Origin of the sequence: Nocardia sp. NPDC058244, from assembly GCF_042882065.1 — a bacterium.
GTDB lineage: Bacteria > Actinomycetota > Actinomycetes > Mycobacteriales > Mycobacteriaceae > Nocardia.
The window spans coordinates 391,652-505,264 of sequence record NZ_JBHVWX010000004.1 but is presented as its reverse complement, the minus strand read 5'-3'; the positions used below and the strand labels follow the sequence as shown (position 1 = coordinate 505,264).

General features: G+C 70.1%; 109 protein-coding genes and 1 tRNA gene (2 of these 110 only partly in view). 46 read left to right on the top strand and 64 right to left on the bottom strand.

Features of this window, described 5'->3' with window-relative positions; all coding sequences use genetic code 11:
* The 3 genes in view from ACFVW6_RS15470 to ACFVW6_RS15460 are tightly spaced (at most 53 nt apart) and all read left to right on the top strand, a layout consistent with a single transcriptional unit that may run on beyond the window.
* On the top strand, nt 1–95 hold the end of the coding sequence (locus tag ACFVW6_RS15470) for a hypothetical protein (RefSeq protein ID WP_378827359.1). It extends 784 nt beyond the left edge of the window; 95 of the gene's 879 nt are visible here — the last part of the coding sequence; the start codon falls outside the window, past its left edge; it ends in the stop codon at nt 93–95.
* Between the two features lie 53 nt (nt 96–148).
* Complete coding sequence (locus ACFVW6_RS15465; protein WP_378827361.1) at nt 149–1,234, top strand: S-(hydroxymethyl)mycothiol dehydrogenase; 1,086 nt, start codon at nt 149–151, stop codon at nt 1,232–1,234.
* Nucleotides 1,231–1,857 (top strand): MBL fold metallo-hydrolase, encoded by a 627-nt coding sequence (locus ACFVW6_RS15460; RefSeq protein ID WP_378827363.1) that lies wholly within the window; start codon nt 1,231–1,233, stop codon nt 1,855–1,857. The genes ACFVW6_RS15465 and ACFVW6_RS15460 overlap by 4 nt, the downstream gene beginning before the upstream one ends.
* A gap of 99 nt (nt 1,858–1,956) precedes the next feature.
* Here the strand turns inward: ACFVW6_RS15460 and ACFVW6_RS15455 are convergent, their stop codons facing one another.
* Nucleotides 1,957–2,349 carry a DUF6223 family protein gene (locus ACFVW6_RS15455; protein WP_378827366.1) on the bottom strand — a complete coding sequence of 131 codons (393 nt, stop codon included), beginning with the start codon at nt 2,347–2,349 and terminating at the stop codon, nt 1,957–1,959.
* Nucleotides 2,350–2,561: 212 nt separating this feature from the next.
* Here ACFVW6_RS15455 and ACFVW6_RS15450 point away from each other — a divergent pair, with 212 nt between their 5' ends.
* Together ACFVW6_RS15450 and ACFVW6_RS15445 are read left to right on the top strand one after the other, a co-directional pair.
* Nucleotides 2,562–3,662 (top strand): sensor histidine kinase, encoded by a 1,101-nt coding sequence (locus tag ACFVW6_RS15450; protein ID WP_378827368.1) that lies wholly within the window; start codon nt 2,562–2,564, stop codon nt 3,660–3,662.
* Nucleotides 3,659–4,327, top strand: coding sequence for a response regulator (locus ACFVW6_RS15445; protein WP_378827370.1), 669 nt, complete (start codon nt 3,659–3,661; stop codon nt 4,325–4,327). Before ACFVW6_RS15450 ends, ACFVW6_RS15445 begins: the two co-directional genes overlap by 4 nt.
* An 18-nt stretch (nt 4,328–4,345) precedes the next feature.
* Here the strand turns inward: ACFVW6_RS15445 and ACFVW6_RS15440 are convergent, their stop codons facing one another.
* From ACFVW6_RS15440 to ACFVW6_RS15420, 5 genes are read right to left on the bottom strand one after another with little or no spacing between them, the layout of a single operon-like run.
* Nucleotides 4,346–4,945, bottom strand: a complete 600-nt coding sequence (locus ACFVW6_RS15440; protein ID WP_378827372.1) for a methyltransferase family protein — start codon at nt 4,943–4,945, stop codon at nt 4,346–4,348.
* 15 nt (nt 4,946–4,960) lie between these two features.
* Entirely contained in the window at nt 4,961–5,635 is a 675-nt protein-coding gene (locus ACFVW6_RS15435; RefSeq protein ID WP_378828168.1) for a cation transporter, read from the bottom strand.
* Nucleotides 5,632–5,961, bottom strand: coding sequence for a metalloregulator ArsR/SmtB family transcription factor (locus tag ACFVW6_RS15430; protein ID WP_355278857.1), 330 nt, complete (start codon nt 5,959–5,961; stop codon nt 5,632–5,634). Before ACFVW6_RS15430 ends, ACFVW6_RS15435 begins: the two co-directional genes overlap by 4 nt.
* A 42-nt stretch (nt 5,962–6,003) precedes the next feature.
* Entirely contained in the window at nt 6,004–6,483 is a 480-nt protein-coding gene (locus ACFVW6_RS15425; RefSeq protein WP_378827374.1) for a DUF1772 domain-containing protein, read from the bottom strand.
* 17 nt (nt 6,484–6,500) lie between these two features.
* Complete coding sequence (locus tag ACFVW6_RS15420; RefSeq protein WP_378827376.1) at nt 6,501–6,893, bottom strand: nuclear transport factor 2 family protein; 393 nt, start codon at nt 6,891–6,893, stop codon at nt 6,501–6,503.
* Nucleotides 6,894–6,969: 76 nt separating this feature from the next.
* Between ACFVW6_RS15420 and ACFVW6_RS15415 the strand changes: the two genes are divergently transcribed.
* A complete protein-coding gene (locus tag ACFVW6_RS15415) occupies nt 6,970–7,554 on the top strand; it encodes a TetR/AcrR family transcriptional regulator (protein ID WP_378827378.1) in 585 nt (194 codons plus the stop codon).
* A 48-nt stretch (nt 7,555–7,602) separates the two neighbouring features.
* On the opposite strand, the gene ACFVW6_RS15410 is transcribed toward ACFVW6_RS15415, so the two are convergent.
* Nucleotides 7,603–8,208, bottom strand: coding sequence for a TetR/AcrR family transcriptional regulator (locus tag ACFVW6_RS15410; protein ID WP_378827381.1), 606 nt, complete (start codon nt 8,206–8,208; stop codon nt 7,603–7,605).
* Between the two features lie 87 nt (nt 8,209–8,295).
* On the opposite strand from ACFVW6_RS15410, the gene ACFVW6_RS15405 reads away from it, so the two are divergent.
* Nucleotides 8,296–9,189, top strand: a complete 894-nt coding sequence (locus ACFVW6_RS15405; protein ID WP_378827383.1) for a sterol desaturase family protein — start codon at nt 8,296–8,298, stop codon at nt 9,187–9,189.
* Nucleotides 9,190–9,202: 13 nt separating this feature from the next.
* On the opposite strand, the gene ACFVW6_RS15400 is transcribed toward ACFVW6_RS15405, so the two are convergent.
* Nucleotides 9,203–12,439, bottom strand: coding sequence for a BTAD domain-containing putative transcriptional regulator (locus ACFVW6_RS15400; RefSeq protein ID WP_378827385.1), 3,237 nt, complete (start codon nt 12,437–12,439; stop codon nt 9,203–9,205).
* Nucleotides 12,440–12,548: 109 nt separating this feature from the next.
* On the opposite strand from ACFVW6_RS15400, the gene ACFVW6_RS15395 reads away from it, so the two are divergent.
* The 3 genes from ACFVW6_RS15395 to ACFVW6_RS15385 all read left to right on the top strand — a co-directional run bounded on the left by ACFVW6_RS15395 (nt 12,549) and on the right by ACFVW6_RS15385 (nt 14,962).
* Entirely contained in the window at nt 12,549–13,445 is an 897-nt protein-coding gene (locus ACFVW6_RS15395) for an alpha/beta fold hydrolase (RefSeq protein ID WP_378827388.1), read from the top strand.
* The gene (locus ACFVW6_RS15390) at nt 13,445–14,026 is read left to right on the top strand and encodes an NADPH-dependent FMN reductase (protein WP_378827390.1); all 582 of its coding nucleotides are present in this window, start codon (nt 13,445–13,447) and stop codon (nt 14,024–14,026) included. The genes ACFVW6_RS15395 and ACFVW6_RS15390 overlap by 1 nt, the downstream gene beginning before the upstream one ends.
* 69 nt (nt 14,027–14,095) lie before the next feature.
* Nucleotides 14,096–14,962, top strand: coding sequence for an alpha/beta fold hydrolase (locus ACFVW6_RS15385; protein ID WP_378827392.1), 867 nt, complete (start codon nt 14,096–14,098; stop codon nt 14,960–14,962).
* Nucleotides 14,963–14,974: 12 nt separating this feature from the next.
* Here the strand turns inward: ACFVW6_RS15385 and ACFVW6_RS15380 are convergent, their stop codons facing one another.
* The 8 genes from ACFVW6_RS15380 to ACFVW6_RS15345 all read right to left on the bottom strand — a co-directional run bounded on the left by ACFVW6_RS15380 (nt 14,975) and on the right by ACFVW6_RS15345 (nt 25,735).
* Nucleotides 14,975–15,184 carry a molybdopterin-binding protein gene (locus tag ACFVW6_RS15380; protein ID WP_378827394.1) on the bottom strand — a complete coding sequence of 70 codons (210 nt, stop codon included), beginning with the start codon at nt 15,182–15,184 and terminating at the stop codon, nt 14,975–14,977.
* Nucleotides 15,185–15,237: 53 nt separating this feature from the next.
* The gene (locus tag ACFVW6_RS15375; RefSeq protein ID WP_378827396.1) at nt 15,238–16,464 is read right to left on the bottom strand and encodes a serine hydrolase domain-containing protein; all 1,227 of its coding nucleotides are present in this window, start codon (nt 16,462–16,464) and stop codon (nt 15,238–15,240) included.
* A 251-nt stretch (nt 16,465–16,715) separates the two neighbouring features.
* Nucleotides 16,716–17,600 (bottom strand): DUF4231 domain-containing protein, encoded by an 885-nt coding sequence (locus ACFVW6_RS15370; RefSeq protein ID WP_378827399.1) that lies wholly within the window; start codon nt 17,598–17,600, stop codon nt 16,716–16,718.
* A 3-nt stretch (nt 17,601–17,603) separates the two neighbouring features.
* Entirely contained in the window at nt 17,604–21,812 is a 4,209-nt protein-coding gene (locus ACFVW6_RS15365) for a TIR domain-containing protein (protein ID WP_378827401.1), read from the bottom strand.
* Nucleotides 21,813–21,883: 71 nt separating this feature from the next.
* Nucleotides 21,884–23,038: a S8 family serine peptidase gene (locus ACFVW6_RS15360; RefSeq protein ID WP_378827403.1), complete on the bottom strand. Its 1,155-nt coding sequence runs from the start codon at nt 23,036–23,038 to the stop codon at nt 21,884–21,886.
* Nucleotides 23,039–23,049: 11 nt separating this feature from the next.
* Entirely contained in the window at nt 23,050–24,069 is a 1,020-nt protein-coding gene (locus tag ACFVW6_RS15355; protein WP_355278821.1) for a trypsin-like peptidase domain-containing protein, read from the bottom strand.
* A 264-nt stretch (nt 24,070–24,333) separates the two neighbouring features.
* Nucleotides 24,334–24,726, bottom strand: coding sequence for a DUF4870 domain-containing protein (locus tag ACFVW6_RS15350; protein ID WP_387791861.1), 393 nt, complete (start codon nt 24,724–24,726; stop codon nt 24,334–24,336).
* Between the two features lie 145 nt (nt 24,727–24,871).
* The gene (locus tag ACFVW6_RS15345) at nt 24,872–25,735 is read right to left on the bottom strand and encodes an SDR family NAD(P)-dependent oxidoreductase (RefSeq protein ID WP_378827408.1); all 864 of its coding nucleotides are present in this window, start codon (nt 25,733–25,735) and stop codon (nt 24,872–24,874) included.
* Nucleotides 25,736–25,836: 101 nt separating this feature from the next.
* Between ACFVW6_RS15345 and ACFVW6_RS15340 the strand changes: the two genes are divergently transcribed.
* Nucleotides 25,837–26,418, top strand: a complete 582-nt coding sequence (locus tag ACFVW6_RS15340; RefSeq protein WP_378827410.1) for a CGNR zinc finger domain-containing protein — start codon at nt 25,837–25,839, stop codon at nt 26,416–26,418.
* A gap of 252 nt (nt 26,419–26,670) precedes the next feature.
* On the opposite strand, the gene ACFVW6_RS15335 is transcribed toward ACFVW6_RS15340, so the two are convergent.
* Nucleotides 26,671–26,743: transfer RNA gene (locus ACFVW6_RS15335), tRNA-Asn, on the bottom strand.
* A gap of 214 nt (nt 26,744–26,957) precedes the next feature.
* Between ACFVW6_RS15335 and ACFVW6_RS15330 the strand changes: the two genes are divergently transcribed.
* Nucleotides 26,958–27,203: a hypothetical protein gene (locus ACFVW6_RS15330; RefSeq protein WP_355278813.1), complete on the top strand. Its 246-nt coding sequence runs from the start codon at nt 26,958–26,960 to the stop codon at nt 27,201–27,203.
* A 1-nt stretch (nt 27,204) separates the two neighbouring features.
* On the opposite strand, the gene dnaG is transcribed toward ACFVW6_RS15330, so the two are convergent.
* From dnaG to ACFVW6_RS15305, 5 genes are all read right to left on the bottom strand, one after another.
* On the bottom strand, nt 27,205–29,139 hold the full coding sequence (dnaG, locus tag ACFVW6_RS15325; protein WP_378827412.1) for a DNA primase: 1,935 nt from the start codon (nt 29,137–29,139) through the stop codon (nt 27,205–27,207).
* Nucleotides 29,140–29,164: 25 nt separating this feature from the next.
* On the bottom strand, nt 29,165–30,418 hold the full coding sequence (locus ACFVW6_RS15320; RefSeq protein WP_378827414.1) for a deoxyguanosinetriphosphate triphosphohydrolase: 1,254 nt from the start codon (nt 30,416–30,418) through the stop codon (nt 29,165–29,167).
* 6 nt (nt 30,419–30,424) lie between these two features.
* A complete protein-coding gene (locus ACFVW6_RS15315) occupies nt 30,425–31,117 on the bottom strand; it encodes a YdcF family protein (RefSeq protein ID WP_378827416.1) in 693 nt (230 codons plus the stop codon).
* A gap of 5 nt (nt 31,118–31,122) precedes the next feature.
* The gene (locus ACFVW6_RS15310) at nt 31,123–31,326 is read right to left on the bottom strand and encodes a hypothetical protein (protein WP_378827418.1); all 204 of its coding nucleotides are present in this window, start codon (nt 31,324–31,326) and stop codon (nt 31,123–31,125) included.
* 548 nt (nt 31,327–31,874) lie between these two features.
* On the bottom strand, nt 31,875–32,552 hold the full coding sequence (locus tag ACFVW6_RS15305; protein WP_378827421.1) for an MBL fold metallo-hydrolase: 678 nt from the start codon (nt 32,550–32,552) through the stop codon (nt 31,875–31,877).
* Nucleotides 32,553–32,624: 72 nt separating this feature from the next.
* Here ACFVW6_RS15305 and ACFVW6_RS15300 point away from each other — a divergent pair, with 72 nt between their 5' ends.
* Nucleotides 32,625–34,637, top strand: a complete 2,013-nt coding sequence (locus ACFVW6_RS15300) for a TPM domain-containing protein (protein WP_378827423.1) — start codon at nt 32,625–32,627, stop codon at nt 34,635–34,637.
* A 45-nt stretch (nt 34,638–34,682) separates the two neighbouring features.
* The gene (locus ACFVW6_RS15295; RefSeq protein WP_378827425.1) at nt 34,683–35,501 is read left to right on the top strand and encodes a MerR family transcriptional regulator; all 819 of its coding nucleotides are present in this window, start codon (nt 34,683–34,685) and stop codon (nt 35,499–35,501) included.
* Between the two features lie 18 nt (nt 35,502–35,519).
* On the opposite strand, the gene ACFVW6_RS15290 is transcribed toward ACFVW6_RS15295, so the two are convergent.
* Together ACFVW6_RS15290 and ACFVW6_RS15285 are read right to left on the bottom strand one after the other, a co-directional pair.
* Entirely contained in the window at nt 35,520–36,791 is a 1,272-nt protein-coding gene (locus tag ACFVW6_RS15290) for an acyltransferase (protein ID WP_378827427.1), read from the bottom strand.
* Between the two features lie 149 nt (nt 36,792–36,940).
* The gene (locus tag ACFVW6_RS15285; RefSeq protein ID WP_378827429.1) at nt 36,941–38,341 is read right to left on the bottom strand and encodes a glycine--tRNA ligase; all 1,401 of its coding nucleotides are present in this window, start codon (nt 38,339–38,341) and stop codon (nt 36,941–36,943) included.
* Between the two features lie 155 nt (nt 38,342–38,496).
* On the opposite strand from ACFVW6_RS15285, the gene ACFVW6_RS15280 reads away from it, so the two are divergent.
* The 10 genes from ACFVW6_RS15280 (at nt 38,497) to ACFVW6_RS15235 (ending at nt 45,733) form a co-directional block, all read left to right on the top strand.
* On the top strand, nt 38,497–38,901 hold the full coding sequence (locus tag ACFVW6_RS15280; protein ID WP_378827432.1) for a hypothetical protein: 405 nt from the start codon (nt 38,497–38,499) through the stop codon (nt 38,899–38,901).
* 82 nt (nt 38,902–38,983) lie between these two features.
* Complete coding sequence (locus ACFVW6_RS15275) at nt 38,984–39,334, top strand: metalloregulator ArsR/SmtB family transcription factor (protein WP_355278787.1); 351 nt, start codon at nt 38,984–38,986, stop codon at nt 39,332–39,334.
* 4 nt (nt 39,335–39,338) lie between these two features.
* Nucleotides 39,339–39,788, top strand: coding sequence for a Fur family transcriptional regulator (locus tag ACFVW6_RS15270; RefSeq protein ID WP_355278784.1), 450 nt, complete (start codon nt 39,339–39,341; stop codon nt 39,786–39,788).
* A gap of 127 nt (nt 39,789–39,915) precedes the next feature.
* Complete coding sequence (locus tag ACFVW6_RS15265; RefSeq protein ID WP_378827435.1) at nt 39,916–40,206, top strand: hypothetical protein; 291 nt, start codon at nt 39,916–39,918, stop codon at nt 40,204–40,206.
* Entirely contained in the window at nt 40,206–42,062 is a 1,857-nt protein-coding gene (locus ACFVW6_RS15260) for an alpha/beta hydrolase (protein WP_378827437.1), read from the top strand. The genes ACFVW6_RS15265 and ACFVW6_RS15260 overlap by 1 nt, the downstream gene beginning before the upstream one ends.
* Entirely contained in the window at nt 42,059–42,568 is a 510-nt protein-coding gene (locus ACFVW6_RS15255) for a hypothetical protein (RefSeq protein WP_378827439.1), read from the top strand. The genes ACFVW6_RS15260 and ACFVW6_RS15255 overlap by 4 nt, the downstream gene beginning before the upstream one ends.
* 128 nt (nt 42,569–42,696) lie before the next feature.
* On the top strand, nt 42,697–43,278 hold the full coding sequence (locus ACFVW6_RS15250) for a DUF3558 domain-containing protein (RefSeq protein ID WP_378827442.1): 582 nt from the start codon (nt 42,697–42,699) through the stop codon (nt 43,276–43,278).
* Nucleotides 43,279–43,288: 10 nt separating this feature from the next.
* A complete protein-coding gene (locus ACFVW6_RS15245) occupies nt 43,289–43,669 on the top strand; it encodes a hypothetical protein (RefSeq protein ID WP_378827444.1) in 381 nt (126 codons plus the stop codon).
* Nucleotides 43,666–44,976 (top strand): hypothetical protein, encoded by a 1,311-nt coding sequence (locus tag ACFVW6_RS15240; RefSeq protein ID WP_378827446.1) that lies wholly within the window; start codon nt 43,666–43,668, stop codon nt 44,974–44,976. The genes ACFVW6_RS15245 and ACFVW6_RS15240 overlap by 4 nt, the downstream gene beginning before the upstream one ends.
* On the top strand, nt 44,963–45,733 hold the full coding sequence (locus tag ACFVW6_RS15235; protein WP_355278765.1) for an ESX secretion-associated protein EspG: 771 nt from the start codon (nt 44,963–44,965) through the stop codon (nt 45,731–45,733). Before ACFVW6_RS15240 ends, ACFVW6_RS15235 begins: the two co-directional genes overlap by 14 nt.
* A gap of 6 nt (nt 45,734–45,739) precedes the next feature.
* Here the strand turns inward: ACFVW6_RS15235 and ACFVW6_RS15230 are convergent, their stop codons facing one another.
* Complete coding sequence (locus ACFVW6_RS15230) at nt 45,740–46,615, bottom strand: hypothetical protein (RefSeq protein WP_378827448.1); 876 nt, start codon at nt 46,613–46,615, stop codon at nt 45,740–45,742.
* Between the two features lie 110 nt (nt 46,616–46,725).
* Between ACFVW6_RS15230 and ACFVW6_RS15225 the strand changes: the two genes are divergently transcribed.
* Complete coding sequence (locus ACFVW6_RS15225) at nt 46,726–48,336, top strand: GMC family oxidoreductase (RefSeq protein ID WP_378827450.1); 1,611 nt, start codon at nt 46,726–46,728, stop codon at nt 48,334–48,336.
* 20 nt (nt 48,337–48,356) lie between these two features.
* Here ACFVW6_RS15225 and ACFVW6_RS15220 read toward each other — a convergent pair whose 3' ends face one another.
* Nucleotides 48,357–49,361 carry a DUF1152 domain-containing protein gene (locus ACFVW6_RS15220; RefSeq protein ID WP_378827452.1) on the bottom strand — a complete coding sequence of 335 codons (1,005 nt, stop codon included), beginning with the start codon at nt 49,359–49,361 and terminating at the stop codon, nt 48,357–48,359.
* 141 nt (nt 49,362–49,502) lie between these two features.
* Complete coding sequence (locus tag ACFVW6_RS15215) at nt 49,503–50,471, bottom strand: hypothetical protein (RefSeq protein WP_378827454.1); 969 nt, start codon at nt 50,469–50,471, stop codon at nt 49,503–49,505.
* 103 nt (nt 50,472–50,574) lie between these two features.
* Between ACFVW6_RS15215 and ACFVW6_RS15210 the strand changes: the two genes are divergently transcribed.
* Entirely contained in the window at nt 50,575–51,183 is a 609-nt protein-coding gene (locus tag ACFVW6_RS15210; RefSeq protein ID WP_378827456.1) for a TetR/AcrR family transcriptional regulator, read from the top strand.
* Between the two features lie 106 nt (nt 51,184–51,289).
* Nucleotides 51,290–52,033, top strand: coding sequence for a hypothetical protein (locus tag ACFVW6_RS15205; RefSeq protein ID WP_365015817.1), 744 nt, complete (start codon nt 51,290–51,292; stop codon nt 52,031–52,033).
* 3 nt (nt 52,034–52,036) lie between these two features.
* Here ACFVW6_RS15205 and ACFVW6_RS15200 read toward each other — a convergent pair whose 3' ends face one another.
* From ACFVW6_RS15200 to ACFVW6_RS15180, 5 genes are all read right to left on the bottom strand, one after another.
* The gene (locus ACFVW6_RS15200) at nt 52,037–52,468 is read right to left on the bottom strand and encodes a YbjN domain-containing protein (RefSeq protein ID WP_378827458.1); all 432 of its coding nucleotides are present in this window, start codon (nt 52,466–52,468) and stop codon (nt 52,037–52,039) included.
* Nucleotides 52,465–53,277 (bottom strand): isoprenyl transferase, encoded by an 813-nt coding sequence (locus ACFVW6_RS15195; protein WP_357347937.1) that lies wholly within the window; start codon nt 53,275–53,277, stop codon nt 52,465–52,467. The genes ACFVW6_RS15200 and ACFVW6_RS15195 overlap by 4 nt, the downstream gene beginning before the upstream one ends.
* A gap of 70 nt (nt 53,278–53,347) precedes the next feature.
* A complete protein-coding gene (gene recO, locus ACFVW6_RS15190) occupies nt 53,348–54,118 on the bottom strand; it encodes a DNA repair protein RecO (protein WP_378827462.1) in 771 nt (256 codons plus the stop codon).
* 54 nt (nt 54,119–54,172) lie between these two features.
* A complete protein-coding gene (locus ACFVW6_RS15185; RefSeq protein ID WP_355278740.1) occupies nt 54,173–54,775 on the bottom strand; it encodes a TetR/AcrR family transcriptional regulator in 603 nt (200 codons plus the stop codon).
* Nucleotides 54,762–55,628, bottom strand: a complete 867-nt coding sequence (locus ACFVW6_RS15180; protein WP_378827464.1) for an alpha/beta fold hydrolase — start codon at nt 55,626–55,628, stop codon at nt 54,762–54,764. The genes ACFVW6_RS15185 and ACFVW6_RS15180 overlap by 14 nt, the downstream gene beginning before the upstream one ends.
* Before the next feature lie 151 nt (nt 55,629–55,779).
* Here ACFVW6_RS15180 and ACFVW6_RS15175 point away from each other — a divergent pair, with 151 nt between their 5' ends.
* Nucleotides 55,780–57,207 carry an amidase gene (locus ACFVW6_RS15175; RefSeq protein ID WP_378827467.1) on the top strand — a complete coding sequence of 476 codons (1,428 nt, stop codon included), beginning with the start codon at nt 55,780–55,782 and terminating at the stop codon, nt 57,205–57,207.
* 1 nt (nt 57,208) lies between these two features.
* On the opposite strand, the gene ACFVW6_RS15170 is transcribed toward ACFVW6_RS15175, so the two are convergent.
* The 12 genes from ACFVW6_RS15170 to hrcA form a co-directional block, all read right to left on the bottom strand.
* Entirely contained in the window at nt 57,209–58,795 is a 1,587-nt protein-coding gene (locus ACFVW6_RS15170; RefSeq protein WP_378827470.1) for a serine/threonine-protein kinase, read from the bottom strand.
* Nucleotides 58,792–60,000 carry a hypothetical protein gene (locus tag ACFVW6_RS15165; RefSeq protein ID WP_378827472.1) on the bottom strand — a complete coding sequence of 403 codons (1,209 nt, stop codon included), beginning with the start codon at nt 59,998–60,000 and terminating at the stop codon, nt 58,792–58,794. Before ACFVW6_RS15165 ends, ACFVW6_RS15170 begins: the two co-directional genes overlap by 4 nt.
* Nucleotides 59,987–61,654, bottom strand: a complete 1,668-nt coding sequence (locus ACFVW6_RS15160) for a serine/threonine-protein kinase (protein ID WP_378827474.1) — start codon at nt 61,652–61,654, stop codon at nt 59,987–59,989. Before ACFVW6_RS15160 ends, ACFVW6_RS15165 begins: the two co-directional genes overlap by 14 nt.
* 158 nt (nt 61,655–61,812) lie before the next feature.
* Nucleotides 61,813–64,644, bottom strand: coding sequence for an ABC transporter substrate-binding protein (locus tag ACFVW6_RS15155; protein ID WP_378827476.1), 2,832 nt, complete (start codon nt 64,642–64,644; stop codon nt 61,813–61,815).
* Between the two features lie 90 nt (nt 64,645–64,734).
* Nucleotides 64,735–65,640, bottom strand: coding sequence for a GTPase Era (era, locus tag ACFVW6_RS15150; protein WP_355278721.1), 906 nt, complete (start codon nt 65,638–65,640; stop codon nt 64,735–64,737).
* Nucleotides 65,633–65,968 (bottom strand): cytidine deaminase, encoded by a 336-nt coding sequence (locus ACFVW6_RS15145; protein WP_355278718.1) that lies wholly within the window; start codon nt 65,966–65,968, stop codon nt 65,633–65,635. The genes era and ACFVW6_RS15145 overlap by 8 nt, the downstream gene beginning before the upstream one ends.
* Nucleotides 65,961–67,334: a hemolysin family protein gene (locus tag ACFVW6_RS15140; RefSeq protein WP_365015799.1), complete on the bottom strand. Its 1,374-nt coding sequence runs from the start codon at nt 67,332–67,334 to the stop codon at nt 65,961–65,963. The genes ACFVW6_RS15145 and ACFVW6_RS15140 overlap by 8 nt, the downstream gene beginning before the upstream one ends.
* Nucleotides 67,331–67,885, bottom strand: coding sequence for an rRNA maturation RNase YbeY (gene ybeY, locus ACFVW6_RS15135; RefSeq protein WP_189033070.1), 555 nt, complete (start codon nt 67,883–67,885; stop codon nt 67,331–67,333). The genes ACFVW6_RS15140 and ybeY overlap by 4 nt, the downstream gene beginning before the upstream one ends.
* A 63-nt stretch (nt 67,886–67,948) precedes the next feature.
* Nucleotides 67,949–69,010: a PhoH family protein gene (locus ACFVW6_RS15130; protein WP_336083603.1), complete on the bottom strand. Its 1,062-nt coding sequence runs from the start codon at nt 69,008–69,010 to the stop codon at nt 67,949–67,951.
* 208 nt (nt 69,011–69,218) lie between these two features.
* Nucleotides 69,219–69,959, bottom strand: a complete 741-nt coding sequence (locus tag ACFVW6_RS15125; RefSeq protein WP_378827480.1) for a 16S rRNA (uracil(1498)-N(3))-methyltransferase — start codon at nt 69,957–69,959, stop codon at nt 69,219–69,221.
* A 4-nt stretch (nt 69,960–69,963) separates the two neighbouring features.
* The gene (gene dnaJ, locus ACFVW6_RS15120) at nt 69,964–71,118 is read right to left on the bottom strand and encodes a molecular chaperone DnaJ (protein ID WP_355278709.1); all 1,155 of its coding nucleotides are present in this window, start codon (nt 71,116–71,118) and stop codon (nt 69,964–69,966) included.
* Between the two features lie 130 nt (nt 71,119–71,248).
* Entirely contained in the window at nt 71,249–72,283 is a 1,035-nt protein-coding gene (gene hrcA, locus ACFVW6_RS15115; protein ID WP_218717363.1) for a heat-inducible transcriptional repressor HrcA, read from the bottom strand.
* A 183-nt stretch (nt 72,284–72,466) separates the two neighbouring features.
* On the opposite strand from hrcA, the gene ACFVW6_RS15110 reads away from it, so the two are divergent.
* Both ACFVW6_RS15110 and ACFVW6_RS15105 read left to right on the top strand, forming a co-directional pair.
* Nucleotides 72,467–72,985, top strand: coding sequence for a hypothetical protein (locus ACFVW6_RS15110; protein ID WP_378827483.1), 519 nt, complete (start codon nt 72,467–72,469; stop codon nt 72,983–72,985).
* Nucleotides 72,982–74,523 (top strand): hypothetical protein, encoded by a 1,542-nt coding sequence (locus ACFVW6_RS15105; protein ID WP_378827484.1) that lies wholly within the window; start codon nt 72,982–72,984, stop codon nt 74,521–74,523. The genes ACFVW6_RS15110 and ACFVW6_RS15105 overlap by 4 nt, the downstream gene beginning before the upstream one ends.
* 90 nt (nt 74,524–74,613) lie before the next feature.
* Here ACFVW6_RS15105 and ACFVW6_RS15100 read toward each other — a convergent pair whose 3' ends face one another.
* From ACFVW6_RS15100 to ACFVW6_RS15085, 4 genes are all read right to left on the bottom strand, one after another.
* Nucleotides 74,614–74,838 (bottom strand): hypothetical protein, encoded by a 225-nt coding sequence (locus ACFVW6_RS15100; RefSeq protein WP_355278702.1) that lies wholly within the window; start codon nt 74,836–74,838, stop codon nt 74,614–74,616.
* 201 nt (nt 74,839–75,039) lie between these two features.
* Nucleotides 75,040–75,582, bottom strand: coding sequence for a DinB family protein (locus tag ACFVW6_RS15095; protein WP_378827487.1), 543 nt, complete (start codon nt 75,580–75,582; stop codon nt 75,040–75,042).
* A 42-nt stretch (nt 75,583–75,624) separates the two neighbouring features.
* Nucleotides 75,625–76,812 (bottom strand): radical SAM family heme chaperone HemW, encoded by a 1,188-nt coding sequence (gene hemW, locus ACFVW6_RS15090; RefSeq protein ID WP_378828170.1) that lies wholly within the window; start codon nt 76,810–76,812, stop codon nt 75,625–75,627.
* Nucleotides 76,813–76,920: 108 nt separating this feature from the next.
* A complete protein-coding gene (locus ACFVW6_RS15085) occupies nt 76,921–77,349 on the bottom strand; it encodes an SgcJ/EcaC family oxidoreductase (RefSeq protein ID WP_378827489.1) in 429 nt (142 codons plus the stop codon).
* 434 nt (nt 77,350–77,783) lie between these two features.
* On the opposite strand from ACFVW6_RS15085, the gene ACFVW6_RS15080 reads away from it, so the two are divergent.
* From ACFVW6_RS15080 to ACFVW6_RS15060, 5 genes are read left to right on the top strand one after another with little or no spacing between them, the layout of a single operon-like run.
* Entirely contained in the window at nt 77,784–79,574 is a 1,791-nt protein-coding gene (locus ACFVW6_RS15080) for a nitrite/sulfite reductase (protein ID WP_378827491.1), read from the top strand.
* 20 nt (nt 79,575–79,594) lie between these two features.
* Nucleotides 79,595–80,350, top strand: coding sequence for a phosphoadenylyl-sulfate reductase (locus ACFVW6_RS15075; protein WP_355278696.1), 756 nt, complete (start codon nt 79,595–79,597; stop codon nt 80,348–80,350).
* Nucleotides 80,347–81,306, top strand: coding sequence for a sulfate adenylyltransferase subunit CysD (gene cysD / locus ACFVW6_RS15070; protein ID WP_357347970.1), 960 nt, complete (start codon nt 80,347–80,349; stop codon nt 81,304–81,306). The genes ACFVW6_RS15075 and cysD overlap by 4 nt, the downstream gene beginning before the upstream one ends.
* Nucleotides 81,306–82,601, top strand: a complete 1,296-nt coding sequence (locus tag ACFVW6_RS15065; RefSeq protein ID WP_378827493.1) for a sulfate adenylyltransferase subunit 1 — start codon at nt 81,306–81,308, stop codon at nt 82,599–82,601. The genes cysD and ACFVW6_RS15065 overlap by 1 nt, the downstream gene beginning before the upstream one ends.
* Nucleotides 82,601–83,383: a sirohydrochlorin chelatase gene (locus ACFVW6_RS15060; protein ID WP_378827495.1), complete on the top strand. Its 783-nt coding sequence runs from the start codon at nt 82,601–82,603 to the stop codon at nt 83,381–83,383. Before ACFVW6_RS15065 ends, ACFVW6_RS15060 begins: the two co-directional genes overlap by 1 nt.
* A gap of 10 nt (nt 83,384–83,393) precedes the next feature.
* On the opposite strand, the gene ACFVW6_RS15055 is transcribed toward ACFVW6_RS15060, so the two are convergent.
* Nucleotides 83,394–84,899 carry a hypothetical protein gene (locus ACFVW6_RS15055; RefSeq protein WP_378827498.1) on the bottom strand — a complete coding sequence of 502 codons (1,506 nt, stop codon included), beginning with the start codon at nt 84,897–84,899 and terminating at the stop codon, nt 83,394–83,396.
* 109 nt (nt 84,900–85,008) lie between these two features.
* Between ACFVW6_RS15055 and ACFVW6_RS15050 the strand changes: the two genes are divergently transcribed.
* Nucleotides 85,009–85,659, top strand: a complete 651-nt coding sequence (locus ACFVW6_RS15050) for a hypothetical protein (protein ID WP_378827500.1) — start codon at nt 85,009–85,011, stop codon at nt 85,657–85,659.
* 111 nt (nt 85,660–85,770) lie between these two features.
* Nucleotides 85,771–86,658 (top strand): hypothetical protein, encoded by an 888-nt coding sequence (locus ACFVW6_RS15045; protein WP_378827502.1) that lies wholly within the window; start codon nt 85,771–85,773, stop codon nt 86,656–86,658.
* A gap of 64 nt (nt 86,659–86,722) precedes the next feature.
* Here the strand turns inward: ACFVW6_RS15045 and ACFVW6_RS15040 are convergent, their stop codons facing one another.
* Nucleotides 86,723–87,331 (bottom strand): TetR/AcrR family transcriptional regulator, encoded by a 609-nt coding sequence (locus ACFVW6_RS15040; protein WP_378827504.1) that lies wholly within the window; start codon nt 87,329–87,331, stop codon nt 86,723–86,725.
* 103 nt (nt 87,332–87,434) lie between these two features.
* Here ACFVW6_RS15040 and ACFVW6_RS15035 point away from each other — a divergent pair, with 103 nt between their 5' ends.
* Together ACFVW6_RS15035 and ACFVW6_RS15030 are read left to right on the top strand one after the other, a co-directional pair.
* Nucleotides 87,435–88,853, top strand: a complete 1,419-nt coding sequence (locus ACFVW6_RS15035; RefSeq protein ID WP_378827506.1) for an MFS transporter — start codon at nt 87,435–87,437, stop codon at nt 88,851–88,853.
* Between the two features lie 10 nt (nt 88,854–88,863).
* Complete coding sequence (locus tag ACFVW6_RS15030; RefSeq protein ID WP_378827508.1) at nt 88,864–89,553, top strand: SGNH/GDSL hydrolase family protein; 690 nt, start codon at nt 88,864–88,866, stop codon at nt 89,551–89,553.
* Nucleotides 89,554–89,596: 43 nt separating this feature from the next.
* On the opposite strand, the gene ACFVW6_RS15025 is transcribed toward ACFVW6_RS15030, so the two are convergent.
* Nucleotides 89,597–90,535 (bottom strand): helix-turn-helix transcriptional regulator, encoded by a 939-nt coding sequence (locus tag ACFVW6_RS15025; RefSeq protein ID WP_378827511.1) that lies wholly within the window; start codon nt 90,533–90,535, stop codon nt 89,597–89,599.
* A gap of 91 nt (nt 90,536–90,626) precedes the next feature.
* Here ACFVW6_RS15025 and ACFVW6_RS15020 point away from each other — a divergent pair, with 91 nt between their 5' ends.
* Nucleotides 90,627–91,049 (top strand): VOC family protein, encoded by a 423-nt coding sequence (locus ACFVW6_RS15020; RefSeq protein WP_357347988.1) that lies wholly within the window; start codon nt 90,627–90,629, stop codon nt 91,047–91,049.
* A 4-nt stretch (nt 91,050–91,053) separates the two neighbouring features.
* Here the strand turns inward: ACFVW6_RS15020 and ACFVW6_RS15015 are convergent, their stop codons facing one another.
* A complete protein-coding gene (locus ACFVW6_RS15015) occupies nt 91,054–91,854 on the bottom strand; it encodes an HAD family hydrolase (protein ID WP_378827513.1) in 801 nt (266 codons plus the stop codon).
* Between the two features lie 430 nt (nt 91,855–92,284).
* Entirely contained in the window at nt 92,285–94,543 is a 2,259-nt protein-coding gene (locus tag ACFVW6_RS15010; RefSeq protein ID WP_378827515.1) for an Hsp70 family protein, read from the bottom strand.
* Nucleotides 94,544–95,120: 577 nt separating this feature from the next.
* Here ACFVW6_RS15010 and ACFVW6_RS15005 point away from each other — a divergent pair.
* A complete protein-coding gene (locus tag ACFVW6_RS15005) occupies nt 95,121–95,882 on the top strand; it encodes an SDR family oxidoreductase (protein WP_378827518.1) in 762 nt (253 codons plus the stop codon).
* A gap of 57 nt (nt 95,883–95,939) precedes the next feature.
* On the opposite strand, the gene ACFVW6_RS15000 is transcribed toward ACFVW6_RS15005, so the two are convergent.
* The 8 genes from ACFVW6_RS15000 to ACFVW6_RS14965 form a co-directional block, all read right to left on the bottom strand.
* Complete coding sequence (locus tag ACFVW6_RS15000; protein WP_378827520.1) at nt 95,940–97,526, bottom strand: FAD-dependent oxidoreductase; 1,587 nt, start codon at nt 97,524–97,526, stop codon at nt 95,940–95,942.
* Nucleotides 97,527–97,538: 12 nt separating this feature from the next.
* On the bottom strand, nt 97,539–98,552 hold the full coding sequence (locus ACFVW6_RS14995; RefSeq protein ID WP_378827522.1) for a diiron oxygenase: 1,014 nt from the start codon (nt 98,550–98,552) through the stop codon (nt 97,539–97,541).
* 318 nt (nt 98,553–98,870) lie between these two features.
* Nucleotides 98,871–100,268, bottom strand: a complete 1,398-nt coding sequence (locus ACFVW6_RS14990) for an FAD-binding oxidoreductase (RefSeq protein WP_378827524.1) — start codon at nt 100,266–100,268, stop codon at nt 98,871–98,873.
* 172 nt (nt 100,269–100,440) lie between these two features.
* Nucleotides 100,441–101,436 carry a TOBE-like domain-containing protein gene (locus ACFVW6_RS14985; RefSeq protein WP_355278652.1) on the bottom strand — a complete coding sequence of 332 codons (996 nt, stop codon included), beginning with the start codon at nt 101,434–101,436 and terminating at the stop codon, nt 100,441–100,443.
* Complete coding sequence (gene cysW, locus ACFVW6_RS14980) at nt 101,433–102,239, bottom strand: sulfate ABC transporter permease subunit CysW (RefSeq protein ID WP_355278650.1); 807 nt, start codon at nt 102,237–102,239, stop codon at nt 101,433–101,435. Before cysW ends, ACFVW6_RS14985 begins: the two co-directional genes overlap by 4 nt.
* Nucleotides 102,236–103,087: a sulfate ABC transporter permease subunit CysT gene (gene cysT, locus ACFVW6_RS14975; protein ID WP_378828173.1), complete on the bottom strand. Its 852-nt coding sequence runs from the start codon at nt 103,085–103,087 to the stop codon at nt 102,236–102,238. Before cysT ends, cysW begins: the two co-directional genes overlap by 4 nt.
* Before the next feature lie 92 nt (nt 103,088–103,179).
* Nucleotides 103,180–104,232 carry a sulfate ABC transporter substrate-binding protein gene (locus ACFVW6_RS14970; RefSeq protein WP_378827528.1) on the bottom strand — a complete coding sequence of 351 codons (1,053 nt, stop codon included), beginning with the start codon at nt 104,230–104,232 and terminating at the stop codon, nt 103,180–103,182.
* A gap of 212 nt (nt 104,233–104,444) precedes the next feature.
* On the bottom strand, nt 104,445–104,534 hold the full coding sequence (locus ACFVW6_RS14965; RefSeq protein WP_019045829.1) for an Ms4533A family Cys-rich leader peptide: 90 nt from the start codon (nt 104,532–104,534) through the stop codon (nt 104,445–104,447).
* A 74-nt stretch (nt 104,535–104,608) separates the two neighbouring features.
* Between ACFVW6_RS14965 and ACFVW6_RS14960 the strand changes: the two genes are divergently transcribed.
* Nucleotides 104,609–105,658, top strand: a complete 1,050-nt coding sequence (locus ACFVW6_RS14960) for a M48 family metallopeptidase (RefSeq protein ID WP_378827530.1) — start codon at nt 104,609–104,611, stop codon at nt 105,656–105,658.
* Nucleotides 105,659–105,739: 81 nt separating this feature from the next.
* Here the strand turns inward: ACFVW6_RS14960 and ACFVW6_RS14955 are convergent, their stop codons facing one another.
* The gene (locus tag ACFVW6_RS14955) at nt 105,740–105,997 is read right to left on the bottom strand and encodes a hypothetical protein (RefSeq protein WP_378827532.1); all 258 of its coding nucleotides are present in this window, start codon (nt 105,995–105,997) and stop codon (nt 105,740–105,742) included.
* A gap of 107 nt (nt 105,998–106,104) precedes the next feature.
* Between ACFVW6_RS14955 and ACFVW6_RS14950 the strand changes: the two genes are divergently transcribed.
* A complete protein-coding gene (locus tag ACFVW6_RS14950; protein ID WP_378827535.1) occupies nt 106,105–108,072 on the top strand; it encodes a glycoside hydrolase family 15 protein in 1,968 nt (655 codons plus the stop codon).
* Between the two features lie 3 nt (nt 108,073–108,075).
* On the opposite strand, the gene ACFVW6_RS14945 is transcribed toward ACFVW6_RS14950, so the two are convergent.
* Nucleotides 108,076–109,878: a hypothetical protein gene (locus tag ACFVW6_RS14945; protein ID WP_378827537.1), complete on the bottom strand. Its 1,803-nt coding sequence runs from the start codon at nt 109,876–109,878 to the stop codon at nt 108,076–108,078.
* Nucleotides 109,879–109,938: 60 nt separating this feature from the next.
* Entirely contained in the window at nt 109,939–111,867 is a 1,929-nt protein-coding gene (locus ACFVW6_RS14940; RefSeq protein WP_378827539.1) for a hypothetical protein, read from the bottom strand.
* 278 nt (nt 111,868–112,145) lie between these two features.
* Here ACFVW6_RS14940 and ACFVW6_RS14935 point away from each other — a divergent pair, with 278 nt between their 5' ends.
* The 3 genes in view from ACFVW6_RS14935 to ACFVW6_RS14925 are tightly spaced (at most 36 nt apart) and all read left to right on the top strand, a layout consistent with a single transcriptional unit that may run on beyond the window.
* Complete coding sequence (locus ACFVW6_RS14935; protein ID WP_378827541.1) at nt 112,146–112,514, top strand: hypothetical protein; 369 nt, start codon at nt 112,146–112,148, stop codon at nt 112,512–112,514.
* Between the two features lie 36 nt (nt 112,515–112,550).
* Nucleotides 112,551–113,243, top strand: a complete 693-nt coding sequence (locus tag ACFVW6_RS14930; protein ID WP_365015754.1) for a response regulator transcription factor — start codon at nt 112,551–112,553, stop codon at nt 113,241–113,243.
* Nucleotides 113,240–113,613, top strand: the 5' portion of a protein-coding gene (locus ACFVW6_RS14925) for a HAMP domain-containing sensor histidine kinase (RefSeq protein ID WP_355278625.1). Its footprint extends 892 nt past the window's final position; 374 of the gene's 1,266 nt are visible here — the first part of the coding sequence; the start codon lies at nt 113,240–113,242; the stop codon falls past the right edge of the window. The genes ACFVW6_RS14930 and ACFVW6_RS14925 overlap by 4 nt, the downstream gene beginning before the upstream one ends.

Here is a 113,613-nt window from a genome sequence, read left to right as displayed (position 1 = left end):
CCACCACCGGCCTCGACGCGATCACCGTGATCGACGGCCCGACCGTGCGCCTGACCCACCCGCCGACCGATCTGGTCTTCGACGAGAAGGTGTGATCGGTGGCTGGACCCCGCTAGCGTTGGCGGCGACGTCAACCTAGGAGGTCCGCATGCCCGACACCGTCCGCGGAGTCATCGCCCGCGCGAAGAACGCGCCGGTCGAAACCGTCGACATCGTGATTCCCGATCCGGGGCCGCACGATGTGGTCGTCCGCGTCCAGGCGTGCGGGGTCTGCCACACCGACCTGCACTACCGCGAAGGCGGCATCAACGACGAGTTCCCGTTCCTGCTCGGGCACGAGGCGGCGGGTGTCGTCGAGTCGGTCGGCGCGGCGGTCACCCATGTCGCCGAGGGCGATTTCGTCGTCCTGAACTGGCGCGCGGTCTGCGGCGAATGCCGGGCCTGCCGGCGCGGTCGCCCCTGGTACTGCTTCGACACCCACAACGCCAGCACGCCGATGACGCTCACCGACGGCACCCCGCTCACCCCGGCGCTCGGCGTCGGCGCGTTCGCCGACAAGACCCTGGTGCACGAGAAGCAGTGCACCAAGGTCGATCCCGAGACCGATCCGGCGGTGGCCGGCCTGCTCGGCTGCGGCGTGATGGCGGGTATCGGCGCGGCGATGAACACCGGCGCCGTCTCGCGCGGCGACAGTGTCGCGGTGATCGGCTGTGGCGGCGTCGGTGACGCCGCCATCGCCGGCGCTTATCTCGCCGGCGCGGGCACGATCATCGCGATCGACCGCGACCCGCGAAAGCTGGAGTGGGCCAGGGACTTCGGCGCCACCCACACCATCGACGCGAGCAGCACCGAGGTGGTCGAGCGGATCAAGGAGCTCACCGACGGTTTCGGCGCCGACGTCGTGATCGACGCGGTCGGCCGTCCCGAGACCTGGAAACAGGCCTTCTACGGCCGCGACCTCGCGGGCACCGTGGTGCTCATCGGCGTCCCGACTCCCGACATGACCCTCGACATGCCGCTGATCGACCTGTTCTCGCACGGCGGTTCGCTGAAGTCGTCCTGGTACGGCGACTGCCTGCCCGAACGCGACTTCCCGATGCTCGTCGACCTGCACCGCCAGGGCAGGCTGCCGCTGGATCGCTTCGTCACCGAGCGCATCGGCGTCGACGAGGTCGAGCAGGCGTTCACCGCCATGGGCGAGGGCAAGGTGCTGCGCTCGGTGGTGGTCTGGTGAGTGCCCGCGTCGAGAAGGTCGTCACCTCGGGCACTTTCGCGCTCGACGGCGGCACCTGGGACGTCGACAACAATGTGTGGCTGATCGGCGACGACACCGAGGTGTTGATCGTCGACGCCGCCCACGACGCCGACGCCATCGCCGCGGCGGTCGGCTCCCGGCACGTCACCGCCATCCTGTGCACGCACGGCCACAACGACCATGTGACCGTCGCGCCGGAGCTGTCGCGGCGCCTCGACGCCCCGGTGCTGCTGCACCCCGGCGACGAGCCGCTGTGGCGGATGACCCACCCCGACGCCGGCTACCGCTCGCTGGCCGACACCGGCCGGATCACGGTGGCCGGCACCGATATCGATGTGCTGCACACCCCCGGCCACTCCCCCGGCTCGGTGTCGCTGCACCTGCCGGAACTGTCGGCGTTGTTCACCGGTGACACCCTGTTCGCGGGTGGACCGGGCGCGACCGGCCGCTCCTTCTCCGATTTCGGCACCATCATCGATTCCATCCGCGACCGCCTGTTCGCCCTCCCGGACGACACCACGGTGCACACCGGCCACGGCCCCGACACCGCGATCGGCACCGAACGGCCCGCGCTCGCGGACTGGATCGCCCGCGGCCACTGAGTTCGGTCCAGGAGTGTCCACCACGCCTTCGGCGGGCACTCCTGGCACCGGGCCCACAGCCACGCCTCGAATTCCGTTGCACCGCAACCAGATCAGCGCTCAGCCTGCTCGGCGGACGCGGACCAGCGCCAGGCCACCCAGCGCCGCGCCCAGGACACCGAGAACACCGGCGATGTACCCGCCCGCGATCCCGTTCCCGGTGCCTAGCCCACCGTCGGCGGTGACGACGACGAACACCCCGACCACGGCGGCGAGCATCCCGGCGCCCACCGCGAACGCCGCCGGGAGACTCGACGGCCGCGCCAGCGCGAGGCCACCCAGGATCGCCCCGACCAGGGCGAGGAACGCGGCCGAGGTCGCGATCGCGCGGTCGGCGGTCAACCCGTAGGCGTCCGCGACCAGGACGGTCGACGCCGACGCGGGCGCGGCCGCGACGAGTCCGGCGGCCAGGACGGCGGCGACGGTACCGGGGAGGTGACGGAAAGACGACATGGCGTACTCCTTCGATCTGCTGTTTACCGCTCGATCTTCGGCCGGGACCCCGGGTCCGGTCGTCGTGCGACCGTGGACAATCCGCGCTGCCGCGCCCGCGGTAGCGGCTACCGCCGAGGCGGTACCACCGGCGCGGATACCGCGGGCGCGGTAGTCGCGAGATCACCCCGTCGGCGGACTCGCCGCGCCGCGCACCGGGCTAGGGTGCTGACATGAGCAGGGCATGGATCGGCGACGCGGCGATCGCGGTCGGCGTCGCGGCCGTGCTGCTGGTCACCGCGCTGACCCGGCAACCGTCCGCCGACGACCTGCGCCCCCTCGGGTACGTGCTGCTGGTCGCCGGTGGACTGGCGCTGGCGGCGCGGCGCCGCGCGCCGGTGGCCGTGCTGGTGGTGACCGGCGCGTGCGCGCTGGGCTCGCAGGCACTCGGGTTCGATGTGCCCGCCGTCGCGTTCCTGTTCGCGGTGTACTTCGCCATGCGCGCGGGCCATCGCTGGATGACGCTCGCCGCCGCGCTACTGCTCCTGGCGACCCTGCCGTTCGCCGCGATGCTCTCGCTGCACGACGCCACCGCCGCGCTCGCCCGGTCCCGCGACGCGCTCGAGATCGCCTGGCTGATCGCCGCCGCCGCGGCCGGGGAGGCGCTGCGGCAGGCCGAGCGCCGCGCCGACGAGGCCGAACGCACGCGCGAGGAGACCGCGCGCCGCCGCGCCGACGAGGAGCGCCTGCACATCGCCAGGGAACTGCACGATTCGCTCACCCATCAGATCTCGGTGATCAAGGTGCAGTCCGAGGCGGCCGTGCATGTGGCGCGCAAACGCGGCGAGGATGTCCCCGAGGCGCTGCTCGCCATCCGGGACGCCGGCCGCGAGGCGGCCCGTGAACTCCGCGCGACCCTGGAAGCGCTGCGCGATGACGGCGCGCCCCGGCCCGGTCTCGCTCAGGTCGCTGAATTGGTGGAGCGAGTGCGCCTTGCGGGGATCGAGACGACCTTGACCATCGCGGGCACCCGCACCGATGTGCCCGCCGCGGTCGACCGGACCGGCTACCGGATCGTGCAGGAATCGCTCACCAATGTCACCCGCCACGCGAACGCCGCCACCGCCTCGGTGCGCATCGACTACGGCCCCGACACCCTCGTGGTCGACGTGGCCGACGACGGTCGCGCCACCCCCGCCGACGCGCCACGGCCCGGCGTCGGTCTGCTCGGGATGCGCGAGCGGGTGACCGCGCTCGGTGGGCACCTGCGCGCCGCGCCCCGCGCGGGCGGCGGATTCGCCGTGCACGCCGAATTGCCGGTGGTGCGATCATGATCCGGGTTCTGCTGGTCGACGACCAGCCACTCATCCGCAGCGGATTCCGCGCGCTGCTCGAGATCGAGGACGATATCGAGGTCGTCGCCGAGGCGGCCGACGGCGGCGACGGTGTCGAGCTGGCCCGTCGCCACCTGCCCGACATCGCCCTCGTAGATATCCAGATGCCGGTGGTCGACGGCATCGAAGCGACCCGCCGCATCGCGGCCGACCCGGCCCTGGCCGGGGTGCACGTCGTCATCCTGACCAACTACGGCCTGGACGAATACGTCTTCGACGCGCTGCGCGCCGGCGCGGCGGGCTTCCTGGTCAAGGACATCGAACCCGAGGACTTCCTGCACGCGATCCGGGTGGCCGCCCGCGGTGACGCCCTGCTCGCCCCGTCCATCACCCGGCGCCTGATCGCCCGCTACGTCACCCAGCCGCCGCACGCACCCGCCGCGGATTCGGCGCTGCGCGAACTCACCACCCGCGAACGCGAAGCCGTCGCCCTGGCCGCCCACGGGCTGTCCAACGACGAGATCGCCGCCCACATGGTGATCAGCCCGCACACCGCCAAGACCCATATCAACCGCGCGATGGCCAAGCTCCACGTCCGCGACCGGGCTCAGCTCGTCGTCGTCGCCTATGAATCCGGGTTGGTCACGCCGCGCACGCGACCCTGATCGCGGACCGTCCCGGGACTAGCGTCCGACGCCCGGGACGAATCTGCCTGTCGCGGCGCAGTACTCGCGGTAGCCGACGCCGTGGACGCGGGCCAGATACGGCTCCTCGACGACCCGGACCTGGAGTTCGATCGTCGCCAGCAGCAGGACGAACCCCGCCAGGGCGACGACGTTCGGGATGATCAGCGCGATGCCCGCCCCGAAGACGAGCATCGCGGTGAAGATCGGGTTGCGTACCAGGGCGAACACGCCGGTGCGCACCAGCGCCGTCGTCTCGTCGGCGTCGACGCCGATCCGCCAGGACTCGCCCATCTGGACCTGGGCGAGGAGGGTGGCGCCGATGCCGACGACGGCCAGCACGATCCCGATCAGCTGAATCGGTGTGGCGGTGAGGAATTCGAGCGGGTCCAGGACACCGCTTAGCTGGAGCGCCACCCCGGCCAGGCCGACGACGATCGCCGCGACGAAGCCGACCCCGGCCAGCCATTCGAGCGAGCCGGGACGGCCGCTGATGCCACGGAACCCGGTGGAACCCGTCGTCCGATACTGCCGCCAACTGCGCCACCCGAAGCCGAGCGCGCCGAAGATCACGTACAAGACCAGTGCCGTGACAGCCATGGCCGGTGTCCTTTCTCATCCATCGCAGCAGTCGCGGGTCGCGACCGCGCCGAGCGGCGGTGCCGGACAACAGGTGTCGCCCCGCCAGGCATCGCGCCCTTCCTTGACGGCGATGACCGCGATCACCAGCGCGGCGATCGGGTCGGCCCACGACCAGCCCAGCAGCGCGTTGAGCACGAGCCCGACCAGCAGCACCGCGGACAGATAGGTGCACAGCATGGTCTGCCGGGAATCGGCCACCGCCGAGGCCGACCCGAGTTCGCGGCCGGCCCGGCGCTGCGCGGTCGACAGCACCGGCATGATCACCAGGCTCAGCGCCGCCAAGGCGATGCCGACCGGTGAGTGCCGCGCGTCGTCCGCGCCGGTCAGCGCGCGGATCGCGTCGACGGTGACATAGGTGGCCAGGCCGAAGAACGAGAACGCGATGATCCGCAGGGCGACCCGCTCCCGCGCGTGCGGATCCCGGCCGGCGAACTGCCAGGCCACCGCCGCCGCGGACGACACCTCGAGCACCGAATCGAGCCCGAATCCGATCAGCGCCGTCGAGGACACTCGCGTGCCTTCGGCCAGCGCGATGCTCGCCTCGACCACGTTGTAGGTGATCGTCGCCGCCACCAGCCAGCGGATCCGGGTCGCGAGCGCCCGGCGCCGGTCCGGGAGCAGCAGTGGCACACCGAGATCGGCCATCAGCAGCAGTCCTGCGTGGCGGCGGCCGGGCAGCAGGCCGGGTCGACCGCGAGCACCAGTCCGACCAGGTCGTCGAGGGCGCGCCCGATGCGCGGATCGGCCAGTTCGTAGCGGCTGCGCCTGCCCTCGGGCACGGCGACGACCAGCCCGCAGCCGCGCAGGCAGGCCAGGTGGTTCGACAGGATCTGCCGCGATACCCCGATCTGGTCGGCCAGCTCCGACGGATACCCGGGCGCGGAGCGCAGGCTCAGCAGGATGCGCGTCCGGGTCGGGTCCGACAGGGCGTAGCCGAAGCGGGACAGCGCGTCGCCGTGCATCGCGGTGCTCATACCCAAATAGTACAGCTGATTCTGTATTCAGAAAAGGATGTATCAATCCGGCCGGTCGGCGCGTCCATCGGCCGACTGCCACAGCCCCACGACCAGCGCGATGACCAGCGCGAACGCCGCGAAAGCCGTTCCGGTGCGCAGGAAATGGAACAGATCCCATCGGGTGAGGATCGCGGCGTAGTCGGCCGGCGGCCCGTCGATCACCCACTGGTTGATCCGGTGATTGATCGGCACATTGCCCAGGCGGGTGATCAGGAACGAGGCGACCACCAGCCCGGTGGCGACCGCGGCGACGACCCGGCGGCGCCCCGAGGACGACACCGCGAGAACCAGACAGCTCAGCGCCGCGGCGGCCATGGTGGCCTGCATGCTGATGCTGTTGTTCTGCATGAGTTCGGTATGGAACTCCAGGCGCATCTGCAGCGGAACGCGATGGAAAGTCGGGACCAGATTGGCGGCGCCGTAGCCGAAGGCGCCGGCGAGCAGGCCGGTGGTGAACAGGGCGAGCGAGCGGATGAGCACGGGTTCTCCTCGGCCGATCACGCGGCCGCGACGGGGCGGGTGAGCTGGTCGGCGCGCCGGAGCTTGCCGTCCGGCGTGAACTCACCGAACAGGAAGACCTCGGTGGCCACGGTCCCCGTCGTGCGCATCGTGGCGTGGATGGTCAGGCGGGCGGCCATCCTGGCACCGTCGGCGATCACCTCGTGTACCTCGAATCGATAGTCGCGCAGGTTCTTTCGCATGGGACGCAGGTGCGCGATCAGCCGGTCGCGGTCGAGCCGGATCCCGTCGGCGATCTGGACCACCTCGGGCGCGTGGAACCGGTCGACCACCTCGGCCGGATCGGCGTCGGCCGCGAGGGCCGCGGTGGTGAATTCGGTGAAGAAGTCGGCGATGAATCGCTCGGGCGAGCGGGGGGATGCGGGATCCATGACACTCCAGTCGTAGAATTCTTACAGCGATGTAAAGGTTAAACTCGATCGGATAACTTTGACAAGGGTGTAAGATTTGACCGAATCACGGGAACCGAAGCGGCGCGCCGACGCCACCCGCAGCCGGGCGGCCGTCCTCGACGCCGCCACCCGGCTGCTCGCCACCCAGCCGGACGCCGGCATGGCCGCCATCGCCGCCGAGGCGGGGGTGACCCGCCAGACCGTCTACGCCCACTTCGCCTCGCGCGACGACCTGATCAACGCGGTCGTCGAGCGCACCACCACCCGAGCCGCCGAAGCCATGCGCGCCGCGGACCTCGACAGCGGCCCGGCCACCGCCGCCCTGCTCCGGATGCTCGACGTCGGCTGGCAGTTCTTCCGCGTCTCCCCGCTGGCCCACCACGTGGGCGCGTTCGCCCGGCAGCGCGACGAGGACCGCCAGCTCCCCATCAACCACCGCCTGCTCCGCCTCGTCACCCGCGGTCAGCAGGCAGGCGAATTCACCGGCACCGTTTCCCCCGAGTGGCTGGTCACGGCGATCGTCGCGGTCAGCCACGCGGCGGGCGACGAGGTCAGGGCGGGCCGGATGACCCAGCCCGAGGCCCAGATCGTGTTGCGCGACAGCGTGCTCCGCCTCGTCGGCGGCGTCGACCAGACCTGAGGCGATCCGGCCCATCCGCGAGATTCCCGGCGCGGGGCCGGGTGCCGCTCATCGGGTGACGGCGGCGACCAGCGCCTCGATCAGGCGGTGGCTGCGCGCGCTCATCTGCGTGGCGGACTGATCGGGGTGCCGTAGCCACCACTGGATCAGCGAGGTCACCGAGCCCATCCAGACATCGGTCAGCGCCGACAGATCAGCGGGATCGGTGAGCTGGACCGTTCCGAGGACATCCGCGACCCCCCTCGCCGCCTGAGCCGCGATCCCCCGCCGGGCCGCGCGGGCGGCGTCGGCGGCCTCGCCATCCTCCGGGTGGGATCGATCGAACACGACGCTCCAGTCGTGCGGGCGCGGTTCCAGTGCGGCGAAGATCGCGTCGAGGGTCCGTCGTGCCATCGACAGGTCGTCACCGGCGGCGATGGCCGACTCGATCGCCGCGTGCAGGAGGGCGGCGGCGCGGGTCACACACGCGATGTACACCTCGTCTCTGGATCGGAAGAAGGTGTAGACCAGCGGCTTGGACACGCCGGCACGCTGGGCGACAGCGGTGAGCCCGAGCCCGGCGTAGCCGACCCGGCCGATCTCGGCCACGGCCGCGTCGAGGATCAGCTGTTCGCGCTCGGCGCGGGGGACGCCCTTGGTTCCGGCGGTGCTCACTCCCCCATCCAACCATCGCCGGGGTCGGCCATTGACTCCTAATTGACCACTTAGTAAATTACCACTACGTCTATATTAGGAGCCGGTATGTTCTCCGCGGTCTGGGACCACATCAACAACCCCCTGCTCTACGCAGTCCCGTTCTTCATCGTCTTCATCGCGATCGAGGCGGTGAGCCTGCGGCACGCGAGCGCCGACGCAGGCCCGCGCGCGTACTCGCCGATCGACACCCGCACCAGCCTCAGCATGGGTTTCGGCGCGCTGGGCGCGATGGCCCTGTTCAAACTGCTCACCCTGATCCTGTTCGTGATCCTGTGGACCGAGCTGGCGCCCTGGCATCTCCCGACAACCGCGTGGTGGTACTGGCCGGTGCTGATGCTCGTCGTCGACCTCGCCTGGTACTGCAATCACCGGTTCTCACACCGCGTGCGGATCGGCTGGGCCGCGCACCAGGCGCATCACTCCAGCGAGTACTTCAACCTCGGCACGGCACTGCGGCAGAAATGGAATCCCTGGTCGGAGGCCATCTTCTGGGCACCACTCCCGCTGCTGGGCTTCGCGCCGTGGACCATCTACGTCGCCTTCGCGCTGAACCTCATCTACCAGTTCTTCACCCACACCGAGACGATCGGCAAGCTGTGGCGCCCGGTCGAATTCGTGTTCAACACACCGTCGCATCACCGGGTCCACCACGGCAGCGACCCGGAGTATCTGGACCGCAACTACGGCGGCATCCTGATCGTCTGGGACCGGATGTTCGGCACCTTCCAACCGGAACTGCACACCCCGTCCTACGGACTCACCACCCCGGTCGGCACCTACAACCTGCTCCGCCTCCAGTACCACGAGTACGGCAACATCATCCGCGACGTCCGCGCCGCGACCCGATGGCGCGACCGGCTCGGGTACGTGTTCGCGCCACCCGGCTGGCAGCCCGCGGATCAGCGAGCCGATGTCGCCGAAACGACGCAGGCGGCCTGAGTTCGGCAGGCCACTAGCCCGCGCGGGACGCCGCGACGACGTCGAGCAGTTCACGCGCCGCGGTGGCGGTCAGGTCGAGGCCCGCGGTGTGGGCGGCGGTGAACTCGGCCGCGCCCAAGCCGGTACGGACCACGGCGGTGGCGCGGTCTACGTCGGGTTGCTCGGCGGGGAGCAGGGGCATGCCGGTGCTGGTGCGCAGGGCTTGGGCAGCGCCGAGCAGGCGGGCGGCGGTGTCGAGTTCGCCGAGGGCGGCGGTGGCGGCGGCCGCGCCGCCGAGGGCGAACGCGGCGTCGCGGGGGGCGTCCATGCGCTGAGAGCCGTCGAAGGCACGCAGGTGTTCGGTCAGGCCCGCGGCGGGTTCGCCACGCTGTTCCAGCAGATAGCCCAGCTCGACCTGGAGCATGGGGACGAACAGCGGGATCTCCTCCTCGGCAGTCGGGTCGGTGGCGGCGTCGGCGAGCAGGGCGCGCAGCAGCCGCTCCGCCTCGTCGGGCCGATCGTCGCGGCGCGCGGTGAAGGCCAGCACGATCGAGGCGAACAACCGGCCCGCGCCGTCACCCTGTTCGGCGGCGAGTACCATAGCCTGCTCGGCGAACTCCCTGGCAGCGTCGAACTCGGTGTGCTGCATGGCGATCCAGCCGAGCCAGCACAGATGCGAGGCCGCCTGCCCCCACAGTTCCAGCTCTCTGGCCAGCACCAGGGCTTCCCGATGGATCTCGGCGGCACCGGCGAGATCGCCGGTCAGCTCGGCCAGGCCGCCGAGCCACTCCGCGGCTTGCAACCTGCCCCACCGGTCGCCGAGCTCGGCGAACAGCCGCGCGCCCTCCTTCGCGTACCGGTCCAGGGCCGCCACGTCGGCCCGGCTGTGCGCGGACTTCGCCAGGGCCACCTGGATGGTCGCGACACTCCAGCGGTCACCGAGGTCCCGGCACTGCGAGAGCAGTTCGCGCACCGAGGTTTCCAGGTCCTGGTCGGCGCCCGCGTCCAGCGCCGAGATCAGCAGGACGACTTCGGCCCGCACCCGCACGGCCGGGTCGTCGAGTTCCGCGAGCCCCGCCGACACCGCGGCGCGGCGCGCGCTCGCGTCGGTGAAGTCGCCCTGCTGGAAGGCGGCGGTGAGCTGCCACGCCGCGACCGGCGCCCGACGACGCGCGGTGCCGCCCAGCGCGAGTACCGCGTCGAACCAGCGGCGGGCGAGGCCGAGCCTGCCGCGCAGCAGCCAGTACCACGCCAGCGCGTCGGTCAGCCGGAGCGCGGTGTCGGCGTCACCCTCGCGCAGCGCGTCGTCCAGCGCCATCCGCAGATTCGCGTCGTCGCTGTCGAGCTGCACCAACCATCGGTGCTGGTCGGCGCCGTAGAGCTCCGGCGCGGCGCGCTCGGCCAGCGCGAGGTAGTACGCGTGATGCGCCCGGCGCACCGCGACGTCCTCGCCCGCCTCGGCCAGCCGGTCCAGGCTGAACGCGGCCACCGACTCGAGCAGCCGATACCGGCGCCCGCTCTGCTGGACCAGCGATCGGTCCACCAGCCGCGCGATCACATCGGCGATCAGCGCTGGCGCGACCGGTGCCGGAGCACCGTCGACCTCGGCGGCGCACACGGACTCGGCCGCGTCGAGCGTGCACCCGCCCGCGTGGACGGCCAAGCGGCGCAGCACGACTCGCTCGTCCTCGTCGAGCAGCCCCCAGCTCCAATCGATCATGGCGGCGAGGGTCTGCTGACGCGGCGGAGCGCCACGATGCCCGGTCGCCAGCAGCCGGAACCGGTCGTCGAGCCGGGCCACCATCTCGTGCACGCCGAGCGCGCGAACCCGGGTGGCGGCCAGTTCCAGGGCCAGCGGGATGCCGTCGAGCCTGCGGCACAGGGTGGCGACCGCGTCGGCGTTCCCGGCGTCGAGCGCGAACTCCCTGGCACCGGCCTGCGCGCGCGTCACGAACAGCCGCACCGCGTTCGACTCGGCGATCGCGGTCACGTCGCTGCCGGGCGACGGCACGGTGAGCGGTTCGACGGTGACGACGTCCTCGCCCGCCAGGCGCAGTTGTTCGCGGCTGGTCGCCAGGATGCGCAACCGGGGAGCCGCGCCGAGCAGCGCTTCGGTGAGGTCGGCCACCTGCTCGACGATGTGTTCGCAGTTGTCCAGGACCAGCAGCATGTCCTGCTCGGCCAGTGCCTCCCCCAGCGCGATCGCCGAGCCTGCGCCGTCCTCGAGCCGCATGCCGACGACCTGCGCCACGGTATCGGCGACGCGATCGGCGTCGGTGGTGGCCGAGGCCAGCGGCGCGAGCTCGACGAGCCAGGTTCCGTGCGGATGGCGCTCGGCGCGGCCCGCCGCCGTCGCCGTGGCGAGGCGGGTCTTGCCGACGCCACCCGGACCGATCAGGGTGACCAGCCGGGAGCCATCGACGGCCCGGCTCAACGCGTCGAGATCGGCTGTCCGGCCGATCAATTCGGTGCGCGGCGCGGGGATGTTGGTCGTGCGCCTGCGGACGACGGCCTGCGGTCGGGTGACCACCAGGCCGGGGTCCTGGCCGAGGATCGACCGGTGCAGGTCGACCAGTTCCGGGCTCGGGTCCAGCCCCAGTTCGTCGGCGAGTTGCCTGCGCAGGTCCTCGTAGCTGTCGAGCGCGTCGGCCTGCCTGCCCGCGCCGTACAGGGCGCGCAGCTGCGCCGCACGCAGCCGTTCCCGCAGTGGGTGTTCGGCGACGAAGCGCGTGAGTTCCCCTACCACCGCACCGTATTCGCCCTCGGCGAGCCGGGCCTCGGCCAGCTCCTCGACCGCGACCAGGCGCAGTTCCTCCAGCTGAGCGACGGCCGAGCGGGTGAACTCCGCGTCGCGGAAGTCGTCGAAAGCCGGTCCGCGCCAGAGTCCCAGCGCCTCGGTCAGCGTCGCGATCCGCGGCCCGGTGTCGGTGTGCGTGCGCGCTTCGGCCAGCAGGGCCCGGAACCGCAGCGCGTCGACCGCGGTGGTGGCCAGGCGGTATCCGGGCGGCGGCGACACCACCAGATCGCGGCTGCCGGGTTCGGCGTCCTCGAGCGCGCGGCGCAGCTGCGAGGCTTTGGCGGCGAGGGTGCCCGCGGGGTTGCCGGGCGGGTCCTCGCCCCAGATGTCATCGATCAGCCGGTCGGCCGACACCGGCTGACCGGCGGCGAGCAGCAGATCGGCCAGCAGGGCCCTGACCTTGGTCCCGGGAACCGCGACGACGTCACCACCGTCGGTCCACACCGTCAGCGGACCGAGCACACCGAAACGCATAACCGCACCCTAGCGGGTTCCGCGCGCACCGGAATCCGACCGTAAACAAACCGGAAGGCCCCGGGCGCACTGTGGTCCCAACGAGATCGACACCCCACAGGAGAACGACATGAAACTCACCGCCCTCGCCCTCATCGCCGGGATCGCCGCCACCGCGCTGCTCACCGCCTGCGGCTCCGACCAGGCCACCGCGCCCGCGTCGCCCGGCGCCTACGCCGAGGTCAACGGCCTGCGCATGTACTACGAACGCCACGGCGTCGCCACCGAGCAACCGCCGCTGGTGCTGCTGCACGGCGCGCTCTCCGGCATCGGCACCGACTTCGCCGAGCTGATCCCCGAGCTGTCGAAGACCCGCGAGGTGATCGCGATCGAGCAGCAGGCGCACGGGCGCACCGCCGATATCGACCGCCCGCTGCGGACGCCGCAGATGGCCGACGACACCGTCGCGCTGCTCGGTCAGCTCGGGATCCGGCGCATCGACCTGCTCGGCTACAGCATGGGCGCCGGCGTCGCGCTCGACATCACACTGCGCCACCCGGAGTTGGTGCGCAAGCAGATCCTGCTCTCCGGTGGGCTCGGCGCCGAGGCCATGCACCCCGGCCTGATGGAAGGAATGGACGAACTGAAGCCCGAGCACCTGCACGGCTCCACCTTCCACACCGACTACCTGGCCAACGCGCCGCGCCCGGAGGACTTCCCCCAGCTGGTGGCCCGGGTGATCGACCACGATGTCAACGGCATGCCGTCGGTCTCCCCGGACGCCGCCCGCACGATCACGGCCCCGACACTGACCGTGATCGGCGACTCCGACATCGTCCGGCCCGAGCACGCCGTGGAGATGTTCCGGCTCTTCGGCGGCGGCATCATGGGCGACACGCCCGCCGGCCTGCCCAACGCCCAGCTCGCGATCCTGCCCGGCACCTCCCACATCACCGCGCCGCATCGCCCCGAGCTGCTGCTGCCGATGATCCCGGCCTTCCTCGACGCGCCCGTCAAGGACGCCTGATGCACGAGCCGATGCGGGTGGCCCTGATCGTCGGGTCCACCCGCGCAGGCCGTTTCGGCCCGCTGGTGGCCGACTGGTTCGCCGGTCGCCTCACCCGCCGCCGTGACCTGAGCCTCGACCGGATCGACCTGGCCACCGCCGCCCTCCCGCACCAGCTCCCCGACTTCGACGAAGAACATCCGGACCCGGTGCGCGCGTTGGGTTCCCGGCTCGCGGCCGCCGACGCGTTCGTGCTCGTCACTCCCGAGTACAACCGCAGCTTCCCGGCCGCGGTGAAGAACGCGATCGACTGGTTCGACACCGAATGGGCCGCCAAGCCGGTCTGCGTCGTCACCTACTGCCGCGACACGGAGGGCGGCCACGGCGCCGCGCAGCTCCGGCAGGTCTTCGGCGAACTCAACGCCGTCCCGATCCGCCGCACCGTCACCATCACGAAAGCCTGGCAGCGCTTCGCCGTCGACGGCTCCTGGCCCCGCCGCGACCCCGAACTCGACGACACCGTCGAGTCCACCCTCGACCAGCTCACCTGGTGGGCCACCGCCCTGCGCACCGCCCGCACCGCCACCCCGTTCGTACCGTGACGAAAACCGATGAATTCCGGGGGTGGAAGCCGTCTGTTCCAGGGAGACGCAATCAGCAGAGGAGTCGTCATGCCATCTTCCGTCCGACCGTCACCCGAGCGGCTGGTCGCCGTCGGCGACGCCGACCTGTGTGTGACCACCTTCGGTGACCGGCGGCACCCCGCGATCGTGCTGCCGTGCACCGCGCGGCTGTTCTGGGAGGACTCCTGGTGCGAACAGCTGGCCGACGCGGACCGGTTCGTCCTGCGCTACGACATCCGCGACACCGGCCGATCGACCGCCTACCCGACCGGCTCCCCCGGCTACACCCTCCGCGACCTGGTCGCCGACCTCATCGGCCTGCTGGACGCCCTCGACCTGCCGAGGGCCCAGCTCGTCGGCTACTCCGTCGCCGGGTGGATCTGCCAGCTCGCCGCCCTCGACCACCCCGGCCGGGTATCCGCTCTGGCCCTGATCAACACCCGCTCAGCCGCCCCCGGCCCTATCGACCCGGACCTGCCCGAACATGCCGACCGGGTCATGGCGTTCTTCACCCGGACCGCGCCCCCGGACTGGTCCGACCGAGCGGCGGTGATCGACTACCGCGTCGAACAGGCCCGGATACTGGCAGGCACCCATGGATTCGACGAACCGACGGCACGGCTGCATGCGACCCGGATGGTCGACCGCACGACCGATATGTCCGCCAGCGTCCTCAACCTGGCCTACGTCGACTCCGGCGACCGCTGGCGCGAGCGACTGGGCGAGATCACCGCGCCGACCCTCATCGTCCACGGCACCGACGACCCCTTCTTCCCCTACGGCAACGCCCTCGCCCTCGCCCGGGAGATCCCCGGCGCCGAACTGCTCCCCCTGGACGGCATCGGCCACGAGCTCCCGGCTATCACCTGGGACCGGGTGCGCATCGCCCTCGTGGCACAGCAGCCGGACAGCTGACCGCGCCGCCGATCATTCGATCCCCAGCGTCACCTCGGTCGACTTGATCAGCACCTTCACCACCGATCCCTCGACCAGCCCGAGATCGTCGACGGCGTCGCGGGTGATCGACGAGGTGATCTCGTCGCCACCGGCGAGGCGCACCCGCACCACCGCCATCGCCTCCCCGCGCGTCACCGAGACCACCGTGCCGTCGAGTTGATTCCGTGTGCTCAGTCGCATGCACCGCAGCCTAGATCGATTATCTGCGGTTCCTCGTCGACACGCGTCGGAGGTCAGACCGCCATCGGCAACTCGACCGGATCGCCTGCTTCCGCACCCGCGCCGCGCACCACCGCGGCCAGCAGGCCGAGCAGGACGAACTGATCGCGCGGCAGCAGCAGCGCCTCCGGCGCCCAGTTGTGCACGAACCCGACGGCCAGGCCGGAGGCGGGATCGGCCCAGCCGCCGGAGCCGACGAAGCCGATGTGCCCGAACGCGTTTCGCGCACCCGGTACCGGCATCGAGTGGTAGCCGAGCCGCCAGCCCATCGGCAGCAGCAGGTTGCGGTCGGGCAGCACCGATTGCAGGCGTGCCATGGCGCGCACCCGCTGTCGCGAGAACAGGGGCGATTCGGTGGCGATCGCGTTGTAGACGGCGGCCAGGGAGCGCGCGGTGAACACCCCGTTCGCGCCGGGGAGTTCGCCGCGCAGGATGGCCGGGTCGGCGCCGTGGGCCAGGCGGTCGATGCCCTCGGTGTAGATCGATCGCAGGAAGCCCGCGCCGGGGACCGGGGTTCGCGCGGCGAGCCGGATCATCATCTCGGCCTGGGGAATTCCGAGCGGAGTGGTCGATCCGTGGGTCGCCGCCACCGTGGCGCGCGCGTCGGGTCCGGGAGCTCCGAGGTGTAGTCCGTCCACCCCAAGGGGTTCGGCCAGCTCTGTGCGATACAGCTCACCCATGCTCTTGCCGGTGACCGCCCTGGCGATTCCCGCGATGATGGTTCCGTACGAAATCGCGTGGTAGGCGGGGATTCCGCGGAATCGGTCCGGTGCGGCGGCGGCGAGGCGTTCCTCGATCAGCCGGTGGTCGGCGAGGTCGTCGGCGGTGTGGGCGAAGACGCCGATCCGCGACAGCCCGGCCCGATGACTCATCGCTTCCGCGACGGTGATCCGCGCTTTGCCGTTCACGCCGAATTCCGGCCAGTACTCCGCGACCGGAGCCTGGTAATCGACGAGCCCGCGTTCGGCCAGCACGTGCAGCACCGTCGAGGTGACGCCCTTCGACGTCGAGTACGACAGCGCCGCGGTGTTCTCCTGCCACGGCATCGCACCGATGGCGTCCGCGTACCCGGTCCACACGTCGACGACCGGCCGCCCGTGCTGATAGACCGCCAGCGCGCCGCCGCCTCGCCCACCGTCGAACAACCGCCCGAACCGATCGATGGCTTCCCGGAACTGGGGTGCGGCACTACCGCGAATCGCGGTGGTCGGCGGCCCCGGACGAGACGATGCTCCAAGCATTAGAAAACCTCACATGTCACCATTGACAGACGAATTCCGGATCACCGTCCGCAATCAGTCGGAGGGTTTACGTTACCCGAGATCAACAGGCATTTCGAGACCGCGAGGCCCGTTCGATACCCGTCCGTACACATTCCTCTCGAACGGAGAAATTCCCCGGCGAAATTTGTCTCAGACGACCAACTAGTCGACTCCGGTCACGGAACACGCCGTAGGTCGAGCGGTCCGCTACCGCCCGGAGCCGCTCTCGATCACGCTTCCGCGCGCTCGCTCCATTTGGCCATCCAGCTGGCATTCTCCAGCGAGATGGTGTTCTCGCAGTCCGCCACGAACTCCCCCCACCGGTCCCGGTCGGTGGGTGATCCATCGGCCCGCCACCGGTCGAGGCGCCGGTGCAGGCGGTCCGCGGTGGCGAGGTAGGTCATCACCAGGAAGTCGTATCGCTTGGCCGCGAGATAGGCCAGTAGCGAGCCGCTCAGGGTGGTCATCACCGCCACCCAGGGCGCGATCCGCCCCGCCGCTTCCGCGCCGACACCGGTATTGATCGCGGCGACGATCGTGGCCGCGAGGCCGAGACCGATGGCGGCGCGCCGCAGCCCGGCCGCGCGGGCGCTGTAGCGGCGGGCGGTCGGCAGGTAGTAGTCGTCGATCTGGGCCAGCACCCGGTCGTGGACGTATTCCTCGGGGCGCATCGGGCGCGGCGCCCGCGCGGTCGTATCGGCGGGCGCGAGCAGCGGACGCAAGTCGTCGGCCGCCTGCTCGATCCCGGCGATATCGGCTTGCAGTTGCCCCGGCTGTTCCGGATACCCGGTGGCGCAGTACGCGAGAATTCGCTGCTTGATGCCTTCGGAGACCGCCCTGGCCCTGGTCCATCGGCGGGTCGATTCGGCGGTGAGGTACTGGGCGGTGAGAAAGGTCGCCACCGCCAGCGCCACCGCGCCGGAGAGGGCCACGATGCGGGTCGGAATGCCCGCCGAGCGGAGGATCGTCGTGGTCGAGGCCGTGGCGATCGCGCCCCAGCTGCCGAGGAGGAGGACCGCGAGGCGGGTTCGGTCGAGGCGGCGCTTGAGGTGGGTGGCGGTCAGGGACCAGCGGGTTCGCCTCTGCCAGAGGGTATTCAAGAGCTCGTCGGTCATCGGCTATTCCTCCCCCGCGATCGGCAATCCCTCGCACAGTTCGATGTAGTCGATTTCCGGGGACACCCAGATCCGCCACATCTCCCGGCTCATGTTGTGCGTCATCTTGGCGCAGAGTTGCTCGGGCGAGGCGGTCGGCACGGACCACATCCGGATGGTCTCGTCCACGCTGGCCGACATGATCCGTGCACCGTCGGGTGTGAAGTCGACTGAAGTGATGGGGGCACCGTGACCGACGAAGGCCGGGCCGATCTGCTGGTGCGTCGCCACATCCCACAGTCGCAATCGGTTGTCGGTGCCCGCAGTGACGAGCGTTCGGCCGTTCGGAGCGAACCGAATCAGGCCCGCAGGACCGTCCTGCCACAGTGCCTTGCCGATTTGCTCGCTGGTCTCGGTATCCCAGAGACGAACCGATTTGTCTTCGTAGCCGACAGCGAGCAGACGACCGTCAGGGCTGAAGGCACTGCTTTTGACCCAGGCCTGACCCACCATCGGTTCTCCCACCGGCTCACCGCTGTCTGCGTCCCACAACCGCACCGAGTAGTCGGCGGCACCGGTGGCGACGCGCCGTCCGGCATTGTCGATCGACAATGTCCGAATGGTGGCCTTGTCATGGCGAAGCTCCGGTCCGATCGGCCGCATGGTCGCCATGTCGTAGATCTGGGCGTCGCCGCCGATTCTGGTCACGGCCCTGCGCCACCCGGGATCGAAGGCAAGCGCCGTAGTACTCGGTGGCAGCGAGATCGGTGGCCTGATCGGCGTGCCCGATGCGGCGTCCCAGGACCGAATATCGGTCAGGGTGATGGACTCCGGGCTGAATCCGACTGATACCACCTGCGTTCCATCGACTGTGTATTCCGCCGACTGGAAGATGCCGGGTTCGCCGTGGATCACGGGACCGATCTGCGCACCGGTGGTGGAGTCCCACTGCCGGATGGTGCCATCCGTGGCCCCTGAGACGATGTGCCTGCCGCTCGAGCTCACATCCGCGCCTAAAACCCTGGCGCCGTGGCGCATAGGCCGCTCCCCGCCCAGATCCCATTCGCGGACAGTGGAATCCAGGCTGCCGGACAGGACTCGCCCGGTGTCCGGGTGAAACGCGACGCTGGACACGACGAGTTCGTGTCCTTCCAGTGGCTCACCCAGAGGTTGGCCTGTCGCGGCATCCCATAGCCGGATCGTCTTGTCATCGCTTGCCGAGATGATTTCCGTCCCGTCCCGGCTGTACGCGACGTATTCGACAGCTGCGGAGTGCCCCCGTGACGGCTCACCGATCAATTGGCGGGTCTTGGTATCCCACTGCTGGATATCGAATCCCGCAACCACGAGCCGCTCCCCGCTGCGATCGAAGGCGAGGTGGTTCACCGCGCTGGCGGTGTACACGGTCAGCGGCTCGCCCGATGGCAAGCCGGATCGGGCGTCCCACAAACGGATGGTGCCGCCGAGATCACCCGAAGCGATGAGCTCGTTTCCGCCGAATGCCACCGAGATCACCGGCATGGTGTGTCCGGTCAAAGCACCGACCTGCTGATGCGTGTCGACATTCCAGAGCAAGACGGATTTGTCCGCACTCGCCGAAACGACGAGTCGGCCGTCCGGGCTGAAGACGACTCCTGTCACGCGTCCCGCGTGGCCGTGCATTTCGGCACCGATCTGCTGCTGAGATCCCACATCCCACAGGCGCACCGTCCCATCCGCGCCCGCGGATACGAGAACGTTTCCGTCCGGACTGAACGCGATGCGTGTCACCTCGGCAGTGTGCCCCGTCATCAACGCACCGATCCGCTTCCAGGTAGCGGAGTCGAGGAGTTGGATCTCGGTACCGCCCGCCACCGCGATCGCTTTCCCATCCGGGCTGTAGGCGACGTCGGCAACCTCGACGCTCCCCATCAAGGCAATCTTTCGGAGTTTGCCTTGTTGATGAATAGCGTTGAGCAGGGCGAACTCCCGCGGAATTTCGGCCGGAATGCGGTACGCGGCGATAGCCATCTGCATTCCCAGAATGTCGTTACTCTTGCCCGGCCATCTCCCCGAAAGCATGAGCTGCGAATTCGCCGACAACGCCAAGACGGATGCCCGACGGCTCTGGGCGGCAGCCCGCTCCTGCGCCCGATCAGCACGCACCCACAGAAACCCCGCGACCAACGCCGCGACCATCGTCAACACCAGCGCCGCCCGCAGAATTCGCGACCGCCGATGCAACGCCACCGCGCTCCGCTGCGCATCCTCCTTCGCCCGGCTCTCGGTGGCCGCCAAAGTCTCCGCCGCCTCCTGCCGCTCCCGCGCGGCCCGCAACTCCTCCTCCCGATGCCGACGTTCCTCGTCGACCCGCTCGTCCTCGGCCTGCCGGGACGCCAGCAGCAGACCCCGGACGGGATTGAGCCGCTCACGGAATCCCGGTGCGGCGGCGAGCGATTCGGCGTCGGAGAGCCGAGAGCCCGACAGCAACCATTCCTCGCGGCGCCCGTTCTGCTCCCATGCCTGCGCTGCCCGCTCGAGATTGTCGGCGGCCTCGAGATCGGCGGCCTCGACGCGCAACCAGTCGGCGAGCGTATCCCATTGGCGTAGCAGGCTTTCCAAGGCGACTTCGACGACGATCGCGCCGTCACGTTCGTCCTTGACCAGCAGCCTGCGGGCGACGAACCGCTCGAGCAGCGGATGGCTCTCCGGCGGCAGATCGAACCAGCGGGCCGGTCGGCGCATCGGCTGGTCGGTGCCGGAGTTGATGGTGGCCAGCCACGGCACGAACGCCCGGCGCAGGATCGCCAACTGCTCGGCTCTGACCTCGGGATCGTCGTCCAGCAGTTCGTCGACCTCACGCTGCACCACGCGGCGTAGTCCGCCGAGGGACTCGTAGTGCGCGAGGGTGATCTCGCCGTCGCCGTAGTCCTGATACAGCCGGGCGAGGGTGAGCGAGAGCAGCGGCAGGGTATCGGCGCCGCGCGACCAGTCGTCCAGCAGGCGTTCGACCAGGTCCGGCGCGAACGACAGGTTCGCGCCCGCTTCCCGCGCCCGCCGCACCGGCCCGACGATGACCTCCTTGAACTGCGCCTGCGGCATCGGTTTCAGATCGTCGAACGGCCGCACCGCGACCGAGGCGAGCATGGGCGCGGTCTGCAGCGGTTCGTAGCGGTCGGAGCGGATGGTGGCGATCGCGATCATCGAGATGCCACGATCGCGGTCGAGCAAGCCACCGAGCAGGGTGAGCAGCACGCCCGTCTGTTCGCCCGCCTCGGGTCCGAACAGTTCCTCGGCCTGGTCGATGGGCAGGATCAGCGTCGGCGCCGGGTCGTCGCTGTCGGGATCGAGGACGCGGTCGCGCGCGGCCCGCTGCGCTTCGATCAGCCAGGCCCTGACCTGTTCGATATCGCGGATGCCGTCCTCGATCTCGGTCAGTCCGGGCCTGCGCAGCCCGACGTCGATGCGCAGCGTGTGGATCGACCGGGCGAAGCCGGCGTCACCGGTGAGCGCTTTGCGGTGCGGGCGAACGATTCCCATCGTGCGGAAGTGGCGGTCGTCGCGGGTCAGCCGCGGCAGCAGCCCGGCGCGCACGAACGACGACTTGCCGACACCGGACGGACCGAGGACGACGAACAGGTGGCCGCCGCCGAGGCTACGCAGCCCGCGCACCGTGTCCATCGCCCGCCCGATCTGCGCGTCGCGACCGAAATACACTGCGGCGTCGATCGATTCGAGCGGTTCCCAGCCGCGGAACGGTGCGCGGTCGGGGTCGCCGCGCGGTGGCCAGGCGAAGGTGTCGGCGCCGATGCCCGCGGCGCGCAGGCCGTGCCGGAGCCGTTGCAACCCCTCGGTCAGGAACTCGACCGTGTCCCCGTTCACGGTGATCGCGGTCTTCGGTCCGTCGCCGAACAGGTCGCAGCGCTGCCATTCGCTGGTCATGTCGCGACCGGTCAGCGGTTCGAGGCGGACCGTGAAGATGGGCTTGTTCAGCGACTCGGCCTGGCGGTATTCGACCTTGCACTCGTGCGAATTGTCCCAATTGTTCGATAACAGGCAGATGACCGCCTCGCAGCGATCACCGGCCCGACGTAACGCGTCCTTCCATCGGACGCCGGCCGGAATCCCGGTGTCCGGGTCGAGATCGAGGAAGATCTCGCCTGCCAGACCGGGCTCCGCCTCGATCAGCCACGCCCGCAGCGCGACCGCCTCGCGGCTGTCCCGGCTCGAATGGCTGAGGAACAGCCTGGCCATTTTGCCAGAATGCGCTCGCGCCGAGCGCGGGTCAACCCCGCGCCCGGCGCAGCGATCGGCGTTCATGGTGGTCAGGCCCGGGAACGGTCGATGCCCGCTTCGATCAGTGCCGTCCGCGCGACGTCCTTCGCGCACGCGGTGAGCGCGCCGAACGCGCTGATCCGGCTGAACGTCTGCCCGGTGTGGACGACATTGTCGTGCTCGTCGTCGCCGTCCACGATCGGCACGGCACCGGCCAGCAGCCACTTGCGGACGTCGGCGACCGACGGCATCGTCCCGGTCGCCCGCAGATGCAGTTGCTGCACCAGCAGGATGACTCCGGCGACCACGGGCGTGGCCTGGCTGGTGCCGTGCTGGATGGACTCACCGGTGTCGTTGCGGATTCCCGACGAGGTCGTCGGGGCACCGGGCGCGAAGATGTCGGTCGCGCAGTCGCCGCCCGCGGTCGCGTGCAGGCGCTGCGAGAACGGCGTGATCCGGTCCGGTGCCGTGGACAGGGCGGTCGCCCCCGATCCGTAGCTGAACGAGCCCTCGTCGGCGTCGTAGACGGCGCCGACGCTGATCGTCTGCCGGAAGATCGCCGGGTAACTCATCCCCTGGGCACTGCTGTGCCCGAAGTAGTCGTTACCCGCCGCGACACAGCAGGCGACCCCGGCGTCGGTGAGTTTGCGCAACTCCACGCCGACGCCGTCTCCCGCGAAACCGGCGTCCGTGGTGTTGTTGTCCGAGGCGCCCAGCGACATACAGACGACGGAGATCCCGAGCGCCGCCCGATTGGCCAGCACCCAGCGCAGGGCGTCGCGGATCGCGAGAAAGCTACCGCCGCCGGAGTTGTCGAGCACCTTGACCGGCACGACGTTCGCGCGCGGCGCCATTCCGGTGTGCACACCGCCCGCGCAGATGATGCCCGCGACATTGGTGCCGTGGCCCTGCCCGTCTTTCGCGTCGGTGGGTGAACCGTTGTTGTCGGTGGTGAAATTCCGGCTCGCCTTGACTCGCCCGGCGAAATCGACGTGGGTGGTGCGCAGACCGGTGTCGAGGACGGCGACGGTCATACCGGTTCCGTCGACATTGAACTTGGCGCGCGCCTCGGCCGCGCGCACCAGCAGGTCGACCTCGAGCAGTTCGGGCAGCACCGACAGGTCGGACTGCAACGGCTTCTCGACGGGCACGACCGTATCGAACGCGACGCCGGCTTCCGGCTCGGCGGAGATGATGTCGGACATGATGATTCCTCCTACAGCGCCGAGTACTCGACGATGAAATCGAAGACGTCGCGGGTCATCCGCCTGCCGAAATTGGGCTTCGAGTTGTCGCCGATCGCGCCGGTGGCACCGCGCAGCACGCCGACGACATAGGGCCAGCCGTCGGTGTCGTAGACGTAGAGGCCGGAACCGCTGTCGCCGTACCACGCGTCCATGAAGAAGTTGATGTACTGGCCGTTGAGCAGGCCGTTGCCCTCGTTGCCCCAGATCTGCGGCTGCGCCTTGTCACTCGGGTGCCCGTACAGGTACATCCGATTGCCGGTCACCACATTGTCGGGCGCGACCCACAGGCCCTTCCATCCAGACGCCCGGCCGGGGAAGTCCCCGTAGCCGGAGAACTCGATGACGGCGTAGTCGAAGCGCGCGTCACCGCCGGCGTTGTTGACCCAGCCGCCGGGCACCGTCACGTTGTAGCCACCGTGGCTGCCGAACGGCATCGGGGTCGCGTCCTGGCGGTCGGTACCGGGCGCGAAGGAGGCGAACGGCAGCCAATTCGTCCCGTTGTGCACGACGTGTGCCGCGGTCAGTGCGGTCGACGGCCCGATCATCGTCCCGGACCCGGAGTAGCTCCCACCCGGCAGCGCGAGATAGGTGACCGTGCTCATCGGATACGCGGTGTTGTCGCGTCGCACGACCCGGTTGTCGGGGCCGATGATGCCCGAAAGCGCGTGCAGCGACTTGGAATCGATGTGTTCGGACTCCGAGCGCGGCAGCGCGGTGTAGGACGACGTCTGCCGGGCGCGGTCGGCCCGCAGCAACTCGACGAGCGAGGTGTTCGGCGCGTCGGTCGTGTACTCCTTGCCCTCGTTGTAGATCACCGGCCGCAGCGCTTCGGCGAGCTCGTAGTCCGACAGTTCGAGTACGGAGCCGAGTTCGTCGCCGTAGGGCGGCTCGACGCGGGGGTACACCGAGTTCGGTGACACCTTCGCGTCGCCGACCAGCGTCAGCGGTTTGCCTTTGGGCGAGGTCAGGGTGGTCATGGCGGTAGACATGCGGACTCCTCGGTTCCGAGCGGCTTCCGATGCCCATCGCCACGTCAGCCGCGGATTGTTTGGCCGCTCCCAACGTACGAAGATGTGACCCGCCCAACGCGAGTACCCGGCTACCCCAATTCTCCGGTCGTACTACTTACGTCCTACCCGGTGACGCACCACTCGCCGACACGTCGCACGCGGGCGCCGACGGCCCGAGAGTGACTCGGGGCCGTCGGCGTCAGGAGTGTCGAACGTGCCGCTGTAGGGAGATGCGAGCCGCCGCTAGTCGACCGCACCGGCCAGTCGATCGGCGTACGGAGCGAGGAACTTTCCGACGAAGGGGAGTTCCACCCGCGCACCGCCGCTGTTGTTCGCCCGGACCATCGCCATGATCCAGACCACGAGCGCGAAGATCGCGAGTGCGAAGCCGGCGAGGCTGACGATGATTCCGAGAGCTCCGAGCAGCGAGCCGACGACGCTCAGCACGATATTGAGCACCGAAACCGTGCCGAAGAAGATGATCGATTGCGCGGCATGGAATTTCACATCGGCATCGCTCCTTCCCACGAAGAGGAAGATGATTCCGGTGAGCCAGCCCAGCGCGTAGGACAGGATCGCGCTGGTCTTCTTGTCCAGGCCGGTGGGCTGTGTGTGGTTCGAGGAAGAAGATGTCATGAGACGAGTAGATGCCACACTCGCCACCTACCGATCCCAACTTTCCGCCCGAACCACCCCGGGTGGTCGGCCGTGGCATGGTCGGAACTATGACGCGGCCGCCTCGGCATCCTGCAAGCAGCGGCCCGAGCCACTGCGGAAGTGCCTATCGGCTGTGGACGTGAGCGCTGGGCTCGGCGTCGACCAGGTTGGTGACGGTGGCCCACTTGTCGAGTTCGGCGAGGCGTGCGGTGAGCGCGGTGCGCATACTGTCGGCGCCGGCGATGCCCAGGGCGAGGCGGCGGGGTGGGTTGTCGTCGGCCACGGCCGTACGGATCCCGGCGGCCACGCGATCGACGCCGGAGAACGCCGATGCCGGCAGCGCTTGGATCGCCTGCTGTAGGGCCCGCACCGTCTGGTCGTAGTCGGCGTGGGTTGCTGTAGCCGTGTCGAGGTTGGACAGGAAAGGCGTTGCGGTGAGGCCGGGCTCGACGAGAGTCACGTGGAGCCCGAGTGGCGCCACTTCGAGTGCGAGCGCGTCGGAGAGCCCTTCGACGGCGTACTTCGTGGCCGCGAGTAGCCCGACGCCGGGATCTGCGGTCTGGCCGTAGTAGGACGAGCCCTGCAGGATGTGCCCGGACCGCTGGCCCCGCAGCACCGGCAGTGTCGCGCGCAGCACGTTGAGTACGCCGAAGACGTTGGTATCGAAGATTGCCCGCGCCTGCCCGTCGGCCGCTTCCTCGACCGCCCCGAAGAGTCCATAGCCGGCGAGGTTGGCGACGATGTCGATGCGGCCGAAGCGAGCCACGCTCTGCTCGACCGCCTTCGCGACGGCTGCCTCGTTGCGCACGTCTGCCTCGACTGCGAGCAGTTGGTCGTGTTCTCCCAGTTCAGCGAGGGTTTCGGTGCGTCGAGCCACAGCAACCACAGCTTCTCCGGCCGCCAGCGCCTGAACTGCGAGCTCGCGTCCGATGCCCGAGGAAGCGCCGGTGATGAACCAGATCGGTGGGGTGTTTCCTGCATGTGTCATGTTGCGAGCGTAACCATGTAGCCCACAACATATCAAGTGATTTCCGCCTAAAAGTTGTGATCAAACGAGCTAGCCGCTTGTGGCGTTGCTATCCTGGAACGGTGGAGGCGACATATGAGGCACCGAAGTGGAGCGACGATGCCGCAGTTCTGGTGCTGCAGTTCGTCAACACCAGAGCCGACGGCGCGGGGCGCGTCGAGGTCTTCGACACAGCTTCGGGATTCGCGGACTGGGCGATCGAGCAGGGCCTGCTCGCCGCCGCCGTCGTGGTGACCGACTCCGACGCGGCGGCCGCGCGTGAGCTGCGCGACGCACTGGTCACGGTGCTGCTGACGCACGCGGGTGATCCAGAAATCGGTGACGCCCTGGTCGCCGAGGCGGAACGGTATCTGCTGCAGGCCGGCGTTCGCTATCCGCTCGCAACGGTCGTCACCGCGGAAACGGCGCAGCTCCGCGCCGGATCGACCGGTGTCCCCGGCGCTTTGGGTGCCGTTCTCGCCGCGGTGACCGAGACGGCGCAGCGCGGCGACTGGATGCGGATCAAAGCATGCTGCAATCCGCCGTGCCACTTCGGCTTCATCGATCGCACCCGCAACCGGGCGGCGCGCTACTGCAGCCCTGGATGCGGATCGCAGGTGTCGATGCGCGCTCTTCGGCAGCGCCGCAAGCAAGCCGGCTCCTGAACAAACCTGCCCACCAGAACAACTCGGGCGCTCGGCGTTCAGATGTGTTCGACAGGCACCACACGCATCCGCACCCGATGACCAGTCGGCTTCCTTCGCCTCGATCTGGGCACCCAGTCGTGGGGCCGGGCATTCGGTCGTCACGGTGCTGCATACGGGCAGTACGAACCGGATTTCTTGGCATATTTTTGGTCGCGGCCCGCAGACAAAACCAGGTCAAGCACGGTGATCGTGCCTGACCTGGTAGTTATGCTCCCCCATCTGGACTCGAACCAGAAACCTGCCGATTAACAGTCGGCTGCTCTGCCAATTGAGCTATAGGGGAATACTCTCCTGAACCGTTAGACTCAGGCGGTCTGCCTTGGCGGGCTGACCGAGATGAAACTTTAGCGCATGGCATCGCAGGTTCCCAAATCGGGCCGCTACCTGCGGACATGCGGCGTATAACGATGTGCTGACGAACGGTGGCCGGATCGACAGGGGTGGGGCCACTGGGGCAGGATGGAGCCCGCACACAGACGTGGGAGGAGCTCCAGGAGATGCTGCGGTTGATCATCGGCGTAGCGGCCGGTTATGTGCTGGGCACCAAGGCCGGGCGCGCGCGCTACGAGCAGATCAGTGCGGCGACGCGCGCCGTCGCGGGGAGCCCGGTGACGAAGAAGCTGGTGTCGGTGAGCCGGCAGAAGCTGTCGGACAAGTTGAGCACGCAGCCGAAGCTGGAGCCGATGACGCCGATCGACGAGCGCACCACGGTGCTGGTGCCGCACAACCAGCTGCGCCGCTGACTCAGGCGCCCGCCGCGAAGCCTTCGCTGCCCATCGCCTGGGCGGCGAGGCTCTTGCGGTACTGCTCGAGCGCGACCAGGTCGCCGAACAGGGTCATGTAGGTGTCGGGCTCTTCGCTGGCCGACAGTCGCTGCAGCTTCGACTTCAGTTCGGCGATCTGACGGCCGACCCAGGCTTCCTGGGTGCGCGCCAGCACGCCGGTGATGAAGCGCGGGATGTCGTTCTGGGAGCGCACCGGCAGCTGCTCGTTGGCGAGCTCGGAGACCAGCGCGCGCGTCATCAGATCGTCGGTGTGGTCGGCCACGGCCGCGACCCACTCCGCGCCGCCGAGCCCGGCCGCCGTGCCACCGGCTTGCGCGATCATGATGCGCACGGCCACGTAGGCCGGATGGGTGAACGCGGCGGTGTCGATGGAGTCGAACACCACACCCGCGATGCCGGGGTATTGCAGTGCGGCGCTGAGAGTTTGGCGCTGCGCGAGCAGCACAGGGTCGTTGGGCGCCGGGCGCACCGAGGAGCTCTCCTCGACCCGCGGCGCGGCAATCGGTTCGGCGCTCGCCTTTCCGGCCTGCTTGCCCGGACCGGCGGCACCGCCCATCCGGTTCTTCTTGGCTTCCTCGCCGACGCGGCGGACGACGAGCTGGATGTCGTCCCAGCCGACCCAGCCAGCCAGTTTGGTCGCGTAGCCCTTGCGGGTCGCGTTGTCCTTGATCTGGGCCACCACGGGCACGGTGCGGCGCAGCGCCTCGACCCTGCCCTCGACGTCGTCGAGGTTGTGTTCGGCGAGCAGACCGCGAATCACGAACTCGTAGAGCGGGGTCCGACGCGCGACCAGATCGCGGACCGCGGCGTCGCCGGAGTGCTGGCGCAGTTCGCACGGGTCCTGACCGTCGGGGGCGACGGCGATATAGGTCTGGCCGGCCAGGCGCTGATCGCCGCTGAACGCCTTCAGGGCGGCGGCTTGGCCCGCCGCGTCACCGTCGAAGGTGTAGATGATCTCGCCGCGCCAGAAGTTGTCGTCCATCAGGAGCCTGCGCAGCACCTGGAGATGCTCCTCGCCGAAGGCGGTGCCACAGGAGGCGACGGCGGTCTTCACCCCGGCCAGGTGCATGGCCATCACGTCGGTGTAGCCCTCGACGACGACGGCCTGATGCCCCTTGGAGATCTCGCGCTTGGCGTGGTCGAGCCCGAAGAGCACCTGGGACTTCTTGTACAGCAACGTCTCCGGCGTGTTCACGTACTTGCCGGGCATGGTGTCGTCGTCGAAGAGCTTGCGCGCGCCGAACCCGATCACCTCGCCACCGAGGTTGCGGATCGGCCACAGCAGCCTGCGGTGGAACCGGTCGATCGGCCCCCGCTTGCCCTGCTTGGACAGCCCGGCCGCTTCCAGCTCCTTGAACTCGAAACCCTTGCGCAGCAGGTGCTTGGTGAGCGCGTCCCAGCCGCCGGGCGCGTAGCCGCAGCCGAACTGCTGGGCGGCCGCGCCGTCGAAGTTGCGGTCGGTCAGGTACTTGCGCGCGGTCTCGGCCTCGGGCTCGCGCAGCTGCGCCATGTAGTACTCGTGCGCGGCCGCGTTGGCGGCGACCAGCCGGGAGCGGGTACCGCGGTCGCGCTGGACCGAGGTGCCGCCGCCCTCGTAGTTGATCTGGTAGCCGATGCGGTCGGCCATCTGCTCGACGGCCTCGACGAAGCCGATGTGCTCGATCTGCTGCAGGAACTTGTAGACGTCACCGCCCTCACCACAGCCGAAGCAGTGGAACAGGCCGTGGTTGGGCCGCACGTGGAACGACGGCGACTTCTCGTCGTGGAAGGGGCACAGGCCCTTGATCGAGTCGGCGCCCGCGCGCTTGAGCGCGACGTACTCACCGACGACGTCTTCGATCCGGACCCGGTCACGGATCGCCGCGATATCGCGATCTGGGATTCGTCCGGCCACGATCAGTGAGTCTAGTCGGGTCGGCTCAGCGGCAGTCCAGCGAGGCGGCGACGCGCTCGAAGCGGCTCTCGGTGTAGGAGGCGATCTGGTCGATCACCACGCGCACCCTGGCGGTGTCGTCGGTGGCGGCGTTCCACCAGGGCAGCATCTGGTCGTCCAGGTGGGCGGGCGCGGTGGTGAGCAGGCGGTCGGCGACAGCCTGCACCCGTTCGCGCTGGGTCTGCTGGCGGGCCAGGTGGCCGCGGTCGGACCGCACGTAGCGCAGGGCGACCGTCTTGAGGACCGCAACCTCGGCGGCCACGATCGGCGGCACGATCAGGTCGGCCTCGTAGCGGAGGAGCGGGCCCGGCCCGTACCGCTCGTGGGTGGCGGCGATCGCGGCCGTCGCGAACCGGCCCACCAGCTCGCTGGTGAGCCGCTTGAGCGCCACCGAGGCGGCGAAGGTGCCGTCGTAGTCCACCGCGTCGGCGACGACGTCGAGTTCGGACAGGCGCTGCGCGGCGGCGGCCAGCGCGTCGATCGACTGGTCCGGGTGCTGGCCGTGGCCCTGCTCGGCGAGGGCGGCCTGTTCGCTGGGGTCGGCCAGGGCGCGCAGGTCGATCCGGCCGACGATCACGCCGTCCTCCACGTCGTGCACCGAGTAGGCGACGTCGTCGGACCAGTCCATGATCTGGCATTCCAGGCTCTGCTTGCGGTCCGGCGCGTCCTTGCGCACCCAGGCCAGGCGCTCGAGGTCGTCCTCGTAGGCGCCGAACTTGGTGCCGGAACCGCTTCTGCCCCACGGGTATTTGAGGGTCGCGTCCAGGGCGGCGCGGGTCAGGTTGAGACCGGCGCTCTCCCCCGCCGGGTCGAGCACCTTCGGTTCGAGGCGGGTCAGGATGCGCAGGTTCTGCGCGTTGCCCTCGAAACCGCCGTATTCGTCGGCGAATTCGTCGAGGGCGCGTTCGCCGTTGTGGCCGTAGGGCGGATGGCCGATGTCGTGGGCGAGGCCGGCCAGGTCGACGAGATCGGGGTCGGCGCCCACGCCGTCGGCGATGCTGCGGCCGATCTGGGCGACTTCGAGCGAATGGGTGAGCCGGGTGCGCGGGGTGTCGCCCTCGCGCGGGCCCATGACCTGGGTCTTGTCGGCGAGGCGGCGCAGCGCCGCCGAGTGCAGCACGCGGGCCCGGTCGCGGGAGAACTCACTGCGGTGGCCCTTGTCCGCGGCGCCCGGCCAGGCGGTCTTGCCCGGCTCGTGGACCATCCGTTCCCGGTCGTGCGGGGTGTAGCTGTCGCTCATCGAATCTCACTGTCCCGCCGTGTAAGAGAAGTCTGCCGAGAAATGGGTGAGCTGGTACCAGAGCAGCGCGCCGGTCTCGCGGGCGATGCCGTGGAACTGCGATTCCCTGGTGTAGACCGCCGGTCCGGTGCGGGTCGGCGCGGTCCACGCGTCCAGTCCGGCGTCGCGAGCCATCGTCCTGGTCCGCAGTGAATGCCACGGATCGCTGACGAGTACGGCCGATGACATCCCGCGCGCCGTCATCGCGGTCGACACCGCTTCGACGCTGCGCAGCGTGTCGGATCCGGTCTCCACCGCGAGGATGTCCTCGCTGGGGACGCCCTTGTCCTCGAGGTAGCGCTTGCCCGAGGCGGCCTCGGTGTAGAGGTCGCCCTCCTGTTTGCCACCGACGGTGATCACCCGGGGCGCGACGCCGACCTCGTAGAGTCGCCACGCCTGGTACAGCCGCGCCTCGAAGACCGACGAGGGGGTGCCCGAGTACTGCGCGGCGCCGAGCACCACGATCGCGTCGGCCTTGGTGTAGTCGTCGATGCGGGCGACCTGCCACACCCGGAAGGCGGTCCCGGCCACGAGGACCACGCCCATCAGCACCGCACCGGCGATCAACCGGCCGATCCATCGCGAGACCGACGACGCGAGCCCGTGCGGGCGACGAGCATCCGGGGCAGGTGCGGCCGTGCGCGGGAAACCCGATTTCATCCTGATCAGTGTGCCAGGTCGGTACGACGACCGATCATGCCAGCGGTCACCACCGGATTCCGGTCCGGTGAACTACCGACAGCGGGACCGTCCGCCCAGGCGATCCGCGCGGCGATCTCGACCATCGAACGGACCAGCGGGCTGTCGACCAGCCCGGCGGGGGTGAGTTTCGCGCCGAATGCCGCGGTGTCCGGCGCCGGTGTGGTCACGGCTGTGGCGGGAACGAGCGCGCCGCATCGATTCGAGTAGTCCAACTACTCGACAATTGCCTGGTCAGGGGCGTGTACTGAAAACGGTGGCCTGCTACGACACCAGGACACCTCTGCTGGGTGGTCCGGGCAACCGGGTGTCCCTCCCACGGTCGCCCGCGCACCGGGCGGCATCGGTCGATCCCCGTGGACCGGCCGCAGAAGGTTCCACATAAGGGTTTCCCACAACCAGGATGCGCGAACCTGATTTGTTGTGTTTTTCACGGCTCCTCGAAGGGGGTGCCCGCCCTAACAGGTAAATCTCCGCGCGACCTCCCCGAATCTCGATTCCGGAGCGGCCACGTGACCCAGCTAGACAACGAGACCTTCGCGGTGACGGTGTCCCGCGGAGATTCAGTCATCTTCCACTGGACATTCCGTCCCCGGACCATCAAGAAGGTCCATCGGGTCGGCGGTGAGATCACCGTTTTGGAGTAGGCGGCGTCAGAACCGTCGGAGCAACGGCATCAGGGCCCGGGCCTGGTGCCGTTCTTCCGTCTCGGGCCGGTTCACCAGCCTCGTTCCCGCCATTCGGCGAGGTGCGGACGTTCGTCGCCGAGCGTGGTGTCGTCACCGTGGCCCGGATAGACGACGGTGTCGTCGGCGAAGCGGTCGAACAGCTTGGTGGTGACGTCGGTGAGCAGGGTGTCGAAGTCGGCCGGGTTGTGGGTCTTGCCGACGCCACCGGGGAACAGCGAGTCGCCGGTGAACAGGTGGGCGCGGCCCGCGCCGTCGACGAGCGCCAGGGCGATGGAACCGGGCGTGTGGCCGCGCAGGTGGATCGCTTCGAGGACGATATCGCCGACCTGGACCGTGTCACCGTCGGCGAGCAGCCGGTCGGGCCGCACCGGCAGGGGGTCGGCGTCGAGGGGGTGGGCAGCGGTCTCGACACCGAGCGCGTCGGTGACCTCGGACAGTGCCTGCCAGTGGTCGGGGTGCTGATGGGTGGTGACGATCAGGTCGATCTGGCCGGGGGTCTCCTGACCGGTGAGCTCGAGGATGCGGGCGGCGTCGTTGGCCGCGTCGATCAGGATCGCGGCGCCGGTGGCCGTGCTCTGCACGAGGTAGGTGTTGTTGTCCATCGGACCGACCGACATCTTCACGATGCGGGCGCCGGGGACATCCCGCTGCTGGGCGGCTCCGGTCGCGGTGACATGTCCGGTGTAGAGACGATCGACTGTGGCCATCCGCCGATCGTAGAAGCCACGCTGCGCGCTGTCGTACCCGCGTGGTCGCCGTGCGCCCGTTAGATTCGACACATGCGGCAGTCGAGGAAGAGTTCGGCCCCACGATCGGTTCCGGTGCGCGCCACGGCCGGTCTGCTCTGCGCGGTGCTGGCCGCGGTGAGCCTGCTGTGCGCGCCGGGCGCGGCGGCGGAGCCGCCCGCGCGGATGGGACCGCAGGTGGTCGACACCGCCGAGGTGCTCAGCGGCGCCGACGAGGCCAGGGTGCTCGCGGCCGTCGATCAGCTCTACCGCGATCACCAGGTCAAGCTCTGGGTGATCTACGTGCGGAACTTCGCCGCGCAGGCGCCGCGGGACTGGGCCGCCAGGACCGCCGAGCTCTCCGGCTTCGCCGACCGCGATCTGCTGCTCGCGGTCGCCGTCGACGATCGCGGCTACTGGCTGCACGGCACCCTGCCCGACGGCGTCACCGACGACGAGCTGGACACGCTGCTCGCGAGCACGGTGGAACCCGATCTGCGCGACCGCAAATGGGCGCAGGCCGGGGTCGACACCGCCGACGGCATCGGCTCGGCGATGCGCGGCGCCGGCGTGCCGTGGGTTTGGCTGGTCGGCATCGGGCTGGTGGTCGTCGTCGGGGCGGGCGGGCTGATCCTGTTCTCCCGCAAGCGTCGTCGCGATCGGGACCGGGCCGAGCTGAGCAATGCCCGCGCGGTCGACCCGGCGGATTCGGGTGCGCTGGCGAAACTGTCGTTGCCGACGCTGCACGCGCTCTCGCGCGAACGGCTCGTCGAGATCGACGACGCCGTGCGCACCAGCACCGAGGAACTGGCCTTGGCCACCAGCGAATTCGGCGAGACCGCGGTGACGCCGTTCCGCACCGCGCTCGACGCCGCCCGCGCCGCGACCGCCAAGGCGTTCACGATCCGCCAGCAGCTCGACGACGCGGTCCCGGAAACCCCGGACCAGCAGCGCAGCATGCTGATCGACCTGATCTCCACCGCGGGCAAGGCCGACCGCGAACTCGACGCCCAGGTGGCCGATTTCGACGCCATGCGCGATCTGCTCATCGACGCGCCCGCCCGGCTGGACGGGCTGACCCGCGACATCGTCGACCTGACCGCGCGCACACCCGCGTCCGACACCGAACTGGCCCGGCTGGATTCGGCCTACCCCGCCTCGGTGCTGGCGCCGATCCGCGACAACGTGCGGATGGCGACGGAACGGATCACCTTCGCCGAGCAGAACATCGACACCGCCCGCACCGCGCTGACCCAGCCGGTCGGGCAGCAGGGCGGCGCGGTCGCGGCGATCCGCGCGGCCGAGGGCGCGATCGGCCAGGCCCGCACGCTGCTCGACGCGGTGGACCAAGCCGCGACCAACATCCAGCAGGCCCGCGACGGCCTGCCCGCCGCCCTCGACGAACTCCGCGCCGACCTCGCGGCCGCGGCGGCCCTGACCGAGTACGGCGGGCCCGAACTGGCCGCCGCCGTCGGCGCGGCCACCACGACGCTGAACACCGCCGCCACCGGCGCCGAATCCGATCCGCTCGACGCCTTCCACGACGCCGTCACCGCCGACGCCGAACTGGACCGGGCCATCGCGGCCGCCTCGGATCGCAAACTCGCCGTGGAGGATCTGCGGCGCAGGCTCGATCGGACGCTCACCGACGCGGCCGCCCGCATCGACGCCGCGTCCTCGTTCATCACCACGCGGCGCGGTGGCGTCGACGCCGAGGCGCGGACCCGGCTCTCGGAGGCCCAGCGTCATCTCGCCGAGGCCCGCGGGCTCGCGGCCACCGCGCCCGAGCGCGCGCTCGTCAGCGCGCAGACCGCCGCCGATCTGGGCGGACAGGCCTTGCAGCAGGCGCAGGCCAGCGTGCGCGCGTGGGAGTCGCGGCAGCCGGTGGCGGGCAGTTCGCAGGCCGGTGCGGTGCTCGGCGGCATCCTGCTCGACGGGTTCCTGCGCGGCTCGATCGGCGGCGCGACCCGGCGCGGTGGCGGCGGTTTCGGTGGCGGCGGGTACCGGCCGGGTTCCTACGGCGGCTCGTCGGGGTCGCGCCGGGTCAGCCGGGGCGGCCGATTCTGAGCGCTTGACCCTCACACCGTGTGAGGCCGTACACCGGAAGGCGTCATGTTCAGTATCGGAGATTTCGCCAGACACGGTCAGGTGTCGGTGCGCATGCTGCGCCACTACGACGCCGTCGGATTGCTGCGGCCGGCCCGGGTCGACCCGGCCACCGGCTACCGGTTCTACGCGGCCGCCCAGCTGGCCCGGCTCAACCGGCTCGTCGCGCTCAAGGAGCTCGGGTTCACCCTGGAACAGGTGGGCCGGATGCTCGACCCCGGCCCCGGGCCCGGCGAGCTGCGCGGCATGCTCGCGATGCGCCGGGCGGAGCTGGAGCAGCGGATCGCGGCCGACGGCGCCCGGCTGACCGAGGTCGAGGTGCGACTCCGCATCATCGAGAAGGAGGGCGTCATGCCCGATCAGGATGTCGTCGTCAAATCGCTGCCCGCGGTCCGGGTGGCCGAATCGACCGGGGTCGCCGCGGGATTCGAGCCCGCCGCGATCAGCCCCGTGATCCAGCCGCTGTTCGGCGGGCTCTGGGAGAAGATCACCGCGGCCGGAATCCCCGTGGTCGGGCCCGCCATCGCGTACTACCGCGAGCTGCCCGACGGCACCGTCGGTATCCACGCGTGCGTGCCGGTCGACGTGGAACCCGACGCCGCGCCGGGATTCTCGATCGTCGACCTGCCCGCCCAGGGCCGGGTGGCGACCACCATCCACCGCGGCAGTGTCGACGGGATCGGCGCGGCCTGGCAGGCGCTGGGCCGCTGGGTGGAGGACAACGGGTACCGTACCGCGGCTCCGGTCCGCGAGGTCACGCTGGAGTGGACGCCCGACCCCGCCGGATGGGTCACCGAGCTTCAGGAACCGATCGCGCCGCGCTGATTGCCGCGGAAGGTCCGGTCAGGCGCTGGCCGCCTCCGCCGCCGCGGGGCGGCCGGTCAGCTCGGCGGCGAGCGCCGGCAGCAGTTCGCTCGCCCGCGGTCCGCCGCCGAGCCTGGCCAGGGTGAGCCGGCCGAGGTAGGTGTAGACGAGGAAGGTCACGGCCGCCGAGGCACCGGTGGACGGGCGGGGGTGGGCCGAGAGGTAGACGATCTCGTAGTCGTCGAGGATCAGCCCGGCCGGCGCGCGGAAGGTGGGCACGGTGCCGGTATTGGTCAGGGCGATGTGCCCGGCGGTGGAGTGCACGCGGGTGGGACCGAAGAAGTCGGGGAAGTGCAGTACCGACTGTTCGATCACGCCACCGGCCAGGTCGTCGTGCAGCGCGGTGCCGATCCGGCGGGCCAGCGCGACGATGTCGTCGGTCTCGGTGACGTCGGTGGTGAACGCGGCCAGGCCGGAGATATTGGTGCCCGCCGCGGCGGCGAGCGGCGGGTCGAGGCGCCTGCGCATATCGACCGGATAGAGACAGCCGACCTGCGCGACATCGTAGAGCGCGGCGAAGGCGCGCAACGCCGCCGCGGTGACCAGCCCGTTCACACTCACCGCGTGGGTGCGCGCCAGTTCCAGGACCCGCGCGGTCGCGATGGGGTCCAGGTGGATGCGGTCCGGCCGCGCCAGCGCGGGCGTCGCGGGTGGTGAGGGTTCGACGACCCCGACCGCGTCGGCGACGACCAGCGGCCGGATCACGGCTTCGAGCCCCGACTTCGGTCCGCGCGTGGTCCCCCGCCGTGCCAGCAGCGATTCCAGCGATACCGGGTATTCCCGGGCGGCGGCCGCGATGGTGCCCGTTTCCACGTGGTCGGTGTAGTACCCCCACAGCCGCTCGAACAGCTCCACACAGTGCCCGGCATCGGCGACACTGTGGTGCACGAACAGCGTGACCCTGGCCCGATCCTCTTCGGCGAGAACCACATCCAGATAGCCCAGCTGGGCGCCGGGATCCATCGACTCGGTCGGGATGCGTACCTCGTCGGGATCGCCGAAGCTCACCCAGGCGCCGACCGGCTCGATGTGCCCGGGGCGCACCAGGATTCCGGTCTCGGTGTCGTCCTCGACGATCCGGCAGACCAGGATCGGGAAGGCGTGTTGCAGGGCGGCGAAGGCCGCGCCGAGGGCGGCCGCGTCGAGTTCACCGCGCAGGGTCACCGAGCGTCCGGTGAAGGTGGCGTGCCGAACGAATCGTTGTTCCGACGGGTCGAGCTCCCGCAGCACGTCTTCCGGTTCCCACAGCACAACGGAAAGAGTGAGGCACGCGGCCCACCGACGCAAACCGCCGGGTACGCACTGTGATCACCTGCACGCCGCCGCGCGTGCGCGATCGTCGCGCGGGAACGCGCGGAGCCCGCGTCGCACGTGGCGACGCGGGCTCCGGACGGTCGGTATCAGGCGCCGAGCAGGCGGGTGGCGAGGTAGGACTCCACCTTGTCCAGGGCGATGCGCTCCTGCGCCATCGAGTCGCGCTCGCGGATCGTGACGGCCTGATCGTCGAGGGTGTCGAAGTCGACGGTGATGCAGAACGGGGTGCCGATCTCGTCCTGGCGACGGTAGCGGCGGCCGATGGCACCGGCGTCGTCGAAGTCGACGTTCCAGTGCTTGCGCAGCTGCGCGGCGAGGTCCTTGGCCTTGGGCGTCAGGTCGGCGTTGCGCGACAGCGGCAGCACCGCGGCCTTGACCGGCGACAGCCGCGGGTCCAGCCGCAGGCTGATCCGCTCCTCGGTGGTGCCCTTGGCGGTGGGCACCTGGTCGACGGTGTAGGCGTCGACCAGGAACGCCATCAGCGAGCGGGTCAGACCGGCCGCGGGCTCGATGACGTACGGGATGTAGCGCTCACCGGAGGCCTGATCGAAGTAGCTCAGGTCGGTGCCCGAGTGCTCCGAATGCGTGCGCAGGTCGTAGTCGGTGCGGTTGGCGATGCCCTCGAGCTCGCCCCACTCGCTGCCCTGGAAGCGGAAGCGGTACTCGATGTCGGTGGTGCCCGCCGAGTAGTGCGACAGCTTTTCCTTGGGGTGGTCGTAGAGGCGCAGGTTGTCGGGATCGATGCCGAGGTCGGTGTACCAGGCCAGGCGGGTCTCGATCCAGTACTTGTGCCACTCGGCGTCCTCGCCGGGCTTGACGAAGAACTCCATCTCCATCTGCTCGAACTCGCGGGTCCGGAAGATGAAGTTGCCGGGGGTGATCTCGTTGCGGAAGCTCTTGCCGATCTGGGCGATGCCGAACGGCGGCTTCTTGCGCGCGGTGGTCTCGACGTTCTTGTAATTGACGAAGATGCCCTGCGCGGTCTCGGGGCGCAGGTAGTGCAGGCCCTCTTCGTCGTCGACCGGGCCGAGGAAGGTCTTGAGCAGGCCGGAGAAGTTCTTCGGCTCGGTCCACTTGCCCGGCTGGCCGGTCTCGGGATCGTTGATGTCGGCCAGACCGTTGGCCGGCGGGTGGCCGTGCTTCTCCTCGTACGCCTCGAGCAGGTGGTCGGCGCGGTAGCGCTTGTGCGTGTGCAGCGACTCGACCAGCGGATCGGAGAAGGTCTCGACGTGGCCGGAGGCCTCCCAGACCTGGCGCGGCAGGATCACCGAGGAGTCGAGGCCGACGACATCGTCGCGGCTGGTGACCATGGTCCGCCACCACTGCCGCTTGATGTTCTCCTTCAGTTCGACGCCCAGCGGACCGTAGTCCCACGCCGACTTGGTGCCTCCGTAGATCTCACCGCACGGGTAAACCAGACCCCGGCGCTTGGCGAGGTTGGCAACGGTGTCCACCTTCGACTTGGGTGCCACGCGAGATTTCTCCATCCCTTGGGAGTCGGACAAGTATGTCGACAAGGGTATCGGCACCGGCCAACCGGTTTTGCACCGCACGGGCGAAGTAGCGCCGCGACGGCCGCTCGGCGACAGGTTCGGCACTTTCTCGGACAACCGGCGCGCCTGGTGTCCGCCGATGTTCTTCAATGGAGGCACGGCAGGTGATCGTCGCCGCCCGGCTGAATCGCCATGTGCTCGAATCCCATGACGCCGAGCCGGTGCTCGCGCTGCTGTCGGCCCAGGCGGCCACCGGCGCACGCGAGCTGATCCGGCCGGGCAACGAGGCCGAGACCTGGTGGGTGTCGGCCAAGATCGCCGAGGGCTACTCGCTGCTGCCCGCGACGCCCCGGGTGACCGGCACGATGACGCCGCGCGTCGGCGCCGACGGCGAACTGGTGATCAGCACCAACTACCTGGTGGCCTACGCCTTCGAGGCCTCGAACGTGACCCAGCTCGACGACCCACTCGATATCGTGGCCGTCGACCGCTGGGAGGTCGACTACGAGTACTTCGATCCGAACGCGCCGCTGGACGAGCACAGCAACTGCTGATCGTCCCAGCTCAGCGCGCCACGTTCGACATGCGCACGTCTGCATGTCAAAATGGCATCGGTTTCCATTAAGGAGTTGGTTGATGACCACCGATGCCACGGCCGCACACGCGCACAGCCCGTATCACTCTCCCGCCCCCGCCACGGTGCCCGCGCGCCAGGTGCTCGAGGACGCGGGCGAGCTACTGCGCGCGCTGGCCGCCCCGGTGCGGATCGCGATCGTGCTGCAGCTGCGCGAGTCGCCGCGCTGTGTGCACGAACTGGTCGACGCCCTCGGGGTCACCCAGCCGCTGGTCAGCCAGCACCTGCGCATCCTCAAGTCGGCCGGCGTCGTGCACGGCGAGCGCTCGGGCCGCGAGGTGCTCTACGAACTCGTCGACGACCACCTGGCACACATCGTCGTCGACGCCGTCGCCCACGCCGAGGAAGGGTAATCCGGTGGCAGACAATCCCTCCGGCAAGCAGGTCGGGATCCGCAGCACCCGCCAGCGCAGCGCGATCTCGGCGCTGCTCAGCGATATCGATGAATTCCGTTCCGCCCAGGAACTGCACGACGAGCTCCGCAAACGCGGCGAGGGCATCGGCCTGACGACCGTCTACCGAACCTTGCAGTCGCTGGCCGACGCGGGCATGGTCGACGTGCTGCGCACCGACTCCGGCGAGTCCGTCTACCGCCAGTGCTCGAGCGGGCACCACCACCACCTGGTCTGCCGGCACTGCGGCCGCACCGTCGAGGTCGAGGGCCCGACGGTCGAGGCGTGGGCCGCGACCATCGCGGGCGAGCACGGCTTCACCGAGGTCAGCCACACCCTGGAGATCTTCGGCACCTGCCGCGAGTGCGTCGACGCCCGCGCCCGCGCCGAGAAGGACGAGACCGCGACGGTCTAGCCATGTGACTCACATCACATGATGGAACCCCCGGTTCGACTGCCCCGTCCAACCTTCACGAAGAGACCGATCCGCGCGGTGGTACCGACGGCCCGTGGCCGCCTCGGCGCCGAAGGAGGGGGCAATCGTGAGCACACTCGGTGTCGAACCCGATCAACTGACATCGCTGGCTACGACGTGGCGGCAGGAGGCCGACGCGGTCGGCACGCTCGCCTGGTCGGCCATGGGCGAGGCCACCGGCGACGGCAGCGATGTCCTCGCCACCGTCCGCGCCATGACCGACCCCGCGCAGCAGGCGATGTCCTCGATCTCGACCAGGTACACCACCCTGGCCGACCTGATCGACAAGTTCTCCGCCGACATCCAGGCGAAGGACGCCGAGATCGCGGGCGAGATCGGGAAGCTGGGTCCCCGCTGATGCGCCCGACCCTCCCCCAGCTCGACGGCTGGAACCTCGACGGCCTGCACCGCGCCGCCGACGCCGCGCGCGCCAATGCCGATGTCGTGTCCACCTCGGTCGACGACTGCTCGCGCGCCATCGCCACGGCGGGCGGCTGGCACGGCCGGACCAGGGACGCGGCGGGCAGCCGGATCGACGAGGAAGTCGACCACGGCTACGAAGTCCGCACCGTGCTGCTGCGGATCGCCGACGACGCCGAAGACGCGTACCAGGGCCTGAAGCACGCCCGCACCTACGTCCTCGACCAGCGAACCTCGGCCGTTGGCCAGGGTTTCCAGGTCGAACCCGACGGCCGGGTCTCGCACTCCGATCCCGCGAAGGAGGGCGCGGCGGGCGTCTTCCAGCTGAACCTGTTCGGCGGCCTGGACGAAATCGAGCGCCTGGACAGCCAGTTCGGCACCCGCCTGAAGGAATCGCTGGCCGACCTGACCGCGATCCGCGACGGCCAGCCCGACATCACCCTCGCCGACGGCACCGTCCGCGACCCCGATGCCGTGGCGATCCAGCTGGCCGCGATGTCGGACGACGAGCGCGCGACCTTCCTGGCCGGGCTGAGCCCGGAGGCGCAACGTCAGCTGGTGATCGCCGCGCCCGAGAAGCTCGGCAATCTCAACGGCGTGCCGTTCGCCCTGCGGATCGAGGCCAACGAGATCAACATCCGCAACGCACTGACGACGGAGAAGGCGAAACCGGATCCCGACGAATCACGGGTCAAGCAGTTGGAGGCGATGCTCGCGCCGATCCCGAATCCCGAAGGCACCGGCACGCTCACCGCGGCCGCCGCCGCGACCGGCGACAACGCGACGCCCCGGCTCGACATGGTCGACCGCAAGTTCGTCATGTTCAGCACCGAGGGCAACGGCCGGATGATCGAGATGCTCGGCTCGATGAAGGCGGGCTCACCCGGCGTCGGCGTGTACGTCCCCGGCACTTCCACCAACCTGAACGGTTCCGGTTCCAATCACGTCGCCGCGTGGAATCTCGCCGACCAGACCGACAGCCCCGTCTTCCTCTATATGGAAGGCGATTTCCCGCAGAGTCTGACCAGCCTCTCCGACGGGGCGCCGAGCCCCCGGTTCGCCGCCGACATGGCACCGAAGCTGGTGGAGTTCGGTCAGGAGATCGACCGGGAGGTGGCCGCGAACACCCCCGGCACCCCGGTGACCTACGTCGGCCACTCCTACGGCGGTTCGATCGTCGGCTCCGCCGAGCAGCTCGGTCTGCGCGCGGATCGCATCCTGCACGCCTCCTCCGCGGGGACCGGCGTGTTCGATACCGGTTGGAACAACCCGAACCCGAACGTGCAGCGGTACTCGATGACGGCGCCGGGCGATCTGATCGGAGTGGTGCAGTCGTATCCCGAAGGGGGACTGAGCATTCCGGGCGGAATCCACCTCCCTGGCAATCCGCACGCGTCCGAGGCGCTCGGTGGGGATCCGGACGAGGTGCCTGGCGTCATTCGCCTGGACACCGGCTTCTACAGCGATACTTCCCGGGAGCACGCGGACGAGGTGGTGTTCGGAGCTGAGGGCCACGGCGACTACTGGGACGATCCGGGGTCCACCGCGTTCGAGAACATCGTCGGCGTCATCAAGGGCACCGAGGCCACCGGATATGTCGAGCGTGGGATCGAAACGGATTACGTCGATATCGGATTGGGCGACAACGGCAACGGCAGCAAGGAAGGCTTCGATGCCGCGAAAGCAGCAGCAGCCGGCCGTGCTGCCGGGGCGCTCGGCCTCGAGATCGACCCCTACGCGAACCCACGCATCACGGACAACCCCGAACTCGGCCCGAAGATCGATATCGGATGAAGTCGATAACGCTTGCCGCTCTCGCGATCGTGACGGTCACCCTCGCCGGATGTTCCGGCTGGATTCACGAAGGTCCGACCAATCAACAGGTCAAGGACACCACCGGTTTGACCGTGGCCGCCGCACGCCCCATCGTCGCGGACAATTTCGAGCTCATCTGGCCCAGGCCGATCACCGTCGAGCCGGACAAGGTCGATCTGGGGGCAGGTTGCCGGACCGACCCGAACTCGCTGCGTTCGGAAGGCCCACCCTGGCACCCCAGGTACGAAAGGCAGGAGGTCAATCCCTCGCAGGAATTCCTCGACCTCGCCATGGCGAATCTCGAGGCGATGACCGCCCGCGGCTTCACCCTCGTGCCCAGCCAGAACCCCTCCGAAGACCCGGTGAGCAGGTACTACCGGGACTCTCGCGGGTTCTCGGTGGCGTCGTCGCGGATGCGGGTCGGCAAGAACAACGAGGAGGTGCGGTTCATCATGGCCTCCACCTCCCCGTGCGCGGCGGAGTGACGGCCGACCGGCCGGGCACCGCACCGCGCGCCATCGGACGACCCGGCAGTGCGATCGGGGTTCGGACTAGACTCTGCACAGCCGTCATCGCTCGGGCACGAGCGCACAGCTGTCTACACCAGGAGGGGATGGTCGACATGACAGTGGGAGGCCATGTGGGGAAGGCCGTCGGCATCGCCGCCATCGGGCTGGTGGTCGCCGGTTGCGGAGACAGCGAAGGGGGGACGGCCGCCCCGACGACGACCGCGGTGAGCGTGGCGGCGAGCCCGACCTCGGTGGATGCCGAGGCGAAGGTGTGGGATCCGTGTTCGCTGCCGGATTCGGCGATCAGTGGGGTGGGGCTGAATGCCGGGAGCAAGAAATCGGATGTCGCGGGTGTCGACTTCACCGGGTGGAAGACGTGCAGCTGGCAAGACTCAGCCAAGCAGTACACCTTCTCGATCCTGTCGTCCGAGCACACACTGGCCGAATCGCGTGCGCGAACCGATTTCACCGATTTCACCGAGACGACCGTCGGCTCGCGCAACGCGCTGCAACTGCGTACAACCGGATCGACACACGACCTCGGCTGCACGATCGCGGTCGAGGTCCCGAACGGGTCGGTCCTTTTCCGGCTGCTGAATCGCGTCAGCGCCTCGTCCCCGCCGGCGCCGTGCGCGGAGGTCCGGCGTCTCACCGACAATCTGGCACAGTCTCTTCCCTCGAGTTGAGTGGTGGCGAATGATCCTCGGAATTGATCCAACCCAGTGGAATCAGCTGCTGGACAAGGCGAATGCCGGCGAGCTCTCGCTCGATCCCGAGATCGGCAGAGATCTGGACCGCACCTGCGACGACCACCTGGACCGGCTCGAAGAGATCTACGCCCAGGTCGACCAGGTCCGCAACATCTCGGGCTTCGGCTCGCTCGGCTCCGGCCAAACGTTGGAACGAAAGTTCTCCCTCACCGCCTCGGGGAGCGACCGAGCGTTGGATACGGTGATCCAGCAGCACATCGAAGCTGTCCAGACCGCGAAAGAGGTTGTCGCCAAGGCGATTGCCAACTTCGTCGCCCAGGACGGCGCCCTCGCCACCGAGATCTCCGCGACAGGAGAACCGCAGTGACCTACGACGAGTACAAGAGCAGGGTCATCGCCGCGCAGCAGCAGTGGAACGACGAGCGCACCCGCATCTACGACCGGCAGCAGCAGGGCAACTACTCCACGATCTTCGGCGGCGACACCCAGCCCCCGCACATCACCACGCCCGACAGCTACGACAGCATGTCGCTCGCGCAGATGCAGGCCGCGGTGGCGGCGATGAAGCCGAAGCTAGTCGACGACGCGGTGACGGCGTGGGCCAATATCGGGATGAACCTGATGGGGACGTTCTACAAGTTCAATCAGGAGTTCGCCCGCACCGTCACCGGCGCGAACGGGCACAGCGGGTGGACGGGCGCCGCCGCGTCGGCAGCGGTGACCGCGGTGAACAACTATGCGGAGCAGTCGATTCCGCTGTCCCAGGCGGCGACGGCGATCAGCCTGAAACTGTCCGAGATGCGGACCGGGATCGAGGAGACCCAGGCGCTCATGCCGGGTCTGACCGCGCGGGAGTCGGTCACCGGCAAGACCCTGCCCGGCGACGGGGTGATGAAGGTCGACGAGCACAACCAGAAGGAAGCCGAGGACGAGGGGCGCCGGATCCTGCGCACCGTCTACGGTCAGGTGGCCGTCCAGACCGACAACGGTGTCCCCTTTCTGCCCTCCGCGCCGACGATCACCAGCGGGACCGGTGACACCGGCGTGACGGGCGGCAACGGCGAAACGAATACCGGTGGGACACAGGGTGGGACCACGACCGACGGTGCGACCACCGACGGCGCGGTGCCGGAGACGCCGGGCGAGGGCACCTCCCCCGAAGACACCGACACCTCGTCGTCGACCACGCCGTCGTCCACCGACGCCGGGTCGACCACGGCGCAGAGCACCACGCCGCAGTCCACCTCGCCGAGCACGACCACCCCGGGGTCGACCACCCCGGGAACGACGACCGCCCCCGGGACGACGACCCCGGGCACGACCACGCCGGGAACAGGTCGCCCCACCGGCACCGGGCGCGGCTCGGGCGGTGCACCCGGCGGCGGGTCGCCTTCGACGCCCGGAACGGGTCGCAGCACTCCCGGCAGCCAGTCCCCCGCCGCCGCGGCCGCCGCCGCGGGGCGCGCGGGTGCGGCGACCGGGGCGCGCGGCGCTGCGGGCATGGGCGGGATGGGTGCGCCGGGCGCGGGTCGCGGCGGATCCGACGACGAACGGACGAAGGGCGTCCCCGACTACCTGATCACCCAGGAGAACGGCGAACTACTGATCGGCACGGACGGGCTCCGGACCGTGCCCCCGGTGATCGGCGGAGACAGCGACAGTGCAGCGGGCTGAATTCACCGGCATCGAGTTCGAGATCCTGTGGTCGGGTTACGGTCGTGACCGGCTGCCCTACCCGTTGCAGTACCGCACCGACATCACCGACTTCGACGAGCTGAAGCGGCACCGGGAGGCGGCGGTCGAGAAGCTGCTCGGCAAGTACGACCCCGCCGTCGAATACGCCCTGGCCGTGCTGCTCGAACCCGAGGCCAGGGTCGAATCCAAAGGCTATGTCGGGCAGGACGACTCGAATGTCGTGCGCTTCCACGGCGCGATCCGCGGCCGTGCGGGTGCGACCCTGACGCAGGCCCGCGGTCCGGCCGAGGACATCGGCGGCGACGTCGTGATGACGTACTGCACCGCCGATCAGGTCGCCGCCCTCGCGGTCGCGGCCCTGCCCCGCGCGAAGGCGGGGACCAAGCCGCCGGTGGAGGTTCGGCGCGAACAGCTCGCCGCCGAAGAGGAACACTTCGAATACCGGGCGGGCCAGCTCAGCTCCGCCGACCAGCTCAATCGCGTCTTCCGCCGCAAACGCCACGCCTTCGGCGAGATCTCCGCCTTCTCCGGACCCGCCGTGGACGCCCGGCCCGGTCCCGGCCGCACCTTCTGGTGGATGGACTACGACGACGGCCGCTACTACGTCAAGACCGGCGACCCGATCATCGCCGAACCGCTGCCCACCGACCGGATGATCGCCGGCATCCGCCGCATGCTCGCCCGAGCCCAGCGCTACCACCAGGAATTCGGCGAGCCCGACGAACGCCTCGCCTGAACGCCGTCACCACCCACCGTCGAACAGTGCCCGCAGCGCGGGCAGCGGTTCCGCGACCGTCGTCGTATTCGCCACCGCGACAACGGCGAACACCACGGCCAACCCCATCGCGAGCAACCCGAGCCCGGCGAGCACCGCCCGCTCCCCCGACGACTTGCCCGCCCGCCGTGTCCACAGCACCATGGTCGCGATGCCGAAGCCCACCGCGACCACGGACGAAATCACCACCATCGCCACGTGATAGCGCGTGAAGTCATCGATCATCACCGCGAGCGCGGGCGAGGAACCCGCCTCGGCCGACACCGCCAACTGCCGATTCACCTCCGCCAAGGTCCCGGCCAGTTCGGGCCCCACCGGATCGTCGAACAGCATCGGCAGGACCGACGCGTAAGGCGCCACCGCGCCTTGCGCATTCGCCATCACCGCGAGCAGGGCGAGGACCGCGAACAGCGTGACCACCGCGCCGGCCGTGCCGAGCGCGAGCCGACGCACCCACCCCGCATCGCTGTCCCGTCCGACGGCATCCCACAGCACCGCGGCCAGTACCGCCAGCACCGCCAGCAGCACAACGGCGATCAGCCCTTTGACCAGGTGGTACCGAAACCAGTACTCGACCACGTCGTTCAGCGCGGGCGAGAACTCCCCGTTCCCGGAACTCCAGTACCCGGCGAAGGCCGCCCGCAGCGCCCGTCGCAGCTCTCCTTCGCCGCCGATCCCGCCCTCGGATCCCCATCCCGCCGCCATCCCCGGAACGAGCACGAACGCGATGCCGAGCAGCACCGCCACCCCACCGAGCCCCGCGACCCCACGCCCGGACAACCGCATCCCGCGCGGCGCCACCGCCACACCACCCACGACGATTCCTCCGATCAGAATCGGCAACTACGACACCGTCGGTCGCCCACTCCGATGCTAGCGAGACGTTTCCGGCGCGCGGGAGATCGCGATAGAATTCGGGGTTCGTAGAGGTCGACTCCTGACCGGAGAACACTGTGACCGAAGCCGACTACATCGTCGTTGGAGCGGGGAGCGCGGGCTGTGCGGTCGCGCGCAGGCTCGCCGAGAGCGGCGCGGCCGTGGTGTTGATCGAGGCGGGTACGGCCGATGACAAGGGCTGGGCGAAGGCGCTGTTCCGGATTCCCGGCGCGATCAATGTCATGCACTCGACGCCGCAGCTGAAGAAGCTGTTCGACTGGGGCGACAGGTCGACACCGCAGCACCATGCGCTCGACCGCCGGATTCCGATGACGCACGGCCGGGTACTCGGCGGGTCGAGTTCGGTCAACGGCATGCTCTTCGTCCGGGGTAACCGGAAGAACTTCGACGACTGGGCCGCCGAGGGCTGTCGCGGGTGGGCCTACGAGGACGTGCTGCCGTACTTCCAGCGAATGGAGGACTGGGAGGGCGGCGCGAACGCGTGGCGTGGGGCGGGCGGTCCGATCAAGGTCACCCGCCAGCACCGCGTCACCGACGCGGCACGCGCCTTCATGGACGCCACCGTGGCACGCCTGGGTGTGCCGGAGATCGACGACTACAACGGGGCGAGCCAGGAAGGGGTCGCGGTCTTCCAGCAGAGCGCCGCGCACGGTGTGCGGTACTCCGCGGCCAAGGGCTACCTGCACGACGATCCGGTGCCCGGTCTCGTCGTGCTCACGGAGACGACGGTGACGAGGATCGTCATCGACGGCTCGCGGGCGACGGGCGTGGAGATCCTGGTCGACGGCGGTACGCGGGTGATCGGGGCGTCGCGCGAGGTCATCGTCTCGGCGGGCACGTTCGGGTCGCCGCAGATTCTGCAACTGTCGGGAATCGGCCCCGCCGCACACCTGGCCGAGCACGGCATCGCGGTCGTCGCGGATCTGCCGGTGGGCGACAACCTGCACGACCATCTGTTCGTCCCGCTCTCCTTCCGGATGCCGTCGGCGTTGCGCAAGCCGACAGCGCCCTATTTCCTGCGCGGATTGGCGGCCGAACAGCGCCGTCCGGGTTCGTCGTGGGCGGCCGGTTCCTCGTTCGAATCCGTCGCCTTCGTGCGCACCTCGCACGCGCGCGAGATCCCCGACCTGCAACTGCTGAGCCTGTATTGGGTGTATCCGTCACCGAATCAGGACTCCGACAAGCGCGTCGTCCCGGCTACCAAGAAGCCGGGACAGAGCGTCTTCCCCGCGCTCATCTACCCCGAGAGCCGCGGCACCGTCCGGTTGGCCTCGGCCGATCCGGGGGCCGCGCCACTCATCGATCCGGCCTATCTGACGGCGCCCGCGGACACCGAGGTGCTCCTGGAGGGCATCGACATGGTCCGCGCGATCATGGCGGGAACCGGCGACAACCAGGGCGAGATCATCCCGGGCGCGGACTTCACCGACCCGGCCGCGATGCGCGCGGAACTACCGAACCGCATCCACACCGTCTACCACCCGGTCGGCACGGTCCGCATGGGTGTCGACGACCGCGCGGTCGTGGATCCCGACCTCCGCGTACGCGGCATCGACGGCCTCCGCGTCGCCGACGCCTCGATCATGCCCAGTGTGACCGGCGGCAACACCAACGCCCCCACGATCATGATCGGCGAGAAATGCGCCGCCCTGATCCTGAACGGCTGAGGTCAGCCCGCCTTCGGACGTCAGACGGGGAGGTCGCGCCAGGGGCGGAGGGGGATGGTGGTGCGGAAGGCTTCGATGGCGGCGGCGACCTCGAAGGGGGTGGTGGCGTGGGTTAGGTGGTCGGTGTAGAGGACGCGGCTGGCGACGGTGTCGAGGTCGAAGCCCCAGGTCATCGACATCAGGGGGTTGATGAAGAGGTCGGTGTTGGTGGCGCGGGTGCGTTCCAGGGAGTGGTGATTGCCGAATTCGCCGCGGGCGGCGTCGGTGATGGACGCGCTGACGATGCTTTCGCGGCCGGGGGTGTGGCGTTGGGTCCAGGCGACGGCGTCGAGCCAGGCGTCGACGGCGGGTGTGCCGGGGGTGAGGGCGAAGACGCCGTGGTAGGCGCCGAGTTTCGCCAGGGCGGCGACGTTTTCGAGGAAGTGGGCGTGGCAGACGCCGTGGTAGGTGTCGTTGCCGAAGCCGACGCAGGCGGCGAGTTTGACGGGGAGGTCGAGGGAGGCGGCGGCGAGCAGGCTGGTGACGTCCTCCACCGGGGTGCCGAGGCCGGCTTCGTCGCCGGTCATCAGGAGATCGGTGCCGCCGTCGACGAGGACGACGGCGTCCAGGCGCAGTTCCCGAGCCAGCCATTCGTAGGCGCCGCGCACCGCGGCCGGTCCGCCTTTGCGGATCAGATAGACGGTGTCGGGGTAGTCGTGGTCGGCCAGCCAGGTGGCGACGTGCTTCTCCGGGAAGTAGTGCGGCTGGCCCTCGGTGTCGGCGTCGACCTCGAACACCCCGGGCGCGACGGGTTTCGCCGTGGTGCGGGTGGCGGCGGTGAAGGTGAGGTTCGCCAGGAAGACGGTCTTGTCGCGTTCGTGGAGAGCGAAGGCGATCGGCAGACCGCTGAGGAAGTCGAAGCCGCCGCCCGCACCCGCGATCAGGATTCGCTCGGAGTCGCGGAGCGGGAACAGGACCGAGGAATCGAGGAGGGAGGGGGATGTGGTCGCGTGGGCCGATGCGGGTCGGTTCCGGTCCGCACTCATGACTTCCCCCTCGGACTCCGCTTTCTGTGCCACCGTAGCCATGCCGATCCCGGCGTGCCACGGCTGCATCGACGTGTGGACCGCCGACACGGCGATGCTCCGCACGAAAGTCGTTCGTGCGGAGCATCTTCGCGAGGGACCTCAGGCGGGAACGGCGACCGGCGCCGGGGCGGCCTCCGAGGCGGTCGAGGAGCGCAGTGCGCCGATTCCGAGCAGGGCGAGACCGGCCGCCGACCAGGTGAGCAGCACCGCGAGCGGAGCCAGCGCGCCCGCGCCGTCGAAGTAGGCGACCGAGCGGAGCAGCGACGCGGCCGCGCCGGGCGGGCACAGCTGGCCGATGGCGCCCCAGGGCTGCGGCAGGAGTTCGGGGGCGGAGGTGGCGGCCGAGAACGGGTTGCCGATGAGCAGCATGAGCAGCGCGCCGAGGCCGATACCGGGGCGGCCGATGGCGGCGGCCAGGCCGACGATGGTGGCGGAGACCGCGAACGCGGCCAGGCCGGCGATCGCCGCGAGTTCCAGGTAGGAGCCCGGGACGATCGAGAGCCAGGTGTGGAAGACCAGGGTGCTGAGCAGACCACCGGCGACGCCGAACGTGAGCAGGCCGGCGAGGCGGCCGCCGAGGCTCGGGATCAACAGGGTGAGCAGGACACCCGCCGCGATTCCGGACATGACCAGGGGCAGCACCATCGAGCCGAAACCCGCGCCACGCGGGTCGTCGGGGTCGGTGGCGACGACGTCCTGGACCGGCGCGGCGGGGGCACCGCTGAGCTGCTGGGCCAGGGCGGTGAGCTGCTGGGCGACCGCGGGTGAGGCGGCCGAGGCGACCAGGACCTGCGGCGCGCCCTCGCCGGTGACGACGGCGCCGTAGATCTCGTTGTCGGTGAGCGCCGCCCGGGCGGCGGCACCGTCGGCCAGGGTGGTGATCTCGAAGGCGTCGGGACTGCGCTGCTGCAACTGCTGGGTGACCTGCGCGGACTGCGGACCGGTGACGGCGATGGGCAGATCGCGCGGAGCGAGGTTGACGGCGGGCCAGGCGAAGGCGATCAGGAGCAGCGCCTGCAGCAGGGTGGCTGCGAGGCCGAGAGCCACTGCTCGTCGGGTGATCGACATGACATTCTCCCTTAAAAGCGAATGTTCGTTCTTTTTGGTGGCTTCACGGTCCCACCAGCGGGGCCTCCTTGTCAAGAACGGATATTCGTTTTATTTTTGACCCATGCCCCGAGTCAGCGAAGAACACCTGGAGCGCCGCCGGAAACAGATCCTCGAGGCCGCGCAGCGATGCTTCACCCGCAAGGGCTTCCACGAGACGTCGATGCAGGACGTGTTCGCCGAGTCCGGACTGTCCGCGGGGGCGGTCTACCGCTATTTCGCCAGCAAGAACGACATCATCTTCGCGCTGATCGTGGACACGATGACCCCGTTGCGCGGCCGGATGGCCGAGATCATCCGCAGCGAGACCCCGCCGACGCCCGCCGAGGTGGTGCGCATGGTGACCGCCGAGGTGATCGAACGCGGCGGGCCGGACGGTCCCCTCCGGCTGGCGCCGCAGGCCTGGGCGCTGGCGATGGTCCAGCCCGAAGCCAGCGTTCCGGTGCGCCACGCGATCGCGTCCATGCGCGATCTGTGGCGCGAGTACGCGGTGCGGATGCGGGACTTGGGCTGGATCGCGCCCGACGCCGACGTGGACGCGCTGGCCAAGGCGATCATCGGGGTGCTGCCCGGCTTCATGCTGCAACACCTGCTGCTCGGCGACGCCGACCCGGACACCTTCGCCCGTGGCATCGACGTGCTGATGACGATCGAACCGGGCGGTGCGGGTTAGAAAGCTCACTGTTACGCACGCGGTCGAGCGGGTAGGTTCGGGTGCGGTGCCGGTCGGGGTCGAGCGCCGAAAAACACCGAACAACGATTCGACCAGGGAGTTTCCTGTGGCATTTCACCGACGAACCCTTCGATCGCGCGGGATCGCCGTCCTGGCGGCCGCGGCCGTGCTGCCGCTGGCCCTCGCGGGCACCGCGCAGGCACGCAAGATCGGCGACTTCGAGGTGGGCGGCGCCATCGAGATCGAGTACGACCAGGCGGGCGGCGCCGCGCTCGGTGACCCCACCTCCCCCGAATCCGACGCTGCGGCGGGCGGCAAGTACCAGACCTTCGCCAACAACGCGGCGATCTACTGGCACCCCGACACCAACGCCAACACCGTCGCCGGGCAGATCCGCGACAAGTTCGCCGAGCTCGGCAACGAGGGCGGCAAGCTCGGCTACCCGGTCTCCCGCGAGGAGTCGACCCCGGGTGGCAGCGGCCGCTACAACCACTTCCAGAAGGGCTCGATCTACTGGTCCGTCGGTACCGGCGCGCACCAGATCAGCGGCCCGATCCGGGACAAGTGGGCCGCGCTCGGCTGGGAGTCGAGCCCGCTGGGCTTCCCGCTCAGCGACGTCTCCAAGGCGGGCAAGGGCGACGGCCAGTTCTCGCTGTTCCCGACCGGCGCCATCTACTGGTCCTCGACGACCGGCGCGCACGCGGTGTGGGGCAGCATCCAGGCCGACTGGATCCGCGCCGGTTCCGAAGGCGGCCGCTACGGCTACCCGACCAGCGACGAATACGACTACCAGGGCGGCAAGGCCCAGGATTTCCAGGGCGGCAAGATCACCTGGAAGCCCTCGAACTGACGCCTACGGCGCGAGCAGGCCCTGCCTGGCCCTGCTCGCGCCGGTCAGCGTGAGCAGCAGCATGGTGGTGAGGGCCTGATCGTCGAGGCCCTCGGCGGGGAACGTGTAGCGCAGGATGACATCGCCCAGCTTGCCGCGCCCGATCAGGGTGACCGAACCGAACTGGATCTCGTTGTTGCGCTCGGCGACGCGCTTGTGCAGCTGTGGCTTCAGCGGCCGATCCCAGGCCAGCACGCTGGTCAGCGACAGCACCGTGAGCCCGGGCGCGAGGGTGACGGCGCGGATCGAGCACAGCGCGCCGTCGTATTCGAAGCCGAGCGAGCCGTCGGCGTCGACGCGGATATCGATGTCCTGCATCTGCAGGCAGGCGCCGGTGCGCGCCTGCAGGTCCAGTTCGGGCGTGACCACCGCGTCCATGTCGGCTCCGTCGCTCATTTGGTACCGCCGAAGCGGCGATCGCGCTTGGCGTATTCCAAGCACGCGTCCCACAGGTTACGCCGGTCGAAATCGGGGAAAAGCGTGTCCTGGTAGACGAATTCGGCGTACGCGGCCTGCCAGATGAGGAAGTTCGAGCTGCGGAACTCGCCGGAGGGACGCAGGAACAGGTCGACGTCGGGCATATCGGGTTCGTCGAGGTACCGGGCGACGGTGGCCTCGTCGATCTTCTCCGGATCGATCTCGCCCGCGGCCACCCGGCGCGCGATCTCCCGTGCGGCGTCGGCGATCTCGGCGCGGCCGCCGTAGTTGACGCACATGGTCAGCGTCATCACGTCGTTGTCCTTGGTGAGCTCCTCGGCGACCTCGAGCTCCTTGATCACACTGCGCCACAGGCGCGGTCGGCGCCCGGCCCAGCGCACGCGCACGCCCATCTCGTGCATCTCGTCGCGGCGGCGGCGGATCACGTCGCGGTTGAAGCCCATCAGGAAGCGCACCTCGTCGGGGCTGCGCCGCCAGTTCTCGGTGGAGAAGGCGTAGGCCGACAGCCACTTGACGCCGATCTCGATACAGCCTTCGACGGCGTCCATGAGCACGGCCTCGCCGCGTTCGTGACCAGCGGTGCGCGGCAGGCCACGCTCCTGCGCCCAGCGGCCGTTGCCGTCCATCACCAGCGCGACGTGGTTGGGGACGAGCTCCGGCGGGATCGCGGGCGGCCGCGCACCCGAGGGGTGCGGCGACGGTGGGCGAACGGTGCGGGCCGTCTTGCTCGCGGTGGAAGAGTCACGACGCAGGATCACGGCTTCCATCCTGCCTGATCGTCTCGCGCGCCCCGCACGGGCTCCGGCATCCTCACCGGGGACCGGCGCCCGTGTGTCGTCAGCCGACGCGGTCGACCACGGGGGCTCCGGTGTCGGTCCGCGAGCGCTCGATCAGCGGCAGGGTGCGCAGCTGCCGTTCCAGGTGCCACTGCAGGTGGGCGGCGACCAGACCGCTGGCCTGACGGCGGACATTGTCGGGGACGCCGGCGATGTAGTCCCACTCCCCCTTCAGCAGGGCGACGAGCAGATCGAGGACACCCGCGGCCGGGGTGCTCGCGCCCGGCGGCCTGCAGTGCACGCAGACCGCACCGCCCGCCGCGACGTGGAACGCGCGATGCGGGCCCGGCGTCGCGCAGCGGGCGCACTCGTCGAGGGCGGGCGCCCAGCCCGCGAAACCCATGGCGCGCAACAGATAGGCGTCGAGGACGAGTTCGTGCGGGCGCTGCTTGGCGGCGATGGCGCGCAGGGCGCTCGCGGTGAGCGCGTGCAGTTTCGGCGCGGGCGCGCGTTCCTCACCCGCGAGGCGTTCGGCGGTCTCGAGGATCGCGCAAGCCGTGGTGTAGCGGCCGTAGTCGTCGATGATGTCGGCGGCGAACGCCTCGACCGTGGTCACCTGGGTGACGATGTCGAGCGTGCGGCCCGGATGCAGCTGCACGTCGATGTAGGCGAACGGCTCGAGCCGCGCCCCGAACTTCGACTTGGTGCGCCGCACCCCCTTGGCGACCGCGCGCACCAGACCGTGTTGCCTGGTCAGCAGCGTGACGATGCGATCGGCCTCGCCCAGCTTGTGCTGACGGACCACCACCGCCTCATCCCGATACAACCGCACGGCCCCAGTCTTCCACGTCGACCCGACACCGCCACCACGGACACGGCGGGCCGGTCAGTCCCGGCGCAGCAGACCCGCGATGAGCAGCAACAGGGATTGCTGGGTCTCGGCGCGGGCGCGCTCGGCGTCTTCGGCGTGGGCGACGATGAGTGACGCCTCGGTGATGGCGCTGAGCAGCAGCTGCGCGAGGACCGGGACGGGGACGGCCGGGACGAGACCGGCGTCGACGGCACGTTGCAGCTCGCCGGTGATCAGGCCGAGGCCGTGCCGGGATTCGAAGTCGCGGAAGGCGGGCCAGCCGAGGACGGTCGGGGCGTCCATCAGGACGATGCGCAGCATCTCCGGGCGGCCGCAGATGTCGAGGAAGCAGGCCAGACCCGCGGTCATCCCGGCCACGACGTCGTCGGGGTCGACCGCCGCCACCGCGCTCGCGATCTCCGCGGTCGCCTCGGTCTCGATCTGCTCGAGCACGGCCAGGAACAATCCGCGCTTGTCGCCGTAGTGGTGGTGCAGCGCGCCGCGGGTGACGCCGGCGGCGGCCACCAGCTGTTCGGCGGACGTCGCGGCGAAGCCGCGCTCGGCGAACAGGCTGCGGCCTGCCTGCTCGAGCGCGGCTCGGGTGGTGCGGGAGCGATCCTCCTGACTACGGCGCTGCATGCAGCCGAGTGAACTCCACGATCAGTTCGGCGAGCAACTCCGGCCGGTCCTCGGGCAGGAAGGTGTAGGAGTCGTCGACGGTGCGCAGGCTCGCCTTCGGCAGGGCGGTGACGAGCCGCTGCGCCAGTGTCATCGGGAACAGCCGGTCCTCGGTGGACCACACCACGAGCACCGGGACATCGACCTGGCCGAAGCGCTCGGCGGCCGTCAGGGTGACCCGGTTGTCCACGCCCGCCGCGAAGCGGCGCAGGTCGGCCCGGATCGCGGCATCACGCTGGGCGGGCCGCAGGTAGGACTTCGCGATCTCCTGTGGCAGAGGGTGTTTGGTCACCAATCCGAAGGCGAGCGGCAACCGCTGCAGGGGCCGCCATCCGAGCGGCGCGAGCAGCGCGGCGATGGCGCCGGGCAGCTTCGCGACCTTCAGCAGACCCGCGAACGGCTGCGGCGGGAAGACCTCGAAGCAGTCGACGGCGGCCAGCACCACCCGGCCGATCCGTTCCGGCCTGCGGGTCATCAGGATCTGGGTCAGCGCGCCGCCGGTGTCGTTCGCGACGACGGTGACATCGGTCAGGTCGAGCGCGTCGAGGAACTCGGCGATGAGGTCCGCGATGCCGGTGGGGGTGAGGTCGGCGTCGGGCAGCGGGATCGAGTGCGATCCGAGCGGCCAGTCGGGCGTGAGGCAGCGGTGTCCGGCGGCGACGAGGCCGGGCACCACCCCGCGCCAGAGGTCGGCGTTGACCAGCAGGCCGTGGACGAAAACGACCGGCGATCCGGTGCCGGTGTCGTGGTAGCGGATGCGGCCGGACGACAGGGCGATCTCGCGCGCCGGGCCGAGTGCTGAGCTGATTCCCATGGGGTCCTCCCCTGGTTCGAATGCTGGGCCTCACCACTGTTACATACATACGGGATGTATGTCTATAGCCGAGAAATCCACCCAGGGTATGTGGACGGGTGACCAGCTCGACGCTACCGTCGACCCCACTACCTGCAGAGACGGAGTTCACATGTCCGCGCCCGACCGCATCGCGCCGAAGCCTTCGGCCGACCTCGGCCTCTCCGAAATGTCCGCCGCGATCGCCGACGGCAGCCTCTCCTCCGTCGCCGCCGTGACCGCGGCGCTCGACCGGATCGAGGCCGCCCAGCCGACGCTCAACGCCTTCCGGGTCGTCCGCAGGGAGGCCGCGCTGCGCGAAGCCGCCGACGCCGACGCGCGCCTGGCCGCCGGTACGCGGCTGCCGCTGCTCGGCGTACCGATCGCGGTCAAGGACGACACCGATATCGCCGGGGAGATCACCGCCTTCGGCTGCGGTGGCGAGTTCACGCCGAAGACCGAGGACGCCGAATCGGTGCGCAGGCTGCGCGCCGCCGGTGCGGTGATCGTGGGCAAGGCCAATACCTGTGAGCTGGGCCAGCTCCCGTTCACCAGCGGCGACGCCTTCGGCCACACCCGCAATCCCTGGGATCGCACACGCACCCCCGGCGGCTCCTCGGGCGGTTCCGCGGCGGCGGTCGCGGCCGGGTTGGTGCCCGCCGCACTGGGTTCCGACGGCGCGGGCTCGGTGCGCATCCCGGCGTCGTGGAACAACCTGGTCGGGATCAAGCCGCAGCGCGGGCGCATCTCCACCTGGCCGCACGCCGAGGCGTTCTACGGCCTGACCGTCAACGGGCCGCTCGCGCGCACCGTCGGCGATGCCGCCCTGCTGCTCGACGTCGCCGCCGGGCCACACCGCGGTGACCTGCACACCCCGGCGCCGATCGACGCGAGCGCCGCCGTGGGACGTGACCCCGGCAAGCTCAGAATCGCACTCTCCCTGCGGATTCCGTTCACCGCGACCAAGACCGCGCTGGACCCGCAGATCGCGGCGGCCGTGCACGCGCTGGCGCGGACGCTGCGCGGCCTCGGGCACACCGTCACCGTGGCCGACCTGCACTACGGCCTGATGATCGGCGCCTCGTTCCTGCCACGCTCGATGGCCGGGATCACCCGGGTGCGCCGGGCGATGCCGGAGGCCGTCGTCGACCCGCGCACCACGGCCAACGCCCGGCTCGGCGGCGTCCTCGGCGGTCCCGTGCTCGCCGCCGCCCGGCGCGCGGAGCCGTTGCTGCACAAGCGGATCGGCGGGTTCTTCGACGACTACGACCTGGTCCTGGCCCCGACCACCGCCACCCCGCCCCCGCGCGCGGAGGAGATCGACGGCATCGGCGTCGGCGCGACCAACAACCTGATCACCGCCGCCTGCCCGTACACCTGGCCGTGGAACGTCCTCGGCTGGCCGAGTGTGAACGTGCCCGCCGGTTTCACCGAGGCCGGGCTGCCGATCGGCGCGCAGCTGATGGGCACCGCGAACACCGAGCCGATGCTCATCTCACTGGCGGCACAGCTGGAAGCCGAATTGCGCTGGGAACGGGCGCGACCCACGCCGTGGTGGTGAGTCACAGCGGCGCGACGGGCCACCAGCGGTCGTAGAGCTCGGCGCCGTTGGTGGCGCCGAAAATACTGAGCAGGCAGAAGTTGCGCGAGGTGTCGTCGAATTGGACGACGAGTCCGCCCGATGTCGTGCCTGCCCGCAGGCCCGGCATGTCCTGGACGATGAGCTTGCCGCGGCCCGAGGAGCGCTCCCAGTTCTCCTCCCGGATCGCGGTCGCCTCGACGAACGGGCGCGCGCTGCTCGGCGTGCGGTCGCCGTTGCAGTACACCGTCATCCGCTCGATGGGATCGCGGTCGCCGTTGCAGCTGAGCCTGCCGACGCCGTCGTGCCGGTCGAGCGCGATCGGCCGGTGCTCCTTGTCGACGGCCGCGCACCGGATGCCCTGGAAGCCGCTGGCGAACGGCGTGCGTGGGAGCAGTCCGGGAAAGGCCCGGACGATGTATTCGTGGACACCCCATGCCGATTCGGCGGCGGTGGTCGGCGCCACCGCCGACGCGGGCGCGGCGCTCGGCGACTCGTCGCGATTCAGCGCGACCACACCGACCGCGACCAGCGCGATCGTGAGCACAGCCGTCACCCCGGCGACCAGCGGCCATCGGCGGGACGGCACGACCCGGCGTGGTTCCCGAGCCGAGCCGAGGCCGACCGGGACGGTGGTCGCGTCGGCCCGGGCGTCGGGCGCGAAGTCCGGGCGACCGGCCGGTTCGCGCGGCGTACCCGGCTGGGCGACGCGCGTCGTCGGCGGCACCGGCGCACCGAACGCGGCGGCCGCGGCCGCGGCCAGCGCGCCGCAACTGGAGTACCGGTCGTCGGGATTCTTCGCCATGGCCCTGGCGATCACCGCGTCGATGGCCCGTGGCAGGTGCGGGTTCACCTGTGTCGGCCGGGGCGGCGGCTCGGTCAGATGGGCGTTGATCACGGCGGCGACGGTGTCGCGGGGAAACGGCTTGCGCCCGGTGAGCAGTTCGAACAGCGTGCAGCCCAGCGAATACAGATCGGCCCGGCGATCCACGGCATCGAGCCGGATCAGTTCCGGCGCCGCGTAGGCGAGAGTGGCCAGAAAGGCGCCGGGTTCGGTGAGCGCGGTGCTGTCGGCACCGGATTTGGCGATGCCGAAGTCGGCGACGAGGATCCGGTCCGGCTCCCCCGGCCGCGTCTCCAGCATCAGATTGGCCGGCTTCACATCGCGGTGCAGCAGCCCGGCGCGGTGCGCCGCGTCCAGCCCGGCGGCCGCCTCGGTGACGATGTGCAGCGCGTACTCCGGCCGGGGCACGCCGGCGCGCAACACCGCCGCGGCGTCGGTCCCCGCGACGTACTGCATCGCGATCCACAGCATGCCGTCGACGAGGCCGCGATCGTGCACGGCCACCACGTTCGGGTGATCAATGCGGGCCGCAAGTTCGGCCTCCCGGATGAACCTGGCCCGGAATTCCGGTGCGCCGCTGTGCGCTTCGCTCAGCACCTTGATCGCGTCCAGGCGGGGCAACCGCGGATGCCGCGCGGCGTAGACGGTGCCCATCCCGCCACTGCCGAGCACCCGCTCGATCACATAGCCCGCGAAGACCGAGCCGGACCGCAGCTGTGCGGTCATCCGGCGCGCACCAGCAGGCTGTACTGGGCGGCGGCCTTCTGTTTGATCTGCTGCTCGCGCGGCGCGAACACGGTGGCGACATAGCGTCCGTGCAGCACCCGGCAGGCGAAGCGCACCGCGGGCTGGCCCGCGTCGTCGTCGAGGCACTGGACGTCGGCCAGACCGGCCGGACCGGCGACAGTCCGCAAGCCGTCGGCGGCCAGTGACCGGGTCCCGCGATCGAACGCGCGGCGCGCTTCGACGGCATCGGGATAGCGCATCAGCCCGTCGAAGCCGATCATCGCGAAGGCGTCGGCCGTGGATCGCTGCTGCCGGGTTCCGTTCAGATAGGCCACGTTCGGCCCGTAGACCACGCCGCTGGCGTGCACCAGCGTCTTGCCCCCGGCGAGCTGTTCGCGATCGATGAGCAGCACGGCGGGCCGCGACCAGCGACCCAGCTTCTCCGGGACCAGCCGGGTCAGCATCTGCTCGCCGTCGAGCGGCAGGTGCGCGAGCTGGTCCACCGGCGTGGCGACGAAACGGTCGAGTTCGGGCAGCTGCGCGTCGAAGGCCTTGCCGATCAACCCGGTCAGGGCCGCGGCGTCCGGCGTCGGGTGCGCGACCAGCGCGCTCACCACGAACGAGCCGCGCGCGACCGTGGCGGCCATGCTCGCCACGGCGGGCCGCCAATGCGCCCGCGCCGTGGGATAGTTCGGGATCGCGACGGCGACATTGTCGCGGCTGACCGCCGCGTCGGTCGCATCGAGGTCGACGGCGGCCTTGGCGGCGGCTTCCGGATCCGGCATGCGCAGCGCCAGCAGCGACAGCCCCCTGGTGCGGACCGAGTCGGTGCCCGCGACCTGGAATCCGGCGATCATGCCGTACTTGTCGAGCACGGCGCGCGCCTGCTCCGACAACACACCGGAGACCTTGGCCGGGGTCGGCAGCGGGACCGTGGGTTTGGCGTCGGCGGGCAGGGACAGGGCGGCGTCGGCCTTGGCCGGGTTGATCATCACCTCGCCGATCCGCACCGACTCCAGCACCCGGCCCGAGTACTCGTCGCCGTCCGGCGCCACCAGCGGAACATGCTGGTAGGTACCATAATCCAGCGTCGACAGGTCGGCGTCGGCCGGTGCCGGCGTGCCCGCCACCGTGCAGCCGGTCAGCGCGAGGACGGCGAGCAGGGCGGCCGTCCGCACGGCAGCGCGGGGATCACAGCGGCGCATCGGCCCACCACTTCTCGCGCAGTTCGGCGCCGTTGTCGCCGCCGTTGACATCGATCCGGCAGAACGAGCGCGCCGGTTCGTCGAAGTAGACGTGCAGGAAGCCGGTCTGGGTCTTGTCCAGGCCGATATTGCTGCCCCAGTGCAGGTTCCCGGTGCCCGTCGGGCGGCGCCATTCCTCGTTGCCCTCGACCTGATCGGTGCTGGGCTGCGCCAGCATGCGCGAGCGGTCGGTATTGCAGACGACCGTGATCCCGACGGCGGGATCGCGGTTTCCGCTACAGCTCATCTTCGCGATCGGTTCGGCCTTGTCCGTCGGGGCGAAGTTCCACTTCTCGTCGAACATGTAGCAGCCGGTCAGCTCCTGGTAGCCGACGCCGAACTGGAAGGCGGGCAGCAGATCAGGGAAGGTGTCGGCGACGAAGCTGTAGGCACCCCACGCGGTCGCCGGTGGCAGTGGCGGCAGCGTGGTGGACGCGGCTGTGCGCGACGCCGAGTCGTCGGGTCCGGCGGCGACCAGCGCCGCCGTCGTGCCGAGCCCGAGGACGACGACCACCGCTGCCGCCACCCAGAAGCCACGGCGGCGGATCAGTCTGCCCCACGGCGTCCGGCGGCGGAGCAGAGCCGCGGTGAACGGGTCGGCCTCGAGCATCGGGGCGGGCGGCCACGTCCCGCCGAAGCCCGGTCCGGCGACGGGCAGTGGCAGCACGGACGTTTCGTGCGGCGGGGCGTCCTGCACCGACGGCTGTGCCCGCGTCTCGGCGCTCGTCGTCGCGCCGGGCAGCACGGAGGTCGCCGCGGTCGGTGGCAGCGCGCGCCCGTCCGCCGCGGCGCGAGCGGCCGCCGCCAGGTCGCCGCAGGAGGCGAACCGGTCGGCGGGGTCTTTCGCCATGGCCCGCGCGATCACGACGTCGAACGCGACGGGCAGCTCCGGCCGCAGCGCCGACGGCCGCGGCGGTGGCTCGTGCAGGTGCGCGTACATCAGCGCCGCGGGTGTCTGCCGGACGAACGGCACTGTGCCGACCAGCAATTGGAACAGCGAGCAGCCGAGCGCGTAGACGTCGGCGCGCAGGTCGACCCGGTCGCCGCCGAGTTGTTCGGGCGCCACATAGGACAGGGTCGCGACGAGTCCGCCGCCCGCCGACAGCGTCGCGGTGTCCTCGGCCCGGCGCGCGATCCCGAAGTCGGTGACCAGCACCCGGTCGGGATGACCCGCCTCCTCGGCCACCAGGATGTTGGCCGGCTTCACGTCGCGATGCAGGAGCCCGGCCCGGTGCACCGCGTCGAGTCCGCGCGCCGCCTCGCCGACGATGTGCACCGCCCGCGCCGGATCGAGCCCCGACGGCGCGGCGCGCACGAGTTCGGCCGCGTCCGACCCGGCGACGTACTGCGTGGCGATCCAGAGCTTGCCGTCGGTCTCCCCGCGATCGCGCACGGCGACAAGGTTCGGATGGGCCAGCGCGGCGGCGAGTTCGGCCTCGCGCAGGAACCTGGCCCGGAACTCGGGATCGGCGGCGTGGTCGTCGGCCAGGATCTTGAGCGCGTCGTGGCGCGGCAAGCGGGGATGGCGGGCCAGGTAGACGGTGCCCATGCCACCGGCGCCCAGTCGCCGCTCGATCAGATACCCGGCGAACTCCGCGCCCTCTGCGATACTCACCCGCCCCGGTCTCCCACGGTCACAGTGCTACCGGGACCCTTCCGGCAGCGTCTCCGAATCGGTCGCCGCTGAAGCCGGTCCCCACCCGGAGGTCATGTTCGAGCGACTATAACAGCACGAATCCGGTAGTGCGGTCCGGAAATTCCGACATCTCCGCACTACCGCCCCGGTTCGGTCCAGCCCTCGAGATCACTCTTCGTCCCGGCCGGGCAGCCGTCCTGACCGGTCCGGCGCGGGAACATGATCAGGCAGCGTTGCGGGCCAGGACCGCCGACCGCGGTGGTGACCAGCACCGCGATCGACGAGCCGTCGGCGACGCGACGCGTCGAGAAGCCCAGGGTGCCGGTGACACCGCGATAGTCGCTCTCGCGCAACTGCACCGCGATCGCGGTCCGGTTCGGCGGCAGGTCGGCGAGGACGCCGCGGCTGGCCCGGACCGCCTGCAGGAACAGGCCGCTCACGTCGAACGCGAGCCCGGTGCGGTCACCCGCCCAGGTCGGGCGGTAGTCGGCCAGGTCCGGGTAGCCGCGCAGGTCCTCGATCAGCCCGGCCAGTTCGACGCACAGCTGCTCGTGTTCGAACGGCACCGGCTGATCGCCGAGTTTGCCGACGCCGCTGACACAGTCCGCGCCGCCGAGCATCACCGGCGCGGCCTTGGACACGTAGCGCACCGTCAGGTTGGCCGGCAGCGCGGCGGTGGCCTTGGGGTCGGTGATCAGCCGGGTGACCGCGTCGTTGCCGAGGATCGCCGGTCCGGCGCCACTGAGGCAACCGCGGCTGACCGCCTTGGCGAAGGTGGGGAAATCAGCGTTGCGGCCCGCGAAGAACAGCAGGGTGCGCCGGTCGGCGCCCTCGGTCTCGCACGGCGCGGGGAACCGGTACAGCTCCTGCTGTTCGCGCCAGCTCAGACTCTGCTGGGCGACACCGCGTCCGGCGAGCTCGGCCTGCAGATCGGCGACCAGGGTCGTCACGTACAGGTCGTCGGCCGCCTCGGGGTGGTAGATCGTCACCTTGTCGTAGCGCGGGGCGCCGTTCGGCTCGCGCGCGCCTTGGACGTAGTCGGCGATCAGCCGGGCCTGCACGGTATTGCTCGGCGCCGCTTGGAAGTACAGGGGCGAGGCCCGGTCCAGGCCATCGGCCGACAGCGTCGTCGCCACTGCGGGCACGCCGAGTTCGCCGAGCCGGGCGATCGCCGTGCGGGTCTCGTCGGTACTGCGATCGATGCCGACCACCCCGAGCACGCTGGGGTCGTCGGCCACCAGGCCGCGCAGCGCGTGCTCGACCACCCAGCTCGCCTGGCGCATGTCCGAGCCGCCGTTGGCGATGACGACGCGCAGCAACGGTTCCGACTCGTCGGAGGCCAGGAGCGCGCGGCGCTGCTGCACCGCGAGCCCGGCAAGTTCCTCGACCTGGGCGTGCGGGTAGCGCACATTGGTGTCGGCGTAGCTGAGACCGGCGAAGTACACCAGCGAGACCAGCGGCCGGTCGGGGTTGCTCGCGCGGGCCTCCGTGGCCTGCTCGTTGAGCCGGAACACCTCGCGCTGCATGGCCGTCAGCTCGGGATCGTCGGCGAAGAGCTGCGCGACGTTGTCGCTGTAGCCGACGCACTCACCATCGCGCAGGGCCACCGAGACACCGCCGGTCCACGGCCACTGCGAGCACGGCGCGCCACGCAGTGGCGGGAAGTAGACCAGCGCGGCGGCGACGGCCAGCGCGATCGGGATGAGCACGCACAGGCCGACGAACCAGCTGCGCGCCGCCATCGGCGGTGCGGGCGGCAGGGCGAGACCGCGGAAGCGCGGGTCGCTGATCCGCGGCGGTGTGTCCGGGGGCAGCAGCGCGCGCAGCGGCAGGAACCACGCATCGGCCTGGCGGTGGGTGCGCCGGTTGTCGATCTCCCTGACCCAGCTCTGCAGCGGGTCCGGTGGTTGCGGCGAGGGCTGCTCGGCCAGGCTCTCCAGGGTGCGCAGCGTGCGCAGCTCCCCGATGTCACCGAGCTCGCCGACCTCGCGGTTCGGGCCCTCGTCCCGGAAGGCGACGAGCACCAGCGGGTCGAAATGCCCGGTCTCGTTCCTGATCTCGTTGATCCAGGTGAGGATGCGGGCACCGTCACTGCCCTCGGCGAGACCACCGAGCAGCGCGACCGGATAGGCGGTGCGCCGCCAGCTCGACGGCCGCCAGATCCGGCGCCGGTACGCGTCGCGCAGATCCTCGAGGAACGCGTGGATCAGCAGTTTGGCGACCTGCTCCTCGTTCTCGTCGACCCGGTGCGAGGCGGTCAGGCGAGACGCGAAACCCAGGAAGCTGCCGGACAATTCGGGTGCCAGATAGCGCTGGTGCAGGAACCATCTGGTCACCTTCGACATCCCGGGGATGCGCCCGGACACCCACAGCCACAGCCGCAGCACCGGCCACAGCGCGAGCACGCCGAAGACCACGCGCGAGATCGTGTCCCCCGCGACGCCTTCCGCGGTGTCGGAGCGGCTGGTCGGCGATCCGCTGCGCAGCAGCTTCGGCAGCCGACGGCGTAGTTCGTCGGGGGCCTCGGACTCGTCGCTGGTGACCCGCTGGCGCGTCAGCCAATCAGCGGTGCGGTAGCGCGGGAACTTGATCGCGCCCATCGCGGTGTCGTCGGCCGCGAAGCCGGCGACCAGCTGCTGGATGATCGGCAGGCAATGCCCGGCGATCTCCTGATCGTCGTGCGAGCTGACCGCGGTGAGGTCGGGCGTGAGCGCGGTGCGCGGCAGATCCGGTGCGTGCAGATCGACCTTGGCCCGCGGGGTCGCGCGCCGGCCGCCCGATTCACTCAGCCAGCTGTAGAGGTCGGCGACCAGCGCCGAATGCCCTTGCACGCCGACCAGTTCGACGATCGGCCGGGGCAGCGTGCGGCGACCCCGCAGCAGCGTGCGCAGCACCCGCGGTTTGGTGTCGGGGATCTCCAGCGCCCGCAGCAACTCCAGCAGCTTGCCGACATCATTGGCATCGGGCACTTCGACGGCCTCCCCGGGCGATCAGCGAGCACACCGAACACCGTCGGCGTATTCGCCGAACGATACCCCGTACCGCCGACGCTCAAACGGTCAAAAGCCCAGCTTCCCCAGCTGTTTCGGGTCGCGCTGCCAGTCCTTGGCCACCTTCACGTGCAGGTTCAGGTAGATCCGGGTCCCCAGGATGTGCTCGATCTGCTTGCGGGCGTTGGTGCCGACCTCCTTGAGGCGGGAACCGTTCTTGCCGATGATGATCGCCTTCTGGCTCGGCCGTTCGACGTACAGCAGGGCATGCACCTCGAGCATGTCCTCGTTGGCCTCGTACGGCTGGATCTCCTCGATCACCACGGCCAGCGAGTGCGGCAGTTCGTCGCGCACACCCTCGAGCGCGGCCTCGCGGATCAGCTCGGCCATCAGGGTTTCCTCGGGCTCGTCGGTGATCTCGCCGTCGGGGTAGAAGGCCGGGCCCTCGGGCATCTTCGAGGCGATCACATCGACGAGCACCTCGACCTGCTCACCCTTGACCGCCGACACCGGCACGACCTCGGCCTCGGGCCCGAGCAGCTGCGAGACCGCCATCAACTGGTGGGCGACCTGGTCGCGGCTCACCTTGTCGATCTTGGTGACCACGCCGAGGACGGTGGTCTTGGGCGCCATCATCTTGATCTGCTCGACGATCCAGCGGTCACCGGGGCCGATCTTCTCGTCGGCCGGGATGCACACGGCGATCACGTCGACCTCGGAGTAGGTGTCGCGCACGAGATCGTTGAGCCGCTGGCCGAGCAGCGTGCGCGGGCGGTGCAGGCCTGGGGTGTCGACCAGGATCAGCTGGGCGTGCTCGCGGTGCACGATGCCGCGGATGGTGTGCCGCGTGGTCTGCGGGCGCGAGGAGGTGATCGCGATCTTGGTGCCGACCAGGGCGTTGGTCAGCGTCGACTTGCCGGTGTTCGGGCGGCCGACGAAACAGACGAAGCCGGAACGGAATTCCTTGTCAGCCACCGTGCACCTCGCTCAGCACGGCGCCGGCGCGGTCGGTGCGGATCACCGCGGCCGAGGGCGAGACCTCGCGAACCGCGGCGATGCCCGCGTCGTCGGCGTCACCGCCGACGACGACGGCCGCCTCGAAACCCTCGGCGCCGCTGGAGATCGCGGCGGCCACGGCGGCCTGCAGCGCGGTCAGCCGCAGCGCCGTCAGCGCGACCTCGCCGGCGGCGTAGGTGCGGCCGTCGGTGTCGCGGATGGCGGCGCCGCTCGCGCCACCGGTGCGGCCCAGCGCGCCGCGCGCCAGCACCAGCAACTTGTTGTCCTCGGCGTCCAGTTCACTCATCGGTATCTCCGTTGTCGTCGGGCACGGTGACCTCCGCGGGCTCGCTGCCGTTGGTGGTCTGCTCGGTGCCGTTGGTCTTGCCCCTGCGGGACTTCTCGGTCTTCTTGTCCTTCTCGGCGTCGCGGCGCACCAGCACGGTGTTCACCCGCATCCGCCCACGCGCGTCGGCACCGCCCTCGCCGCGCAGGACCAGGCCGTAGACGGTCACCTTCGAGCCGGGCAGCGGGACGCGCCCCAGCTCGTGGGCCAGCAGCCCACCCACGGTGTCGACGTCCTCATCCTCGATGTCGAGCCCGTACAGCTCGCCCAGATCCTCCACCGACAGCCGCGCCGACACCCGGTAGCGGCCGTCGCCCAGGTCTTCCACGGGCGGGGTCTCATCGGTGTCGTACTCGTCGGCGATCTCGCCGACGATCTCCTCGAGCACGTCCTCGATGGTCACCAGACCCGCGATGCCGCCGTACTCGTCGACCAGCAGCGCCATGTGGTTGCGGCGGCGCTGCATCTCGTCGAGCAGATCGTCGAGCGGCTTGGAATCGGGGACGAACACCGCGGGCCGCATGACCTCGCGCACGGTCACCTTGCGGCTGCGATCGGCGTACGGGACAAGGTCTTTCAGGTACACCACGCCGAGCACGTCGTCGACGTTCTCGCCGACCACCGGAATCCGCGAGTGCCCCGACCGCACCGCCAGCGACATCGCCTGGGCCGCGGTCTTGTCGGCCTCGATCCACACCATCTCGGTGCGCGGCACCATCACCGCGCGGGCGAGGGTGTCGCCGAGTTCGAACACCGACTGGATCATCCGGCGTTCGTCGTCGGCGACCACGCCGCGCTCGCGGGCCATGTCGACCACTTCCCGCAGCTCGATCTCGGACGCGAAGGGGCCGTTGCGAAATCCCTTACCCGGGGTGATCGCGTTGCCGAGCAGGATCAGCAGCCTGCTCACCGGCCCCAGCGCGGCGCCGATGATCTGCAGCGGCACCGCGGCGCCGAGCGCGATCGAATAGGCGTGCTGGCGGCCGAGGGTGCGCGGGCCGACACCGATCACGACGTAGGAGACGACCACCATCACCGTGGCGGTCACCAGCAGCGCCGTGCCCGCGCTCCACAGCGACAGGGCCGCGGCGGCGAGCAGGACGGTCGCGGTGATCTCGCACAGGATGCGCAGCAGCACCATGAGATTCACGTACCGCGGCCGGTCGTCGACGATCTTGCGCAGCCGCGCCGCGCCGGGCCGTTCCTCGCGGACCATGTCGTCGAGCCGGGCGCGCGAGACCGTGTTCAACGCCGAGTCGACCCCGGCGAACACCCCGCCGAGGCCGATCAGCACGATCGCCAGCAGGATTTGGGTCAGTGCGGTCACGCGGGGCCCAGTGCGTCACCCGGTGCGGTGAAACCTGCCTTGCCGAGCAGTTGGGCATCGCGCTCGGCCAGTTCGGCGCGCCGCTGTTCCTCACGCAGGCTCACGTACCACTCCTCGAGCAGCTGGGCCTGCAGCGCGAACATCTCCTTCTCCTCCTCCGGCTCGGCATGGTCGTAGCCGAGCAGGTGGAGCACGCCGTGCACGGTGAGCAGTGCCAGCTCGTGGTCGAGGGAATGGCCAGCCTTCTGCGCCTGCCCCATCGCGAACTCCGGACAGAGCACGATGTCACCGAGCATCGACGGGCCGGGCTCGGGGCTGTCGGGGCGACCGCCCGGCTCCAGCTCGTCCATCGGGAACGACATCACGTCGGTCGGGCCGGGCAGGTCCATCCAGCGCACGTGCAGGTCGGCCATGGTGTCGAGATCGACGAGCACCATCGACAGCTCGGCGGCGGGATGCACGTCCATCCGGCCGATGACGAAACGTGCGACGCTGACCAGGTCTTCTTCGGGGACGTCCATGCCCGATTCGTTGGCGATCTCGATGCTCACGTGTTCAGGGTACGGTGCCGACCCGACGCCGCCGGGAGCGGCATCGGGCCAGCGTGGCGTGAGTTACCCCCGGTTCGCGCGGCCGGCGGCGCGGCGCTGTGCCCGGTTGCCCGGGTAGTGCGGGCCGGGAACCGCGCGGGTGTCGGACTCGTACCGGTCGTAGGCGTCGACGATGTCGGAGACCAACCGGTGCCGCACGACATCGGCGCTGGTGAGCTCCGAGAAGTGGATGTCGTCGATGTCGGTGAGGATCTCCGCGGCCGCCCGCAGACCCGAGCGCTGCCCGTTGGGCAGGTCGACCTGCGAGATGTCACCGGTGACCACCATCTTCGAACCGAAGCCGAGGCGGGTCAGGAACATCTTCATCTGCTCGGCCGTCGTGTTCTGCGCCTCGTCGAGAATGATGAACGAGTCGTTGAGGCTGCGGCCACGCATGTACGCCAGCGGCGCGACCTCGATGACACCCGAGGCGAGCAGCTTGGGGATCGCTTCCGGGTCCATCATGTCGTGCAGCGCGTCATAGAGCGGCCGCAGATACGGGTCGATCTTGTCGTTGAGCGTGCCGGGCAGGAAGCCGAGCCGCTCACCGGCCTCGACCGCGGGCCTGGTCAGGATGATGCGGGTGACCTGCTTGGACTGCAGGGCCTGCACCGCCTTGGCCATCGCCAGGTAGGTCTTGCCGGTACCGGCGGGACCGATGCCGAACACGATGGTGTTGGCGTCGATCGCGTCGACGTAGCGCTTCTGGTTCAGCGTCTTGGGCCGGATGGTCTTGCCGCGGCGCGACAGGATGTCCAGGCTCAGCACCTCGGCGGGCGATTCGGACACGCCCTCGGTGAGCATCGAGACGGTGTGCCGGACCGCTTCGGGAGTGATCACCCGATTGCGGCCGGTCAGCGCCACGAGCTGCTCGATGACGCGCTCGGCCAGCGCCACATCGCCGGCCTTACCGGTGATGGTGACGGTGTTGCCGCGGACGTGGATGTCGGCCGGGAGCAGCTTCTCGAGCTGACGAAGATTCTGGTCGGCCGAGCCGAGGAACGGGAAAACAGACTCCGGGGCGAGTTCGATGCTGGAACGCACTGTTCGCGCCGCGGGACCCGCGTTGTTACCGCCTGCGCCGATGCCTGATACGGGGTTGGTGGGGTCGCCGATCTCGCCTGAGTTCTTCAAAAGTGGCTATGGCCTGCTTCCGGTCTCGACTGTGTGTTCGATGAGCACAGTTTAACGCGCGGCACCGACACCGCCCAGCGATATAACGGCGGGATCGGCCGAACCGCGATCGACCGGTGATCGCAGGTCACGAGCGGGCGGCGGCTGCCGAGCGGGTGATCTACCAGCGCGGAGTGAGCGCGCCGAGGGCACCGAGTGCCACCGCGGCGGCCGTGGAGGTGCGCAGCACGGTCGGGCCGAGCACCACGTTGGTGGCCCCCGCCTCAGCCAGCGCGGCCAGTTCGGCGTCGTCGAGGCCGCCCTCGGGCCCGACGATCAGCACGACATCGCTCGCCTGGGCCAGCGGCAGCGCGGTGAACTTGCCGGCGCCGGACTCGTGCAGGGCGGCGACGATCGCGCCGGCCGCGCCGGCTTTTCGCACCAGCTCGATCAGATCGCGGGTGCGGTGCAGGTCGGTGACCTCGGGAATGTAGGCCCGCCGGGACTGCCGTGCCGCGGTCTTGGCGGCGGCCCGCCACTTCTCGACGCCCTTGGCGGCCTTCGCCTCCCAGTTCGAGACGCACCGCGCGGCCTGCCACGGCACGATGACGTCGGCGCCCGCCTCGGTCATCAGCTCGACGGCCAGCTCCGACCGATCCGACTTGGGCAGCGCCTGCACCACGGTGACCCGCGGCGTCACCGGCGCGGCGATCCGCCGGTGGTGCACCGCGAGTTCGAGCCGGTCCTTCTGGGCCGCAACGACTTCCGATTCGGCGAGCACACCGCGTCCGTCGGACAGGGTGATCGGCTCGCCGACCTTGATCCGGCGCACAGTGGCCGCGTGCCTGCCCTCCGGACCGTCGAGGACCGCGACGGCACCAGGTTCGGGCACCTCGTCGAGGTAGAAGACCGTCGCGGCCACGGCCTCAGCGTCCGCTGAAGGAGGCGCGCAGCCGGGCGAACAGGCCGCTGTTGTGCTCGGACTGCGCCGACATCACCTCGGCGCGGTCCTTGTCGCGCATGCCCTTGAACTTGCGCAGCAGATCGGTCTGCTTCCCGTCCAGCTTGGTCGGCACGATGATGTCGAGGTGCGCCAGCAGGTCGCCACGGGCGCCCGAACGCAGCCGGGGCATGCCGTGGGCGCGCAGCTGGATGACCTCGCCGGGCTGGGTGCCCGCCGCGATGGTCAGCTCGGTCGGGCCGTCGAGGATGGTGTCGACGACGACCGTGGTGCCCAGGATGGCGTCGACCATCGGGACCCGGACGGTGCAGTGCAGGTCATCGCCGTCGCGGACGAAGGTGTCGTGCGGTTGCTCGACGACCTCGACGTAGAGGTCACCGGCGTGGCCGCCACCGGGGCCGACCTCGCCTTGGGCGGCCAGCCGCACCCGCATGCCGTTGGCGACACCGGCCGGGATGGGCGCGGCGATCTCGCGACGCGCGCGGACCCGGCCGTCGCCACCACACTTGTGGCAGGGGTCGGGGATGGTCTCGCCCGCGCCACGGCAGGTCGGGCAGGGACGCGAGGTGAGCACCTGGCCCAGGAAGGACCGCTGCACCGACTGCACCTCGCCGGCGCCGTCACAGGTCTCGCAGCGCACCGGCTTGGAGTTGCCGTTGGTGCCGGCGCCCTGACAGATGTCGCAGAGGATCGCGGTGTCGACGGTCAGGTGCTTGGTGACGCCGACCGCGCACTCGGCCAGGCTCAGCCGGGTACGGATCAGCGAGTCGGCGCCGGGCTGGACGCGGCCGCGCGGCTTGCGCGCGCCACCACCCTGCCCGCTCATGCCGCCGAAGAACGCTTCGAAGACGTCGCCGAGACCGCCGAAGCCCGCGCCGTTGAAACCGGCTCCGCCGCCGCCACTTTCGAGCGGGTCACCGCCGAGGTCGACGATGCGGCGCTTCTCCGGATCGGTCAGCACCTCGTAGGCGGTGGAGACTTCCTTGAACTTGGCCTGTGCGGCCTCGTCCGGGTTCACGTCGGGGTGCAGTTCGCGGGCCAGCTTGCGGTAGGCGCGCTTGAGCTCCTGGTCGGTGGCGTTCTTGCCGACGCCGAGCAGTCCGTAGTAATCCCGTGCCACTGTGAGTTCTCTAGTCCTTGGTCGCTGTGGTCCAGCCGAGCGCCGGGCGCATCCTTAGTCGAATCCACTCAACTTTACCGGCCGAAGTATCGACCTTAACAGTTGCGGGTCGGGCCGATTCCGGCCCGCGTCATCTTTCGGCAAGTACCTCGCCGATGTAGCGGGCGACGGTCGCCACCGAGGCCATCGTTCCCGGATAGTCCATCCGGGTCGGGCCGAGTACACCCATGCCGCCGAGCACCGCGCCCGCCGCGCCGTAGCCGGTGGACACCACCGAGGTGCCGCGCATCTGCTCGACCTGGGTCTCCTCGCCGATCTGCACCATCACCTGGCCCGGCTGCTGTGCCGCGGCCAGCAGTTTCAGCACGATGACCTGTTCCTCGAGCGCTTCCAGCACGGTCCGCAGCGAGCCGGGGAAACCGAAGTCGGCGACATTGCGGGTGAGGTTGGCCGTGCCGCCGAGGACCAGCCGTTCCTCCGGGTGCTCCACCAGGGTTTCCACCAACACCGTGGAGACCCGAACGAGCACGTCCTTGATCTTGGCGGGCGCCCGTTCCGGCAGGCCGGCCACCGACGCGCTGGCCACCGACAGCAGCTTGCCGTCCATGGCGCCACCGAGCAGCCCGCGCACCGCGGCGAGATCGTCGTCGGAGATGACGGCGCCGAGATCGACGATGCGCTGATCGACCCGGCCGGTGTCGGTGATCACCACCAGCAGCAGGCGGGCCGGATTGAGCGCGACGACTTCGATGTGGCGCACGATCGACGCCGAGACCGTGGGGTACTGCACGACCGCGACCTGGCGGGTGAGCTGGGCCAGCAACCGCACCCCGCGACGCAGGACGTCGTCGAGATCGACGCCGGATTCGAGGAACTCCATGATCGCGCGCCGCTCGGCGCCCGAGAGCGGCTTCACCTCGGCGATCCGGTCGACGAACTCGCGATACCCCTTGTCGGTGGGGATGCGGCCCGAGCTGGTGTGCGGCTGGGTGATGTACCCCTCGGCCTCCAGCACGGCCATGTCGTTGCGGATCGTGGCGCTGGAAACACCCAGGTGGTGCCGTTCCACGAGCGACTTCGAGCCGATTGGTTCCTTGGTGGCGACGTAGTCCGCGACGATCGCTCGCAGGACCTCGAATCGCCGATCCTCGGTGCTCGACGCCATCGACCCCACCTCCTCGCTCGTGCCGGGTACGTCATCGGCCCGTGTACCGCTGTGTTCGACGCACAGACTCGCACGCGGACGCTCGGAGCGTCTCGTTCTCCAGTCTAATTGTCCGGTCCGAGATCGCCCGCTCACATGGTCGCGACGGAGTGGAGTTGTCCACAGGCCGCGGTTTGTCCACAGGTGGCGCGCCGGCTCTGGTACCGCTGCGCACAGCGGCGTACGTTCGGCACTGATTCAGCTGTTTACCAGCGTTTTTCGGGTGTCGACGGCGGGGGGCATGTGGTGCGGCGAGACGGCAGTGATACGGCCACGGGGGTGGCGCTGAATCCGGGGGTGGCGCTGAATCCGGCGGAGTTCGCCGGATTCGATCGGGGGTGCGCGGAGTTCCTGCGGGTGATCGGGTCACTCATCGCATTGGCCGGCGAGATCGGCGACCAGGCGCGGTGGGGTCTGGGTGAGGACGACCCGCGGCTGATCTCCGCGACCACGGTGGTAGCCCGGCTGCGCGCCAAGGCGGACTCCGGCGCGAACAGTGTCGCCGCGGTGCTGGCGGCCCACGCCGACGCCGTCGCCGAACTCCGGTGCGCGTACCGGGCCGCGCGCGATGAACTGGTGCGCACGGACGACGAGGGGGCCGGTCGGCTCCGCGCGGTGGAACCCGTGGTAGGACAGCCGATTTCCGGGAAGCCTCTGCCATGACGGGGTACGAGCCACGAGCGATTCCCGATGGTGGCGAGAACGCGTGGCACTGGCTGCACGCGGAGATCGCGCGGGCGTTCACGGCGCTCGAGGTGACCGATGCTATCGCGCAGGCAGACCGGTTCGACCGGATCGCGGTGCGGTGGGCCGAGGGGCTGGACACCTTCGCGCGGACCATGCGGGAAACACTCGCGACAGCCTGGGCGGGTGTCGGGGCCGACGCGGCCGGTGCCGCTGTCAGCGCGTATGTGGCGCGGGCGCGGGAACTGACGCCCGCACTGGTGGAGCTGCCCGGCCTGGTTCGGGCCGCCGCCGAGGCGATCGTCGCCGCGAAGTACGCGATTCCCGAACTGGTCCTCGCCGAGCCGGGATCAGCGTTGTCGCCGTCGAGCGGTGCGGCGGCACATCGTGTGGCCGCCTCCGCGGAGGAATCCGCGCGCGTCGCGATGCGGGAACGGTATGCGCTGCCGTTCAGCGCGATCGACGACCGGATTCCTGTGCTGCCCATGCCGATTCGGCCGGTCGGATCGGGAGCGAACTCCGGCAGGCAACGTGTGCGCGCCTGGGGTGCGGACGGCACGCACACGCTGTCGGCAGGTAGACACCACCAGCCGTCGACGGACCATGATCACGCACTGCGGATGGGCGGCGATCACCGGCCGTCGGCAGGACGCATGAACGCGCAATTGACGGACGATGCGACGAGTGGCGTGGTGAATACCTCGGCGGCAGTTCGAGACGAACCTTGTCAGGTCTCGTCACCGGATGTCGGGCAACTGGAGGGCAGCACAGCGCCGAGCGGTGAATCGATCACCACCGGCCTGGCTGTGGCGGACTCGAGTGCAGGTGAATCGGCTGGCGAGGGGCTGTCGGACGTGAAGTCGGCGGCGAGTTCAACGGTGACGTCGTCGTCGATTACGGGCGTCAGCGCCCCATCGCTCTCGACTGCGCCCAGCAGCCATGGGTCGGCTGGGCCGAGTGGCCACGGGTTCCATGCGCCAGGCGGCGCGGGATTCCATGCACCCGGTGCGCAGCGGTTCCGTGCGATCGGTGGTTCGGAGGTCGCGGCATATTCCGTGCCTGCGCTGCCGGGTATCGGGGCGTCGGTGGCAGGGCTCGGCCGGGCGGACGCGGATCTCGGCGATGGCGGGCCGGGCTCGGGTGGGCCGACGGCAGCGGTGGGAGATCGGGGGTCGGCGAGGGGGATGCCCTACCGGTCGGGGCGCGAGGGCGACTTCGGTCGGCCGGAGGCGGGGCGCAGTGTGCCCGGGGCGGTGGGGCCGGTGATCGGGGTGAATCCGCCGGGTGTTCCGGCACCGGCCCGGGTGATCGATCGGCTGTTCCACTACGTCACGCCGTTCGGTCAGGCGCAGGAGCCGGGTGGTGAGACGGAACGCGCGGTGCCGGCGTATCTGATCACACGGGCGAATACCGACGTGCTGCTCGGCGAAGGGCGACCGACAGTCGCGGGCGGCGTGATCGGCGGTGCGGTGGAATCCGGGCCGGATGCGCAGCACGGATCCTCGGCTCGGGGCTGATCGTGTCAGCGAGCCGAGAGCTACGTGCGGGTGCGGCCGATCGGATCGGCCGCCGGTGCGGACCGCCCGCGAAGGGCGGTCCGGCCCGATTCAGCGTTGGGCGGCGGTGGAGGCCGCGCCCACCTGCTTGCCCGCGAGGGCATCCAGGCCGAGCATCGCCAGCAGCGATACGCAGTCTTCCGCGTCGTGGGAATGTGACGCGACCGTGCGAGCGGCGACCGCGCACTGCCGCGCGTTCTCCGCCTTCTCCGCAGAGCGCGCCTCGGCGAATTCGCTCTGCTCTTGGACGAGGGTGATGTGCCGTTCGGTGGACATATAGCTCCCTAGGATCGAGCCGAAGCCTACGCCCCCAATCGTTATCTTCGGCCCCGAACCCACCGAACCCCGCACTCGACGACCCCGGTGCGCGGCACCTCCGGTGAGGTGTGCATCACGCCTTCTCATGGCGCTGACCGGGCGATCATCGATGTCGCCCGCGCCACTGTCCGACCCCGGAATTCCGGTCACGAATCGGTGTCAAGCGACCTGGGTCGTCGCCGCCCGCAGCAGTCGCAGCTGACCGATCTCGGCCACGTTCTTCATCAGTTCGGCATCGACCCAGGAGACCAGATGAGCGATCGTCAGCCCGGCGTCGGCGGGCCAGGGATAGGCCGACGCCGCGTCCAGTTCGGCGTCGTCGAGCGCGTCGACGATCGCGATCCAGTCCGTCCGCAGCTGACGCAGCCAGGCGATCGTCGGCGCTCCCGGCCCCGGCCAGGTGATGTCGGTCCGCTCCCGTGGCGTCCGGCGGCACACGTGGTCGATGGCCACGCTCCACCACCAGCCGATATGCCAGCTCAGCCAGGCCACCGTCGGGACCGGGATCGGATCGGGTTCGGTGTCGGCCCAGTCCGCGACCCAGCCGCCGGTGTCGTCGGGCCGCATCGTCCAGCACAGTTCGGCGGGCTCCCAGAGGAAGTCCGCCGCCGTCAGCCGATCCAGGTGGTACTCGAACAGCGACCAGGTCAGGTCGAACTGCCAGCGCACCAGCTCATTCCGCGAAGGAGACACGCGGCGCATCGTGTCACGGCCGCCGCGCGACCGATACCGAATATTCGCGGGTCAGTCGAGCAGGTCGCGGACCACGCCGTCGGCGAGGAGGCGGCCGCGGTCGGTGAGCACGAGGTGATCACCGGTGATCTCGGCGAGCCCGTCGGCCAGGACGCGGTCCAGCGCGGGGCGCGCGGTGGGTGCGAGGGTGGCCAGCGGCAGGCCGGTCCGGAGGCGGACGGTGAGCATGAGGTGCTCGGTGTAGCGCTCGTCGTCGGTGAGGGCTTCCCAGCCCGCGGCGGGCAGGCCGCCGAGGGCGACGCGGTCGGCGTAGCGCGACGGATGCTTGACGTTCCACCAGCGGACACCACCGACATGGCTGTGCGCGCCGGGGCCTGCGCCGAGCCAGTCGCCACCGTCCCAGTAGCCGAGGTTGTGGCGGCACCGGGCGGCGTCGTCGGCCGCCCAGTTGGAGACCTCGTACCAGGACAGGCCCGCGTCGGCGAGGCGAGCGTCGATCCGTTCGTAGCGGGCGGCGAGGACATCCTCGTCGGGAGCGGGCAGTTCACCGCGACGGACCTTGCGCGCCAAGGCCGTTCCGTCCTCGACGATCAGCGAATAGGCGGAGACGTGATCGACACCGGCGGCCAGCACGGCGTCGAGGCTCGCGTCCAGATCGGCGTCGGTCTCGCCGGGCGTGCCGTAGATGAGGTCCAGATTGACGTGGTCGAACCCGGCGGCCCTGGCTTCCTTCGCCGCCGCCACCGCGCGGCCGGGCGTGTGGGTGCGGTCCAGGATCTTCAGCACGTGCTGGGCCGCGGACTGCATGCCCAGCGACACCCGGGTGTAGCCGGCGGCCCGGATGCGCTCGAAGAACTCCGGTGCGGTGGACTCCGGATTGGACTCGGTGGTCACCTCGGCATCGACGGCCAGGGTGAAGTTCGCGCGCACCGCGTCCAAGACCGCGGCCAGTCCGTCACCGCCGAGCAGCGACGGGGTTCCCCCGCCGACGAAGACGGTCGACACCGGCGGCGTCGCGCTCGGCAGCGCCGCGAACTCGGTCGCGGCGGTCGCGAGCTCGCCGCGCAGCGCCTCGAGCCACGACTGCGGCGACGCCGAGGTCCCCAGCTCCCCCGCCGTGTAGGTGTTGAAGTCGCAGTACCCGCACCGGGTGGCACAGAACGGCACGTGCACGTAGACCCCGAACGCGCCGCCCCCGAAATCGCGCAGCACCGGCCGATCGGCATCGGCCGGTGTCACGCCGGGAGCCCCGGAAGCAGCGCTGATAGTCACCCCTCCAGTCTGCCGGGCTCCCGTCGGCTCCGGCACGCAGGGGCCGACCGGGGTCCCGGATCGACCGGTCGACGATCAGTCGGCCACCACGGGGGTGTTCTGATTGGCGGTGAGCACCCAGACACCGTCCTCCTTGGTCATGACGTACATCGGCGTGCCCTGCCCCGACAGCTCGCCGTCCAGGGTGAAGTAGCGCTGCTGGATCTTGACGGCGGCGACGTCGGGCCGCAGGAACAGCACGTGCTCGATCTCGTAGGTCGCCTTGCCGTGGGTGGTGGCGCCGGGCAGCACCTGCGCGGTGAATTCGGCGATGGCGGGCCTGCCGAACAGCCGCTTGCCGTGGCCGGTGGTCCAGATCGCGTCCGCCCGGAAAACGGCGGTGAACTCGTCGATCAGTTCGTTGTCCTGGGCGTGGGCGATGGACTCGACGACGGCGGTGATGGCCGCGAGTTCGGTCTCGAGATCGGCGGGCGTCTGCCCCGCCACGGTGGCGTCGTTGCTCATGCGACCACTGTGCAACCTCAACAACACTCCAGGTCAACGCGCTGTGCCGCACCGCACATCCGGGGTCCATGACGAATCACAAGTCGCTTCCGGCCGGGGAACTATGACCCCCGTCACAGAACGGGACGACCGTCCAGGGAATTTCCCCCAAAAGTGCGGGAAATATCTCCTTGCGGTCGGAACGACCCGGCTGACATGGCACAATAGGCCCATGCACGCAACTGGAGTACGACTCGTGGCCCGGCGCCACGTCGACTTCCAGCGTGTCTGCAGCGCCTGTTGTCGGCCCGGTTTCCACCGGTAGCGCAGCGGCGTCCACGCCCGGGTCTCCCCCGGTGCCATCGACTTTCATCGGCCCGCTGACCACCTGACGCGAGCCAGCCCCTCGCGCCTTCAGCACGGATGTACCACCCACCCCGCAGGAGCGACCCCACATGACGTCGAGCACCGACGCCGCTTCGACCGAACAGTCGACGCCGGCCCGCCCCGAGCGCCCGGCAGCCGAACGCCGCGTCCGGCCCGATCGGCCGCGCAGCGAAGCCCCCGTCGCGCCGCGCGAGCGCACCGGCAAGCCGGTTCGCCGCCGCTCCGAAGGCCAGTGGGCCCTCGGCTACCGCGAGCCGCTGAACCCGAACGAGCAGTCCAAGAAGGACGACAACCCGCTCAACGTGCGCGCGCGCATCGAGAACATCTACGCCAAGGGCGGCTTCGACTCGATCGACAAAGCCGACCTGCGCGGCCGCTTCCGCTGGTGGGGTCTCTACACCCAGCGCGAAGAGGGCTACGACGGCACCTGGACCGACGACGACAACATCGACATCCTCGAAGCCAAGTACTTCATGATGCGGGTGCGCTGCGACGCGGGCGCGCTCAATGCCGCCCAGCTGCGCACCATCGGCCAGATCTCCACCGAGTTCGGTCGCGACACCGCCGACCTCTCGGACCGGGAGAACGTCCAGTACCACTGGATCGAGGTCGAGAACGTCCCGGAGATCTGGCGGCGGCTGGAGTCGGTCGGCCTGCACACGACCGAGGCCTGCGGTGACTGCCCCCGCGTCGTCCTCGGTTCGCCGCTGGCCGGTGAGTCGCTCGACGAGATCATCGACCCGACCTGGGCGATCGACGAGATCGTGAAGCGCTACATCGGGAAGAAGGAGTACTCCAACCTTCCCCGCAAGTTCAAGACCGCGATCTCGGGCCAGCAGGACGTGGTGCACGAGATCAACGACGTCGCCTTCGTCGGCGTCAACCACCCCGAGCACGGCCCCGGCCTCGACCTGTGGGTCGGCGGCGGTCTGTCGACCAACCCGATGCTGGCCAAGCGGGTCGGCGCGTGGGTGCCGCTCGACGAGGTGCCCGACGTGTGGGAGGCCGTGGTCTCGCTGTTCCGCGACTACGGCTACCGCCGCCTGCGCACCAAGGCCCGCCTGAAGTTCCTGATCAAGGACTGGGGCATCGAGAAGTTCCGCCAGGTGCTCGAGGACGAGTACCTGAAGCGCAAGCTCATCGACGGCCCCGCGCCGGAGCAGCCGGCCAAGCCGATCGACCACGTCGGCGTGCAGAAGCTGCGCAACGGCCTCAACGCCGTCGGCTTCTCCCCCATCGCCGGTCGCGTCTCGGGCACCATCCTGAGCAAGGTCGCCGACGCCGCCGAGAAGTACGGCTCGGACCGCATCCGGTTCACCCCGTACCAGAAGCTGATCATCCTCGACATCGCCGACGATCAGGTCGACGCGCTGATCGACGAGCTCGAGCCGCTGGGCCTGCAGGCCCGTCCGTCGATCTGGCGGCGCAACCTGCTCGCCTGCTCGGGCATCGAGTTCTGCAAGCTGTCCTTCGTCGAGACCCGCAAGCGGTCGCAGGTGCTCGCGCCGGAGCTCGAGCAGCGCCTGGCCGACATCAACGCCGAGCTCGACGTGCCGATCACCATCAACATCAACGGCTGCCCGAACTCCTGCGGCCGGTCCCAGATCGCCGACATCGGCTTCAAGGGGCAGCTCGTCGACGACGGCGACGGGAATCAGGTCGAGGGTTTCCAGGTTCACCTGGGTGGCAGCCTCGGCCTGGATTCCGGATTCGGCCGCAAGCTGCGTCAGCACAAGGTGACCAGCGTGGAGCTCGGTGACTACATCGAGCGCGTCGTCCGCAACTTCGTCAAGAACCGGGAAGCCGGTGAGCGATTCGCGGTGTGGGCCGTGCGCGCCGACGAGGCCGACCTCCGCTAGTGGATGAGGGGATCTCAACTGTGACAACGAATCTCGCCGCGAAGCTGTCCGAGGACGAGCTGCGGGCCATCGCCGAGCAAGGCGCGGCCGAGCTCGGCACCGAGGCCTCGGCCGCCGACCTGATCGCCTGGACCGACCGCACGTTCGGGCCGACCCGTTCGAGTGACCCGCAAGCGGTCGCCGGCGGTGGCTACATCGTCGCCTCGAACATGCAGGACGGCGTGCTGGTGCACCTGGCCGCGCAGACCCGGCCCGGCGTCGACGTGCTGTTCCTCGACACCGGCTACCACTTCGCCGAGACCATCGGCACCCGCGACGCGGTCGAGGCCGTCTACGGGGTGAACGTGGTCAACGTGCGCCCCGAACACAGTGTCGCCGAACAGGATCAGCTGCTCGGCAAGGATCTGTTCGCCCGCGACGCCGCGGAATGCTGCCGGTTGCGCAAGGTCGTTCCGCTGAAGAAGTCCCTGGCCGGCTACAACGCCTGGGTCACCGGCATCCGCCGCGTCGAGGCGCCCACCCGCGCCAACGCGCCGCTGATCTCGTTCGACGAAGCCTTCGGACTGGTGAAGATCAACCCGATCGCGCCGTGGTCCGACGACGAGATGCAGGCCTACATCGAGGCCAACGGCATCCTCGTCAATCCCCTGGTGGAGGAGGGTTATCCGTCCATCGGCTGCGCGCCGTGCACGCGCAAGCCCGAGCCGGGGTCCGATCCGCGCAGCGGCCGCTGGGCCGGCCTCGCCAAGACCGAATGCGGATTGCACCAGTCATGACCATCACCACCACCGGGAGTGAGCCTGTGAGTACCAACACCACCGAACGCGACCTCGGCCTGACCGAGTTCGACACCCTCGCGGCGCTGGAATCCGAGGCGATCCACATCTTCCGTGAGGTCGCGGGCGAATTCGAGCGGCCGGTGATCCTGTTCTCCGGCGGCAAGGACTCGACCGTGCTGCTGCACCTGGCGCTCAAGGCCTTCTGGCCCGCGCCGCTGCCGTTCGCGCTGCTGCACGTCGACACCGGGCACAACCTGGACGAGGTGCTCGAATTCCGTGACAAGGTGGTGGACAAGTACGGCCTGCGCCTGCACGTCGCGTCGGTCGAGGAGTACCTGGCCGACGGCCGGCTCACCGAGCGCCCCGACGGCATCCGCAACCCGCTGCAGACCGTCCCGCTGCTCGACGCCATCACCGAGCACCGCTTCGACGCGGTCTTCGGCGGCGGCCGTCGCGACGAGGAGCGCTCGCGCGCCAAGGAGCGGATCTTCTCGCTGCGCAACGCCTTCGGCCAGTGGGACCCGAAGCGCCAGCGCCCCGAGCTGTGGAACCTCTACAACGGCAAGCACGCGCCGGGTGAGCACGTGCGGGTGTTCCCGCTGAGCAACTGGACCGAGCTCGACATCTGGCGCTACATCGCCCGCGAGGACATCGACCTGGCCAGCATCTACTACGCCCACGAGCGCCCGGTGTACCAGCGCGACGGCATGTGGATGACCCCCGGCGTCTGGGGTGGCCCGGCCGAGAACGAGGTGCTGGAGACCCGCTCGGTGCGCTACCGCACCGTCGGCGACGGTTCCACCACCGGCGCCATCATCTCCGACGCCGCCGACAACGAGGCCATCCTGGCCGAGGTCGCCGCGTCCCGACTGACCGAACGTGGTGCTACTCGCGGCGACGACCGTGTGTCGGAAGCCGCCATGGAAGACCGCAAGCGAGAGGGTTATTTCTGATGTCCGACCTATTGAGGCTGGCCACCGCCGGTTCTGTCGACGACGGTAAGTCCACCCTGGTCGGACGCCTGCTCTACGACACGAAGTCCGTGCTGGCCGATCAGATCGACGCCGTCACCCGCGCCTCGGTCGACAAGGGTCTGTCCACCCCGGACCTGTCGCTGCTGGTCGACGGGCTGCGTGCCGAGCGCGAGCAGGGCATCACCATCGACGTGGCGTACCGCTACTTCGCCACGCCCAAGCGGTCTTTCGTGCTCGCCGACACCCCCGGTCACGTGCAGTACACCCGCAACACGGTGTCCGGCGCGTCCACCGCGCAGCTGGTGATCCTGCTGGTCGACGCGCGCAAGGGCGTCATCGAGCAGACCCGCCGCCACGCCGCGGTGCTGGCGCTGCTCGGCGTGCCGAAGCTGGTGCTGGCCGTGAACAAGATCGACCTGGTCGACAATCCGGCCGAGGTGTTCGCCGCGATCTCCGCGGAGTTCAACTCGCTGACCGCGAAGCTGGGCTGGGCCGACGAGGACGTCCTCGAGATCCCGGTCTCTGCGCTGCACGGCGACAACATCGCCAGCCGGTCGGACAACACCCCGTACTACGACGGCCCCTCGCTGATCGAGCACCTGGAATCGGTGCCGGTGGACGCGGATTCGACCGGCACGCACGCCCTCGGCCTGCGGTTCCCGGTGCAGTACGTGATCCGGCCGCGCACCGCCGAGTACCCCGATTACCGCGGCTACGCGGGCCAGATCGCGGCCGGTTCGGTCTCCCCCGGTGACGAGATCGTGGTGCTGCCCTCGGGCAAGCGCACCACCGTCGAGCGCATCGACACCCCCGACGGCGAACTCGCCGTCGCTCAGGTGGGCCGCAGCGTGACGCTGATCCTGGCCGACGAGGTCGACATCTCGCGCGGCGACATCATCGCCTCGGTGGCCGACGCGCCGGAAGCGATCGACACCTTCGACGCGACCGTGTGCTGGCTTGGCGACAAGTCGCTGCGTCCCGGCGCCCGGCTGCTGCTCAAGCACGGCGCCAAGACCACCCAGGCGATCGTCGGCGCGCTCGTGGAGCGGTTCGACGAGCAGACTCTGACCGCCGAGCCGAGTCCGGAGACGCTGGAGCTCAACGACATCGGCCGGGTGTCGCTGCGCCTGGCCGAGCCGATCCCGGCCGACGACTACCGCACCAACCGGCACACCGGGTCGTTCCTGCTGATCGACCCCGCCGGTGGCAACACCCTGGCCGCCGGCCTGGTCGGCGATGTGCTGACCTCGGTCGAGGTCGGTACCGCGGTCTGATGACGTCGGTGCTCGCCCCGCTGCGTGGTGCCGCCGTGGCGCCGCGCGGCGGGGGTGAGCCCGCGCTGATCCTGGTCGCTCACGGCAGCCGTGACCCGCGTTCGGCGGCGAACGCGGCCGCCGTGCGCGATCTGGTCGCCGCGCAGCGACCGGACCTGACCGTCCGGCTCGCCTTTCTCGATCTCAACGCGCCCTCGGTCGACCAGGTCGTCGACGCGGTCGCCGCACAGGGCCACACCCGCGCGATCGTGGTGCCGATGCTGCTCGGCAGCGCGTTCCACGCCCGCGTCGATCTGCCCGGCCTGCTCGACGCGGCACGGCGCAGACATCCGCTGCTCCAGCTGGATCAGGCCGACGTCCTCGGTCCCGACCCACGCCTGATCACCGCTCTGTGTGACCGGATCGCCGAGGCCGTCCGCACCGGTGCGGGCCGGATCGGGATCGCCGTCGCCGCGGTCGGTTCCTCGCGCGCCGGCGCCAACGAGCGCACCGCCGAGGTCGCCGTCGAGGTGGCTCGGCGCACCGGACTGCGCACCGAGATATGCTTCGCGACCAGCGAACCCACTGTTCGGGAGGCGGCCGAGCGGCTGCGCGCCCGCGGCGCCGAACGCCTCGTCGTCGCGCCGTGGTTCCTCGCGCCCGGCCTGCTCACCGACCGGTTGCGCACCGCCGCACCGGAATTCGTCCATGTCCCGGCGCTGGGCGCGCACCCGCTGCTCGCCGCCGTCGTGTGGGATCGCTACGACGTGGCCGTCGGCGCGGAGTGGGAACTGACCGCCTGAGCGATCCGCCTCAGGGGTGCGATACCCCGGAGTCCGGTACCGACGCGATATCGGGAACGACCGAGTCCGGCGCGGCCGCACCGGTTTCCACCGGCACTCCGTGTGGAGCCGTAATCGAGGGGGCATCGATCGGTACCCCTTGACCGAGATCGGCGGGGATACCGTGCATTTCGAGTGGGGTCTGCGCCGGGATCTCGACCGTCAGCGTCCACGGCACCTGGTCGGACGGGACGCCGTGCGCCGGCGTAGCCGAGTCCGGTGTCGTCGGCGGGTAGGTCACGGGGACGCTCGCCGAGCTCTCGACGAATCCGGTGGACTCCGCTCGCGTGGATCCCGCCGACGAATCCACGACCGCGCGATCGGGCGCCCGCTCGTCGAGATCAGCCACCGAGGGGTCCGATGGCGACCGGTCCGCGTTCTCGGCTCCACGCGGAGTCCAGCGGCTCGCCGGGACGACCAGCAGCGCGTGTTCCGGCCCGGAAACCGGTGCCGCGCCGACGTGCTCGCCGGGCACCGCGGGCAGCGCCCGGCCGGGTGCCGCCACCAGCGCACCGCCACGCCCGTCGTCGGCGCGCAGCAGCCCCAGCGCGGCCGAGAACAGCAGGGGCACCGCGATCGCGGCGGCGACGAGCGCACCGCGCGAGATCGGCCGGCGGACCGGAACCAGCACGGTGCCCGCGGCCGAGCGCCGGGCGCCGAGCAGCGCCGCGCCCCGGGCGATGGACTCGCCCGGCACCGGCTCGCGCAGGACCGGACAGCGCAGGGCATCGGCCAGCGCGTGCGCCACGTCGACCGGGGATGCCGCACCGCCGACGAGGAGCACCGCGTCGAGGCGCCCGGCGGACAGCCCTGCGGTACGCAGACATTCGTGCACGAGGGGCACTGAATCCCGGACGAGCCGATCGCGAACCACGAGCGCGTGCCCCGGATCCGGAGCGGCGGGTTCCTCCGCCTCCGCCAGATCGTGCGCGGTGACCGCCAGCGCCGCGGCGGTCGAGCGGCCACCGAACGCATAGGACCGGGCGGGCCGACCGGCGATCCGATGCCCCCGCCGATCACGCACGACCACCGTGAGATCGAGCGAGGTCGCGCCCAGGTCGTACACCAGCAGCGTCGCCGGAACCGGTGCGGCGGTGACGGTCTCGTCCGGCCGATCGAGCACGGCGGCGGCCGCGATCGGCTCGGCCACCAGCGCGACCTCACCCAGCCGCGCCCGTCCGAGCGCACGCCGGAGCGCGGCGAGGTGCCGCTCGTCGTAGACGGCGGGGACGGTCAGCACGGTGTGCTCGGCGACCGCGCCGTGCGCGGCCATCGCGTCCCCGAGCACTCGGACGACCAGTTCCTCGGCCGGGGGTTCGAGCGACATCCCACCGGCGATGGTCAGGTCGGCGAACCCGAGAATCCGATCCGCGCGGGAGCCGGTCCGGTCACGCCGGACCACCGCATCGTCACCGCCGCCCATCACCGCGCAGACCGTATTGCGCGCACCGATGGACACTCCCCAGCCGACCGCCATCGCTCACCCATCTCTCTCGGCCGACTGCGGCCGGGAACGTCTTTACCCGACCCGAAGAAATAGTTTAGCCTCTCCTAATCTTTTGCTGGAACACCGGGTGGAGGCCTCGATGGTGGAGAACTTGCTGGTCATTCGACCTGAAGCGGCGGCGGCGCCGACGGTCTGGGGCACGCTCCATACCCCGGCCCCGACGCCTCGCGGCGGCCGCTGGCCCGCCCCGGAACCCGAGCGGCCGATCGGCCTGCTCGATTCCTGGTGGCTCATCGCCGCCGCGGCACTCGGATCGACGGTACTGCTCGGCGGCGTCCTGTGGGTGGCCACCCATGTGCACCCGGACCCCGCCCTGCACACCGCCGGACTGTTCGTCCACCTGGCGGGGCTGACCCTCGGATTCGGCGGGGTACTCATCGCCGACTACCTGACCGCGCTGTGGCTGACCGGGCGCAGCACCCTGGCCGAGGCGATGGCAGGCGTCTCCCGGATGCACGTGCCGATCTGGCTCGGTCTCGCGACGCTTGTCGTCAGCGGCACCGTGCTCGAGCCGAATCTCGGCTCGCCGCTGACCCAGACCAAGATGGTGCTGACCGCGATTCTCACCGTCAACGGATTGCAGGCGACGGTACTGAGCAAGCGACTGGCCGAACGGACGACCGCACCGCTCCCGCCGCGATTGCTGCTCTGGGGTGCCGCCTCCGGCGCGATCTCCCAGATCTGCTGGTGGGGCGCCATCGCCATCGGCTTCTGGAACGCCCAGCACTGACCCGAGACCCCGTCTTGCGTGACCTAGTTCACAGGTCACCCCTCTTCACCGTATACCCCTAGGGGGTATATGTTCGTAGCAACGCACAGCGATCAGAAAGAGGCGATCACGATGACCACCAACGCCCACGCCGGACACCACACCCACGCCGGACACGCCGACACCGCGCACGCGGCACACCAGGGACACGGCAAGCACGCGGCCGCCGACCACGGCGACGCCCACGCGGGCCACGCCGCGGGCGCGCCGGGCGGCCTGCTGGTCACCCAGGACGGGTACACCCTCGACCTCGACACCACGATCGCCGCGCCCGGCGCCATCGATTTCCGGTTCCGGATCCTCGGCCCGGACGGGACGGCGGTCACCGAGTTCGACCCCATCCACGACCGCGAACTGCATCTGATCGTCGCGCGCCGGGAGCTGACCGGGTTCTGGCACGTCCATCCGGTGCGCGAGGCCGACGGCACCTGGGTGATCCGCCTCGACCTGCCCGAGGCGGGCGCCTACCGCGTCTTCACCGATATCGCACCGCGCGCCCTCGGCCGCACGATCACCCTCGGCGCCGACCTCGCGATCGCGGGCCACTATGCGCCGCAACCGGTTCCGGCGGTCGGGCGCACCGCGACGGTCGACGGGTACGAGGTCACCGTCGGCGGCGAGCTGCGCGCCGAGGGCGATCTGCTCACGCTGACCGTCCGCAAAGACGGTGCGCCGGTGACGGATCTGCAGCCTTACCTGGCCGCCTTCGGCCACCTCGTGATCCTGCGCGCGGGCGATCTCGCCTACGTGCACGTGCATCCGAACGGCGAGCCGGGCGACGGCGTCACCCCGGCCGGGCCCGAGATCACCTTCCACACCGCCGTTCCCGGCCCGGGCACCTACCGCCTGTTCCTCGATTTCCGGCACGGCGATGTGGTCCGCACCGCCGCGTTCACGCTCACCGCTGGCGTCACGGCGCCGCGGCACGCCGAGCACGCCGGACACGCACACCACCACTGAGTCGCCGATCGATGGCGTCGTTCCCCGCACCGGGGAACGACGCCATCGGCGTTTCCGGGGCCGGTCAGGACGCGAGCAGACGCGTGGCGATGGCGCGCGCGGCGTCGACCCGCGCCGAATCCCCGATCTGGCGCGCGATATTGGCGGCGCTCACCACCGCGTCGAGCTCGAACACCAGCTGTTCGGGGTCGGCGCCGGCGAAATCACCGAGCTCCTGCGCCTTGCGGATCTCGACGGCCAGCAGCGCCAGCCATTCGTCGTGGTCGGCCACCACGGCGTCGCGGACCGGCCCCTCCTTGCTGCTGTACTCGGTCAGCGTGGCGACGCGAAAACAGCCACCGGGGAAAGGCGGATCCTCGATGTGCGCGAACCAGCGGTCGATCAGCGTCCTGATCCGGCCCGCGCCGCGGGGCTCCCTCAGGCTCGGCGCGATCACCCGTTCGATGAACACTTCACGGGCGGTCGCCACGGCGGCCAGCTGCAGCGCCTCCTTGGTGCCGAACAGCGTGGCGATGCCGCTCTTGCTGATCCCCAGATCGGTGGCGAGCATGCCGATGCTGATGCCGTCCAGCCCTTCGATGGAGGCGAGTTCGGCGGCGCGCCGCGCGATCGTGGCCCTGGCGCGGGCGCCCTTGGCCAGTCGTTGGTCGCCGGACTCGGTCAGCTGGGTCATGAACTCCATTGTTCCACCGCCTCTTGCATGAGTGAACGATCGGTCGTACTTTTATCTACGAACGATCGTACGTTCTTATTTCTCCTCCGTGAAGGAACTTCCCATGACCGACGTTTCCGCTCGGCCCGAAGATTCGCCGACCAGCACGCCACCCGACACCGGCGCCGCGGGCCGCACCCTGGCCGTGTCGGCGGGTGCCGCGTTCATCGCCTTCCTCGATCTGTCCGTGGTCAATATCGCGTTCCCGACCATTTCCACCTCCTACCCCGGCACCGCGACCAGCACGCTGACCTGGATCGTCAGCGGCTACGCGATCGCCTTCGCCGCCCTGCTGACGCCGGCGGGCCGGCTGGCCGACGTGCTCGGGCGGCGCCGGATGTTCGCCCTGGCACTGGCCGGATTCGCCATCACCTCGCTGCTGTGCGGACTCGCGCCGACCGCGGGCTGGCTCATCGCCGGACGCGTGTTGCAGGGCATGACGGCGGCGTTCATGGTGCCCGCCGCGCTGGCGCTGGTGCTGGCCGCCACACCCAGGGAGAAGATCGGCTCCGCCATCGCCGTCTGGACGGCCGCGGGCGGCTTCGCCGCGGTGGTCGGCCCGGCCATCGGCGGCGCGCTCGTCGAGAGCCTGGGCTGGCGCGCGGTCTTCCTCGTCAACGTGCCGATCGCGCTCGCGCTGATCGTGCCCGGCCTGCGGCTGCCGAGCACCGACGACACCCGCCGCGATGCCGCCCTGCCCGATCCGCTGGGCATCCTCGCCGTCGCGATCGGCCTCGGCGCCGTCGTCGCCGCCATCACCGAGGGACAGACCTGGGGCTGGACCGCGCCGGGTACGCTCGCCGCGCTGATCGGCGGCACGGTACTGGTGGCGTTCGCGCTGGTGCGCTCGGCGCGGCACCCCGATCCGGCCGTGGCCGTGGCACTGTGGCGGAACCGGCAATTCGCGCTCGCCAACGCCGGCTCGCTGCTGTTCGGCGCGACCATGTTCGCCTGGCTGCTCGCCGGACCGATGTTCCTGGACGCGCTCTGGGGCTACTCGGTGCTCGAATCGGCCGCGGCGCTGACCGTCGGCGCGGCGGCGTCGATGGTGACCTCGGTGATCGTCGGCCGGATCACCTCGCCGCAGGGGCAGCGCTGGGCCGGGGTGATCGGCGCGCTGATGTACGCCGCCTCGCTGGCCTGGATGAGCACCGATGCGTTCGGCCCCGACCCCGCGCTGTGGTCGGCGTGGGTGCCCGCCGGGCTGCTCGGCGGCGGCGGGATCGGCATCGTGGTCACCGTGCTCGGCACCGCGGCCGCGAGTTCGGTTCCCCCGCAGCAGTTCGCGGCCGGGATCGGCATGAACGTGACCGCCCGGCAGGTGGGTGGCGCGCTCGGGGTGGCGGTGCTCGCCGCCGTCTTCACCGCGATTCCCGGCGACGCGGTGCGCGCCTTCCACACGGTGTTCGCCGTCGGCGCGGTGATCGGTCTCGCGGTCGCGCTGCTGCTCGTCGTCCCGTCCCATGCCCGTGCCGACCGCTAGGAGCTCCGAGATGTCGTCCACCACACCGTTGTCCGAGCAGTACACCGAGGCCGACGATCCGCTGCTGCTGCACCCCGACGAGGCGAGCGCGCTGCTGCGCGACGCACCATGGCAGCGCTTCGCGGTGCTGGGCGACTCGATCGCCGCGGGCACCGGCGACCCGAGCCCCGGCTACGCGCCGGGCGGGTGGGCCGACCGGGTCGCCGCCGTGCTGTCGTCGGTGAATCCCGCGCTGGTGTACCGCAACACCGGCCGGATCGGCGCGACCAGCACCCAGGTCAGGCAGTATCAGCTGCCCGAGATCCTGGATTTCGCGCCGGATCTCGTGCACATCAGCTGCGGCGGCAACGATCTGTTCGAAGCGGGCGGCGACCCGAACCGGCTGCGGGACAACCTCTCGGCGATGTTCGCCGAACTGGCCGCGACGGGAGCGCGGTTGTCGGTGTTCACGGTCGCCGACGTGTGGGAGATCGAGCGGATGGCGCCGATGCGGCCCATGCGTCCGCGCATGGCCGAGATGAACGAGGTGATCCGCGCGGTGGCGGCCGACCACGACGCGGTGCTCACCGAGTTCTGGGATCACCCGGTGCGGACACGGCCGGGCCTGATGAGTGCCGATCTCATCCACTTCACGACCAGCGGGCACGCGGTCGTGGCGACCGAGGTGATCCGCGCGCTGGCCGCGCGCCTCGACAGCTAGTGCGCTGTGGTGTCGGCGGTAGCCCGTCGGCACCACAGCGCGGTCAGCTGTTGCCGCGGACCAATTCGGTGCCGAGGGCCACGAGTTCGGCACGGACTTCCGGCGGTCCGAGCACCTCGACATCGGCGCCCCAGCCCGCCAATTGCCGGGCGACCATCTTCGCGGTGTCGGCGGTGATCCTGGCCTCGACTCGGCCGTCCTCGGTGGGTCCGAGCAGGGTGCAGTTGCGGCCCTGCTGATCGGCCAGGATCGGTGCGAGCGCCGCCGACACCAGCACCATCGCGGCGACGGCGGCCCGCCGTTCCTCCATCCGGGTGACGATCCGCGCCCACTCCGCGGCGAGATCGAAATCCGCAGGGCGATCGGCGGTTTCGGCCAGGACCGTGACCGTGCCGACCCGGTCCAGCCGGAACGTCCGGCGACCATGCTCGGTCCCCGCGACGAGGTACCAGACCGTCTCCTTCTCCACCAGTCCCCACGGATGCACGACGCGGACCGTGCGTTCTCCGGCCCGCGAGTACTCGATGCGGACCTGACGGCGATCGACCACCGCCTGCTGCAACAGGGACAGCGCCGCGGGTGGTTCCGGGTCCGGTCGGCCCCAGCGGGCGGGGTCGACGACGACCGCGTCGGCCGCCGCGGCCGCGTCCGCCCGGAAGGTCTGTGGCAGGGCCCGCACCAGCTTGCGCAGGGCGGACTTCACCTCCGGCGCGGCCTGCGCGGCCGGTCCGGCGAGCAGGAACAGCGCCCTGGTCTCGCCCGCGGTCAGCCCGGACAGATCGGTGCGCGCGCCACCGATCAGCGACCAGCCGCCACCCCGGCCCGCCTGCGGATACACCGGGATGCCCGCCGCCGACAACGCCTCCAGGTCGCGGCGGGCGGTCGCCACCGAGACCTCCAATTCGGTGGCGACCTCGGCGGCCGTCACCCGGCCGCGCGCCTGCATCAACAGCAGGGTGGCCACCAATCTGTCCGCTCGCATAGTTCCTGATTCTGCCGAACAAAGTGCTCATTCGGTGAGCACTTTGACTGGCAGAGTCGTTCTCACCACAACGACGACATCGGGAGCAGACATGCTGCAGGGAATGGCGACCACCACCTACTACGCCGACGACCTCACCGCCGCCAAGGACTGGTACACCGAGTTCCTCGGCCTGGCACCGTATTACGAGGTGCCGGGCGGCTACTACGAGTTCCGGGTCGGGCCGATGCAGGCCGAGCTCGGCATCATCAACCGCGCCTACGCTCCCGCGGGCGCCCGCAACGCGCCCGGTGGTGGCGGTGTCGTGTTCTGGCATGTCGACGATCTCGCCGCGACCTTCGCCCGGCTGCTCGCCCTCGGTGCCACCGAGTACGAGCCGATCACCGAGCGCGGCGAGGGCGCGGGATTCGCGACCGCGGCGGTGCTCGACCCGTTCGGCAATGTCCTCGGGATCATGAGCAACCCGCACTTCGTCGCGATGACCGCCGAGCGGGACGCGGCGGCGTCGGCCTAGCCGGTCAGGCGGCGAACCAGCGCTCGAGGACGGTGGCGACACCGTCCTCGGTGACGTCGCCGGTCACCTCGTCGGCCAGGGCGAGGATCGAGTCCGGCGAGCCCGCCATCGCGACGGAATGGGCGGCCCAGCGCAGCATCTCGCGATCGTTGAAGCCGTCACCGATCGCCAGGGTGGCCTCCGGCTCGATGCCGAGCGCGAGCCGGAGCCGTTCCAACGCCCAGCCTTTGGAGACACCGCGGCGCGAGACCGTGACCCACGGGCCGAATTCACCGTGCACCCAGGAGGCGTCGGGCACCTCCAGTGAGACGAGCAACTGCAGCATCTCCTCCACGGTGCCACCGGGCCACCAGCCGTTGAGCCGCGGTGTCGGCGCGCTGCCCAGCATCTGATGGTCGACGAGCAGGAACTCGCCGATGGAGAACTCGCCGGGCCCGTGCCCCGTCGCCCAGGTGCCCTCCCCCACCCGCTCGGCCGCGAAGATCATGTCCGGAAACAGCGCTCGCAGGGCGTGGATGGCGGGTGCCGGGTCGAACGACTGCACCGCGACCGGCTCGCCCCGCGCCACATCGATGTGCACCGCGCCGTTGGAGCACAACGCGTGTCCCTCGATGAGGCCCAATTCCTTCAGCACCGGCCGTGTCGTCAGCAGGGTGCGCCCGGTGGTCACCACCACGTGCGCGCCCGCCGCCACCGCGGCCCCCACCGCCGCCACGACCCGCGCGCTCACTTCGAACCCCGTCGCCAACAGGGTCCCGTCCACATCGAGCGCGATCAGTTTCGGCGCTCCCCCGAGTAATGCCATCTGCCCATTGTGCCCGTCCCCACCGACACCCACCCGAAAATCCGGCACCCCCTACCAGCCACGATCACCCACACCCGCAACCGATCCCGCCGCGCAGATCGAACGCGGATCCCCGCGTAGCCGTTCCAGCCCTGTCGATGGCGGGTCCGCTCACCCGCACAGCTCCGGCCTACCGCACCTGGTCCGAGGTCGGCTGAGACGCCGCGCCGGACGCACCCGAACCGAGGTCGGCGGAGATGCAGTGGGCGGCGGCCGCTCGTCGAATTGCCGGATCGAATGGGGAGCGGGGACAGTCGATCACGCCGCGATCGCCGCTACGACCCAGCCGTCCCGTCGAAGCTGTTCGGTACGAACGGACTTCAAGCAGCCTGGGCGCGAGGCCGCCACCCCGCTCCGTCAGATCGACGCAGTGTGGCCATGCCAGCGCCGGTCAGCGTCGCGAACCACCGCCACCACCGCCACCGCCGCCGCCACCACCGCCGCCGGTGGCTCCGCCGCTCATGCCGCCGCTTTTGGACCCGCCGGATGAGGCGCCGCCGGACGCACCGCCGCCGGAAGTGCCACCGCTCGAGGCACCGCCCGATGAGGCTCCGCTGGAGGCGGATCCGCCGGAGGATGCGCCACCACCGGAGGATGCGCCGGACCCGCCGCTGGATGCACCGCCACCCGACGCGCCACCACCGGAAGTGCTACCACCTGAATCACTTCCGCCGGAAGCGCCACCGCTGGACGCGCCACCGCCCGACGCACCGCCACCCGACGCGCCACCGCTGGACGCGCCGCCACCCGACGCACCGCCACCCGACGCACCACCGCCGGAAGTGCCACCGCCGCCGGTGGCACCGCCGCCCGAATCACCGCCGCCAGAAGCGCCACCACCGGACGCACCACCGCCGGAGGCACCACCGCCCGAATCGCTTCCGCCGGAGGCGCCGCCACCCGACGCGCCACCGCCCGAGGCGCCGCCACCGGACGCACCGCCCTCGGCCCCGCTACCGGCGCCGCCGGAAGTGCCTGTACCACCGGTCGTGCCGCCGCTGGGGGCGCTACCGCCGGTCGTGCCGCCGGAGGTCGAACCGCCATCCGTGGTGGTTCCGCCGGTCGTGCCGCCCGTACCGGCGGGGGTTTCGGTTCCGCCGGTCGTGCCGCTCGAAGGTGCTGTGCCCGTGCCGGTTCCGCCGGTCGGTGCCGAGGTTCCGGTGTCGGTGGACGGTGTGGTCGTCCCGCCGCCGGGGGCGGAGGGGCTGGTGCCGGGTGCGGTCTCGCCGGGCGCGGTCGGTGTGCCCGGGGTGGGAACCGAGGGGATGCCCGAGCCGGGGGACGTGATGGGTCCGCCGGAGGGGAGGCCGGGCGAACCCGGGCCGGTCGGCAGGTCCGTGGGTTGGGTGGGCGTGCCCAGGTGGAAGGGCAGCGGGTTGATGAAGCGGGCCGGGTCGCCGTAGGTCGAGAGGGCGAGAGTCGGTGGGCGACAGTCGTCGCGCGCGCCCTGGTTCGCGGTGCCGCCGCGCTCGGCACCGTCGGCGACCTTGCCGCGGCCCGCCGTGGCGGGGGCGACGATCATCTCGTAGGCGCTCTGCGCGATGACGGCGCCCGCGACGCGGACCCGGCCGGTCAGCGGGTCGACGGCACCGAGCAGTCCGGTGCTCTGCGCGGCGACGAGGTCGGCGCTCATGTCGTAGAGCAGCGCGTCGGCGGGGGCGCCCAGGGCCGGGAACCGGTCGAGCACCGGGGTGAGGCCCGGATCGAACGGGCTGCCGAACACCGTCATAGCCGACATGGCGAGCGCGGAAACGACAGCGGCGCTGGAGAACACGGCGACGTGCGGCGCCGAGGGACCGCCCTGCTGCACCGGCGCGAAGGTCCGGGCCGCCAGCGCGGCGGCGCCCGCGGCGACCACCTGACCGGGATCGGCGACGGTGACCAGCGGGACGCCGAGTTCGGCCAGCGTGCGCGCGACCTCCGGCGGCCGCGAGGCGCCACCGACGATCAGGATGCGCGAGAGGTCGGCCAACCGCAGGCCCGCCGCGGCCACACTCTTGCTGACCAGGGGGAAGGTGTCGCGGATGTGTTCGGCCCGCAGCGCGTCGGTGTTCACCATCGAGGTGAGGGTCGGCGTCGCGCGGCCCACCTTGCCCGACCCCGCGTAGCGGGCGACCATCTCCCCCAGCGGCTTGCCGCCGAAGTCGGTGGAGCGCACCGGAGTTCCGACCATCGGATGGTGCGGCCAGTCCGGGCCGACGCGCAGCACGGTCAGGTCGAGACTGTTGGCGCCCAGGTCGTAGACGAGGACGAAGCCCGGCGCGAGCGGGCCCTGGTCGGCTTCCAGCCATTCGGCCGCGGCGACCGGTTCCGGCGCGAGCAGCACCTGACCGGCGCCCGCCAGGTGCAGCGCCTGACCGAGCAGCGCGACCTGTTTGTCGGAATACACTGCCGGATAAGTCAGTACGGCACCGGCGGCCGGCTCCGCCAGCTCGATCAGGCCGGTGACCACCGCGGCGATCAGGTTGGTCGCCGAGTAGAAGCGGCCGCCGATCACCATCGGCTCCGGCTCGCGGCTCAGGTCCGCGAAATCCGTGATCGCCGAAGCGAATTCGTTGATGGCTCCGATGCGGGCCCGGCCCGCTTCATCGAAGGTGAGTGCGGTGCGCCGTGTGCGCACCGTCGGCTTGGTCGGATCGTCGGCCACCATCGCCGAAATCGCATTGACCGTACCGATGCTTAAGCCCAGACCTCTGGTCATGTATTTGCTATCCCGTCAACGCACCGTGACCACGTCCAGCACGCGAGCGCACCATGTGGCCGCGGTCGTCTTCCAAACAGCTCGCACAGATTAACCGGCCCAAAGCCGAATTGCTGCCTGATTGATACGAAACACGTGACCTTTGGCCCTTGTTTGTGGATTCTCGCTGGTTGGCAGGTATACGGACGACCGTCCAGTCCCCTGAACGTTGCCAAAGCTACTGACAGACTCCGAGATACAGCTACCTGTGAGTAATCGAGTTGTGCGGCCGTTGAATACATTCCTGAGGTCTGTTTTCGAGCCCTTTTAACTCACTTACCGACCGGTACTCAATTCTTTTGCTGCCTTCCGCAGTACCGAATTCGCCGAATTCAGGTGCCGCATACCGAAGTACCCGCCAAACACTATGAAGCGTCAACGCAGCGGCCGATACCCGCCAGCATCGACCTCAGGACCACGGTTGACTCGAGGTGCGGAGAGACACCGAGCTGTGCTCCGAAAATGTGAGGGAGAGAAGGGAATACAGATGTCCACTCGTTTCGCCGACCAGGTCGTCCTCATCACCGGCGCCGGTTCCGGCATCGGCAGGGCGGTCGCGCTGCGGGTCGCGGCCGAGGGCGCGGCGGTCGTCCTCGGCTCGCGGGGCAAAGATCAGGGCGAGGAGGTCGCCGCGCGGATCAGGGCGACGGGCGGGCGCGCGCGGTTCGTCCCCACCGACGTCACCGTCGACGCCGATGTCGAGCGGCTCACCCAGGCGGCGCTCACCGAGTACGGCAGGCTCGACGCGGCGTTCAACAACGCGGGCGCGGTCACCGCGTTCGGCGGCGTCGCCGAGATCGACGACGCGGCCTGGCGCGCCGAACTCGACCTGAACCTCACCGGGGTGTTCCACGGGCTCCGGCACCAGGTGCCCGCGATCACCGCCTCCGGCGGCGGCGCGATCCTGAACAACGCCTCCAACCTCGGCGTGGTCGGCATGGCCTCGGTGGCGCCGTACGTGGCGGCCAAGCACGGCGTCGTCGGGCTGACCAGGTCGGTGGCACTGGAGAGCGCGGCGGCCGGCGTGCGGGTCAACGCGCTGGTCTCCGGCGCGGTCGACACCCCCGCCTTCCGCTCCTCGATGGGCGCGACGCCCGAGGGCGAGGCGGCGATCGCGGCACTGCACCCGATCGGGCGGATCGCCAGGCCCGAGGAGATCGCGGCGCTGTGCGCCTTCCTGCTCAGCGGGGAGGCGTCCTTCGTCACCGGGGCCGCGGTCGCGGTGGACGGCGGTTTCACCGCGCGGTGACACGCGGAAGGCCCGCCCCGGACGCCGGGGCGGGCCTTCGTGTCTGCGCCGGTCGCGTCAGCCGCGGGCCAGCAGGCGCTTGATCGGGCCCCCGTGGGGAACCGCCGCGCCACCGGCGCGCGCCTGGGGTCGGCGGGCGCGCACCAGCCGGTCGAACTCCCGCGCGTCGCGAGCGGGCGCGCGCAGCTTGCCCGCGTTGAAGTCGGCGGCCAGCTGCTGCACCGTCTCCTGCGCGCAGGACTTGTTGGTGCCGATGAAGCCGGTCGGACCACGCTTGATCCAGCCGGTCACATACGTCCCGGTGACGACCTCGCCCCCGGGCGCGCTCAGCACCCGGCCCTGGTCGTTCGGGATGACGCCACGGGCGTCGTCGAACGGCAGATCCTTGGTCGGCACCCCTCGGTAGCCGACCGAGGTGAGCACGACACCCGCTTCCAGCAGATCCGTGTCCCCGGTCGCCACCGCACTGGTGCGGCCGTCGGCGTCGGTGACCAGCTCGTTGCGCTCGACCCGCACTCCGGTCACCGTGTCGGTGCCGAGGATCTCCACCGGCGAGGACAGGTAGCGGAACACGATGCGCTTGCGCTCACCGAACGGACGCCGCGCGACGCTGTGCAGCAGCCGCAGCTTCTGCTCGACCTTGTACGGCAGCTCGGGCGTGACCTCGGGCAGCTCGCCATCGATCGCGATGTCGATGTCGGCGGCCAGCAGGCCGACGAACTCGGGCACCGTGAAGGCCGACTCCGCCGGGCCACGCCGGCCCAGGATCACGACCTCTTCGATCTTGCTCTCGCGCAACGCCTTCAGCGCGTAGGGCGCGATGTCGGTGTCGGCCAGGGTGGCCGGGTCGACAGTCAGGATGCGGGCCACGTCGAGGGCGACGTTGCCGTTGCCGACGATCACGACGCGCTTCTGGTTCAGGTCGAACCGGTCCTCGGCGTGGTCGGGGTGACCGTTGTACCAGGCGACGAAGTCGGTGGCCGACACGTTGCCCGGCAGGCCCTCACCCGGAATGCCCAGCTTGCGATCCGAGGACGCGCCCACCGCGTAGATCACGCCGTGGAAGTGCTCGAGCAGCTCGGCATGGCTGACATGGGTGCCGATCTCGACGTCGAGGTAGGTACCGAAGTCCTCCTGCTTCGACATCACGTCGAACAGCTCGGCGACCTGCCTGGTGCGCTTGTGATCGGGCGCGACGCCGAGCCGGGCCAGACCGTAGGCCTGCGGCAGCCGGTCGAACATCGTGACCGCGACGCCGGGCTGGGTCAGCAGCTCGTCGGCGGCGTACATCGCCGACGGGCCCGACCCCACGATGGCGACGCGCAGCGGCGAACGCTGGGTGTCGATCGTGGGCGGCATCACCGGGCGAGCCAACGTCGGCCGGTCCCGCTGCACGCGGTAGAAGTCGGCGTTGATCTCGATGAAGGGCTTCTGCTCTTCGGTCAGCTTCTTCGAGGAGGTGATGGCGTCGACGGGGCACGCGGTGGCGCAGGCGCCACAGTCCACGCATGCCGCCGGATCGACGTAGAGCATCTCCGCGGAGAGGAAGTCCGGCTCATCCGGGGTCGGATGAATGCAGTTCACCGGGCATGCGTAGACGCACGAGGCGTCACTACAGCATGACTGGGTAACGACGTATGGCATATTGCTATCGTCTCAGGCCGCGTGCTTGGCGGAGCGCTTGGGCTCCGAGCGGTAACGGCTGGACGGGCCGTCGATTCCGAACAGCTTCCACACCTTCTTGGCGATCGGGTTCATCAGACCGACCTCGTCGGCGAGCGCACGCACGTCGATGAAGTAGTCGGCGAAGACCTGCTTGGACTCCTTGGCGCCGTAGAACAGCTCCTTGCGGACGTCGGCGGGCATGTCGAACTGCTTGAAGAAGGTCTTCGGCGGGGTCGCGATGGCCCGGCCGAGGATGAACATGATCGTGGGCATCGCGATCGACAGCACGAACTTGTTGAACGGCCGCTGCGCGGGCACGTTCTTCTTCAGGAACTCGTGGGCGAAGGAGATGTGGCGAGCTTCCTCGGCCACGTGGATCGCCATCACGCCGCGCATGATCGGGTGGATGTCGTCACCCGAGCGCAGGATGTCCTTCTGGATGTGGTCGATCGGCTCTTCGCCGGCCAGCACGGCCATGAAGAACAGGTTCGGCATCAGCGCGCCGACCGGAGCGGCCAGGTGGCGCAGCTGACGCACGAGCGGGTTCATGCCCGGCACGTCGGCGACGCGGTTCACCATCTCCTGGAACATCAGAGTGTGGTTGTGCTCTTCGATCATCTCGTGCGAGCAGTACCGGAACTCCGGGTCGTTGTTCTTCAGGTTGAAGATGTGCTGCATCATGCCGATGATCAGGATGGCCTCGAACTGCAGGCCGACCTTGGCGACATTGGCCTGGCGGACCTTGCCGATCTCGATCTTCTGATCCAGCGGCAGCGCCTGGTACCAGGGGTGACGGCCGATCGGGTCGGCCGAGGTGACCAGAACCCAGCGCTCGGGCTTGTGGTTCGGGTCGAACTCCGGGTTGTCCCAGTCGATGTCCTCGAACGGGTCGAAGTGCCGGTCGACCGACGCCTCCGACAGCATCAGCAACTTCTCGGCGTACGCCTGAGCCTCCGCGACTACGGGATCGACGTCAGGGGTGGTGGGCGCAGACATCGTCGTCACTGCCTCTCCTCAAGGGACGTTTACTGTTTCCAATAGTTACACCTACGAGGAGTCACGTCAACTCCCCGCACCTCCCGATTTCGCGTGTTCGGCGCGTCGGAATGCCGCCGAGAAAAGCTACTCACCAGTAAAAATGGTTCTACCTGTGACACTGCGTCATGCACAGTTCGCCGGCGGCCGCGGCGCGACCGGGAAAATTCGTGCCCCCGGATTCGGCGATTCGCCGAACGGACCGCCGGTACCGGCTAACCTGCGCGCGCACGACACGCGAGGACCACGCCGTACGCGCCAGCGAACGCCTCGACAACGTCGCCCGGCTCAGGGCACCACGGGGGTGATGTTGGCGTTGTGCCGGAACACGTTGGCCGGATCCCACGCGGTCTTGACCGAGCGCAGTCGGTGGTACTTGGCGCCGTAGCTGGTCGCGACCTGCTCCTGGCCCGGGTCGGTCAGGAAGTTCACGTAGCCGCCGTCACCGCGGGCGAACGGGCGCAACTCGCCCCAGAACTCCCTGACCCACTCCCGCTCCGCGGCGAAGACGGCCGGATCGGGGCAGGACGCGGAGATGTTCACCAGCAGGCCGGGGTCACGCGAGCCGCCGAAGGCGGTGTTGCCCTCGGGCACGTCGCAGAACCGGCCGCACAGCGGCATCGACGGCATCACCGACAGCGGCGAGTTCTTGCGGGGATACTGCTCGACCATCACCTCGGCCACGGCCGCGTCGATCCGGTCCAGGTAGAGCGACTTCTCGTAGGCGAAGGTGCCCCACGGGGCGATGTCGTCGAACAGCTGCTGCAGGGCCGCGTAGGGCATCTCGGCGACCAGTTCCCAGGCAGGGGTCGGGGTCAGCGCGCGGAGCGGGGCGACCGCGGCGGCCAGGTCGTCGGGCGAACCGTCGCCCGCGATACCGACCACGAAGCCGGGTTCGCCCTGCCAGCGTTCGGGCACGAACGGGGCCGGTGGACCGCTGATCGCGTTGATCGTGCCGCAGTGCCGGGCGGGCAGGTCCATCAGCACGGCATTGCCCTCGACCAGCGGCCCGACCGCCTCCGACGGCGGCCACCACAGCAGCGCGACCTGCACCAGCGGGCCGAACTCGTGCAGCGCGAACTCGAAACTCGTGGTGATCCCGAAATTGCCGCCGCCCCCGCGCAGCGCCCAGAACAGGTCCGGATTCTCCTGCAGCGAGGCCGCGACGACGTGCCCGTCGGCGGTCACCACCTCCGCGGCGACCAGATTGTCGCAGGACATCCCGAACAGCGGGGTCAGCCAGCCGAAGCCGCCGCCGAGGGTGAGCCCGCCGATGCCGGTGTCGCTGATGAAACCGCCGGTCACCGCGAGGCCGTGCCGGTTGGCGGTGCCGTCGAGCTCGGCCCAGGTCGCGCCGCCACCGCAGCGGGCGCGCATCCGCACCGGGTCGACCAGCACGCTGTCGAGCTTGCTCAGATCGAGCATCACCGCGCCGTCGGCGACGGCGTGCCCGGCATAGTTGTGGCCACCGCCGCGCACCGTGAGATCGGCGCCGCCCGCCCGGATCGCGGCGACCGCCTCGGCCACCTCGGCGGTGTCGGCGGGCCGCACCACCGCGAGCGGACGGCGATCGATGGAGCCGTTCCACACCGCCCGGGCCTCGTCGTAGCCCGCGTCGGTGGGCCCGATGACCTGCGCTCGGATCGAGCGCCGTAACAGATCTACGCTGAACACCCCGGTCGACATGACGTCCACCTCCGGTCCGGGCGCCTCCGCCCAGCAGTGCCGACCCCCAGGTCCCCGACCACGGTCGACGCGACCCGCGCACACCCCTGGCGCGGGCCCCGCCCGGTTCGGTGCGACCGCACCGGATCCCATCGTCTCACCGGGTGGCCGCGGGCAACAGGGGTCGCCGGTCTCAGCTCTGCGGCAGATCCGGGATCCGGGTGGCGCGGGCGTAGACCGTCTCGCCCTCGCTCAGATGCAGCGCGACCGCGTCACCGCGGGTGATCTGCGCGGCGAACTGATCACCGGTGGCCGCGTTGCGCAGCTCGAGCCGCACCTCGAAACCGAGCCGCACGATCCGCTCGACCGTCGCCCTGGTGACGCCGGCGGACTCCGCGGTGCCCTCGTGCTCGGCCAGCGCCATGCTCGGATCGCGCCCGATCCGGATGTCGTGCGGCCGGACCAGGTGACCGTTGAGCCGGGCCACCGCGCCGAGGAACGACATCACGAACTCGTTGGCCGGCCGGTCGTAGACGTCCTCCGGGGACCCGACCTGCTCGATCCGGCCCTTGTTCATCACCGCGATCCGGTCGGCGACGTCGAGCGCCTCCTCCTGGTCGTGGGTGACGAGCACGGTGGTCACGTGGACCTCCTCGTGCAGCCGGCGCAGCCACTGCCGCAGATCGGTGCGGACCTTGGCGTCGAGCGCGCCGAACGGCTCGTCGAGCAGCAGCACCTGCGGATCGACCGCCAGCGCGCGGGCCAGCGCCATGCGCTGGCGCTGACCGCCGGAGAGCTGGGCCGGGTAGCGGTGCTGGAAGCCGTCCAGTCCGACGATGCCGAGCAGTTCGTCGACGCGCTTGTCGATCTCCTTCTTCGGCCGCTTGCGGATGGTGAGGCCGAAGGCGACGTTGTCGCGCACCGTCATGTGCTTGAACGCGGCGTAGTGCTGGAACACGAAGCCGATGTCGCGCTTCTGCGGCGCCACGTGGGTGACGTCGTTGCCCGCGATCCGGACGATGCCCGAGTCCAGCGATTCCAGACCGGCGATCGAGCGCAGCAGCGTCGACTTGCCCGACCCGGACGGGCCGAGCAGTGCGGTCAGTTCGCCGGAGGTGATGTCGATGCTGACATCGTCGAGAGCGGCGAAGGAACCGTAGTTCTTGCGCGCGTTGGTCACGGTGATCATTCGGTGCCCCGCTTGCGTTCGAGGAGAGTCATCAGGAGAAGAACAACCAGCGCCATCGCCATCAGCAGCGTGGCCGCGCTGTAGGCGCCGAAGGTGTTGTGGTCGTTGATATAGCGGCCGTGCACCAGCAGGGTCAGCGTCTGCGACTTGCCTGGCAGCGCGGTGGAGACCATGATCACCGCGCCGAATTCGCCGAGCGCGCGGGCGACGGTGAGGACGACACCGTAGGTCAGGCCCCAGCGGATCGCGGGCAGGGTGATCCGCCAGAAGGTCTGCCAGCGCGAGGCGCCGAGGGTGGCCGCGGCCTGCTCCTGATCGTCGCCGATCTCGTGCAGCACCGGCTCCACCTCACGCACCACGAACGGCAGCGTGACGAAGATGGTCGCGATCACCATGCCGGGCAGGCTGAAGATCACTTTGAAACCGAGCGACTCCAGGCCGCCGAACCAGCCGCCCGCACCCCACAGCAGGATCAGCGACACACCGACGACCACCGGCGACACCGCGAACGGCAGGTCGACGATGCCCTGCACCAGGCTGCGCCCGGGGAACTTGCTCCGCACCAGCGCCAGCGCCGTGATCACACCGAACACGACGTTCAGCGGCACGACGATGGCCACGATGATCATCGACAGCTGGAACGCCGAGATCGCCGCGGGCGTGGTGATCGAGTCCAGGAAGGCACCGATCCCGCGCTCGAAGGTGCGCCACAGGATGATCACCAGCGGCAGCACCAGCAGCACGAACAGGTAGCCGAGGGCGACCGTGCGCAGCGAGAGCCGGGTGAACAGCGACAGCTTCATCGGGCCGCCTCTTCCTTGCGTGCGGTGCGCTCGGCGAGCAGCCGCAGGACGAGCAGGCTGGCGAAGGAGATGGCCAGCAGCGCCACCGACACCGCGGCCGCGTTGACCGGCCGGTCCACCTCGATCTGCTGCTGGATGTACTGCGAGGTCATCTGCGTCTCGCGCGGGATGTTGCCGCCGATCAGCACGACCGAGCCGTACTCGCCGATCGCCCTGGCGAAGGCGAGGCCGCCGCCGGAGATGATCGCCGGCGCCAGCGTCGGCAGCACGATGCGGCGGAAGGTGACCCAGTTGCTCGCGCCCAGCGAGAGCGCGGCCTGTTCCACTTCCTTGTCGACCTCGATCAGCACCGGCTGCACCGAGCGCACCACGAACGGCAGCGTCACGAACGCCAGCGCCACCACCAGACCGGGCTGGGTGGCGTTGAGGTGGATATCGATCGGGCTGTTCGGGCCGTAGAGCGAGAGCAGCACGATCGAGGCGACGATCGTCGGCAGCGCGAACGGCAGGTCGATGAGCGCGTTGACGATCCCCTTGCCGGGGAATTCGTCACGCACCAGCACCCAGGCGATCAGGGTGCCCATCACGACGTTGAGCACGGCGACGATCACCGAGACCCCGACGGTGATGCGCAGCGAGTCCAGGGCCGCGGGGGCGGTGACCGCCTCCCAGAAGCCGGACCACCCGTCCTCGAACGAGCTGACGGTGAGCGCCGCCAGCGGCAGCAGCACGATGACGCTGAGCCAGAGCACGGTGATGCCGATGCCGACCGGGCCCACCGAGCCGCTCACGCGCAGCCACGACCAGCGGGGCCCGCGCGGCGCCTGCGCGGATTTCTCCAGTTTCACGGCAACGCCGGGATCGGAGGTTTCCCCGGTCCCGGCGTGCCCACTGCTGTCAGTCACAGTTGTCCAGTATCGCGTGTGTGCTGGATCACGGCCTACTTGGTGGCCTTGTCGTAGATGATCGCGACCTTGCCGGTGCCCTGCGCGAACAGATCCTTGTCGACGGCCTTCCAGCCACCGAGGTCATCGATGGTCCACAGCTTGGCCGGGGTCGGGAAGTCCTTGGCGAACTCGGCCGCGACCTTCGGGTCGACCGGACGGAAGCCGGCCTGCGCCCAGGCCTTCTGGCCCTCCGGGGTGAACAGGAAGTCGCGGAACGCGATGGCCTTGGGCAGGTTCTTGGAGTTCTTCAGCACCGCGACCGGGTTCTCGATCTTGAAGGTGGTCGGCGGGTTGATGTGCTCGATCGGGTCGCCGTTGCGCTCGGAGAAGATGGCCTCGTTCTCGTAGCTCAGCAGCACGTCACCGGTGCCCTGCAGGAAGGTCTCGGTGGCTTCGCGGCCCGACTTCGGCTGCACCTTGATGTGCTCGGGCGAGACCAGCTGGGACAGGTAGTCCAGGCCGGCCTGCTGGTTCTTGCCACCGTCGCTCTTGGCGGCGTAGGGGGCGAGCAGGTTCCACTTGGCCGAGCCCGAGCTGAACGGGTTCGGGGTGACGACCTCGACACCGGGCTTGAGCAGGTCGTCCCAGTCCTTGATGCCCTTGGGGTTGCCCTTGCGCACGACCAGGGTCACGACCGAGCCGAAGGGGATGCCCTTGCTCGCGTCGGCGTTCCAGTTCGACTCCACCAGGCCCGCGTCGACGAGGCGGGTGATGTCGGGCTCGACCGAGAAGTTGACGACATCGGCCTCGGCGCCGTCCTTGACCTTGCGCGACTGGTCGCCCGAGGCGCCGTAGGAGGCCTGGATCACCACGCCCTTGCCCGCGTCGGTCTTGTTGAACGCCGGGACGACCTTGTCGAAGCCCGGCTTCGGGACGGCGTAGGCGTACAGGTTGAGGGTGCCCCCGCTGCCGTCGGCCACGGTGGCGCCGCCGTCGGTCGAGTCGCTGGCGCCACCGCCGCAGGCGGTCAGCGCGACCGCGGCGACAGCAGTGAGAGCGATGGCGGCGGCGCGGCGGCGCGAGCCGATCCAGGTGTTGCGAGACATCGGGGTGAACCTTTCGGGAAAGGACCTGCGATGCAACGTCTTTCGTCGCAGCAGGGAATACTTTGTCGATCGGTAGACCTGTCGTGTGCGGAAGACACGACAGTTGGCGCGACTCGGGCCCGCTGGCCCCCGGAGTTACGGACTACGACTGCGAAAGGAAAAGCGCGCGCCAGTCTACTGGGCAGAAACGCGCAGACGAGTCCGGTGGCCGATCATCGACAGAGGATGTCCGCGACCGCGAGGTTGCCGACAGCGATCAACGCCAGCTCATGGCGGATCTGCGGGGCGACACTCGACGACACAGGCAGACTGTAGCAGATTGCGACATGATGATTCGAATCGACGAGAGTTCTACTTCGAGGGGGGATTTCATCCTATGACTATGGCTCCAGACCGCGTGCGTGTCCGTTTCCCGGAGATCAGTACCCGCACGTGGGAGCATCCGGCCGACCGCACCGCCCTGGTCGCGCTGCGTGCTCTGAGCGGCTTCGACACCGTGCTGAAGGCACTGTCGAGCCTGCTGCGCGAGCGCCAGCACCGGCTGCTGTACCTGGCGACGGCCGTCCGGGTCGACGACCGTCAGTTCCGCACCCTGCACCAGTTGCGGGCGGATTGCGTCGGCGTGCTCGACGCCGAGTCGACGCCGGAGATGTACGTCCTGCAGGACCCGACGGTGAACGCCTTCACGATCGGGATGGACCGGCCGTTCATCGTGCTGACCACCGGCCTGCTCGACCTGATGGACACCGAAGAACTGCGCTTCGTCATCGGGCACGAGCTCGGGCACGCGCTGTCCGGGCACGCGGTGTACCGCACGATGCTCATGCACCTGCTGCGGCTGTCCGCCTCGATCGGCTGGATGCCGGGCGGCGGATGGGCACTGCGGGCGATCGTGGCCGCGCTGATGGAGTGGAGCCGCAAGTCGGAGCTGTCCGGCGACCGCGCCGGGCTGCTGTGCTGCCAGGACGTGGAGGCGTCGGTGCGGGTGCACATGAAGACCGCGGGCGGCACCTGGCTGTCCGAGATGAACCACGGCGCGTTCCTCGACCAGGCCGACGACTACCTGCGCTCGGGCGACCTGCGCGACGGCGTGCTCAAGCTGCTGAACCTGGAGCTGCGCTCGCACCCGTTCTCGGTGCTGCGCGCGGCCGAGCTGCGCCGCTGGATCCAGTCCGGCGACTACGACCGGGTGCTCGGCGGCACCTACCCGCGGCGCGCGCACGACCGCAACGCCAAGATCGGCGACGAGGTGAAGGAGGCCGCCCGCAGCTACCGGGAGTCCTTCGACCAGTCCGACGACCTGCTGGTGCGCACGGTGCGCGACCTGGGCCGCGATGTCGGGGCCGCGGTGAGCACCGTCGGCCAGGAGGTCGGCCGGACCGTGTCCGATCTGGGCAAGCGCTTCGACGACTGGCGCCGGAACTGACGCGTCAGCGGGTGAAGAACCACGCGATGACGACGAGCACGAGCAGGGCAACCAGCGCGAGCTGAACGCGAGAACGAGGCATCAGCGGGCACCGCTGCCGACGGTCGGGCGCGCCGGCGCGGCGGCGGTGACCGGCACCGCTGTCGCGGCGACCGGCGGCTCGGTGCGGTCGCCACGGCCGAGCAGGCGGAAGATCGCGCGCAGGGCGCGGTCGAGCACGAAGGCGATGGCGAAGCTGATCGGCACCATGCCGACCAGCACGACCAGGAACTGGGGGATGAAGGGCAGCCCGGCTACCCAGAGTTCGAAGCCGTCCCACCAACCCGCGATGCTTTGCACGCCGACCAGCCTAGACGGTCACCGTGAACGGGCGAATTCCGTCGCTGTGAGCGGCACGTCAGCACCGAGCGGTGGACGAGCGCGGTGCCGCGCCCTGATGATGGGGTATGGAGTCTCCCAGTGCTGACAGCCTGCCGATTCTGAGCCCGGTCTCCTCCAGCGGCAGCCGCGGCGCCTTCCCGCCGATCGACGACTACGCGTTCCTGTCCGATTGCGAGACCAGCTGCCTGATCGCCAACAGCGGGTCGGTCGAGTGGTTGTGCGTGCCGCGTCCCGACTCCCCCAGCGTCTTCGGCGCCATGCTCGACCGCAGCGCCGGGCACTTCCGGATCGGCCCGTACGGCAAGAACGTGCCTGCGGAACGGCGCTACCTGCCGGGCGGGATGATCCTGGAGACCACCTGGCAGACCGAGACCGGCTGGCTGATCGTGCGCGACGCGCTGGTGCTCGGGCCGTGGCACAACAACATCCAGCGGTCCAAGACCCATCGCCGCACCCCGATGGACTGGGACGCCGAACACACCCTGCTGCGCACGGTCAAGTGCGTGAGCGGCACGGTCGAGCTGGAGATGAGCTGCCAGCCCTCGTTCGACTACCACCAGGGCGGCGCGAAGTGGGAGTACACCGGCAAGGTCTACGAACAGGCGACGGCCCGGCCCTTCCTCGATCCCGATGCCGGGCCCGCGCTGGTGCTCACCACCGATCTGCGCCTCGGACTCGAGGGCAGGGAGGCCCGCGCCCGCACCCGGATGTCCGAGGGCGACGAGGTGTTCGTCGCCCTCACCTGGTCGGAGCTGCCCGCGCCCGCCACCTTCGCCGAGGCCGCGCAGAAGATGTGGGCGACCGCCGAATGCTGGCGGCGCTGGATCACCCTCGGCGATTTCCCCGACCATCCGTGGCGCGGCTACCTGCAGCGCAGCGCCCTCACCCTGAAGGGCCTCACCTACGCGCCGACCGGCGCCCTGCTCGCCGCCGCCACCACGTCCCTCCCGGAAACCCCTGGTGGACAACGCAACTGGGACTACCGCTACACCTGGGTGCGCGACGCCAGCTTCGCCCTGTGGGGTCTGTACACCCTGGGCCTGGACCGGGAGGCCAACGATTTCTTCGCCTTCCTCAACGACGTCACCACCGGCGACAACGGCGACGCGCTCCCACTGCAGGTGCTCTACGGCATCGGCGGCGAGCGCCGCATCACCGAGTACGAGCTGCCCGATCTGTCCGGCTACGACGGCGCCAGACCGGTCCGCATCGGCAACGCCGCCTACGACCAGGACCAGCACGACATCTGGGGCACCATGCTCGACGCGGTGTACCTGCACGTGAAATCGCGTGGGCAGGTGCCGGAATCGCTGTGGCCGCTGCTGGAGCGCACCGTGCACGCGGCCATCGCCAACTGGCGCAAACCCGATCGCGGGATCTGGGAGGTGCGCGGCGAACCGCAGCACTTCACCTCCTCGAAGGTGATGTGCTGGGTGGCGCTCGACCGCGGCGCCCGGCTGGCCCAGCTGCACGGCCAGCACGCCCGCGCGGCGGAGTGGTTCGACATCGCCGAGCAGATCAAGGCGGATGTGCTCGAGCACGGCGTGAACCACGAGGGCGTGTTCACCCAGACCTACGGCGGCGACACCCTCGACGCCTCACTGCTGCTGGTGGTGCTGACCCGCTTCCTGCCGCCCGACGACCACCGCGTGCGCGCCACCGTGCTGTCGATCGCGACCCGGCTCACCGTCAACGGCCTGGTGCTGCGCTACCGCACCGACACCACCGACGACGGTCTCGACGGCGAGGAGGGCACCTTCACCATCTGCTCGTTCTGGCTGGTCTCGGCGCTGGTGGAGATCGGTGAGCTGGAACGGGCCACCCACCTGTGCGAGCGGCTGCTCGGACTGGCCAGTCCGCTGCGCCTCTACGCCGAGGAGATCGACTCACGCACCGGGCGGCACCTGGGCAACTTCCCGCAGGCGTTCACCCACCTGGCGCTGATCAACGCGGTCACCCACGTCATCCGGGCCGAGGATTCGCGCAACGCGGGCCAGTTCCAGCCGGCGCACACGCCGTCGCACCGGTCCTAGCCGTCAGTACGCGAGCCGGTCGGCGCGTTCGCGCAGGCCGGCCACGGTGCGCAGGCCCGCGTCGATCTCGGTGATCCGCAGCTCGCGATGGTCGCCGTAGCGCAGGCCGGTCTCCTCGGCCGCGCGCAGCGCCTCGTCGGCGGTGCGGCCCACCTCGGCGGCGATCTCGGTGTAGTGGTCGCGCAGCACCCGCTGCAGCGTGCGCAGGCGGTTGCGGGATTCCTTGCCCACCTGGAAGATCACGTCGTCGGCGAGCCGGGCGACCGCGACCTTGGCCTCGGCCTGCCTGCGCTGCTTGCGATTGCGGCGGTCGTCCCACAGCGCGTTCACGCCGAGCAGCACGCCTGCGCCCGCGGAGTACCAGTTGACCAGCGACATCCCGAGCAGGCTGGTGGCCAGACCGACCATCAGGATGCCACCGTAGGAGCCGCGCAGGGCCGACAGCGCCTGCTGTCCGACACTGGATTTCGCGCTCTCCAGCGTCTCCAGCGACTGCACCGGCTCGAGCACGTCGCCCGGATTGGTCAGGCGCAGTTCGGGCAGCGGCGGGGTGCGGTTGTCCGGCGGGAACTTCGCGGCGACCTGCTCGGCGAGCTCGACGGCGCGGTAGTGCGCCATCACGAAGTTCTCCTCGACGGCCTCGCAGATCCGCGCGTCCAGCTCGGTCGCGAACTCGGTCCACTTGCGGGCCGGATCGGTGCGCGAGATCTCCGCCTCGGCCTCGCGCACGAGGGTGCGTAGTCGATGCCGCAGATCGTGTTCGATATCGGCGCTCAGCTCGGAGCTGCCGTCGACGAGGGTGACCTGCCAGGTCGCGGTGCGCTGACGCAGCTGATCTGCCGCGGTCCTGGCGGCCGCCAGTCGCTGGGTGATCTCGGCCCGGCTGCGCGGGTCGCGCAGCGCGTCGGCCTCGGCGCGCAGGGTCAGGACGAGCTGATCGGTGACCAGCGCGATATCGCGCACGGCCGCCGCGACCGCGACCGAATCAGCCTGGGCGACAACGTAATCGCGCAGGTGATCGATGAGTTGCGGCACGCCCGACTCGATGTCGCGCTGCTGGTCGCCGTTCTCCTGCGCCTGCCGGTGCATCACCGCCGAGACGGGCGCGACCGCGAAGTTCAGGCCGGCCCCGTCGAGCAGCGCGCGGTTGCGGCGCTGGGTCAGCGACCAGTGCGGGTTGCGGTCGATCTTGGTGAGCACGCAGACCACCGACGGGCACACCTGCTCGACCCGGCGCAGGTAGTCCAGCTGCGCCTCGGTCAGCTCGGCGGCGGCGTCGGCGGCGTAGAGGACCACGTCGGCGGCGGCGATCATCGACCAGGCCGCGCTCTCGTGGGCGGCGGGGCCGGGCGCGTCCATCACGACCAGGCCGTCGGCCAGTAGCGGGCTCGGCTCGGCGAATTCGGCGCGCAGCACGCCGAGGGCGGTCAGCGCGGGTCCGGGGTTGAGCGGGTCGACCGACACGCGTTCGACGCGACCGCGCTGTGCCGACTTCACCAGTGTCGCGGCGGGGTTGGGCCCGTACTCGACGATCACCGGAACGCTCGGCTTGCCGTCGGTGGCGCTGACCGGCGTGCCGACCATGCTGTTGACCAGCGTGCTCATGCCCGCCTGTGGTTCACCGACCACAACCAGACGCACCCGGGGATCGCTGAGTCTGGCGCGCACCATGCCGAGTCTGGCGTCGAGGTCGTCACGACCGCCCGTGCGGACCAGTTCCCGCAGTTCGTCGACCAGGGAAACGACCGGAGCCATCACATCCGGATGCTTCACCGTCGCGGCCTGCAGTCCGGCAGCGGCTGACAACCTGTTCCTCACTCTCGTTGCATGAGTCCGTCCGAGACGCTGGGAGCAGACGTCGTCGTGTCAGACGACGAAGTCATACCCATGATGCTCGACGGGAAACGCGGCGGCCAGGTGATCTGCGCCGCCCACCCCGGAGTCGAACAGTCCGGCCGACACGCCATGGTAGCCGTCGTCGGTGTAGCTGATGTCGGCGGCGATCGGCTTGGTGTCGATGACCGGCGGTTTCACCGGGACCTGGGTCGGCTGCACGGTGACCACCGGCGGCGGGGTGACCACGGTCGGCGGATCGATGTCGACGGTCGGCTGCTTGGTCGGCATCGTCGGCTGGTGGGTCGGCGCGGTCGGCTGCTGGGTGGGCACGGTCGCCGTCGGGTGCGACCCGGTCGGGTCGGGGACGTCGACGGTCGGGGTGCTGGGCGCGGTCGAGGGCACCGTGGCGCCGCCCGTGGTGCCCGGCTTGGTGATGACGACGTCATCGTCCGGGACGGTCGGCTTGGTGGGGCCGGTCGCGCCGGTCGGCGGCACGGTGACCGGTGCCTTGGTGGGCTCCGGCAGCTGCGCGGTCGGCTTGGGCAGGTCCGGCAGCTTCACCGTGGTGGGGGTGTCGATGTCGACGGTCGGCTGCTTGGACGGCACGGTCACCGGGACGGTGGTCGGGGTGTGGCCGCCGGTGACGTCCGGCACGACCACCGGCTTGGTCGGCGTGGTCGGCGTGAACAGCGCGGGCACCGCGGCGGCGGGCGCGGTCAGCGGCGAGGTGGCGGCACCCGCCCCACCGAAGACGTTGGCGATCGGCGTCGACGCGGCATCGGGCTGGATGGTCGTCTGCAGCGGCGTGCTGACCACCGGATTGGTGGCCACCGGCGCGGGGGCTGCGGGCGCGACCGGCGCCGGGGCGGGCGCGATCGGCGCGGGCGCCACGGGAGCCGGAGCGGGGGTCTGCGCGAGTGGCGCGGCGGGCGCGGGGGCTGGTGCCGGAGCGGCGGCCGCGGGCCCGGTGGTGCCGGGCAGGCCGACACCGGAGGACGACGATCCCGGCAGGCTCGGCCCGGTCGGCGAGGTCAGGCTGCCGCCGGTGCCACCGGCGGTCGTGTCGCCGGGCACCTTGATGCCGTCACCGAGCCACTTGCCGTAGTCGTCGAGCTGATCGCCGACCTGGCCGACCTGGGCGGTGACCTTCATCTGCGAGGTGAACCACACGCCGTCCAGGCCCGCGTGCGCGTCGATCTGCCATTCGGTGTTCACCATCGCGCCGAAGCCGTCGAACATGTCACCGATGCCGTCGAACAGTCCGTCGCCGGGCTGGCCCGCACCTGGCGTGCTCGCACCGGGCAGACCGCCGGGCGAACCGGGCAGGCCGATGCCGTCGTAGCCGGGAATGCCGAGTCCGTGGCCGGGCAGGCCGTCGAACCCGGGGAGGCCGATCCCCTGACCGGGCAGGCCGAAGGCGGGCGTCTCCGGGAGGCCGAACGGGTTGTCGGTGTCGGCGCCGCCGAGTCCGAGGCCGGGCCCGGCGGGCGTCTGCGCGTAGCCCGGGATGCCGTAGCCGGTGGAGTGGCTGCTGTCGGCGCCGGGGATCCGCAGCTCCCGCTCGTCGTCGGAGCCGGGAATCTGTGGGCGCCACTCGGATTCGGTGGCGCGCGCGACCATGGTGACGTCGGCCGGAGCGGGCGCGTGCGGGGCGAACGGCGCGTGCGGCGCCTGATGCGGCGCGGGCACGTCCGACAGATCGGGGAAGGTCACGACCGGGCTCGGCGCGTCCGGGCTCGGGTCGGAGTGGTACTGCGAGGACCACCCGGCGACCCGGCTGTCGGCGTTGCTGGTGCCCGGCGTCGTGTCGGGGCCGGTGCCGTTCGCGGCGACCAGGGCACCACCGGTGACGTACGCGCCGGCGCGCGCTACCCGCGCGACACCGTTGGCGACCCGGTAGGCCGTGTCGGTCCCCTCCGCGCGCGCAGCATCGTCATCGAAAGGCAGATCACGCGTCATCAATGCTCCAACACTCGCATCACTGTCGGCCCCCCACCACGAACGAGGCGAAGTGAAGATCATCCAACACTACTACCGGAGGCCGAACTGTCGTTTCGTCCAGAACGGTTGGTACCACCTTATGGCGAGCAACAGATTTCGGCGACCCGGTGGAATCAGGGGGTTCACGATCCCAAGAGAACTCTAACGATTGCTCAACGGACCCTGAAGATCGGCTGCTTAGCGTCGGTTTCGCCGGTCGAGCCGATCGGCGAAACCCGTTCGGAGGAGTCCCGCCCATGACCGTATTCACCGCCCGCCGCCGGGCCCGTGCCGCCGCCCTTGTCGGCGGCTTCGCGCTGCTGACCGGCACGATCGCCGGTGTCGCCGGCGCCGCGACCGCCGATCCCGCCGTGACCAGGGAGATCGGGCCCGAACGAACGCTGATCATCTGTTCGCCGGACGCGCCGGGCACGCCCGCCCTGCCCCTGCCGCCGGAAGGCGCGCGCGTACACATCGAGCGCTTCGACGGCGAGCCGGCACGCGCGCTGCCGGTGCTGCCCGCGCTGCCGGGCGAACCGGCCGTCGACGCACCGAACTGCCAGGACGTCGACCCGGGCGACGCGCCGGGCGGGGTCATCGTGGTCCGCCCGCCGCACGTGCGCTGACCAGGGCAAACAGTGGATCGCACTAGGGTGAGCGGGATGACCGGACAGCAGATCTTGGTCGTCGACGACGAGCTCAGGGTGCTGGCGTCGCTGCGGCGCGGCCTCGAGCTCTCGGGCTTCGACGTCGTCACGGCCGGTGACGGCGCCGCGGCGCTCGCCCTGGTGCGTTCCGCCACCCCCGACGCCATGGTGCTCGATGTGAACATGCCCGAGCTCGACGGCGTCGGCGTGGTGACCGCCCTGCGCGCGATGGGCAACGACATCCCCATCTGCGTGCTCAGCGCCCGCAGCGCCGTGAGCGACCGGATCGCGGCCCTCGAACGCGGCGCCGACGACTACCTCACCAAACCGTTCGACCTCGGCGAGCTGATCGCCCGGCTGCGTGCCCTGCTGCGCCGCAGCGCGGCAACCGCTGCGCCGCAGGGCAAGACGGTGCGGGTGGGGCAGGTGGAGATCGATCCGGCCGGGCACCGGGTGCACGCGGGCGGACGACAGGTCGACCTCACCAAACGCGAGTTCGAGCTGCTGGCCATGCTCGCCGAGAACGCCGGCATCGTGCTCGGCCGCGAGCAGATCCTGTCCGCCGTCTGGGGGTACGACTTCGCCACCGACACCAATGTGGTCGACGTGTTCGTCTCGTATCTGCGGCGCAAGCTCGAGGCCGACGGCGTCGACCGGGTCGTACACACGGTGCGCGGCGTCGGATTCGTTCTGCGGGAGCGCCCGTGAGGACCGGGTCGTGGTCCCTGCGGACCCGGGTGGCCCTGGTATCGGCCGTGGTCGCCGCGCTGGTGGCGATCACCCTCGGACTCACCTACGCGGCGCTGCTGAAGGTGGCGGGCACCCGGCAGCTCGATCAGACGGTGTCGACGATGAATGTCCAAGTGGTGCAGCGCATCGACGGCGTACCGGCACTGCCGATCCCGCTCCCGGCCGAGACGATGCCGTTCCCCGATGCTCCCGAACCACCGACGGTGGTGGCGCCGGGCAGCCCGTCCGACACCGCGCTGGCCAAGGTCAAGGGCGCGCCCGGCCTGCTGGTCCGGCTCGATCCCGACCGGGAGCTGGTCGACGCCGCGATCACCCGCAGCCAGCTGAT

Bases quoted from the DNA above. Each gene is read 5' to 3' on its own strand.
- ACFVW6_RS15060 (WP_378827495.1), top strand. From the start codon at position 82,601: ATGACGTCGGTGCTCGCCCCGCTGCGTGGTGCCGCCGTGGCGCCGCGC.
- cysD (WP_357347970.1), top strand. From the start codon at position 80,347: ATGACCATCACCACCACCGGGAGTGAGCCTGTGAGTACCAACACCACC.
- ACFVW6_RS15185 (WP_355278740.1), bottom strand. From the start codon at position 54,775: ATGCAGCGCCGTAGTCAGGAGGATCGCTCCCGCACCACCCGAGCCGCG.
- ACFVW6_RS15210 (WP_378827456.1), top strand. From the start codon at position 50,575: ATGCCCCGAGTCAGCGAAGAACACCTGGAGCGCCGCCGGAAACAGATC.
- ACFVW6_RS14940 (WP_378827539.1), bottom strand. From the start codon at position 111,867: ATGACGCGTGATCTGCCTTTCGATGACGATGCTGCGCGCGCGGAGGGG.
- ACFVW6_RS15260 (WP_378827437.1), top strand. From the start codon at position 40,206: ATGCGCCCGACCCTCCCCCAGCTCGACGGCTGGAACCTCGACGGCCTG.
- ACFVW6_RS14935 (WP_378827541.1), top strand. From the start codon at position 112,146: ATGACCGTATTCACCGCCCGCCGCCGGGCCCGTGCCGCCGCCCTTGTC.
- ACFVW6_RS15215 (WP_378827454.1), bottom strand. From the start codon at position 50,471: ATGTCGATCACCCGACGAGCAGTGGCTCTCGGCCTCGCAGCCACCCTG.
- ACFVW6_RS15420 (WP_378827376.1), bottom strand. From the start codon at position 6,893: ATGGATCCCGCATCCCCCCGCTCGCCCGAGCGATTCATCGCCGACTTC.
- ACFVW6_RS15195 (WP_357347937.1), bottom strand. From the start codon at position 53,277: ATGGAAGCCGTGATCCTGCGTCGTGACTCTTCCACCGCGAGCAAGACG.
- ACFVW6_RS15050 (WP_378827500.1), top strand. From the start codon at position 85,009: ATGGTGGAGAACTTGCTGGTCATTCGACCTGAAGCGGCGGCGGCGCCG.
- ACFVW6_RS15355 (WP_355278821.1), bottom strand. From the start codon at position 24,069: ATGTCTACCGCCATGACCACCCTGACCTCGCCCAAAGGCAAACCGCTG.
- ACFVW6_RS15245 (WP_378827444.1), top strand. From the start codon at position 43,289: ATGATCCTCGGAATTGATCCAACCCAGTGGAATCAGCTGCTGGACAAG.
- ACFVW6_RS15145 (WP_355278718.1), bottom strand. From the start codon at position 65,968: ATGAGTGAACTGGACGCCGAGGACAACAAGTTGCTGGTGCTGGCGCGC.
- hrcA (WP_218717363.1), bottom strand. From the start codon at position 72,283: ATGGCGTCGAGCACCGAGGATCGGCGATTCGAGGTCCTGCGAGCGATC.
- ACFVW6_RS15065 (WP_378827493.1), top strand. From the start codon at position 81,306: ATGTCCGACCTATTGAGGCTGGCCACCGCCGGTTCTGTCGACGACGGT.
- ACFVW6_RS15300 (WP_378827423.1), top strand. From the start codon at position 32,625: ATGCGGCAGTCGAGGAAGAGTTCGGCCCCACGATCGGTTCCGGTGCGC.
- ACFVW6_RS15250 (WP_378827442.1), top strand. From the start codon at position 42,697: ATGGTCGACATGACAGTGGGAGGCCATGTGGGGAAGGCCGTCGGCATC.
- ACFVW6_RS15375 (WP_378827396.1), bottom strand. From the start codon at position 16,464: ATGCTTGGAGCATCGTCTCGTCCGGGGCCGCCGACCACCGCGATTCGC.
- ACFVW6_RS15380 (WP_378827394.1), bottom strand. From the start codon at position 15,184: ATGCGACTGAGCACACGGAATCAACTCGACGGCACGGTGGTCTCGGTG.
- ACFVW6_RS15170 (WP_378827470.1), bottom strand. From the start codon at position 58,795: ATGACCGCACAGCTGCGGTCCGGCTCGGTCTTCGCGGGCTATGTGATC.
- ACFVW6_RS15005 (WP_378827518.1), top strand. From the start codon at position 95,121: ATGTCCACTCGTTTCGCCGACCAGGTCGTCCTCATCACCGGCGCCGGT.
- ACFVW6_RS15025 (WP_378827511.1), bottom strand. From the start codon at position 90,535: ATGCGAGCGGACAGATTGGTGGCCACCCTGCTGTTGATGCAGGCGCGC.
- ACFVW6_RS15165 (WP_378827472.1), bottom strand. From the start codon at position 60,000: ATGCGCCGCTGTGATCCCCGCGCTGCCGTGCGGACGGCCGCCCTGCTC.
- ACFVW6_RS15305 (WP_378827421.1), bottom strand. From the start codon at position 32,552: ATGGCCACAGTCGATCGTCTCTACACCGGACATGTCACCGCGACCGGA.
- ACFVW6_RS15400 (WP_378827385.1), bottom strand. From the start codon at position 12,439: ATGCGTTTCGGTGTGCTCGGTCCGCTGACGGTGTGGACCGACGGTGGT.
- ACFVW6_RS15045 (WP_378827502.1), top strand. From the start codon at position 85,771: ATGACCACCAACGCCCACGCCGGACACCACACCCACGCCGGACACGCC.
- ACFVW6_RS15105 (WP_378827484.1), top strand. From the start codon at position 72,982: ATGACGGGGTACGAGCCACGAGCGATTCCCGATGGTGGCGAGAACGCG.
- ACFVW6_RS15035 (WP_378827506.1), top strand. From the start codon at position 87,435: ATGACCGACGTTTCCGCTCGGCCCGAAGATTCGCCGACCAGCACGCCA.
- ACFVW6_RS15175 (WP_378827467.1), top strand. From the start codon at position 55,780: ATGTCCGCGCCCGACCGCATCGCGCCGAAGCCTTCGGCCGACCTCGGC.
- ACFVW6_RS15275 (WP_355278787.1), top strand. From the start codon at position 38,984: ATGACCACCGATGCCACGGCCGCACACGCGCACAGCCCGTATCACTCT.
- ACFVW6_RS15440 (WP_378827372.1), bottom strand. From the start codon at position 4,945: ATGGCTGTCACGGCACTGGTCTTGTACGTGATCTTCGGCGCGCTCGGC.
- ACFVW6_RS14960 (WP_378827530.1), top strand. From the start codon at position 104,609: ATGACTATGGCTCCAGACCGCGTGCGTGTCCGTTTCCCGGAGATCAGT.
- ACFVW6_RS14985 (WP_355278652.1), bottom strand. From the start codon at position 101,436: ATGATCACCGTGACCAACGCGCGCAAGAACTACGGTTCCTTCGCCGCT.
- ACFVW6_RS15030 (WP_378827508.1), top strand. From the start codon at position 88,864: ATGTCGTCCACCACACCGTTGTCCGAGCAGTACACCGAGGCCGACGAT.
- ACFVW6_RS15395 (WP_378827388.1), top strand. From the start codon at position 12,549: ATGAAACTCACCGCCCTCGCCCTCATCGCCGGGATCGCCGCCACCGCG.
- ACFVW6_RS15465 (WP_378827361.1), top strand. From the start codon at position 149: ATGCCCGACACCGTCCGCGGAGTCATCGCCCGCGCGAAGAACGCGCCG.
- ACFVW6_RS15445 (WP_378827370.1), top strand. From the start codon at position 3,659: ATGATCCGGGTTCTGCTGGTCGACGACCAGCCACTCATCCGCAGCGGA.
- ACFVW6_RS15430 (WP_355278857.1), bottom strand. From the start codon at position 5,961: ATGAGCACCGCGATGCACGGCGACGCGCTGTCCCGCTTCGGCTACGCC.
- ACFVW6_RS14930 (WP_365015754.1), top strand. From the start codon at position 112,551: ATGACCGGACAGCAGATCTTGGTCGTCGACGACGAGCTCAGGGTGCTG.
- ACFVW6_RS15200 (WP_378827458.1), bottom strand. From the start codon at position 52,468: ATGAGCGACGGAGCCGACATGGACGCGGTGGTCACGCCCGAACTGGAC.
- ACFVW6_RS15360 (WP_378827403.1), bottom strand. From the start codon at position 23,038: ATGTCCGACATCATCTCCGCCGAGCCGGAAGCCGGCGTCGCGTTCGAT.
- ACFVW6_RS15040 (WP_378827504.1), bottom strand. From the start codon at position 87,331: ATGACCCAGCTGACCGAGTCCGGCGACCAACGACTGGCCAAGGGCGCC.
- ACFVW6_RS15450 (WP_378827368.1), top strand. From the start codon at position 2,562: ATGAGCAGGGCATGGATCGGCGACGCGGCGATCGCGGTCGGCGTCGCG.
- ACFVW6_RS15295 (WP_378827425.1), top strand. From the start codon at position 34,683: ATGTTCAGTATCGGAGATTTCGCCAGACACGGTCAGGTGTCGGTGCGC.
- ACFVW6_RS15015 (WP_378827513.1), bottom strand. From the start codon at position 91,854: ATGGCATTACTCGGGGGAGCGCCGAAACTGATCGCGCTCGATGTGGAC.
- ACFVW6_RS15285 (WP_378827429.1), bottom strand. From the start codon at position 38,341: ATGGAGAAATCTCGCGTGGCACCCAAGTCGAAGGTGGACACCGTTGCC.
- ACFVW6_RS15100 (WP_355278702.1), bottom strand. From the start codon at position 74,838: ATGTCCACCGAACGGCACATCACCCTCGTCCAAGAGCAGAGCGAATTC.
- ACFVW6_RS15085 (WP_378827489.1), bottom strand. From the start codon at position 77,349: ATGAGCAACGACGCCACCGTGGCGGGGCAGACGCCCGCCGATCTCGAG.
- ACFVW6_RS14990 (WP_378827524.1), bottom strand. From the start codon at position 100,268: ATGTCGACCGGGGTGTTCAGCGTAGATCTGTTACGGCGCTCGATCCGA.
- ACFVW6_RS15080 (WP_378827491.1), top strand. From the start codon at position 77,784: ATGACGTCGAGCACCGACGCCGCTTCGACCGAACAGTCGACGCCGGCC.
- ACFVW6_RS15180 (WP_378827464.1), bottom strand. From the start codon at position 55,628: ATGGGAATCAGCTCAGCACTCGGCCCGGCGCGCGAGATCGCCCTGTCG.
- ACFVW6_RS15370 (WP_378827399.1), bottom strand. From the start codon at position 17,600: ATGACCGACGAGCTCTTGAATACCCTCTGGCAGAGGCGAACCCGCTGG.
- ACFVW6_RS15000 (WP_378827520.1), bottom strand. From the start codon at position 97,526: ATGCCATACGTCGTTACCCAGTCATGCTGTAGTGACGCCTCGTGCGTC.
- cysW (WP_355278650.1), bottom strand. From the start codon at position 102,239: ATGAAGCTGTCGCTGTTCACCCGGCTCTCGCTGCGCACGGTCGCCCTC.
- ACFVW6_RS15320 (WP_378827414.1), bottom strand. From the start codon at position 30,418: ATGAGCGACAGCTACACCCCGCACGACCGGGAACGGATGGTCCACGAG.
- ACFVW6_RS15010 (WP_378827515.1), bottom strand. From the start codon at position 94,543: ATGGTGGCCGACGATCCGACCAAGCCGACGGTGCGCACACGGCGCACC.
- ACFVW6_RS15095 (WP_378827487.1), bottom strand. From the start codon at position 75,582: ATGCGCCGCGTGTCTCCTTCGCGGAATGAGCTGGTGCGCTGGCAGTTC.
- ACFVW6_RS15255 (WP_378827439.1), top strand. From the start codon at position 42,059: ATGAAGTCGATAACGCTTGCCGCTCTCGCGATCGTGACGGTCACCCTC.
- ACFVW6_RS15385 (WP_378827392.1), top strand. From the start codon at position 14,096: ATGCCATCTTCCGTCCGACCGTCACCCGAGCGGCTGGTCGCCGTCGGC.
- ACFVW6_RS15280 (WP_378827432.1), top strand. From the start codon at position 38,497: ATGGAGGCACGGCAGGTGATCGTCGCCGCCCGGCTGAATCGCCATGTG.
- ACFVW6_RS14950 (WP_378827535.1), top strand. From the start codon at position 106,105: ATGGAGTCTCCCAGTGCTGACAGCCTGCCGATTCTGAGCCCGGTCTCC.
- ACFVW6_RS15330 (WP_355278813.1), top strand. From the start codon at position 26,958: ATGCTGCGGTTGATCATCGGCGTAGCGGCCGGTTATGTGCTGGGCACC.
- ACFVW6_RS15020 (WP_357347988.1), top strand. From the start codon at position 90,627: ATGCTGCAGGGAATGGCGACCACCACCTACTACGCCGACGACCTCACC.
- ACFVW6_RS15455 (WP_378827366.1), bottom strand. From the start codon at position 2,349: ATGTCGTCTTTCCGTCACCTCCCCGGTACCGTCGCCGCCGTCCTGGCC.
- ACFVW6_RS15365 (WP_378827401.1), bottom strand. From the start codon at position 21,812: ATGGCCAGGCTGTTCCTCAGCCATTCGAGCCGGGACAGCCGCGAGGCG.
- ACFVW6_RS15350 (WP_387791861.1), bottom strand. From the start codon at position 24,726: ATGACATCTTCTTCCTCGAACCACACACAGCCCACCGGCCTGGACAAG.
- ACFVW6_RS15405 (WP_378827383.1), top strand. From the start codon at position 8,296: ATGTTCTCCGCGGTCTGGGACCACATCAACAACCCCCTGCTCTACGCA.
- ACFVW6_RS15315 (WP_378827416.1), bottom strand. From the start codon at position 31,117: ATGAAATCGGGTTTCCCGCGCACGGCCGCACCTGCCCCGGATGCTCGT.
- ACFVW6_RS15390 (WP_378827390.1), top strand. From the start codon at position 13,445: ATGCACGAGCCGATGCGGGTGGCCCTGATCGTCGGGTCCACCCGCGCA.
- ACFVW6_RS15220 (WP_378827452.1), bottom strand. From the start codon at position 49,361: ATGAGTGCGGACCGGAACCGACCCGCATCGGCCCACGCGACCACATCC.
- ACFVW6_RS14970 (WP_378827528.1), bottom strand. From the start codon at position 104,232: ATGTCTCGCAACACCTGGATCGGCTCGCGCCGCCGCGCCGCCGCCATC.
- ACFVW6_RS15055 (WP_378827498.1), bottom strand. From the start codon at position 84,899: ATGGCGGTCGGCTGGGGAGTGTCCATCGGTGCGCGCAATACGGTCTGC.
- ACFVW6_RS15345 (WP_378827408.1), bottom strand. From the start codon at position 25,735: ATGACACATGCAGGAAACACCCCACCGATCTGGTTCATCACCGGCGCT.